Source organism: Algoriphagus namhaensis, from assembly GCF_042649705.1.
Taxonomy (GTDB): Bacteria; Bacteroidota; Bacteroidia; order Cytophagales; family Cyclobacteriaceae; genus Algoriphagus; species Algoriphagus namhaensis.
In genome coordinates, this window is sequence record NZ_JBHRZS010000006.1 from 57,672 (window position 1) to 173,014 (window position 115,343).

Sequence of the window (115,343 nt, forward strand, 5' to 3'; positions counted from 1 at the left end):
TTTTGGTGTGGCTAGTGAACCCGTGTCACAAACAGAGCCAAGCGGCATCAATCTTGAACCCACGAAGATAGTTAACCTTGAAAATAGGCTAATCTATGGTCCTAAGGCCATTCTCAATTATCAGGATCGCTCACAAGACATTGTCCTTCAAAACGACAAAAATGAAATAATTCTACTCAATTCAGCTGGAGAGATTGTCTATCAACTACCCTTAGATGGCCCAATCGTATCAGATGCATTTCAAGTAGATTACTATAAAAATGGTAAGCTGCAACTTCTTGTGGCAACACCTTCAAAGATCTATGGTATTGATCGACTGGGAAACCCGCTACCCAACTATCCGATTTCTCTTTCGGGTGAAAAAATCCGATCACTCAACCTGGTGGATTACAGCAATACCAAGGCATATCGATACTTCGTAAGCACCGAAGACGGCGATCTATACCTGCTCGATAAGACAGGTGAAAAGCTGGAAGGCTGGAACCCCAATGCTGTTGGAGCTCCTAGCACAGGGCCAGCTCGCCATGTCCGTGTTCCGAGAAAAGGAGATTATATGTTGGCATTTACTGAGCCAGGAGATTTGCACTTATTCGATCGCCGAGGCAATCGAAAAGTAGCAGAGCCGATCCGAATTGGTGAAGGATTCAAATCTCCCTTAGTGGTATTCAACAATCCTTTGAGCAATAGCATGGAGTTGGTAAATATTTCCAAGGATGGAGCCATCGTTCGGGTAAATTTCAATGGAGAAATAACTTATACCAACCAATTGGTGAAAGAGGATCGAGAGAGCGAATATCTGGTGGTACCAGATCAAGGAGAAAATGAATTCTTGATCGTCGGGAAGCAATTCAATAAGATTACCTTCAGAAATAGTCAGGAAGAAGAGCTCTTTACGATCAGCTCCTCCACAGAATCTTTCGAGGTGCAGTTCTTTAACTTTGGCTCCAAACGAAAAATCATTGTGGTGACAGACTTGATACAGGAATTTGCCTATCTCTATGACTTTGATGGTCAGCTCATGACCGCTTTACCATTAGAGAGCAGCGGAAAACTTGATATCGCTTTTGACTCAAGTGGACAGCAATACCTCATCAGAAGCGTCTCTGGATCCCAAATGAAAGAATATGCTTTGGCCCTCTAAGTTTTGAGGTCCTTTGGCTTATGGCTAACTTGCAAACTCAATCCAAAATCATGATGAACAAACTGAAAATCGTGCTTCTCAGCATACTGATTCTTTTCGTCCAAAGCGCATTTGCACAATTGGTATCAGACGATAATGCGCTGGAGGAGATGGATTATCAGGTGAATCTAACTTCCCCTTATCACACTACGCTCACCTACTTTTTTAACCTAGAGGATAATAACTACTATCCTGAAAGAGCGGCTCAGGCACTCAACTGGAAGGGTATGGAAGATGCTGATCAGGTAGATCTGACGATTAAACTCCAACAGATTTTTGAAGGAAAAGGAGTGGCTGTCAGGACTTCTCTTATTCCAAATGAACCAAATTACGTAGATAGCCTAGCAGGGGGAGAATCGGTATACTACTTTGATCGACAAAAGCTCCCGGGCATTTTCCTCGCCAAGCGCGGAGAAAGCTGGAAATTTTCAGCCTTTTCAGTAGCAGAAATCGATCGCTTGCACCGGCAAACTTACCCCTACGGCACGGCTAAGCTTCTGGACTTACTGCCCAAGATTGGGAATGACAAATACTTCGGACTGTACCTCTGGCAAATCGTCGGCTTAGGGATTCTGCTTCTATTTGTATTTATCATGCATTGGCTGTTCACGTTTCTGGTGGATCGAGGCTTACTGTACCTCATGGCCAGACTTGGGTACGGCAAAATGGGTGAGCAGTACCTTCTCCCAGTGGCAAAAGTCACGAGTATTTATTTTATCGTTCTTTTGCTATCCCTCTTTATCCGAGTGTTGCAGCTTCCCATCGAAATTTGGTCTTGGCTGGTCGTGATTTTCATGGTCTTGAAGCCTTTGCTTATCACAATCATTTTCTACAAAATAGTAGATGTAATCTCTGCCTATTTCGTCAACTTGGCCGCAAAGACTGAGTCTACGCTTGATGACCAGCTGGTTCCTTTGCTTCGCAAAACGCTCAAAGCATTTGTGGTGGTCATAGGAACTCTATTCATCCTAAGAGATGGATTAAACCTAGACATCATTCCATTCCTAACCGGACTCTCCATCGGTGGTGTAGCCATTGCTTTAGCGGCACAGGATACCATCAAAAATTTCTTTGGCTCCATCATGATCTTTATTGATCGGCCATTTCAAGTAGGACATTGGATCACTTCTGGTGAGGTAGATGGTACTGTCGAAGAGGTCGGATTTCGGTCCACACGTGTCCGCACTTTCAGAAATTCGGTGATGTATATCCCCAATGGCAAAATCGCTGATGCTACGGTGGATAATCATGGCTTGAGACAATATCGTCGGTTTTATACCACACTAACGATCACTTACGACACGCCTCCTGAACTCACGGAGCAGTTTGTCAAAGGCCTGCGGGAAATAGTACTAGCCCATCCGCATACGAGAAAAGACTATTTTAATATCTATTTCAATAACCTGTCATCCTATAGCCTAGACATCATGTTCTACGTGTTTTTCGAAGTGCCAACTTGGCCTTTGGAACTCCAATGCAGACACGAGCTTCTGATTCAAATTATGAAATTAGCAGAAACACTTGGGGTTCGATTTGCCTTCCCAACACAAACGCTACATATGGAATCCTTTCCTGAGAAAAAGGAGCTTTCCCCAGACTTCAGTCAAGAATCAGCGGCTAGCTACCAGCGGAAGCTAGGAGAGTTTATGCAAAAGGAATTGGGTAAAAAAGACTAGCCTATTTAGTCACCTGAAAGGTTTTTCGCTCAGTACGATTTTCTCCAGATGCTGAGCGTAACCTTACCTCCACTTGATAAGTGAGCGTAAGTTCTGGTAATTTCAGTTCTAGAGCAGTGTTTGGTTTTCCCTGCTGACTACTGGACCAATACAAAATAGTCCTCCAATCGTCGAGTCGATCTTCTTCTAGAAAAGAAAATAGGTTTTCCGTTTCGTTCACTTCAAACTGCAAACCTTGATAATCCAAATACACTCCGTTCGAAGGGATAGGAAAGCCTCCAAAGTCATTATTGTACGAACTGAAACTTAGCACACCCGGAAATTCCTCTTCGTTGAGGAAGAATGACCTTGAGAGAATTTCAAGCTTTTGAAAGCCCTCGGGATTATGCTTGGCCAAAAGATCCGAATCAAAAATAGGCATGGCATCCACGATCATCAGTGGATTGGAATCGAAAATAGTCCCTCGGACCAGATCAATTACCCTAAATTCCTTCTTCTTATCGATCGTTTTTACGCTGACTTCAGGAACATACTCTTTGATCACCGTTTCCACCTTATCAAATCGTGTGTAATCATCCAGCATATAGGTCTGATCCTGCACAAATCCAGTCACGACTGGAAAGCTTTCACTTGTGTATTCTTGCGAAAAATATCCTTCGATCTGTCCTCCTAGAAGCAAGGATCGTAAAAGTGCCTCGTCTTGCGGAGTAATGATCAATTCCGGAAAGGTAAAGCCTGGCAAAAACTTGGTTTGTGGGGCAGAAGATACAATGGTGAGGTTCACTAAACTTTGATTACCCAAGGCCTGAGCGATCATAAATCGCCAGTTTCGAATGCCACCGGTATCAAAGTACAAACCTCCTTTGGAATCGGGACGATCGGTAAAAAGCGCTGATTTTTCCCCATGAATGGATAGGTAATAAAGCTGCGTGGTATCGAGTTCAGCCACATCCACAAACCCTTCAACTACATGACCAAATAATTCAGGCACCAGCGTTCTGTCTCCCAATGGCTGATAAAGCTCCATTGAAGCAAGCTGCTCATGCTTTGGCAAAAAGGGATTGAGGGCAGCGACTTTCACCTCGAGCAATTCATCAGTTCCTGCATTCACTTGAAGGGAGAACACTTCAGCAGCTTTGCCCGAAGGGCTAGAAAGGACAATCAATGAAGATTCCTGACTTCCATCAAAAGTATCTCGACTAGCTTCTACCCGAGGTGGAATTTCAGGATTGAAAACAGTGATAAACTGCTGTTTCAGTCCGCCAGAGATGTCCAAATACGCACTCACACGGGTGAAAACTCGAAGGAGATAATGATCAGAAGGTAGGGAATTAGGCAACCGAAGAAAGTTCAAGGCCTTGCCGTCATTCAGCGGGATTTTGGCGATGGCTACGGATTCATTGTAACGATTGAGCAGCTCCACATAAGCGATTTGTGATCGGGATGCACTCGCATCACTTTCCACAGCCAAATCCACCCAGATTCGCTCTCCTCCAAAATAAATGGTCTTGGGAATGGAAAAACTAATGGACTCCACCGCGAGAGATGAGGAATCACTTTGCGCGAAAGCGCCAGAACCAAATCCTACGAGCAGTAAATACAGAACGAAAATGCTATACTTCATAGATTAATCTTCCCAAAATGAAGGTTTAATATTGGTGCCGCGGATTGTGCAATCCACACAGTTGATGGACCCATAGCGAAAACCAATCGGGTTAAAAGCATTTTCAGGGTAAATAGGCGTGGACGGAATATTCACTCCACTTTTAAATAAAAGGTCGTAGTCAGCTACCAAGACAGTATCAGCTGAAAGAATGCATCCGGCATATTCGGGCACCTCTACGCTCCAAGGACTAATTTCTTGACGATCAATGAACAACCTCTTTTGACGGACCTTACCCAAACTAACCTGACCGATCACTGGAACTTCAGGGTTTTGATCAAGCTCGATATTCCCTCCAACAAGTGAAGGAAGTGGACTAAAGATGGACCCCAAATCATCGGAATTTCGCTTCAGAATCTCCCAAAACTCTACGTCACTTTTAGAAAGTGCCTTTTGAGAAATTAAAATACTATACCGAGTGGAAAGCTTTTCATCGCCCTGATCAATCTGGGCGATGGACTGTCGGAAAACAAACTGATCTTCAAAACGAGAAGAAGTCTCTAAAATCAAATCCGAATTGCGCTCAGATCGATAGCATAGATCTATACGATCCTCAGGATCACGTAAGACCACATCCTGGGTCTCTGGATCATATTCCCATTGTGTAGTAATGGCTGGCCTGAAGGACCAAGTCTCCTCGTATGTCCACAGAAAATCATCCGCATTTTCGTCTCCTTGGGTAGTTAAGAAGACTTCAACTCCAGTTTCATTTTTGACAAAGCTTACATCAATGATATCAGGAGTGATCACTGGCTTCAGTTCTTCTGAAGTGTAACTATTGCCATTGCGAAGCAAAATTCGCAAGCGATAAGTATCACTTTCATCAATATCTGTTTCAAAAAGATATTGACCATTTTCAAGCTCCAAGAGAGGGAAACGTTGGCCTGAGGAAGATTCTAAAAAAATATCTGCCCCAAAAAGCGGCGTAAAATCCGGAAAGAAACCATCATCTCCAATGGAAGTGGTGGTACTCAAAGTCAATACACTTGGTAATCCATCCGAATCCAAATACCCTGCCACTACCAGAATATTTTGATCATCAGCAGCGATCTCTGGCTCAAATGGCTCTCGGCATCCTACACTCAGACCCAGCAAAACAAGTAATAATAGTAGTCTCCCCTTCATCAGAATCTGAAATTATAGGTAATAAATGGAATGGGCCGAGCAAAAATCGAGAGCTGAAAGCCTTTGAGTTGGCCTTCTATAGGGGTGTAATACACTGAATAAGGATTACTTCGCCCTAAAACATTATAGACACCAAATGACCAAGAAGCATGAGCGATCTTATCTACTTTGTGATTGCCTTCAAGATTCACTGACAAATCGATCCGGAAGTAATCCGGAATTCGGTAGGCGTTTCTGTCAGAGAAGTACACTCGCTCCGAGCCACCATATTCAAACTTGGAAATAGGCAAAGTCACTGGCCTTCCTGTACTATAATTGGTATTCATTGATGCATTTAGACGCTTGCTCAGCTCATAATTCAACGCTAGCACCACATTATGGGGCTGGTCAAAATTACTGGGGTAAAAGTCTCCACCATTGATTTTTTCAATACTTGGCTCATCCGAAGTGCGTAAAAAAGACCTAGAATATGTATAAGCCAAGGACCCCCGAAGCGCCCCTGTATTTTTCTTCACCAAAAACTCAATTCCATAAGCCTTCCCATCCGAATTCAATACATCCTGCTCGATGGCGTCATTTAGGATTAGGGTAGCTCCGGAGCGAAAATCCAGTAGATTATTCATGTAGCGATAGTAGATTTCCGAAGAAAACTCCAAAGCACCTTTGGCCAAAGTGCGATAGTATCCCAAAGATGCTTGTCCACCGGTTTGAGGTTTGATAAAGGGATCACTTAGTTTCCAAGAATCTGTCGGTGCAATCGCTGAGGTGTTGGTGAGCAAGTGCAGGTTTTGCCGCATGGTGTTGAAGCTGGCCTTGATCGAAGATTGATTGGTCAAGGAGTACCTAGCCCCTACCCGAAACTCCGGACCATGGTAGGTCTGGATATTATCACCCGATCCATAGGTGGTCTCTCCGATCACATTGCTTTCCGTAATGGGGGCACCTGGCACATAGTCATTGATGGTAATGGGGCCATAAATCTGATAAAACATATAGCGCCCCCCGTAGCTCACAGAAAGTTCATCATTGATGGTGAATTCATCTCCGAAATAAAGCGAAATCTCTCGTGCCTGCTCGGTTTGAAGATTATCCTCGATCACGATAGATTCCTCCCCAAAAGGCTTATTACTTCCAGGATTCAGCTCGTACTGAATAGCGTGTAGGCCGAACTTGAAGATGTGGTTTTGATTCTTTCTGTACTCAAAATCCGCTCTTGCATGAATCTGACTCACATCAAAGCTAAAATCAAAAGCATTTAAGGGATTATCTATTCCCACGATTCCAAAGTCATAGCTATCATAGCCTACGGTAAAATTCCCTTCCAACTGATCGTTGAAATAGTGCCTCCAAGTACCAGCCACATTTAGATTACGATAATTGTATGTGGTATCAGGATCAAAGCTAAAGTCATCCTGACTCAAGTAGCTCGTAATTTCAAGGACATTTTTGTCATTAAAATTGTGTCGGATATTGGCATTAAAGTCATAAAACGAAACACGACTACTGTTCAAATCAGTCCCTTCCTCTAGTAGGTCTAGCACCCAATCGGAATAAGTAGCCCGCCCTCCAATTTTAAATGTAGTCTTCGAACCGATAGGGCCATGCAAAGCCAGTCGCCCCGTCATCGGCCCAATTCCTCCACTTCCTCCAATCTTCTCCTCATCCCCAAAATCCGCATCCACTTGCAAAACCGAAGATAAACGTCCTCCATAATTTACCGGAACAGAACCCTTGTACAGTTCCACCCCCGAAGTCAAATCTGCATTGAAAGCAGAGAAAAAGCCGAAAGCATGGCTGGGATTGAAGATCGTACTTTGGTTATAAAGGATCAGATTTTGATCTGCTGCACCCCCACGCACATTGAAGCCCACACTTGCCTCACCCACGGTATTGACACCTGGCATGGTTAGGATTCCACGGATGACATCCACCTCCCCCAAAACAGCCGGTAGTCGCTTCACTTCCTCTATAGAAATCGCCTGCACTCCCATCTCAAGCTTATTGATATTGGACAAGGCACCCGAACTCACCACTACCTCATCGAGTGAAAGGATAGTCTCGTCGATCCGCATATCTAAGGTCCCGTCTCCAAGCAATTCGATCTGACGCTGCTCCTGAAATCCTCCAATATTCTGAATAATCAGGGTATGTCGGCCCTTGGGTAAAGTCAGTTCATAATATCCATTAGCTCCGGTTACCATCTGGGTGAAATTGACCCGCTCCACGACTACAGCACCGGGAAGTGGCAAACCAGTCTCTATACTCCTGATCACCCCGCTGAGTTTGGCTGTTCTGGAATTGGGATTATCCGTAGCCCTTCCGATGGTGTAGAGTTTATTTTTAGCAAAAAGATCACTGGCATCTGAGTTGCCTTCGTCCACTTTAGCGGCAGCCTTAATCTCAAAAAAGTCTGGAGAAAGCTCCATTTGCATCTTTCGCCCCCGACTAACCCAAACCTGATTTTGAGAATCGATGGTGTAGGTCAAGCCTGAATTCAAGAGAATCTCATTCAATGCCGAGGAAAGTGAAGAATTGCTCAGCTGTACATTGACCCGGATCTGGTCAACATCGGCCTCTCGGAAATAAAACCGATACGGCGTATCCCGCTCGATAGATGTCGCAAATCGCTCAAAAGTCATCTGAGCATACATCCCGGAGAGTTTTAAGGAATCTTGCTGGGCGCTTACCGCGCCAAATAATCCAAGGAAACTGATTATGGCCAGAATTTCCTTCATTGTGCAAAACCGTTAAATACATTGGAAGACTGCACTCGAAGGTCAACCAGTTGCTGTAAATATCCGCTAATGTTTGCCTTGAATTGATAATTCGCTATCGGCAATTCTTTTCGCACTTGCTTCTTATCAAGTCCAAGTGCCTTAATTGCATCTTTTTTGGAATTGATCTTCACAAAATCTCCTTGAAACCAAAGAAAATGGTCGGAATATTCCACAAACTCCTTTAAGTAGGAAGTCATGTCTTTAGAAACCTTCAGGTCCTTGTAGTACTTGACAAGGACCTTCACCTCCGAATCCTTTACCACCCGATAAAAGCCATTGCCATGATGAGGATAACCTTCATTTCCTTTGAAATTGCGAATTACATCCGATTCAAAAATCACAAACTCATCTACCTTTTCGGATTTAATCAGGATTTTTTGATTGTGAATGGGATGAAAAGTCACCACCACATCTCGATGCGTGTCATAGAGCAAAGGGACTTCCTGATAATCAATTTTATTGATCCGCAAAGAACCGTAATCAAAGTTTCGTGATTTGAAATAAGGCTCCCCATTGATGGATTTGGGCGGATCGGAATATTCTCCTCCACTAATCAATTCCTGAAAGTATGGAAGTTGCTCCTTATACAATCTAAGGAAAGTATCCGACTGAGGACCCGACTGGCCGATGACCCCAAAACTCCAAAGGAGAAATACAGAAAGAAAAAAAGAGAATTTGGTCATCGTGTAGTGCTTCGCAATATTAGCTCACTTTGATTCCAGTTTACAAAAAATACTTCGTACGGTAATAGAGTTATTTTAGTGGAGAACCGAACGTAGAGGGTTTAAAATGAATGAATGTAAAATTTAAAATGGAGATTAGGGATTGGGAATTAGACATTTCAGACTTCATACTTTAGACTTCAGATTTCAACCTTCATACTTCTTCCCTTTTTGGTTTTCTTTAAAAAAAGTGGAATCCTAAACATTAGAACTTTAAATTAGAACCTATGCAAAGACGTCAACTCCTTAAATCCATTGCCTTAGGTTCTGCTGCACTTCCTTTAGCGCCTTTGGCCGCTCAGGCCACACCAGAACAAGACACTCAGTTTCTTTTCTCCCTCAATACCAGCACCATCTCTGGCCAAAAACTAAGCTTGGTCAAAACTCTCGAAACTGCCGCTCGGGCGGGATACGACGGTGTGGAAGTTTGGCTTCGTGATATTGATGCCTATCTAGAGCAGGGAGGAAGTCTCGCTGCGCTCAAAAAGGTCTTGGATGACAATGGCCTCAAGGCTTTCAATGCCATTGGCTTTGCTACATGGATGGCCCAAGATCCTGAGAAGAGTAAAACAGGCTTTGCCCTGATGGAAAAAGAGATGAATATGCTTGCAGCGATCGGCTGTACCCGTGTGGCAGCACCCGCCATTGGTGCGGATGCTCCGGTAGATCCTTTTGAAGGTGGTGAAAAATACGCCCAGTTGATCGATTTGGGTCGTAAGACCGGGGTAATGCCCCAACTGGAGTTTTGGGGTGCCTATCCCCCATTCTATCACCTGAGTCAGGCTCTGGCAGTCGCTGCAGCGGCCAATGACCCAGATGCCAGATTACTTCCAGATATCTATCATTTATTTCGTGGGGGCTCGGGTTTTGAGGGACTCAAACTGATCAATGGCGCTGCAGTAGAGGTATTTCACTTAAATGACTATTCGGATCAAATCCCTCGACTAGAGCAGCAGGACAAGGATAGAATCTATCCGGGCGATGGAGTGGCCCCCTTGGATGATGTGATGCAAACTCTCAAAACCATGGGCGGTACCAAGATTCTTTCCCTAGAGCTTTTCAACCCTGGCTATTGGGCTCAGGACGCAAATCTAGTTGCCAAAACAGGCTTAGAAAAGATGAAGGCGCTGGTTTAGAAATTGTCAAAGGAGAAAGAATAAAATAGAAACAGTCCATGGTTAAAACCATGGGCTATTTCTATTTTTTGAGCTTTTCAACCAAATAAATCCGAACTGAGATATCGATCGCCACGGTCGCAAGTGATGCAGACAATCAGACCTTCCTCGAGTTCTTTGGAGAGCTCTAGGGCAGCGTGAAGGGCTCCACCGCTACTCATCCCGGCTAGAATACCTTCTTCCTTAGCCATGCGACGTGTCATTTCCGTGGCCTGAGCCTGACTGACATCGATCACTCGATCCACTCGATCTGCTTCAAAGATGGCTGGCAGAAATTCGGGAGACCATCTTCTAATTCCCGGTATACTCGAGCCATCCGTAGGCTGCGTTCCCACAATTTGAATGGCTGGATTTTTTTCTTTCAAAAAACGAGACACTCCCATAATCGTACCTGTAGTTCCCATGGCAGCCACGAAATGTGTGACTTTTCCGGCGGTATCTCTCCATATCTCTGGACCTGTGGTCTTGTAATGCCCTAGGTAATTATCCGGATTAGCAAATTGATTGAGCATAAAATAGCCCTCCTTGGCACTCATCTCTTCTGCCAGTGTTCGCGAATACTCGATAGTTTTTGCGGCCGGAGTGAGGATTACTTTTGCCCCATAAGCTTCCATGGATAGGACACGCTCGCGAGTAGAATTATCCGGCATGATCAGGGTCATGTGCAGACCAAGCACCTTTGCTACCATGGCTAGCGCAATTCCCGTATTTCCACTGGTAGCTTCTACCAATTTGTCTCCTGCCTGTATATCTCCTCGCTCCATCGCACTTTGAAGCATATTGAATGCCGCCCGATCCTTTACACTTCCACCCGGATTTTGACCCTCCATTTTACAAAGGATCTTTACTTTGGGCTTAGTTGGGATATTTTGCAGCTCAACTAGCGGGGTATTTCCGATTAGATCTACGAGTTTCATAGGCTTATTTTTTGAAAACAAAGGTATCCGTGACACCAGTCCCCTCTTCATACATGCGTGATTGATAATAAATCTTGCTGTTGGCAGGGACACTTTTGGTGAGCCAAACATTACCTCCCACCACACTGCCTTCTCCGATATGGGTCTCCCCTCCAAGGATTGTAGCCCCAGCATAGATCACTACTCCATCTCCAATGGTTGGATGTCTTTTGCTGTCAGCATCCTCCTTGTTCACACTTAGTGCTCCAAGGGTCACACCCTGGTAGATTTTAACGTGATTTCCGATTTGTGTGGTCTCCCCGATCACCACACCGGTACCATGATCTATGCAAAAGTGATGACCAATGGTAGCCCCCGGATGGATATCTATTCCCGTTCGACTATGCGCAAATTCAGTAATGATTCGAGGAATCAATTTGATGTTAAGGACATGCAGCTCATGTGCGATTCTATAGGCAGCTATTGCAAAAAAGCCAGGGTAGCTGCGCACGATTTCTGTGCGGCTTTTGGCAGCAGGGTCACCCGCATACATGGCATCGATGTCTTCATTGATTTGGTCAAAAACAGGTTCAAGTTTCTCAAAAAAAGCTCTAGCTATGGTATTTCCTTCTCCCTGATGCAGGTGAGGATTTCGAATCAAAATACCTGCTAGTACTTGTTCCAAGCGTAAGAGTTCTGCTTCTACTTCTTCGCGTTGTTCAATTTTATTGACCGTGAACTCAGGAAAGAGCAAGCCCAACAGTTCGGAAAAGAAGTCTTGAACGGCTTTAGGAGAAGGACACTCACTGCAGTCTTGATGAGCTGCGTAGAGTTTATCCAGAAATGATTTCATAAATAGGTTAGGTTTCTAGAGTACAAAACCAACCCGAATGACATAGGGTTCCCCGTAGGGTGATCTTAAATTATCATGGAGCACATTGTACAGGAAGGTGAAATTAGCACCCCCATTTTGCCCGAAGGGAGCAAAGTATCCCCCACCGAGAAAGAGTGCATTGGACCAAATCCGCTCAAATTGATCCGAGACAAAATTGTAGTTGTCAAAATTGATGGATTCAAACTCGGCATGCGCAAAAACATTTGGAAGCACATTGTAGCGAGAAAATATACGACCGCCATAAGAGGTGGTTTCCCCTCCAACAAAGCGACGATCATTGAAATATTGATAAGTAATTCCTAGACCAGAAGAAAAGCGAGGAGTGATCATTACACCGGCAAGTGGTGAAATATCCAATAGGGTCACTGTGCCAAATTGCATCCCGAAATTTCCTCCAAAGTACATACGATCCTTTAAGGGTGGCTTCCCTTCGGGGTCGATTTGACGCTGGGCATAACTATTGGATTCAAAGGCTAAAAAAGCCAGCACCACCAAGGCAAAAAACTTATTCTTTAACGATAACATAGATATCCTCTGTCTTTTTCTTCATCAGGTATTTTTCACGAGCAAACTTCTCCAAAAGTTCGGGATTGCTCAAAAGTTCCTGACGCTCCTGTGTGATGATTTTCTTTCGCTCTTGGTAATACTCTTTTTGGTCCTCGAGTTGACTGAGTTTACTACTGAGTTGAAATTGATTGACCAGATTATTGGAATCGATGAAAATCATCCAGAAAAGAAAAAATGTAGCGCCTAGGACATAGTTGTTTTTGGCGTATTTGAGGAATTTTTTCATAGTGCATCAATCGTATGAAATGAAGTCACAAAAATGATGCAAAAAAAAGGCAACCCGAAGGTTGCCTTTATATTTCTAAGTTGAATTACTTCAATTTCCCAACGAAAACCGCAGAATCCCCCAACTGCTCTTCTATACGAAGAAGTTGATTATACTTGGCCATACGATCCGATCTTGATGCAGAACCGGTCTTGATCTGCCCGCAGTTTAGTGCTACAGCCAAGTCAGCAATGGTAGAATCCTCAGTCTCACCCGATCTGTGCGACATCACAGCTGTAAAGCCAGCTTTATGTGCAAGATTTACCGCGTTGATGGTCTCGGTAAGTGTTCCGATTTGGTTTACTTTAATTAGGATGGAGTTAGCAGATTTTTCTGCGATACCACGCTGTAGGAATTTCACATTGGTCACAAACAAGTCATCACCTACGAGTTGAACTTTGTCACCGATCTTCTCAGTGAGCATAGCCCATGCAGCCCAGTCTTCCTCTGCGCAACCATCCTCGATGGAGTCAATTGGATATTTCTGAGTAAGTTCTGCAAGGTAGGCTACCTGTTCTTCTCTAGTACGTACCACACCGCCATCACCTTCAAATTTCTTGTAATTGTACTTTCCATCCTCGTAAAACTCAGAAGCTGCACAATCCAATGCAATGGTTAAGTCTTTACCAGCTTCATAGCCAGCTTTGGAAATGGCATCAAGGATTACTCCAAGAGCCTCTTCTGTACCACCTGAGAAATTTGGGGCGAATCCACCCTCATCACCTACAGCTGTTACCAAGCCTTTATCATGAAGAATTTTCTTCAAGTGATGGAATACTTCAGTCCCCATTCTGATGGCCTGAGAGAAAGTCTCCGCTCCTACCGGGCGAATCATAAATTCTTGAAATGCGATAGGCGCATCCGAGTGCGATCCACCGTTGATGATGTTCATCATCGGTACAGGAAGCGTATTGGCATTCACACCACCAACATATCTGTACAAGGGCTGTCCAGATTCCATGGCGGCAGCTTTGGCAACAGCCAAAGAAACACCTAGAATCGCATTTGCGCCAAGATTACCTTTGTTGGCAGTACCGTCTAGTTCGATCATAATCTGATCGATCAAGTTTTGCTCAAAAACATCAAAGCCAACTAGCTCTGAAGCAATTTTATCATTGACATTGGCAACGGCTTTCAAAACACCTTTACCAAGGTACACGCTCTTGTCTCCGTCACGAAGCTCGACCGCTTCATTGATTCCAGTAGATGCCCCACTAGGTACGGCAGCTCTTCCAAAGGCGCCATTTTCAGTTACTACGTCTACTTCGATGGTAGGATTTCCACGAGAATCAAGAATTTGACGAGCGTGAATTGATTGTATTAAAGTCATAGGTTAAAAGGTTTTAAAATTTAGTTTTTATGTATTAAAGAAATAAAATCATCAAAAAGATATCTACTATCATGTGGTCCGGGTGATGATTCAGGGTGATACTGTACCGAAAACGCTGGCTTATTTTTCAATTTGATTCCCGCCACAGTATTGTCATTCAAATGTACGTGGGTGATCTCTACTTCAGCATTTCGCTCTGCATCTTCTCTGGTAATATTGAAACCGTGATTTTGTGAAGTGATTTCAGATTTACCAGTGATCAAGTTCTTTATCGGGTGATTAATCCCGCGATGACCATGATGCATTTTATAGGTAGAAATACCACAAGATTCAGCCAAAATCTGATGTCCGAGGCAGATTCCAAATACTGGTTTGCCTGTTTCTAAAATTTCTTTGCAGGTATCCACGGCGTACTCCATTACAGCAGGATCTCCAGGTCCATTAGAAAGAAAATAAGCATCCGGTGCCCAAGCTTCCATTTCGGCAAGTTTCGTTTTAGCTGGAAAAACCTTGCAATAGACTCCTCGGTCCGCAAGATTCCTTAAGATATTTTTCTTGATCCCAAGATCAAGACAAGCCACCTTGATGGAGGAGGATTCATCTCCGAAGAAATACGGCTCTTTGGTACAAACCTGAGAAGAAAGCTCAAGTCCATTCATGTCTGGAAGCTCATCCAGTTTGGCCTTAAGGCCTTCCAAATCACCCTCAAATTCAGAGCTGATGATGGCATTCATAGCTCCCGTGGATCGGATATGTCTTACTAGCTTACGGGTATCAATATCCGCAATACCGGTGATATCGTATTTCACGAGATAATCCTGAAGCGATCCAGAAGCATCTACTCGGGTATGGATTTGCGAAAATGAATTGACAACGATGCCGCCAATGGTCGGATGATCTGACTCTACTTCCGAATCAATCACTCCGTAGTTTCCAATATGGGAAGTAGTAGTAACGATGATTTGGCCGGTGTAGGAGGGATCTGTGTAGATCTCTTGATATCCCGTCATACCGGTATTGAAACAAATTTCCCCACCGTTGGTGCCATTTTTACCAATTAAGGTTCCATGGAAAACTGTACCGTCAGCGAGGAGAAGGGTGGCCTTTTGTTTGTTCATTTTTGTGATTTTGCTCAAAGTTAAAGAATTCTGAGGAGCTATAAATCCTAGCTCAAAAAAAAAGGATTGAACTAGCGTTCAATCCTTTTTCTATATGGTCAACTGCAAACAATTACTTGTCGTCAGTTTTTTCTTCCGTTGAATCTTCAGATGCCTCAGGAGCGTCTGTACTCTCTGCCTTTGGCTCATCTACTTTAGTAGCTTCAGCCTTTGGAGCCTCTTCTTCTACAACCTCTGCGCTTGGCGCTTCAGCAACTGGAGTTTCAGTAGCAGCTTTGGATGAGCTTCTTCTAGATCTTCTAGTAGTCTTCTTAGCAGGCTTCGCGTCTTTCAACATCAATTCGTTGAAATCAACTAGCTCGATGATACACATCTCTGCATTGTCTCCCAAACGATATCCAGTCTTGATGATACGAGTATATCCTCCTGGTCTAGTTCCTACCTTAGCGATCACTTCACCAAATAGGCCAATAATGGCTTCTTTGTTTTTCAAGTAAGAGAAGGCCATACGTCTATTGTGCGTAGTATCTTCTTTTGCTCTAGTGATGAGAGGCTCTACGTATTTCTTCAATTCTTTTGCTTTCGCAAGCGTGGTATTGATACGCTTATGAAGAATCAAAGAAGCAGCCATATTCGAAAGCATCGCCTTTCTATGAGCGGCCTTTCTTCCGAGGTGGTTAAATTTCTTACCGTGTCTCATGATATTTTATTCTTCTTCGAGTTTATACTTTGAAATGTCCATTCCAAAAGTCAATCCTTTCTCTTGAATCAATTGCTCAAGTTCAGCTAGTGACTTCTTACCAAAGTTTCTAAATTTCATCATGTCAGAAATTTCAAGTCTAGCAAGATCTCCAAGGGTCTTCACGTCTGCTGCCTTCAAGCAATTGAATGCTCTTACAGAAAGGTCAAGATCGCTCAAAGAAGTCTTCAATAACTTACGCATGTGCAAGAACTCCTCATCGATCGGCTCTGGCTCGGCGATTCCAGTAGAATCAAGAACCATAGTCTGATCAGAGAATAGCATGAAATGCTGAATCAAGATTTTAGCAGATTCCTGAAGCGCTTTCTCAGGATGGATAGAACCATCTGTAGATACTTCAAGGATCAATTTTTCAAAGTCAGTCTTCTGCTCTACTCGCGTGTTTTCAACACTGTATTTCACATTCTTGATAGGTGTGAACACAGCGTCGATTGCGATCATGCCAAAAACCTGCTCTTTTGGTTTGGACTCTTCAGCTGGTAAATATCCTCTTCCTTTTTCAACCACGATTTCCATTTCGAAAGTCGTAGACTCATCTAGGTTACAAATAACCAATTCTGGATTCAAGATCTCAAAAGAAGAAGTAAACTTAGCAATGTCCCCTGCTGTGAAGACCGACTGGTTTTTGATCTCTACGGTGATCTTGCCATCGAAAGCCTCATGGACCTTCTTAAATCGCACCTGCTTCAAATTCAGGATGATATCAGTCACATCTTCTACTACACCTTCGATGGTAGAAAACTCATGAACGACACCTGGAAGCTTTACGCTAGTAATGGCATATCCCTCTAGAGAGGAAAGAAGAATTCTTCTCAATGCATTACCGATGGTAACTCCGTAGCCTTTTTCCAGTGGTTTGAATGTGAACAAGCCATGAAAGTCATCGGCTTTTTCCATCACCACTTTTTCGGGCATTTGAAATGCTAGTATGGACATATAGTTTATTCTGTTTAAAAGCTGAAAATAATTATTATTTAGAGTAGAGTTCGACAATTAGCTGCTCCTTGATATTCTCAGGAATATCATCTCTACTTGGAGTGCTGACATATTTGCCAGTCAATGAAGCTAAGTCCCACTCTAACCAAGAGTACTGCATAGCTCCTCTACCAGTCAAACTGCTAGTAATCGCCTCAAGCGACTTCGAACGCTCTCTTACTGAAATCACATCCCCAGGCTTCAACGTGTATGATGGAATATTTACCACCTCACCATTCACTAGGATATGCTTGTGAGAAACAAGTTGTCTTGCGCCTCTTCGTGTAGGAGAAATACCTAAACGGTAAACGGTGTTGTCCAATCTTGCTTCCAAAAGTTGCAATAGGTTTTCACCCGTAATTCCAGATTTTCTGGAAGCAATTCCAAACATCTTCGCAAACTGTCTTTCAAGGACACCGTAGATGTATTTCGCTTTTTGCTTCTCAGCAAGCTGGATTGCATATTCAGATTGCTTCTTTCTTCTTCCACGACCATGCTGTCCTGGAGGATAGTTTTTCTTCTGAAGTGCTTTGCTATGCCCTTCGATTGGCTCGCCAAATTTTCGAGCGATCTTGGATTTAGGACCTGTATATCTAGCCATTCTTTCTAATCTTTAAAATTAAACTCTTCTACGCTTTGGAGGACGACAACCGTTGTGTGGCATTGGAGTCACATCAATGATAGTGGTCACATCTAAACCTACATTTTGTAAAGTTCTGATCGCCGATTCACGACCTGATCCAGGACCTTTTACAAATACTTCGATCTTTCTCAAACCTAAGTCATAGGCTACCTGTCCGCAATTTTGAGCGGCCATCTGCGCTGCGTAAGGAGTATTTTTCTTTGAACCTCTGAAACCCATTTTACCGGCAGAAGCCCAAGAGATTACTTGTCCCGCATTGTTGGTAAGTGAGATAATGATATTATTGAAAGACGCTCTGATGTGAGCCTGTCCTACAGCTTCTACCTTTACTACTCTTTTTTTACCTTTAGCTTTATCGTTTCTTTTCTGAGCCATAATCTAATCAGGTTTATTTAGTTGCTTTCTTTTTGTTAGCAACAGTTTTTCTCTTACCCTTCCTTGTTCTCGCGTTGTTTTTGGTCTTCTGACCACGCAATGGAAGTCCTTTTCTGTGTCTCAAACCTCTATAGCAACCGATATCCATCAGTCGCTTGATGTTTAATTGGATCTCTGACTTAAGAACACCTTCGGTTCTAAATTCTTCAGCGATGATATTTCTGATGGCGGTTGACTCATCGTCATCCCACTCTCCTGCCTTTTTATCGACGGAAATACCGGCTTTGTCCAAAATAGCTTGGGCTGAACTTCTACCTATTCCGAAGATGTAGGTTAGTCCGATTACGCCACGCTTATTGTCTGGTATGTCTACACCTGCAATTCTAGCCATAACTTAACCTTGTCTTTGTTTAAACTTAGGATTCTTCTTATTGATGACGTAAAGTTTTCCGTTTCTTCTGATCACTTTACAGTCAGCACTTCTCTTTTTGATAGATGCCTTTACTTTCATATCAGTTTATTTATATCGATATACAATTCTTCCTTTTGTCAAATCATAGGGAGACATTTCAAGCTTCACCCTATCCCCTGGGAGGATCTTTATGTAATTCATCCTCATCTTCCCTGAGATATGGGCGATCAGCTGATGTCCATTCTCGAGTTCCACTTTGAACATCGCATTAGACAGTGCCTCTACGATGGTTCCATCTTGCTCTATAGATGTTTGTTTTGCCATTTTAGAATTTAAAATTCTCCTCTATGTATTTGTGGGTCGTTAAGACCTCCGTTTTATCTTCAAAAATCGCTACTGTATGCTCATAGTGCGCTGATGGTTTCCGATCCGCCGTGCGAATCGTCCATCCATCTCGCTCTTGGACGATATTCCTCGTACCAAGATTGACCATGGGCTCAATGGCGATTACCATTCCAGATTTCAAAGGAGTGCCACTTCCTTTCTTGCCGTAGTTTGGAACCTCTGGAGCCTCGTGTAAATTCTTCCCGATCCCATGTCCGACGAGCTCACGGACTACAGTATAGCCTTTTGCTTCGACAAACTTTTGAATCGCATTACCTACATCTCCAAGCCGATTTCCAAAAACAGCTTTTTCGATTCCAAGATATAATGAATCGCGAGTGGCTTTAAGTAAAGCTATGACAGCAGGGGATACTTCACCGATAGGGTATGTATAAGCGGAATCGCTATGAAAACCTTGGTGAAAGACTCCACAATCTACTGAGATTATATCGCCATCTTTCAATTCATATTCGCTGGGAAATCCGTGTACTACAACTTCGTTCACGGAAATACAAAGTGAAGCAGGAAAACCATTGTATCCCTTAAAGGAAGGAACACCTTGATGATCTCTGATAAACTCCTCAGCAATCTTATCTAGAAAAGAGGTCTTTACCCCTTCCTTGACATACTTGGCTACTTCTCCATGAGCTCTCCCCAGTATGTCGGCACTCTCTTTTATTAATTGAACTTCCTCAGAAGTCTTATAATTAATCATCTTATGCTACCTGATAATTTGAAGAATTATTCTTCATATTACCACTTTTCATCATTCCCTCGTAGTGACGCATCAAGAGGTAACTCTCAATCTGTCGTAAGGTATCCATGATTACACCCACCATGATGAGAAGTGAGGTACCACCGTAAAACTGTGCAAACTCTCCACCCACACCAGCAATAATCGCCAACGCTGGTAGAATCGCAACTGCCGCAAGCAAGATTGAACCTGGCAATGTGATTTTTGAGATGATGCCATCAATGAATTCCGAGGTTGGCGCACCAGGCTTAATCCCCGGAACGAAACCACCGTTTCTCTTCATATCCTCAGCAATCTGCTCTGGGTTCACAGTAATTGCAGTGTAGAAGAATGTGAAAATGATGATCAATGCAGCAAATAGAAGGTTATACTGCCAAGAAGTGAAATCACTAAATGTGGTTCCAATATAGTTGGCAATGTCACTCTCTCCAGCCCAAATTTGTGCTATAAGAGCAGGCACAAACATCAATGACTGTGCGAAGATGATCGGCATTACTCCTGAAGCATTTACTTTGATAGGAATATACTGGCGTTGTCCGCCGTAAACTTTCCCCCCAACCACTTGCTTCGCATATTGCACAGGGATCTTTCGAACTGCCTCTGTCAAAGCTACAGTACCAACAACTACGAAGAACAATACTGCCGCTTCAATTAGAAGTAGCAACATACCTGATGTGCTCTTTTCCAAAACCTCTGCGATGATAGCTCCAGGAAATCTGGAAATAATACCAATCATGATTAGCATTGAAATACCGTTTCCTATTCCCTTCTCAGTGATTTTTTCACCTAGCCACATACAGAACATTGTCCCGGCGGAAAGTAAAACCAAAGAGCTGGTAAGGAAAAGAGGTGTACTCACCATAACAGCACCCGTAGGAAGGATAGTCGCAGTGACATATCCAATACCTTGCGCTACTGTAATGGCAATAGTCAGGATTCGGGTAATCTGGGTAATTCGCTTACGACCAGATTCCCCTTCCTTTTGCATTTTTTGAAAATAAGGTACTCCGACAGTCAATAACTGCAACACGATGGATGCAGATATGTAAGGCATGATCCCTAGCCCAAAGATGGACGCGTTACTGAATGCACCACCTAGGAATGTATCGATCAAACCGAAAATACCTTCTGGAGCATCATTCAACTTCGATGGATCTACACCAGGAAGAACGATAAAGGAACCTAATCTGAAAATGATCAGAAATCCTACCGTATTAAGAATTCTTTCTCGAAGGTCTTCGATAGAGAAAATATTCCTTATTGTCGAAATAAACTTTTTCATTAATTAAATCTTGTTTGCAGCTCCACCATTCTTCTCAATTGCCTCAGTAGCTGAAGCAGAGAACTGATGTGCAGTCACGTCTAATTTAGCTTTCAATTCACCACCACCAAGAATTTTGATTCTATCATTCTTGGAAGCAATGCCATGAGATACTAGTGTATCCAAGTTGATCGCGTCAAGGCTATACTTGTCGGCAAGCTCCTGAAGAGTATCCAAATTCACTGGCTTATACTCAACACGGTTGAAGCTTTTGAAGCCAAACTTAGGAACTCTTCTCTGAAGCGGCATTTGACCACCTTCAAAACCCATTTTAGTTTTGTAACCAGAACGGGATTTTGCTCCTTTATGACCTCTTGTAGAAGTTCCACCACGTCCAGAACCGGTACCACGACCGATTCTTTTTCTGTTCTTTGTAGAACCTTCAGCTGGTTTTAATGTATGTAGTTTCATAATTAAACTTCCTCCACTTTTACAAGGTGATTAACTTTATTCACCATTCCGTGGATCTGAGGAGTACCCTCTAAGACCACAGACTTGTTGATCTTACCAAGTCCTAGAGCGGTAATAGTACCTTTCTGATCCTTTGGTCTATCAATGGTGCTTTTGATCTGTGTGATTTTAATCTTAGCCATGATGATTATCCGTTAAATACTTTCGACATTTTCACGCCTCTTTGCTGCGAAACAGCAATGGCATCTCTTAATTGCATCAACGCATCGATGGTCGCCTTCACCACGTTGTGTGGGTTGGAAGAGCCTTTAGACTTAGCAAGTACGTCTGTTACACCAGCACTTTCTAATACCGCACGCATCGCACCACCGGCGATTACACCAGTACCAGGAGCCGCAGGCTTAATCAAAACGAAACCTCCACCGAATTTACCAAGCTGCTCGTGAGGAATAGTACCTTTCAATACTGGCACTCTCACCAAGTTCTTCTTCGCATCTTCGATACCCTTTGTAATGGCATCAGTTACCTCGTTAGCTTTACCTAAACCGTAACCTACTACGCCGTCACCATCACCTACTACTACGATTGCAGAGAAAGAGAAACGACGTCCACCTTTCACTACTTTCGCAACGCGGTTGATCGCAACCACTTTTTCTTTAAGTTCTGTATCTGTAGCCCTGATAGGCTTTCTTCTCAATTCAGACATAGTTGATTAAAATTTAAGGCCGCCTTCTCTGGCGCCATCGGCCAAAGCTTTAACGTTACCGTGGTACAAATATCCATTTCTGTCGAAAACGATCTCGCTAACACCTGAAGCGATAGCACGCTCTGCAAGCTTCTTGCCTACTTCTTTAGAAATTTCAACCTTTATATTTTCTTTGGCTCCTAGCTCTTTTGAAGAAGCTTGTGCCAATGTCTGACCCTTGAGATCATCCACCAATTGAGCATAAATACCTGTATTACTCTTGAATACAGATAAACGTGGTCTGGAATCAGTACCTGAAATCTTCTTTCTGATACCCTGCTTGATTCTAAGTCGTCTGGAACTTTTCTTAAATGCCATAACCTATTATTTTTTAGCGGCAGTTTTACCAGCCTTACGTCTAATTTGCTCACCGACAAATCTTGCACCTTTACCTTTGTATGGCTCAACTTTACGTAGAGACTTGATTTTGGCTGCAACTTGTCCTATTAATGCTTTATCAGAGCCGTTCAGAGTAATGATCGGATTCTTTCCTTTCTGAGTCTCTGTGGCCACCTTGATTTCCTCTGGAAGTGCAAAGAAAATACTGTGAGAATATCCAAGGTTCAATTCAAGCACTTGGCCTGCATTAGCTGCCTTATAACCCACACCCACAAGTTCGATTTTCTTCTCATAGCCTTCAGACACACCGATCACCATATTGTTGATCAAAGATCTGTAAAGACCGTGGAAGGACTTATGTCTTTTCGATTCCGTAGGACGTTCTACAACGACCTGGTTTCCTTCTACTTTCACCTTGATGTCAGGATTGACATCTTGTAAAAGCGTACCCTTTGGACCTTTAACAGTGACCAGCCCATGAGCTGACACGTCTACAGTAACACCGCTGGGTATATCTATTGGTTTTTTACCTATTCTAGACATGAGTATTTATTAATATACGTAGCAAAGAACTTCACCACCCACACCCTCAACTCTAGCTTCTTTGTCTGTCATTACTCCTTTAGAAGTAGAAATAACAGCCACGCCAAGCCCGTTGATTACGCGAGGTAGATCCGTATGTTTTACATATTTTCTTAAGCCTGGAGTACTTACTCTTTGCAGGCTTACGATTGCATTCTTCTTGGTAGAAGGGTTGTACTTCAGTGCAATTTTGATCGTTCCCTGAGGACCGTTTTGCTCAAACTTGTAATTCTGAATGTACCCCTTGTCATGCAATACTTTAGTGATCTCTTTCTTCAAATTTGAAGAAGGAATCTCTACGATACGATGAGATGCCTTGATGGCATTTCTCAATCGTGTAAGATAATCAGCTATTGGATCAGTCATTGTTATAATAGTCTAGCTCCACCCGAAACGGGCGTGCAAAGTTACGAATTGATTTTTAGAATAAAAACTACTGTCGTGATTTTACCAGCTAGACTTCGTTACTCCAGGGATTTCGCCATTAGCGGCCATTTCTCTGAAGGTAACTCTGTTTATACCGAACTTTCTCATGTAGCCTTTTGGCCGACCTGTAAGTTTACATCTGTTGTGAAGTCTTACTGGAGAAGCGTTCTTTGGTAACTTGTCAAGTGCCTCGTAATCACCGGCTGCTTTCAGCTCAGCTCTTTTCTTGGCATACTTGGCTACCGTGCGCTCTCTTTTTCTCTCACGTGCTTTGATGGACTCTTTTGCCATGATTATTCTTCTTTATTGTTATTTACAAAAGGCATTCCGAACGATCTCAATAACGCAAGGCTTTCCTCATCTGTATTTGCTGTCGTCACAAAAGTGATATCCATACCGGAGATTCTGTTCACCTTTTCGATGCTGATCTCAGGAAAGATAATTTGCTCTGTTACACCTAATGTGTAGTTACCTCTTCCGTCAAATCCTTTGTCAGAGATTCCTTTGAAATCTCTTACACGAGGAAGTGCCACAGTCATCAATCTGTCAAGGAATTCATACATTCTGTCACCTCTCAAGGTCACTTTAGCTCCGATAGGCATTCCGTCTCTCAACTTAAAGTTAGAGATAGAGATCTTTGCTTTGGTAGCTACAGCACGCTGCCCAGTGATCAAAGAAAGTTCTTCAACACCTTGGTCAACAAGCTTCTTGTCCGCCACTGCAGCACCGATTCCTTTGTTAAGCACAATCTTGCTCAACTTGGGCACCTGCATTACAGAGGTGTACTGAAACTTCTCTTTCAGCGCAGGAACGATTTCCTGAACGTACTTATCTTTAATTCTTGGATTAGCCATTGATCACCTCCCCAGTTTTCTTAGAGTACCTTACTAATTTTCCATTTTCATCAGCCTTGCGACCTGTACGGGTTGCTTCGCCTGTTTTAGGATCTACTAGCATCAAATTGCTTATTTGAATTGAAGCTTCCTTCTTCTCAATTCCGCCTTCAGGCTTTGCTGCAGTTGGCTTCACATGCTTAGTAATCATGTTCAATCCTTCTACAAAAGCTCTTCTTTTAGCAGTATCGACAGAAAGTACTTTACCAGTCTTTCCCTTATCATCACCTGAGATCACCTTCACAGTATCACCAGTTTTGATGTGAAATTTTGCTTGTTTCTTTACTTTTCTTTCCATGATTATAGTACTTCAGGGGCCAAAGAAACGATTTTCATAAACTGCTTTTCTCTTAACTCTCTAGCAACTGGGCCGAAGATACGTGTACCTCTTGGCTCGTCGTTATTGTTAAGCAAAACAGCTGCATTGTCTTCGAATCGAATATAAGATCCGTCTTTACGTCTTATTTCTTTTCTTGTGCGTACGATTACCGCTCTAGAGACGGTTCCTTTTTTCATATTGCTGGACGAAGATGTCTTTACAGTAACGACTACTTTGTCTCCAATGGAAGCATATCGCTTCTTGGTTCCTCCTAATACACGGATCACGAGGACTTCTTTGGCGCCGGAATTGTCCGCTACACTCAGTCTGGATTCTTGCTGTATCATGGTTATTTAGCCTTTTCTATAATTTCAACTAATCTCCAACGCTTGTTCTTACTCAGCGGACGAGTTTCACTGATTTTAACGACGTCCCCAGGGGCACACTCGTTTTTCTCGTCATGAGCCATAAATTTGGTCGTTTTGGTAACGAACTTACCATAGATCCCGTGCTTTACACGACGCTCTACAGCGACAGTGATGGACTTGTCCATCTTGTTACTTACCACTTTACCAACTCTTTCTTTACGAAGATTTCTTTCAATCGTAGCCATTGTATTTTCTATTAGCTAGTTATTTGGCAGCCAATGCAGTCTTCAATCTTGCGATCAGACGCTTGGACTCGCGGATTCTGTTTGGATTCTCAATAGGAGAGATATTGTGAGCAAAGTTCAACTTTGTCAAATTCTCCTTTTCAGCGACGATTCGCTCTGCAATTTCACTTGAGGAAAGTGAACGGATTTCTGTGTTTTTCATCGATTTACTTTTCTACGTAATCTCTACGAACGACAAATCTGGTGCTTACCGGAAGTTTCTGTTGTGCTAGTCTCAAAGCCTCTTTGGCTGTTTCGATAGACACTCCAGTGGCTTCAAACAAAATGGTTCCAGGCTTGATCGGTGCTACCCAATACTCAGGAGCTCCTTTACCTTTACCCATACGTACCTCTGCAGGTTTCTTAGTGATAGGCTTGTCTGGAAAAATTCTGATCCAAACTTGACCTTCTCTTTTCATCGCTCTCGTCATGGCAATACGAGCCGCCTCAATCTGGCGAGCCGTAATCCATCCTGCTTCCAGGGATTTGATGCCAAAGTTCCCGAAAGAAAGCGTATGCCCTCTTTGCGCGATGCCTTTGACACGGCCCTTTTGCATTTTTCTATATTTAGTTCTTTTTGGCTGTAACATGATTTCTCACTTAAATAGGTGAAAATTAGTTTCGTCTTCTACGTCTTGGAGCTCCGTCACGCTTTGGACCAGCGTTACGTCCACCTTTGGGATCATTTGCAGCACCTTGGTTTGGAGAAAGATCTCTTTTACCGTAAACCTCACCTTTGAAGATCCAAACTTTGATACCAATGATACCATATACAGTTTGCGCTTCAGAAATGGCGTAATCAATGTCTGCCCTTAAGGTGTGAAGAGGAATTCTTCCTTCTTTGTACATCTCGGATCTAGCCATTTCAGCACCACCTAGACGGCCTGACAACTTGATCTTGATGCCTTCAGCACCCACTCTCATAGAAGCTGCAATTGCCTGCTTCATTGCTCTACGGAAGGAGATTCTTGCTTGAAGTTGTGAAGCGATAGATTCACCAACTAGCTTGGCATCCAATTCAGGACGCTTGATCTCAAAGATATTGATTTGAATATCCTTGTTAGTTAGTTTCTTCAACTCCTCTTTCAGCTTATCTACTTCGGCCCCGCCTTTACCAATTACTACACCCGGACGAGCAGTGTGTATCGTCAATGTGATTCTTTTGAGCGTACGCTCAATGATCACCTTAGATATTCCGCCTTTAGGGATTCTGGCAAGGACGTACTTACGGATTTTCTGATCTTCGTATAGTTTATCAGCAAAGTTCTTCCCACCATACCAGTTGGAATCCCAGCCTTTAACTACACCAAGTCTAAATCCTATTGGGTTAATCTTTTGTCCCATAGTCTCTCTTAATTTGCCTTTTCGTTTGTTTCTACTTCATCAGCGGTAACCTCTGCAGTGTTGAACGCGTCAACGACTAGAGTTACATGATTAGATCTTTTACGGATTCTATGTCCACGACCTTGAGGAGCAGGTCTCAATCTCTTGAGCATTCTACCACCATCTACCATGATCGTCTTGATATACAAATCAGCTTCTTCCAGCTTTTCGTCTGGATTTTTTGCTTGCCAATTGGCGACTGCTGAAAGCAACAATTTCTCAAGTTTTGCGGCTCCGTGATTTGGAGTGAACTTAAGGATGCTCAGGGCCTGACCAACTCTTTTTCCTCTTACTAAGTCTGCAACAAGGCGCATCTTACGAGTAGAGGTAGGAACATTATTTAATCTTGCTACTGCTTCCATGATTATCTCTTTCCTTTATCTTTTTTAGCAATGTGCCCTCTGAAATTACGAGTAGGAGCAAATTCACCTAGCTTGTGACCAACCATGTTGTCTGTAACAAATACTGGAATGAATTTATTTCCATTATGCACAGCGAAGGTATGTCCTACGAAATCTGGAGAAATCATGGATCTTCTTGACCAAGTCTTGATGACAGATTTCTTGCCAGACTCGTTCATCACATCCACCTTCTTCACCAAATGATGCTCGATATAAGGACCTTTTTTTAATGAACGTGCCATAATTATTTAGATCTTTTGCTAATGATGAATTTGTTTGAATACTTTTTAGGCGATCTGGTCTTTTTACCTTTAGCCAAAACTCCTGTTCTGGATCTTGGGTGACCACCAGACGAACGACCTTCACCACCACCCATTGGGTGATCGACAGGGTTCATCGCCACACCTCTTACTCGAGGCCTAGCTCCTAGCCATCTTTTTCTACCGGCTTTTCCAAGAACTACGTTCATGTGATCACCGTTAGAAACAGTACCTACAGTACCAAGACACGCTCCCAATACCAATCTCATCTCTCCGGATGGAAGTTTGATTGTGACATATTTCCCTTCACGAGCTACGATCTGGGCATAACCACCTGCACTTCTCACCATCGCACCACCTTTTCCTGGCTTCAACTCCACATTGTGTACAATTGTACCCAAAGGAATATTCATCAATGGCATAGCATTGCCTAATTCAGGCGCTACTTGCTCACCAGAAATCACCGTTTGCCCTACTTGCAAACCTTCTGGGGCGATAATATAGGCTTTAGCTCCGTCAGCATAATATAGTAGAGCTAGTCGCGCTGTTCTATTTGGATCATACTCGATCGCCTTTACGGTAGCCGGTACGCCAAATTTGTTTCTCTTGAAGTCTACGATACGTAGTCTTCGCTTATGACCTCCACCGATATTTCGCTGGGTCATTTTGCCTTGATTATTTCTACCTCCTGATTTCTTCAAAGGAGCAAGAAGAGACTTCTCTGGGGTCGACTTGGTAATCTCGTCGAACGCTGGAGCGACTCTAAATCTCGTTCCTGGAGTTACAGGATTCATTTTTTTAATTGCCATGATACTGATTCAATTAAACTTCTCCGTAAAAATCGATTACATCTCCTTCAGCTACTTGTACCATTGCCTTCTTGAAGGAATTGGTAAAGCCTGATACGATTTGGCTCTTGGAATATCTCGTTTTGCTTTTGGCAGCGTAACGCATGGTTCTGATAGAAACCACTTTAACTCCGTAAGTCTTTTCTACAGCATTCTTGATTTCAGGCTTCTTTGCGGTTTTTTCCACAATGAATCCATAAACTCCTTTTTCGTTCATGGCTGAAACCTTCTCTGTAATTATGGGCTGCTTTAGAATATCCATTGTCTTATTTCGATAAAATGGTTTCCAACATGCTTACAGATCCTTCGCACAACACAAGCTGGTCGGCATGAAGTACCTGATAAGTATTTACATCATTCACAGTCACTACCTTGGACTTAGCTAAATTCCTGCTAGATAGGTATACATTCATGTTTGCCTCTGGCAATACCACGAGTGTCTTCTTGTCACCAAGAGCCAATCCATTAAGTAAGTTCACGTAGTTCTTTGTCTTTGGAGAATCAAAAGATAGATTCTCAAGAACGGTTAGGCTTTCCTCTTTCACTTTGTAAGAAAGTGCAGACTTACGAGCCAACTGCTTTACTTTTTTATTCAATTTGAAAGAATAGTTTCTTGGTCTTGGACCAAATACTCTTCCTCCTCCTCTAAATAACGGGGACTTAATAGATCCAGCTCTGGCACTACCTGTACCTTTTTGCTTTTTGATCTTCTTAGTAGACCCTGCAATTTCGTTTCTCTCTTTAGACTTATGAGTTCCTTGTCTTTGATTAGCCAAGTACTGCTTTACGTCTAAGTATATCGCGTGATCGTTTGGTTCGATCCCGAAGATGTCTTCTGAAAGAGTCACCTTTCTTCCGGTATCTTCTCCTTTATGATTGATTACTGCTAATTCCATGGCTTATTTCTCTAGAATTACATAAGAATTTTTTGGCCCAGGTACTGATCCAGAAACCAATAGAAGGTTTTTTTCTGGATAGATTTTCAACACTCGAAGGTTGATCACCTTTACTCTGTCGCCACCAGTTCTTCCTGCCATTCGCATTCCTTTGAATACTCTAGATGGCCAAGAACATGCACCAATCGAACCTGGGTGTCTCTGTCTGTTGTGCTGACCGTGAGTTTGACCACCCACACCACCAAAACCGTGACGCTTAACTACACCCTGGAATCCTTTACCTTTTGAAGTACCGATAGCATCGACGAAGTCACCTTCTACGAACACTTCTTCGGACTTCACAGTAGCCCCTAGATTTACCTGGCCTTCAAACTCAACCCGGAAATCTCTGAACTCAACAACTTTGTGCTTTGGAGTGGTACCAGCCTTTTTGAAGTGGCCGATCAATGGCTTAGGCGTATTCTTTTCTTTACGCTCACCAAATCCAAGTTGCACAGCACTGTACCCGTCTGTTTCAACGTTTTTTACTTGCGTCACTACGCAAGGACCAGCTTCTATTAGCGTGCATGCGACATTACGTCCATCGGCACTAAAAATGCTAGTCATTCCTACTTTTTTTCCAATAATACCAGACATCTATATAAGATATTTTGATAATTCCCAAGTGATTATCAGCTTGGGCCCTTTTTAAGGACTGCAAAGTTACTGAAATAAAATTCTGTAACAAACTCCGATTCGTTTATTTTCAGAGGTTTGCAGGCTTTTTATAATCAACCGATAAAATTTTTCACCGATTACTAATCAATACTCTCTTTTATGCTCTTCAAAGAAAAAGACCTGAGTAAAAACCCAGGTCTTTTTTTGATCGTTTCAGGTGAAATCAAACTTTGATTTCTACATCTACACCACTAGGAAGCTCGATCTTCATCAAGGCATCCACAGTCTTAGAGCTGTTGGAATAAATATCAACTAGTCTCTTGTAAGTACAAAGTTGATACTGATCTCTGGCCTTCTTGTTCACGTGAGGTGACTTCAAGACCGTAAATTTCTCCTTTTTTGTAGGCAAGGGAATTGGTCCCACCACTACTGCTCCTGTAGACTTTACAGCTTTTACGATTTTCTCTGATGACTTATCCACCAGGCTGTGATCGTATGATTTTAGTTTTATTCTGATTTTCTGATTCATCTCGATATTAGATTAGGCCTTTTGCCCTTTTACATTCGCAATTACAGTTTCTGCAATATTGTTTGGAACCGTAGCATAATGAGAGAATGTCAATGATGCTGTCGCTCTTCCTGAAGTGATTGTTCTCAAATCAGTGATATATCCAAACAATTCTGATAAAGGCACATCAGCCTTCACTACCGAAGAAGTTCCTTTGGTATCCATACCTTTCATCAGACCACGTCGTCTGTTCAAGTCACCTGTGATCGGACCTGTGTATTCGTCAGGAGTCACTACGTCTACAGCCATGATTGGCTCTAGAAGTTGTGGGCTACACTTACGAGCTGCTTCTTTGAAGCCAAGTCTTGCTGCTAATTCGAAGGAAAGAGCATCTGAATCGACGTCATGGAAGGAACCGTGGAACAATCTTACTTTCATTGAATCAATTGGATATCCTGCCAAAGGTCCATTGTGCATGGCTTCAGCAAAACCTTTCTGAATAGAAGGGATAAATTCTTTTGGAATTACACCACCAACGATTCCGTTTACGAAATCCAATCCTGGCTTAATCTCGCCTGTCTCTGGATCTGGGTCTTTTGGACCGATCTCAAATACGATATCGGCAAATTTACCTTTACCACCAGTTTGCTTCTTGTAAACCTCTTTGTGCTCGATACTTCCGAAAAGAGCTTCTTTGTAAGCAACCTGAGGCGCACCTTGGTTGATCTCTACTTTAAATTCTCTCTTAAGACGATCGATGATAATATCTAGGTGAAGCTCACCCATACCTCTCAAGATAGTCTGACCAGTTTCATGATCTGTATTTACTTGAAGTGTAGGATCTTCTTCTACCAATTTTGCGATAGCCATACCGAGTTTATCAACATCGGCCTGAGTTTTAGGCTCAATAGCGTATCCAATTACTGGCTCTGGGAATATCATAGACTCCAATACCACTTTACGCTGTTCGTGGCAAAGGGTATCACCAGTCTTGATGTCTTTGAAACCAACCACTGCACCAATATCTCCTGCTCTAAGCGAATCGATTTGGTTTTGCTTGTTGGCGTGCATCTGGAATACTCGGGAAATTCTTTCTTTGTTACCAGATCGGCTATTGTACACGTATGATCCAGACTCCAATACACCAGAGTATGCTCTTACGAAGCAAAGTCTACCTACGAATGGATCCGTTGCGATCTTAAATGCTAGTCCTGCAAATGGCTCATCTTCATCTGGTGAGATTCTTACGTCAACATCTTCGTCATCTAGCTCTTTTGCGATGATATCATCTTTATCAAGAGGAGAAGGAAGAAGCTCCATCACAAGGTCAAGCATAGTCTGCACACCCTTATTCTTGAATGAAGATCCACATACCATAGGTACAATCTTCATATCGATAGTAGCTTTTCTCAAAGCGTTAAGAATTTCAGCTTCTGAGATAGAATTCGGATCATCAAAGAATTTCTCCATCAATGACTCATCGTAATCAGCAACTGCTTCAAGCAAATGCTCTCTCCACTGCTCTACTTCTTCTGTCATGTCTTCAGGTATAGCAACTTCCTCGAAAGTCATTCCCATATCTTCTTCATTCCAGACGATAGCTCTGTTGTTGATCAAGTCAACTACGCCTTTAAATTTATCTTCTGCACCGATTGGCAACTGCAATGGAACTGCATAGCTTCCTAGCATTTCCTTCACTTGCTTACAAACCTCAAGGAAGTTTGCGCCAGCACGGTCCATCTTATTCACGAATCCGATTCGTGCAACTTTATAATTATCAGCTAATCGCCAGTTAGTTTCAGACTGTGGCTCAACACCATCCACAGCACTAAATAGGAAAACTAGACCATCCAATACTCTTAAGGAGCGGTTTACCTCTACGGTAAAATCCACGTGACCTGGAGTATCGATGATATTAATTTGGTACTTCTGATCTCTGTAGTTCCAGAAAACGGTAGTCGCAGCAGAAGTAATCGTGATTCCTCTTTCCTGCTCCTGTGCCATCCAGTCCATCGTAGCAGCACCATCGTGCACCTCACCGATTTTATGGGAAACTCCAGAATAAAAAAGAATACGCTCGGTAGTGGTGGTCTTACCCGCATCAATGTGGGCAGCAATACCGATGTTTCTTGTGTATTTTAAATCTCTCTTCGCCATCCTAATTAAAATCTAAAGTGTGAGAATGCTTTATTCGCTTCGGCCATTCTATGAGTATCGTCCTTCTTCTTCACTGCAGCACCTTCACCTTTGGCACCTGCGATGATCTCACCTGCAAGGCGATCCATCATAGTCTTCTCTCCTCTTTTTCTAGCATAAAGGATCATCCATTTGATACCCAATGCCATTTTTCTTTCTGGCCGAACTTCCATTGGAACCTGGAATGTAGCACCACCAACTCTACGACTCTTAACCTCAACGGAAGGAGCAATATTGTTAAGCGCTTTTCTCCAAACTTCAAGACCATTCTCACCTACTTTTTCTTCAACCTTCTCTACTGCATCGTAGAAAATATTGTAAGCAATACTCTTCTTTCCATCCACCATTAGACAGTTCACAAACTTGGTTACCAAGGTATCGTTGAACTTTGGATCAGGAAGAATATATCTCTTCTTTGGTTTCGCTTTTCTCATTATTTCTAATTGTTATGAATTACTTTTTTGCTGCCTTAGGCCGCTTAGCACCATACTTAGAGCGACCTTGCTTCCGGTCTTTTACTCCTGCTGTATCTAGTGCACCTCGGATGATGTGATATCTTACACCTGGAAGATCTTTCACACGACCACCTCTGATCAATACGATCGAGTGTTCTTGCAAATTATGACCCTCTCCTGGAATGTAAGCATTCACTTCTTTTCCATTGGTCAATCTTACCCTGGCCACTTTCCGCATCGCAGAGTTTGGCTTCTTAGGGGTCGTAGTATACACTCTGGTACAAACTCCTCTACGCTGCGGACATGCATCCAGAGCTCTAGACTTCGATTTGGTTTCAAGTGTGGTTCTACCTTTTCTTACTAACTGTTGAATAGTAGGCATTAACTGATAAAATTTAGTTTTCCCGTAAACTGTTAAATTTTGGACTGCAAAGGTAAACAAAGAAATAAGACGAACAAAATTAAGAAGTTATATTTCTTTTAGGCTTCACCTGGGGCCCCAAAGCTCAAGGGGAAATGAGGAGTCTCTCCAGACTGACTGATTTTCCCGAAAGCTTTTTCATACTTTTCAATATTATCACTTAAAGCTGCCAAAAGGCGCTTGGCGTGCTCTGGAGTGATAATTATTCTTGATTTGACTTTTGCCTTTGGTACTCCTGGCATTAGTCGGATAAAGTCGATCACAAACTCTGAATTGGAATGAGCGATCATCGCCAAATTTGAATACACTCCTTCGGCCACTTCTTCTGAAAGCTCTATGTTGATAGGCTGATTCGCCGGCTTTTTATTTTTTGGATCTTCCATGATTTTTAGAGATTAAAAAAAGGCCCGTACTGCTACAGGCCTTTTCATGATTAGATTAACTCGTGTTACAAAATCGCTTCGCTGGATCTTGGAGCAGAAGTTCTTTCCATACTTTCAGAAAGCTGATCGTACTCTGATTGCGAACCAATGATCATACTCTGGATACGGCGCTGACCTGTACCTGCTGGGATAAGGTGACCTACGATCACGTTCTCCTTCAGCCCGAGTAGCTCGTCTCTCTTACCACGGATTGCCGCTTCAGAAAGAACCTTAGTCGTCTCCTGGAAGGAAGCCGCTGAAATAAAGCTCTCAGTACCCAAAGACGCAGCAGTGATACCTTGAAGTGTAGGTCTTGACACCGCAGTTTCAGCATCTCTCACTTGTACAAGTTTCAAATCTTTACGCTTCAAGCTGGAGTTTTCATCACGCAATCTTCTTGCAGAGATGATCATACCAGGCTTCAATGTGGACGAGTCGCCAGCATCCATCACCACTTTCTTATCCAAAATGATGTCATTTTCCTCTCGGAATGCCCACTTATCTACCACTTGATTTTGAAGGAAACCTGTGTCGCCTGCATCAAGTATTTCCACTTTCTGCATCATTTGGCTTACGATCACTTCAATGTGCTTATCATTGATCTTCACACCTTGTAGTCGGTATACTTCCTGGATCTCATTCACAAGATACTCCTGCACCGCAGTAGGACCTTTGATGGCCAAGATATCATTTGGTGTAATCGCTCCATCAGAAAGTGCCTCACCTGCACGGATGAAGTCATTCTCTTGAACGAGGATGTGCTTGGAAAGAGATACCATGTATTTCTTTACCACTCCATCCTTAGACTCGATTAGGATCTCACGATTTCCTCGCTTAATCCCACCATAAGATACCACTCCGTCGATCTCAGATACTACCGCAGGGTTTGAAGGATTTCTCGCTTCGAATAGCTCGGTCACTCGTGGCAAACCACCTGTAATATCTCTAGTCTTACCTACCGATCTTGGGATTTTCACCAATACCTGTCCAGCTTTTACTTTTTCACCCTCTTCTACAGCAAGGTGAGCTTCCACTGGAATGTTGTATGACTTAGACTCCTCACCATAATTTACAATGATGGCAGGATTCTTTGTTCTATCTTTTGAATCAATAATTACCTTCTCACGGAATCCAGTCTGATCATCAGCCACTTCTTTAAAAGTGATTCCTTCTACGATAGATTCAAATTCGATCTTTCCATCAAATTCTGAAAGAATCACCGCATTGTATGGATCCCACTTACAAAGTGCATCACCTTTTCCGATCTTCTGTCCGTCCTTCACTGCAAGGATAGCTCCGTAAGGAACATGATTAGATACCAAAGTTTTGCCTGTTTTGGCATCATTTACTTTGATCTCACCAGATCTACCCATTACAACCATGACTTTCTCACCTTCCTTATTGGTAGATTCGATCCATCTCAGCTCGTCATCAAATTCAACTTTTCCTTCGAACTTAGCTGTAATACTCGCTTCTACGGCCATGTTGGATGCTGTACCACCTACGTGGAAAGTTCTCAAAGTAAGCTGAGTACCTGGTTCACCAATAGACTGTGCCGCAATAACCCCCACAGATTCACCTTCCTGTACCATATTACCGGTAGCTAGGTTTCGTCCATAGCACTTAGAACAAACACCTCTACGTGTTTCACAAGTCAAGACAGATCTGATTTCCACCTCATCGATAGATGAATTGTCAATTCGAGTTGCAATCTCATCTGAAATAGACTCACCAGAAGAAACGATCAATTCGTCAGTCTCTGGATCATATAGGTCGTGTACAGAAACTCGTCCTACAATTCTTTCAGACAATGGCTCTACGATCTCGTCATTGTCACGAAGTGGCTGAACGATGAGTCCTCTCAACGTACCGCAATCATCTTCGGTCACAATCATATCCTGAGCTACGTCTACCAGTCTTCTAGTCAAGTATCCCGCATCTGCAGTTTTCAATGCAGTATCGGCAAGACCCTTTCTAGCACCGTGAGTAGAGATAAAGTACTCCAATACATCCAGACCTTCTTTAAAGTTGGAAAGAATTGGGTTTTCGATGATTTCACCTACAGAACCTTGAAGGTTTTTCTGTGGCTTTGCCATCAAGCCTCTCATACCACCCAACTGACGAATCTGCTCTCGAGAACCTCTAGCTCCGGAGTGCATCATCATGTAGATCGCATTAAAGCCTTGCTTATCCTCTTCCATCTGCTTCATTAGATTATTCGTCAAATGAGAGTTGGTACGAGTCCAGATATCAATTACCTGATTATATCTTTCATTATCCGTGATCAGACCCATTAAATAGTTGTTCCATACTTGGTCAACTTCTTCTTTGGCCTTTGCGATCATCGGCTCTTTTTCTTCAGGAATAATTACATCATTCAATCCCATGGATAGACCGCCTTTGTAAGCCATCTGGAATCCAAGGTTTTTGATATCATCCAAGAATTGCGCTGTTCGGGCGATTCCACAAACTTTGACTACTTGAGCAATAATCTGCTGTAGTTTTTTCTTTGTCAAAAGTTCATTTACAAACCCTACTTCTTCTGGTACAAACTGATTGAAGATCAATCGGCCTGCCACAGTTTCGATAATTTGGGACTTAATCTCACCATCTTCAGATCTCACGTTCACCTTGCACTTGATATTCGCATGCTGTGAAATCGCTCCTTCATTTAGTGCAATAATTACCTCTTCTTGGCTGTAGAAAGTCATTCCTTCACCAGGCACAGGCTCTTCTTTGGTGGATTTCTTTCCTTTGGTTACATAATAGAGACCCAAAACCATGTCTTGAGAAGGTACCGTAATCGGTGCTCCGTTAGCAGGGTTTAGGATGTTATGTGAGGAAAGCATCAAAGTTGAAGCTTCCAAGATTGCCTCATGGCCAAGTGGTACGTGAACCGCCATCTGGTCACCGTCAAAGTCGGCGTTGAATGCAGTACATACCAATGGGTGCAACTGGATTGCTTTTCCTTCAATCAATTTTGGCTGGAAAGCCTGAATACCCAATCTGTGCAAAGTAGGAGCACGGTTCAAAAGAACTGGATGTCCCTTCAGTACATTTTCAAGAATATCCCAAACCACTGGATCCTTGCGATCGACGATTTTCTTTGCAGACTTTACAGTCTTAACAATTCCTCTCTCGATCAACTTACGGATGATAAATGGCTTGAACAGCTCAGCTGCCATATTTTTAGGAAGACCACACTCGTGAAGCTTCAATTCTGGACCTACTACGATTACCGAACGACCGGAGTAATCCACACGCTTACCAAGCAAATTTTGACGGAATCGACCTTGCTTACCTTTCAACATATCTGAAAGGGACTTCAAGGCACGGTTTCCATCGGATCTTACCGCATTAACTTTTCTTGAGTTATCAAACAAAGAATCAACCGCCTCCTGAAGCATTCTCTTCTCGTTTCTCAAAATCACCTCTGGTGCCTTGATATCGATCAGTCGCTTCAGACGATTATTTCTGATGATTACTCTTCTATAAAGATCATTCAAATCAGAAGTTGCAAATCTACCTCCATCCAATGGAACTAGAGGACGCAATTCTGGTGGGATGACTGGAACCATTCGTACCACCATCCACTCAGGACGGTTTTCGATACGAGTTCTAGCATCTCTGAATGCTTCTACAACTTTCAGTCTTTTCAAGGCCTCAGCCTTTCTCTGCTGAGAAGTATCCGTAGCAGCTTGGTGTCTCAAAGAGTAAGAAAGATCATCTAGATCGATTCTTGCCAAGAGCATTTCAAGAGCTTCAGCACCCATCTTAGCGATAAACTTATTTGGATCGTCATCATCAAGTTGATGATTTTCCTTAGGAAGCTTATCCATGATATCTAGGTATTCATCTTCGGTAAGGAAATCCAAATATTGAACCCCTTCCTCAGCCTTGATACCTGGCTGCACTACCGCATATCGCTCATAGTACACAATTTGATCAAGCTTTTTGGTCGGAAGACCCAAAAGATATCCGATTTTATTCGGAAGAGATTTGAAGTACCAAATATGAGCCACTGGCACCACCAATTCGATGTGTCCCATTCGCTCTCTTCGTACTTTTTTCTCCGTCACCTCTACACCGCAGCGATCACAGATGATCCCTTTGTAGCGAATACGCTTGTATTTACCACAATGACATTCCCAATCCTTTACAGGGCCAAAAATACGCTCACAGAACAAACCGCCCATTTCTGGTTTGTAGGTTCTGTAGTTGATCGTTTCTGGCTGGGTCACCTCACCATTTGAGCTATCCAGAATAGATTCTGGAGAGGCCAAACTAATGGTCACCCTTGAAAAGTCATTGTTGAGTTTTTTATTTTTTCTAAACGCCATAGTTTTTGAAAGATATGTGTAGGGCCCCGAAAGGCCCAATGAGCCAAATTAATCTAATGTAATCTCAAGAGCCAATCCTCTTAGTTCATGAACCAGTACATTGAAGGATTCAGGAATATTTGGCTTTGGCAGGTTTTCACCTTTCACGATAGCTTCATAAGCTTTCGCTCGTCCAATTACATCATCAGATTTTACCGTCAGAATCTCTTGTAGTACGTGAGAAGCACCAAATGCCTCTAGCGCCCACACTTCCATCTCTCCGAATCGCTGACCACCAAATTGAGCTTTACCTCCAAGTGGCTGCTGCGTAATCAAAGAATATGGTCCAATAGATCTTGCGTGCATCTTGTCATCTACCAAGTGACCTAGCTTCAACATGTAGGCAATACCTACTGTCACTGGCTGATCAAATCGCTGTCCAGACAAACCGTCATAAAGATACGTACGCCCGAAAGCAGGAAGGCCAGCTAACTCAAGTTCATGAGCAACTTCTTCCATGGTGGCTCCATCGAAGATCGGAGTGGCATATTTCTTACCCATTTTCTGACCAGCCCAAGCAAGGACTGTCTCAAAAATCTGTCCGATGTTCATTCGAGATGGTACACCTAGTGGGTTCAATACGATATCCATTGGTGTTCCGTCTTCGAGGAATGGCATATCTTCGTCACGTACGATTCGGGCTACGATACCCTTATTTCCGTGGCGACCAGCCATCTTATCACCTACTTTAAGCTTACGCTTTTTCGCTACGTACACCTTGGCTAGCTGCACAATTCCGGCCGGAAGCTCATCACCCACTTCTAGGGTAAATCGATCACGCTTGAATAGTCCGCTGATTTCATTTCTTGAATTGGTATAATTCTTCACCAATTTCACAATAAGCTCATTGGTATAAGCATCATTAGTCCAGTCGTCAAGAATGATGTCAGAAATTAAGTTTGCCTCTTCTGGTACGTTATAATTACTTTCGTCTCGGTAAGGGTTCTTAGCAGGGAACAAGTTGTTTTCAATGTTTTTAGCATTGAACTTGGTACCCTTGCTGATGATCTCATCTCCAAACTTGTGCTTCACTCCTAGAGAAGTTTTTCCATCAAGAATAGTGACAAGTTTATTGATCATTCTAGCTCTGATAGCCAAAAGATCCTTCCCGTATTTAGCTTTCAGTTTTTCAACTTCAGCCTTTGATTTTGCTCTGTGATCCTTATCCTTCTTAGGTCTTGAGAAAAGCTTGGTTTCGATTACTACGCCATTCAAGGAAGGAGAAGCTTTCAAGGAAGCATCCTTTACGTCACCAGCTTTATCACCAAAGATCGCACGAAGAAGTTTTTCTTCAGGAGTTGGGTCTGTTTCACCTTTTGGAGTAATCTTACCAATGATGATATCACCTTCTTTGATCTCAGCTCCTACACGAATAATTCCATTCTCGTCCAAGTGCTTCACAGCCTCCTCGGAAACGTTTGGAATTTCAGAAGTCAATTCCTCTTCTCCTCTCTTCGTATCACGAACCTCCAATTGGAATTCTTCAACGTGGATAGACGTGAAGATGTCTTCCCGTACTACACGCTCAGAGATTACAATCGCATCCTCAAAGTTATATCCTTGCCAAGGCATATAGGCCACTTTCAGGTTTTTACCCAAAGCAAGTTCTCCTTCGTTGGTTGAATATCCTTCTACAAGCACCTGACCTTTGACTACTTTCTGACCCTTCAATACAAGAGGAGTCAAATTAATAGTCGTATCCTGGTTGGTTCTTCTAAACTTGATAAGATCATAAGACTTATACTCGTCGGTGAAGTTCACCAAGAGTTCGTCGTCTGTGAGATCGTATTTGATCCTGATTTTCTTAGCGTCCACATAGTCTACTACACCATTTGCTTCCGCAATAATCAATGATCGAGAATCTACTGCCGCTTTGGCCTCAAGGCCTGTACCTACGATCGGAGCCTCTGCTTTCAACAAAGGAACAGCTTGACGCTGCATGTTAGATCCCATCAATGCTCGGTTAGCATCATCGTGCTCGAGGAAGGGTATCAAAGAAGCTGCAACAGAAACAATCTGGTTTGGCGCAACGTCCATGTAGCTGATCTCATTTGGATCCAATACAGGGAAGTCACCTTCAAATCTCGCCTTCACTTTTTCATTGATAAACTTACCTGCGTCATCCAAGGGGGCATTGGCCTGAGCAATGTTATGATCATCCTCTTCTTCTGCAGTTAAGAAGACCATATCTTCTTGCTTCATGCTAACTTTTCCACCCTTTACCTTTCGGTAAGGAGTTTCCAAGAAGCCCATAGAGTTGACCTTGGCATGTACACACAAAGAAGAAATCAAACCAATGTTTGGTCCTTCAGGAGTCTCAATGGTACAAAGTCTTCCATAGTGCGTGTAGTGAACGTCACGAACCTCGAATCCAGCTCGCTCTCTAGAAAGACCACCAGGCCCAAGGGCAGAAAGTCTTCTTTTGTGCGTGAGCTCAGCAAGTGGATTGGTTTGATCCATAAACTGAGAAAGCTGGTTGGTGCCAAAGAAGGAGTTGATCACTGAAGAAAGTGTTCTAGCATTGATCAAATCTACCGGCTTGAAGTCCTCATTATCGCGGACGTTCATTCGCTCACGAATGGTTCTCGCCATTCTTGCAAGACCAACACCGAACTGGCTGTAAAGCTGCTCACCTACTGTTCTTACACGTCTATTGCTCAAGTGATCAATATCATCAACTACCGCCTTGGAATTGATCAATCCGATCAAATACTTTACGATAGAAATAATATCATCCTTAGTCAAGACGATTTTTTCAGCTTCGATATCAAGACCGAGCTTTTTGTTAATTCTATATCGTCCTACTTCTCCAAGATCGTATCTCTTATCGGAGAAGAACAGGCTATTAATCACCTCACGAGCTGTAGACTCATCAGGCGCTTCAGTATTTCTTAGTTGTCTGTAGATTACCTCTACTGCTTCTTTTTCAGAATTTGAATTATCTTTCTGAAGAGTATTATAGATAATAGAATAGTCAGCGATATTCACATCTTCTCTGTGCAGGATGATGCTCTTCGCTCCAGAATCCAAAATCAAATCCGCATCTTCAGAGGTCAAGACGGTATCTCTTTCTAGGAGTACCTCATTCCGATCAATAGAAACTACCTCTCCAGTATCCTCATCCACGAAATCCTCTACCCAAGTTCTCAAAACACGAGCAGCTAGTTTTCTACCTGCTACTTTCTTCAAGCCAGCCTTGGTCGCCTTCACTTCTTCAGACAGACCAAATAGATCGAGGATATCTTTATCAGATCCATATCCAATAGCTCTTAGCAAAGTGGTTACTGGGAATTTCTTCTTACGATCGATATAGGCATACATGACATTATTGATGTCAGTCGCAAATTCAATCCAGGAACCTTTGAAAGGAATAATTCTAGCAGAATAAAGCTTCGTACCGTTGGTATGCTTACTCTGCGCGAAGAATACACCTGGAGATCTATGTAGCTGGGACACGATCACTCGCTCCGCTCCATTGATCACAAAAGAGCCCTTCTCAGTCATGTATGGGAGGTTACCCAAAAAGACTTCTTGTTCGATGGTCTCAAAATCTTCATTGTCCTCATCATGGCAAAGCAATCTCAATTTTGCTTTAAGAGGGACGGAGTAGGTCAATCCGCGGTCGATGCACTCGCCCACGCTATATTTCGGAGGATCTACAGCATAGTCGATAAACTCCAACGTGAAATTCTCGCGAGAATCACTAATTGGGAAGTTTTCAGAAAATACTTTAAATAATCCATCCGCCCGGCGTTTTTCGGCAGGAGTATCCAATTGGAAAAAATCCTTGAAGGATTGCAATTGAATATCTAAGAAATCCGGATAGTCTTTGACCACCTTAATGGAGGAGAAACTTTTCCTTTCGGGTTGATTCTTGATAGCCAAGGTAGTTTGTGTTTATAGTGAAATAAATTATTGGAATGCTGCAAACACAGCTCAATATAATGCAATTTTTGACCTGTGCATAAACAGGAAAAGACCTGACTTAAAAGTCAGGTCTTAAGGGTTAAACCAGGACCTAATGCCGCTGGTCTAACAAATTATTTGATCTCTACTTCAGCTCCAGCCTCTTCTAAAGATTTCTTTAAACCTTCAGCTTCGTCCTTAGCAACACCTTCTTTAAGTGCCTTTGGTGCAGAGTCAACTAGGTCTTTTGCATCTTTCAATCCAAGACCAGTCAATTCCTTAACAAGTTTCACTACAGCAAGTTTAGAAGCACCAGCTGACTTCAAGATCACATCAAAAGATGTCTTCTCTTCAGCAGCTTCACCAGCGTCACCGCCAGCAGCACCACCAGCTACTACTACAGCACCAGCTGCAGCAGGCTCAATACCATACTGATCCTTAAGGATATCTGTCAATTCTTTAACTTCTTTTACAGTCAAGTTTACCAACTGATCTGCAAGTTGTGTAAGATCTGCCATCGTCTTATTATTTAAAATTTTGTTTTTTTATTGATTTGATAATTAGTTTCCTTCTCTTTCTTCAAGAGTTTTCAAAACACCAGAGATGTTGTTTTGACCGCTCTGCAAAGCAGAGAGAAGATTCATAGCAGGAGACTGTAGTAAGCCAACAAGCTCGCTGAGTAGCTCCTCCTTAGATTTCAAGTTAGAAAGCATAGTGAGGTTTTCCTCACCAAGGATGATGTCCGTATCGATAGCTGCTCCTTTAAAAACAGGTCTTACTTCTTTCTTTCCTCTTTTCTTTCTGAATTCCAACAATACTTTTGCTGGAAGATTATTAGTTTCTTTCGAAAACATGATTCCAGAAAATCCTTTAAGCGCACCTTCAGTGAGTTCTGAATAGTCTGCGTCCAAATTTTCTAGCGCCTTGCTGATCAAGGTGTTTTTGTACACTTTGTACTCAACGCCTTTCTCAAAACACATTCTTCTAAAAGAATTCACAGTAGCAACATCGAATCCTGAAGCATCAGTGATATAGAAGAAGGGGTTCTCTTTAAACTTCTCGGTGAGACCGTCGATGATCTGTTTCTTTTCTTCTCTAGTCATGATTATATACCTTGAATGCTTCCCTTATCCAACTTGATGCCCGGAGACATTGTACTGGAAATGTTAATACTCTTGAAATACGTTCCTTTAGCTGAGGAAGGCTTCAACTTAGAAATGGTGGATATAAGCTCTTGTGCGTTTTCACGAATTTTCTCAGGAGAGAAAGAAACTTTACCAATGCTCGCATGAATAATTCCAAACTTATCTACTTTGAAATCAATCTTACCAGCTTTCACTTCTTGTACAGCCTTTGCTACATCCATTGTAACTGTTCCAGCCTTAGGGTTTGGCATCAAACCTCTCGGTCCCAATACCCTACCTAATCTACCTACTTTTGCCATGACGTTAGGCATAGTGATGATGACATCAATGTCAGTCCATCCACCTTCAATCTTAGCAATGTAGTCATCTAATCCAACGTGATCTGCACCAGCCTCTTTGGCCTCTTCAGCTTTGTCAGGAGTGCAAAGAACCAATACTTTGACATCTTTACCCGTACCGTGTGGAAGTGCTACTACACCTCTTACCATTTGATCAGCCTTACGAGGATCCACACCCAAACGGATGTCCAAATCCACGGAAGCATCAAACTTCACATCAGTAATCTCCTTAACAATTGAAGAAGCTTCCTCGAGGGAGTACTCTTGACTTGGATCGTATTTAGAAAGCGCTACTTTCTGCTTTTTTGTTAACTTCGCCATCGTCTATTTTTTATACTTCCCAAGGAGCTCGTCCAGATACTTTGATACCCATGCTTCTAGCGGTTCCAGCTACCATTTTCATGGCAGATTCCACTTTGAAAGCGTTAAGGTCAGGCATTTTCACCTCGGCAATCTCTTTCACCTGATCCCAGGTGACAGATCCTACCTTCTTTCTGTTTGGTTCAGCAGAACCACTCTTGATTTTGGCTGCATCCATAAGCATTACTGCCGCAGGAGGAGTTTTTACCACAAAATCAAAAGTTTTGTCAGAATAGATAGTAACCAATACAGGAAGCACTTGACCCATTTTATCTTGGGTACGTGCATTGTACTGCTTACAGAACTCCATAATGTTCAAGCCCTTGGAACCAAGAGCAGGACCTACAGGAGGTGAAGGGTTAGCCTGGCCACCTTTCACTTGCAGTTTTAAATAACCAGTGATTTCCTTAGCCATTGCTTAATCTTGTTTTTCTACTTGTATAAAGTTTAATTCAACAGGAGTATTTCTTCCAAAGATCTTGACCATAACATTCAATTTCTTCTTCTCATCAAATATCTCCTCAATCGTCCCGGTAAACCCACTGAATGGACCGTCCATTACTTTTACGGTTTCTCCAACTATATATGGGGTATCAAGTTTCTCAGCAAACTCATCGATCTCTTCAACCTTACCTAAAATACGGTTGATTTCTGACTGACGTAATGGCTCGGGGGTTTTGGAAGCCCCCCCGGAGTTTGATCCTAAAAACCCGATTACTCCCGGAATACTTGTAATTACATGATTGGCTTCTCCATTAGAAAGATCCGCATTGACGAGAACGTACCCTGGGAAGAAATTTCTTTCCCGCACACGCTTTTTGCCATTTCGCATCTCATATACCTTCTCAGAGGGGATCAAGACTTCTGGAATAAAATCCTCAATTTTTTGCCTATTGATCTCATTGTCGAGATAGGTTTTCGTCTTTTTTTCCTGTCCTGCTACTACTCTGAGTACGTACCACTTATGTTCTGCCATTCTGTAAAAATCAATTCAATTAGAATAAATCATAAAACCAGGTCATGATATTTTCGAAGCCCAAATCAATCCCCCCTATAAATAGGGCGAAGATTAAAGATGCTACCAATACCAACACCGCACTGTTTTGCAAAAATGAATACTTAGGCCAGGTGACCTTGTTTTTCATTTCGTCGTACGCATCTAAGACAAAGTTTTTCAGATTCATAGTGTACTTACTTACTGGCACGGGCAGAGAGATTCGAACTCCCATCAACGGTTTTGGAGACCGCTATTCTGCCATTGAACTATGCCCGTGTGAATGAACGCTCCGCTAATGGGAACGCAAAATTAGGTATTGCTAGATAAAGAAACAAATGCGATCCCAAAAAAATTTGAGATCGCATCGTTTATACTAAATTATTGGAAAGTAATTAGTCAAGGATTTCAGTCACCTGACCAGCACCTACTGTACGTCCACCTTCTCTGATTGCAAAACGAAGACCGTTTTCCAAAGCGACTGGCGAAAGCAAGTTTACTTCGATAGTAACGTTATCACCTGGCATAACCATTTCAACGTTCTCTGGAAGTTTGATCTCTCCAGTTACGTCTGTAGTTCTAAGGTAGAACTGTGGTCTGTATTTGTTGAAGAATGGAGTGTGACGTCCACCTTCTTCTTTTGAAAGAACGTAAACTTCAGCCTTGAAGTGAGCGTGAGGCTTCACAGATCCTGGCTTACAGATAATCATTCCACGCTTGATTTGCGCCTTTTCAATACCTCTAAGCAATAGACCTACGTTATCACCAGCTTCTCCTCTGTCAAGAATCTTACGGAACATCTCAACACCAGTAACAGTAGACTTAAGTCCTTCCGCACCCATACCGATGATATCCACAGCTTCACCAGAGTTGATTACACCTCTTTCGATTCTACCAGTAGCAACAGTACCACGACCAGTGATCGAGAATACGTCTTCAACTGGCATCAAGAAATCCTTATCGATTGCTCTTGCTGGAGTAGGAATGAACGAATCAACTGCGTCCATCAATTCAACTACAGTGTTCACCCACTTCTCTTCACCGTTCAATGCTCCAAGAGCAGAACCAGCGATTACTGGGATATTGTCTCCGTCGAATTCGTAGAAAGAAAGAAGTTCTCTAACTTCCATCTCTACCAACTCAAGAAGTTCTGGATCGTCAACCATATCCACTTTGTTCATGAATACGACAAGTTGAGGTACACCTACCTGACGTGCAAGAAGGATGTGCTCTCTAGTCTGTGGCATTGGTCCATCAGTCGCAGCTACTACAAGGATAGCACCGTCCATTTGGGCAGCACCAGTTACCATGTTTTTAACGTAGTCAGCGTGACCTGGACAATCTACGTGAGCATAGTGTCTCGCAGCCGTAGCGTACTCTACGTGAGATGTGTTGATAGTAATACCTCTTTCTTTTTCTTCTGGAGCGTTGTCGATAGAAGAAAAGTCTCTTAGTTCAGACAGACCCTTTGAAGCCAACACCGTAGTGATAGCTGCTGTCAAAGTAGTTTTGCCATGGTCTACGTGTCCGATAGTACCGATATTCACGTGTGGCTTAGACCGGTCGAATGTTGCTTTTGCCATGCTTGAAAATCCTCAGTTTAAGTTAATGATTTGTTTATTTACTTCTTTTTGAGTCCTGTGAGCCAACGACGGGATTTGAACCCGTGACCCCTTCCTTACCAAGGAAGTACTCTACCCCTGAGCTACGTCGGCTTAAACCCGGTGCCTCATCTAAGACATCGAGCGGGAGACGAGGCTCGAACCCGCGACCTGCAGCTTGGAAGGCTGCCGCTCTACCAACTGAGCTACTCCCGCTTATAATTTACTTTACTCTTTTATTAATGCAGCTTTTCGACGTTTCGAAAATGCCATGCAAAATTAAAAAAAAATTTCGCAATGCAATAATGTGGGGGAAACAGGATTCGAACCTGTGAAGACATAAGTCAACGGATTTACAGTCCGTCCCAGTTGGCCGCTTTGGTATTCCCCCAACTAGCGCTACAGAAGCGTTTTTGAATTCACCTGTTCTCTGTAACGGATGGCAAAATTATAGCCTTTTGCCAAAGATTCAAAACATGGATTTTAATTTTACCTGCTTTTTCTACAAAAAGTTTACAATCATCTTATTTTCAAACACTTAATTTTCAAATTTTAATGAAGAAAGAAAATAATCGTAATATGCCTTCACAAAATCGTCATCCTCCTCTGAGGCAATTCGACTCATAGCCTCTACGACCTCCTCCTGATCGGCAAAACCCAATAAAGCCTGAAAGGCTCCCAAACGCTGTCCTGGTTGTGGGTCATTCTTCATCTTGCCAAGCAAAAAAGCTAAGGCTTCCTCCTTGCCCTCTTCGGGGTTCATACTGAAATATTCCCCATAATACCCCAGGAAATAATACATCCCATCCCCAGACAAAGTCTCGACCTTCTTCGTGAACCACCCTCCTTTTGCTTTAACATCATTGACCAGATAGTACTCGGCCAATGGGATGATCATGCGATAATTTGATTCTAGCTCGAATTTGGCAAGCTCTTCTTCACTAAGTTTTCGATCTGAAGAGGCTACCAAACCAGACAGAGCAGAGCCTGCAACTAAATAGGAAGGATCGTTCACAAGTAATTTAAATGTTGAATAGTATTTATCGGGCCAATTAGCCGCCAAAACATCCAAAGCAGTGGATCGAATTGAATTATTTTTGGAAGTATTCACGAGATCAAATATCTGTTCCTCCAGTTCAGGATTCTCAAGCAGCCACTCTTGTCCGCTGATAAAAGTCAAAAGCCCAGACTCCTGCACAGACTCAAAGGGATCTGATAAAGATGCTTTTAAAACTTCGAGCAAAATCCCCCTTTCATCTCCTGCTTTAAGACTGTCAAGTGCCTCATATCTTGCCACTCCAAATTGTGACTGCATAAACTGCTTTTGCCATTGCTCAGCGGTAAAGCCTGGAGACTTCAGAGCGAGTAAATGCTTCTGTTCATCAAAATAAACCTGGTCAATCGCGTCTGTATTTTCCAAGGCATACTGCTGGAATGCCCGCTCCAGCACCAAAGTTTTCACCTTGCGCTCGCCATTGACATACCAGCTGACTTCAAATGGGATTTTATAAATGGTTGTAGTATTCAAGTCCTGAGTTTGGTATACGCTGAGTAGCACATTTTCTGGTTGAGAATAATCCGCTTCGATCAGCAACTCAGGGTGCCCCTTATCTAAAAACCATTGATTGAAAAACCAATTCAAATCCCGCCCAGTCACTTCCTCAAAGGCCAATCGGAGATCGTGAACTTCCACGGATTGAAGAGCATGTTGGGTCAGATAAAGGTTTAAGCTTTCAAAAAAAGCCTCATCTCCAACGACTTTGCGAAGCATGTGCAAAATAGCTCCTCCTTTGGAATAGCTATGCGAATCAAACATGTCTTCTGAATCTGCATATTCAAATCGTATGAGATTCACCTGTTTGGTTTCTGCTTCATAGAAATAGTTTTCCGTCTCTGCCACCAATTTCAAATCGGCTACATCCTGCCCATAGTGATGTTCATTCCAAAGATATTCCGAGTAATTCGCAAAAGCCTCGTTTAAGGTTAGGTTAGACCAAGACTCAGTGGTCACATAGTCACCAAACCACTGATGAAAAAGCTCGTGCGCAATAATATAATCCCACTCCGAATCAATCGCTTCACGCTCCGTCAACTTCAACTCTTCCATAAAAATAGAAAGGGTCGTGTTTTCCATAGCTCCTGACACAAAATCTTTGACGACCAACTGATCGTATTTTGGCCATGGGTAATCCAAACCAAGTAAGTCAGAGAAAAACTCCATCATCAAGGGAGTATTTTCAAAAACTTTTTTTGCGCCAGCCTCATACCCCTTTTCTACATAGTAACCCAAAGGCACACCTTTCCACCTGTCCTCTACTTTTCCAAAGTTCCCAATCCCAACGGCTGCTAGATACGGCGCATGTGGGATATTCATTTCCCAAAAATCCTTTCTTAGCCCATTTCCAAGATTTTCTTGCTTTACCATCACTCCATTGCTGAGACTGATCATGGAATCCGGTACAGTCAAGGCAAAGGTTTGGGTAAATCGTTGATTGGGCTTGTCCACCATTGGAAACCATTTGGAATTGTGCTCGGTCTCCCCCTGTGTCCAAATCATCGTAGGCTTTGATGGAATCGTATCTAAAGGATCGATAAAATAAAGCCCCTTGGTATCGGTGATCGCAGAACTTCCAGCTGTTGGGTTTCGCTCCGGAAAGGCCTCATAGTTGATTTCTACCCAAAGCGAATCATCTCGACCTGTAGCCTCCGGCAAATAAATTTGAATGACTTTCCCATCGTATTGATAGCCTAGTTTAGAAGTACTATCCTTATTGATTAAGCTTATTCTCCCCAATTCAAAATCCTGAGCATCTAGAAAAACTTCTTTGGTTTCATAGAAATGAGGCGATATCAAAAGCTTTGCTATACCCCTAACAGATTGTTTTTGAAAATCAAAAGCCAAGTCCAAATCCACATGCAGCACTTCGATGTCCTTGGGATAGGCCTCGCGATAGTCCGAAATGGCCGCTTCCTTTTGCCGCAACAGTTTGAGGAAATTCAAAGAATCCTCAGAAGTGAATTGGTCTTCGACTGGTAATTCTATTTCAGATTCAGTCCCATCAGGATTACTTAGCTCTTGGGTTCCTTTGCAACCAAGAATTGTAAAAACCAGACCGGCGATTATCCAGAAAGCAGACTTTTGGAGAATTATCTTTGGCTTAGCAATCAATTGTATCATATTTGGAAAATTTCCGATAATCATCGCAAGATAAGTTTTTCGTCATGTATTCTGTAACTATTGATAAAGAGAGGTTCACTGTAACCAAATCCGAAGGAACATACACAGTCAATGAAAAGTCGATCCCCATGGAAATCGTTGATTTGGGAAATGACAAGATCCATTTGATCTACAAAGATCAATCGATCGAAGCCGAATTGCTTCGCTTTGATCCAGATACCAAAAGCATGGATATCAGACTGGGGAATAAACAGACCACATTGACACTGAAGGACAAAAATGACATCCTTCTGGAAAAACTAGGACTAAATATCCAGAGTACTGGAGTGGTCAAAGATATTAAAGCCCCTATGCCCGGTTTGATTTTGGAGCTCAAAGCCAAACCTGGCGATGAAGTCAAAAAAGGTGATGTAGTCCTCATATTGGAGGCCATGAAAATGGAAAATATCATCAAATCTCCTGGGGATGGAGTAGTGAAGACAGTAAAGGTGGAACTCGGGCAGAGTGTAGAAAAAAACCAAATCCTGATTCAATTTTAACTCAAGAACCTAGCAATCCGCATATAAGAACATATATTTGTTCGGAAATTTTTGAAAGGCTAACAGCCTTGACCCAAATAAGAACTCAAATTGATGAAATACAGACGAATCCTACTCAAGCTAAGTGGTGAGGCCCTTATGGGTGACAAAAGCTACGGCATCGACCCAGTGCGACTCCAGCAGTACGCTAACGAAATCAAGGAAATCAAGGAAATGGGAGTGGAAGTAGCGATCGTTATTGGCGGTGGCAATATTTTCCGCGGGGTGCAGGCCGAGCAATCGGGAATCGATCGAGTCCAGGGGGACTATATGGGCATGCTCGCTACCTTGATCAATGCCATGGCCTTGCAAAGTGCATTAGAGCAAAATGGAATGTATACTCGCTTAATGTCTGGTATCAAAATCGAGAGCGTTTGTGAGCCTTTCATCAGAAGACGAGCAATTCGTCACTTAGAAAAAGGCCGAATAGTAATCTTCGGAGCGGGTATAGGCAATCCTTATTTCACCACCGATTCCACCGCAAGTCTCCGGGCAATCGAAGTGGAAGCAGAGGTTGTGCTCAAGGGCACCCGAGTAGATGGTGTTTACACAGCCGATCCTGAAAAAGACGAAAATGCAACTAAATACAAGAATATCTCTTTCCATGAGGTCTACGAAAAAAACCTCAGTGTAATGGATATGACCGCCTTCACGCTTTGTCAAGAAAACAACCTTCCGATCATCGTTTTTGACATGAATAAGGCTGGAAACCTAAGTAAAATCATCAAGGGTGAAGTGATCGGAACCTTAATTTCTTAAAATCAATCAAGACATGGAAGAAATCGAATTATTCCTCGAAGAAGCCAAAGAATTAATGGATAAAGCAGTAGCGCATACCAGCAGCGAACTTTTAAAAATCCGAGCAGGAAAGGCCATGCCCAATTTGCTAGACGGTGTAATGGTGGAGTACTACGGAGCTAAAACACCATTGTCGCAAGTAGCGTCCATCAACACCCCGGATGCTCGAACCCTTGCCATCAAGCCTTGGGAGAGAAATCTTATTGGAGAAATAGAGCGGGCTATAATCAATTCAGACCTAGGGCTTGCACCGCAGAATAATGGTGAAATGGTCATCTTGACCATTCCTGCACTGACCGAAGAACGAAGACAAAACCTAGTGAAGCAGGCCAAGAACGAATGCGAAAACGGCAAAATCTCTCTTCGTACCATCCGAAAGGATACGAATGATTCGCTGAAGAAACTTCAAAAGGACGGTGTGGCAGAAGATGAGGTAAAAAGAGCAGAAGACAAAGTTCAAAAACTCACAGACACCTACAGTTCCAAGATCGATGAACTCCTCGTGAAAAAGGAAAAAGATATCATGACTGTATAAGTATAAAGGCCGATTTTTCATCGGCCTTTTTTTTAATCATTTCCGCTAACTTGAATAAAGGTAGCAATCCCGAATCTCGGTCCGCTTCTAAGGTATTTACCATTTTCGAAGCCCGCCCCAAATTCCACTCGGAAAATACGGAAGAGGTTATCCAGCGAATAGCCAACCTCCCAATAGTGCGGCGAATTTTCTGTTTTTAGGTAATTGAAAAAGATATTCTCCCGTAAACCGGAAAACCGTAACATAGGTAGCTGGGTAAACAAAAACTTCCGGAACTGATAATGAACAATACTGGAAAAATACGAAGTCTGTGTACTGTACTTATAATAGTCCATAAAGCGGTAATTAGATGCCGGACCAAAGTTTGAAAAAACAGTACGATTACCTCCAAAATGCTGAAAGTCCTGAAAATACACTCGATCATTGGAAAGGAAAGAACCTGCGCTGATATTGAAGTCCAAATCCCCACTCACTCCAAAATCAATGGAGTGCTCAATCCCAAAACTGATATGGTCAAAATCAGCTGAAGTTCCGTCGGAGGTTATTGATCCTATAGCTTTTTCATAATCCAACTTCAAAAGAGGCGCTCCTGAAGAAATCGGATATTTCACCCCATTTCGAATGCCATACTTAATACCTGGTTTCCATTCAATCCCTCCCCGTAGGATCAAGGCCTTATGATCTTGAAAAGACAGGTCCGTGGTCTCTACATTTTCTGTTTGATTAGGCGAATACACTCTTTCCGGCTTGTTGTAAAAGCTATAATTAGAATTATTAAAGAGCTGTCTTCGATCGGCGTAAGTAGCATTGAATCGATACGTAAATCCTGAATTGACCCGGTGTGCCCAATAGCCTCGAATAAACGTTTGGTCATAGAGCTTCATGTAATTTTGCCTGAAAAGCAAGGAGTAAAATGCATTTACTTGCTCGTTGATGGGCTCCCCTCCATTAAATTGATAAATATATCGGCCGCCCTCTATCCCTTTGGTGATACCAGAAACCCCTTCGGTCTGTGACCACCTGATATTTACTTTTCCATAAAACTGATTGCTTGAAAAACCATAGCGAAGCTCAGGCTCTATGTTGAAACTTTTCCGGATGTAATTGACGGAGTCTGCCAATTTCACTCTGCTTGTTTTCCTGTAAAATAAGCCCAATCCAACTTTCCAACCTTCCACCGTATTGAAGGAAATCTTGGTCCAGTTTTGGCGAAACCCAATCGACTTTCCTCCACCCATACTGTAGGATGCACCATTCATGAAATCCAATGGCCTCATCTTCCGCTTGGCTTTATCTGCAATAGAGTCCACATCACTCATTTTGGCAGCCTCCACTACGGCAAGACTATCGTCTCGTTTGTATCCTTCGATTTCTTTGACAGTCAGCGGTACTGGCCTGATACTATCCCAATAGCTTAGCTCTCGCTTTTTAGCCAGAGAATCCACAGAATAATAACGCTCGGTGGTCACATTCGGCTCTTCCTGTTCCTCCTTAATCATTTCCTTTTCGTACTCGTTGAGTAGCTTCCGATATTCTTTCCGCGTTTTGGGTTCTTCGCTAGCCAGTTGCTCAAACACAGAGGCCTCTTTTGGTGTGCTCTTTACTCCCTCGGGAATTTCTTCGATTTTTTCATCGATGATTTCAGGGACTTCCACCAGATCAGGGTTAAGGGTTACTTCATAATCGCGAGTCGAGGCCAGATAATTAAAGGCTCCCTCAAAGCCAAAAAATTTGCCCCCAAAAGTATACGTGTGGGTTAAAGGCATCCAGACATTTTCCGCTACAGGAGCATATTGCTGTTTGGCAGTGATCTGGAAACCTAGCAAGGAAGTCTTCAAATCGAGACTATGGATAGCCCACAAATCTTCAATAATATAAATATATCCTTCAAATACCTGCTCCCCTCGGGAGCGAGGAGTGACTTTAATTTTACTCACCAAAACTTCTTGATCAAAGAAACTCCCTTCATACTTGAAACGATAATACTGAAAGGCCGCCCTAGAAAGTGGCGAGATTATATCATTGATTTTTTCCTGATAAAAGCTGGTTTCTATGTAAGGAGCTGGAGAGGTGGATTGATTGTCGCCATTGGTGCGAATTGAAATCACTTTTTCCTCCACTTTATCTGGTTGGGTGAATGTGATTCGGGAAACAGATTCGGAGGTGTAAGCCTCATTGAGCTTTAACCCGTCTTCTTCCAAAGTCTTCTTGAGAAAGAAAGGCGCATCCGTCAATTGGCCTGTGCCTTTAAGGTAAACAGTCATACTATACTGTTGCACTTGCAGTCGATGGTACTTGGCTTTAGCAATTGCCTTTCGCATGATGGTTAGCGCCGGATCTTCTTTTCCAGCTTGGACTTCCACGGTTTCAAGGGTATAGGTTTGTGGTTCTAGCCTGACCGAATAATCCACCCACTCCTCCTGGACTATGATGGTTTCAATAATTGATTTGTAGCCCAAGTATTGAAAAATCACGTCATATATTCCTGCTGGCAAAGCAAACTCATATCTACCCTCTTCATTTGTGGGTACACCGTCTCCAATATTTCTGACATAGACAGAGGCATAAGACAAGGGCTCTCCTTCATTCGTCAAGACTTGACCCCTGATTCCTTGTGCCTGAGAACCTAGGATTATGAAAAATAAAATGTATGCGAAAAAGGCCTTCTTTATAAGGCTTGGTTGGTTTAATTTATACATATAAAATCTATAAGGATTTTAATATACTAATGAATAACTTCTACTCTAAAAAGGAGCCATGGGTTTGATACTTTTTAAGAAATTCTAAGATTTGTTATGGATAGCATAAAAGTATTATATGCTTTATTTTCTGACGGTTAGCCTAATGGATTTTTAAAGTTTTTCAGAATTAGCACGTATCTTTTTTAAATTTTTTAAAGATGTTCCTCAATCGATTGCGACGCAATCAGGACCTAAATTCAAAATTCTCATTTTTTTAATAAAAATGATATTTTTTAAGTATTTGTAAATAGAAATCGATTTCCATTAACATTTCGATAACAATTATTTTGTTTCGTTAAACAAAAGATAGGTAATAGTATAATTTTTTGAACTAAAAGAATCAAACATCTCTATTCGGAGAATGTTAAGAATTGCAAAATCGGATTTTAAGAAGGACTTTAGCTTCGAATTCGAATGTGTTCATCTATTTCGTTTTTACAAGAAAAACCAAAAAATCCTATGCGAAACAATTTACCTAAATTCAAGTCGTTGCTACTTGCATTGATTTTGTCCCTTGGGACGGTCATGTTAGCCAACGCTCAAAGTCGAACGGTGACAGGTACTGTTCTCGACGAAACCTTCGGCGAAGGAATCCCGGGAGCCACAGTATTGGTCAAAGGTACCACACGAGGTGTACCAACAGATATCGACGGTTCTTTTTCACTTGAAATCCAGGATGGAGATCAAGTTTTAGTAGTATCCTTTGTAGGATATATTACGCAGGAAGTAGAGATTGGTAGCCAATCCAACTTCACCATCACTTTGGTAGAAGATATCCAAAGTTTGGAAGAAGCTGTTGTTATTGGTTACGGCTCTCAGGACAAAAAGGAAATCACCTCAGCGGTGGTTGGTGTAAAACCTGAAGAATTTAACAAAGGTAACATCTCAAACCCAGCACAATTACTTCAAGGTAAAGTAGCTGGCCTTTCCATTACAAGAGCGGGTGGTAGCCCAAATGGTGGATTTAACGTCCGCCTAAGAGGTCTTTCCACTTTCGGAGCTAACCAGTCTCCATTGATCGTATTGGACGGTGTAATCGGTGCATCCATCGAAAACGTCGATCCTAATGATATCGAATCAATCGATGTATTGAAGGACGGTTCTGCCGCTGCAATTTACGGTGCAAGAGGTTCTTCTGGTGTGATTTTGATCACGACTACTAAGAAGAAGAGCAAAGAAGCAACTACTAACGTATCGATCAATACTTTCGGTACAGTGGATCAAGCTACCAATTTAATTCCTGTGCTTTCTGCTGAGGAATTTGTAGCAAGAGGAGGTACTGATTTCGGAAGCAATACAGATTGGAGAGAAGAATTGACTCAAGATGCATTCTCTTATACTACTAATGCTTCGGTTTCCGGTGGTGTGAATAACACCAGCTATATGGCATCTGTAAACTATCGAGACAATCAAGGTATCGTGAAAGGCGTTTCTAATAAGAGATTGAACACTAGATTAAATCTTTCTCAGTCCGCGATTAACAATCGCTTGAGATTGAACGTCAATCTATCTTTCTCTAATATTGATTCTGAAGATATCAATGGAGGTGCATTTAGATATGCGACGATTTATAACCCAACTGCTCCAGTATTCGAAAATACTGAAGATGCAAACGAGCGATTTGGAGGTTATTTCCAAAGAGATCTTTTTGATTTCTTGAATCCAGTAGCTCTTGCTAATCAGCAACGCTTCATTGGTGAGACTAAAACTGCTCTTACTTCTTACAGAGCGGAGTTCGATATCCTTCCAAACTTGACTATCTCTGCACAATATTCTCAGGATAGAAGAAATACTCTTTCAGGTGCTTTCTGGAGCAGACAAGATTTCCAAGTAGGTTTGGGAGCCGGTGGTTCTGCACAGAGAAATACTTTTGATAGAACTCAGAAGATTTTCGAAACTACCTTGAGATATGAGACTGATATTGCAGATGGCTTGAACATGACACTTTTGGGTGGTCTTGGTTTCCAGGAAACTACTAACCAAGGATTCAATGCTAGATCAAGACAATTCCTTTTTGATCTTGGATGGAATAATCTAGGAGCTGGTGCTATCCGTGTGGGTAACAACACAGATATGTCATCTTTCGCAAACCAAGATCAATTGAATTCTGCTTTCGGTAGAGCAAACTTCAATTACAACAACACCTTCTTCTTCTCGGCTTCTGCTAGAGCGGAAACTTATTCTGGATTTGGTGCAAACAACCAGACTGGTGTATTCCCAGCATTCAGTGCAGGTGCTGACTTCACTCAGATTTTTGATATGGGTCTTTTCAGCCAGTTTAAGCCTAGAGTTTCTTATGGTGTGACGGGTAACCTTCCTCCATCTCCAACCTTGGCTTTGGGTGTATTCGGAAACGGAAACAGAATTGACCTTGATGGTGATCCATTGACGCAGAATGACATCTATGTAGGTATCGTTCAAAACTCAAACCCAAACCAGGATTTGAAGTGGGAGACTAAGAAAGAATTTAACGTGGGTGTTGACTTCGCCATGTTTAATGATAAGGTTACCGGTAGCGTAGATTACTATACTAGAAATATTTCTGATCTTCTATTCAACGTACCAGTAGCAACAGGTGCTCCTAACCCATTTGATCCAGGGCGATTCAACACGGTAGGAAGTACTTGGGTAAACCTTGCTGACTTAAGAGCTGCAGGTTTTGAATTTGCACTTGGTGTGAAGCAAATTGCTTTGGGTCAAGTAAGCTGGAGTCCAAATGTGAACTTCACACTTTATGACAAGACTGAGATCGTATCTCTTTCTGCTGGTGACTTAGGTTTTGACGAATTACGTTTCGCAACTCCAGGTGCTCCAGGCCAAAACAACAACCCAATCATCTACAACAGAGTAGGTGAGAAAGTTGGTGATATCTATGGTCCAAGACTAGAAGGATTGACTGACGGTGGTGAGTATATCCTTTCTACTACTGATCCAAACGAATTCGAAAGACTAGGTAATGGTCTTCCAGCTGGTGAATTTGGTTTTGCCAACAGCTTCCTTTACAAGAACTGGTCGTTGAACTTCTTCTTCAGAGGAACTTGGGGTCATGACTTGTACAACTCTTATAGAGGCTTCTACGAAAATCAAGATCCAGGATCAAACACATGGAACTCTGTAATTACAGACAAAACTCAGTTGGTAACTTCAACCCCAACGTTCAACAGTTCGTATGTAGAGGACGCTTCATTCGTTCGTTTGGACAACTTGGAGCTAGGATATAACATTCCTACTAAATCTAAGAACTTGAGTAATTTGCGTGTGTACTTTGCAGGTCAGAACTTGTTTACAATCACAAACTACACAGGTATAGATCCTGAAGCTAGATTGACTGACGCGGAGAATGGTGACGGATTTACTACGGCACTTTCTCCAGGTATTGAAAGAAGAAACACCTTCTTCCAAGTGAGATCTTTCACGCTAGGAGTATCCCTTAATTTTAAATAACAATCAAACAAAAGACATATGTTTAAATCAATTAAAAAAATCTGTCTACTGGTACCAGTCGTGATGCTTGCATCCTGCTGGGAGTTGGATCAGGAGGTGCTCGATGGAGTAACTGCTGAAGATGTGGCGAATAGTGATAACCCAGTTTTGATTGACGTATTGAAAGCGTCAGCTTATTCGCGAATAGTGGGTAGCTGGGGTGGACATAACAGTATCTGGTCCATCAATGAAGTAGCGTCTGACGAGATGGCTATTCCACAGAAAGGTGCTGACTGGGAAGATGGTGGTCAGTGGCTCAGAATGCACAGACATACTTGGAATGCTTCTGAAGAATCTTTCAATAACTCTTGGAACTATTGTTTCTCAGCAGTCGGTGAAATCAACAACTTGTTGATTCAGTACCCTGATCTTCCAGCATTGAATGCTGAATTGAAGATTCTGAGAGCTTTTGTTTACCTATGGTTGATTGACTCTTTCGGTAATGTTCCGATTATCACTGAGCAGTCAAGCGGTGGAAATCCAACGAACAACAGCAGAGCAGAGGTATTTGCCTTTATCGAAAGTTCTATTTTGGATAATGCTGCGCTTCTTCCACAGGTAGATTCAAAGACTACGATCAACTTCTATTCTGCTCATGCGATCCTTGCTAAGCTTTATCTAAATGCTGAAATCTATACAGGTACGGCAAGATGGGCAGATGCAGAAGCAGCTGCAGATGTAGTAATGTCCGGTCCATATTCTTTGTCCTCAAACTTCTTCAACAATTTTGCGACAAGAAACGGTGGATCTACTGAAAACATCTTCACTCTTCCTTATGACGAGAACAATGCGGGTGGTTTCAACCTTGCGCAAATGACTCTTCACTACCTAAGTCAAAATACATTTGATCTTCAGGAGCAGCCATGGAATGGTTATGCTTCACTAGAGGAGTTCTACAATTCTTTTGATGACGAAGACGTGAGAAAAGGCAGCTTCTTGGTAGGCCCTCAGTTTGCATCAGATGGAACTAGACTTAATGACATCTCCGCTGAAGCTAATGATCCTGATGGTCAGCCATTGACTTTCACTCCAGAGATCAATGAACTTGCTCCAGGTGCGTATAGACAAGCAGGCGTTCGGGTAGGTAAGTATGAGTTTGCCTCAGGAGCTGGTTCGAGCTTAAGCAACGACTATCCACTTCTTAGACTTGGTGATATCATTCTTGTGAAAGCTGAGGCTGCACTTCGTACAGGTGACGCTGGTACTGCACTTACAATGGTAAACATGATCAGATCTAGAGCTAATCTTCCAGCTTTATCTGCTGTTACTTTGGACGACATCTATGATGAAAGAGGCAAGGAAATGTTTGCTGAAGCGAGCAGAAGAACGGACATGATCCGATTTGGAAAGTGGAATCAACCATGGTGGGAAAAAGGACAATCAGAGCCATTCAGAGCTTTGTTCCCAATTCCATTGCCACAAATCAATGCTAACCCTAACTTGGTACAGAACCCAGGTTATTAATAGTAAAATAAATTTTAAGGAAAGGAAGTGTACATTTGTGCACTTCCTTTTTTTATCCCTACCATGAGAGTCAAAATCAGCTCAATTTTCATGATTCTTGGATTCCTTGGTGCCTGCAAAGGACCAGTAAAAGAAGCTCCCCTTCTCTGGGACCTCCTGCCCAATGAAAAAACAGGGATTGACTTTCGTAATGACCTGAACTATACCGAGCAGGTCAATCCTTACACATTCAGAAATTTTTATAATGGTGCCGGAGTTGCGCTAGGAGACATCAATCAAGATGGCCTGATTGATATTTTTTTTACAGGAAATCAAACCTCAAATCGGCTTTACCTTAATAAGGGAAATCTACAATTTGAAGACATAACCGAGTCAGCAGGTCTTAATTCCCTAGGCGTTTGGTCCACTGGCGTTAGCATGGCTGATATCAATCAAGATGACCTTCTTGATATTTATGTCTGCAAGTCTGGACCTCCTGGAGGCGAAAGACGCAAGAATGAGCTTTTTATTAATCAGGGAAACTCAACCTTTTCCGAGGAAGCTGAGAAATATGGATTGGCCGAGGAAGGCCTTTCTCAACATGCCGTATTTTTTGATTTTGATAAGGATGGAGACCTCGATATGTATCTACTGAGTAACTCCGGACGATCTGTCGGTATTTATGACCTTCGAGAAGGACAGCGTGAAACGCGAGATCCCGATGGAGGGAATAAGCTATTCAGAAATGATGGTGAAACCTTTACAGATGTAAGCGAATCGGCAGGCATATACGGAAGTAGTATTGGATATGGACTCGGTGTCACTGTTGCAGATCTCAACGATGACTCATGGCCAGATCTTTACGTGTCCAATGATTTTTTTGAGCGGGATTACATTTACATCAACAATCAGGATGGGACTTTTACGGAATCACTCACCCAAATGCTCCCAGAAATAAGCTTAGGATCCATGGGTGCTGATATTGCAGATCTAGACAATGACGCCAAGCCAGAAATCTTCGTCACTGAAATGCTTCCCAGAGACTGGGAACGCATTAAGACCAAAACACCATTTGAAGACTGGGATAAGCAACAAGCGAATGTAAAAGCAGGCTATCATTGGCAATTTACCAGAAACACACTTCAGCGAAATCTCGGTAATCCTTCAAACTCAACCCTTCCAGTTTTCTCAGAGATTTCACGCTTTACACAAACAGATGCTACTGACTGGAGCTGGGGAGCATTGATCTTTGATGGCAACAACGACGGGCTGAAGGATATCTTTGTGGCTAATGGAATCGTCAAGGATCTGACTGATTTCGACTTTGTAGACTTTTATACGGATCAATCCGAAGATGTAGCCAAATTAAAGGAAGACTCCCTGCTCCTAACTACCATGATTGATCAGTTTCCCTCCCAGCCTTTGGCCAACTATTGGTTTCAAAACAAGGGCAATTGGGATTTTGAAAATAAGGCAGCTTCCTTTGGTTTAGATCAGTTGACTTTTAGCACTGGTTCAGCTTATGGAGACTTGGACAATGATGGTGATCTCGACCTAGTCATAAATAACCAAAATGGTTACGCTGCGATTTATAAAAACAATTCCCGAGAGCTTGGCATTGGTAATTTTCTACAGCTTGACTTGGGTAGCGCCTTTGGCGCAAAAGTAAAACTCTATCTCGGCGATAGGATGCAATACCAGGAATATCAGCCAGTCAAAGGCTATCTCTCCAGTGTTTCCCCTATTGTCCATTTTGGCCTAGGCTCTGATACTCAGATTGATTCTCTTGAGATCTTTTGGCCGAATGGAACTGTTTCAAAAAGCTATCAGATCCCTGCAAACCAAAGGCTTGTCCCGAATCCTAAGGAAGCGAAACAACAAACCAAAAATCCAAACCTAGCAGAGCCCCTATTTAATATTAGGCAAACGGACTACGATATCCTTCATCAGGAAAGCGACTTTATAGATTTTGATAGAGATCGACTCCGCTTTTGGATGATCAGCAATGAAGGACCCAGGGTAGCCAAAGCAGATGTGAATTCTGATGGAAGAGTTGACTTTTTCTTGCCTGGAGCTAGGGGATATTCATCAGAGCTTTGGATTCAAAATGCCAAGGGAGACTTCGAGTCGGTGTTGAGAGAAACCTTCGTCGAAGATAGTCTCTCAGAGGATGTCATCGCCCATTTCTTCGATGCCACTGGCGATGGACAGTTAGATTTGATCGTAGGAAGCGGTGGCATAGAGTATGGCAATTATAATTCCATCTATCGAGATAGACTTTACCTGAATCAAGGAAATGGTCACTTCACCAAAATTCCTTCAAGTTTTTCGCCAAACCCCACTTCTTTTATCCTCGACTTGGATTTGGACAAAGACGGTGATCAAGACTTAATTGTCGGCTCGCGTGCCCTACCCTTTGAATATGGTATCCCTGCACCATTGTCGGTTTGGATCAATGATGGTAAAGCCAATTTTACAGATCAAAGCAACAAGTATTTGGGGGCTAACAACGCCGTAGGGATGATTACAGATGGGGCGCTCGCTGACCTAGATCAAGATGGAAAGGTTGAGTTGATCATTTGTGGTGAATGGATGCCAATTCGGATCTTTACCATTACCGATTCACAATGGCAAGAGCGAACTCAGGAATTTGGCTTTAACCAGACTGAAGGATTATGGCAAAGACTGTTGGTCCAGGATATTAACTCCGATGGAAAGCCAGATATCCTAGGAGGTAACTGGGGGCTTAACTCACGCATCCGAACTTCGCCCGATACGCCACTGGAGCTTTTCATTAATGATTTTGATCAAAACGGAGCATTGGATCCTATACTCACTCAACGGATAAATAACAATTCTATTGCACTGGTTTTGAAAAGCACACTTTTGAAACAAATCCCTTCTTTGCGCAAGCAACTCCTCACTTATGAGACCTACAAAAACAAAAGTTTAGCGGACCTATTTGAGCCAGATTTGTTGTCAAAATCTTTAACTTTACGAGCAAATACATTGGCGACTTCGCTATGGCTAAATCAAGGCGATGGAGTATTTGAATCCGTCACTCTACCCATAGATTTACAGATGTCTCCAGTATTTGCCATCGCGGCCATCTCAACACCCAATGATGCCTATCCCCTTCTTGTTTATGGTGGAAATCAATCCAAAATCAAACCCGAAATGGGAACTCAAATGGGGAGCTATGGTGGTCTGCTGAAAACCACAGATGGTAAAATTTGGAAGAATCTATCCTTAACTCAGAGTGGCCTTTTCATACCTGGAGAAACAAGGGATATTGTACAAATAAATTCAACTTCCGGCACACGACTGCTGGTATTTAGAAATGACGATGAAGTACTGGAATTTGAAATTAAAAAGTAATCTAATCGCGGGTCTAGCAATCTTGCTTTTAGTCTCCTGCAAATCAGAATACCAAAAAATGGAGGAGCGAGAATTATCCTCAGGTAAGGTGGAAAATACGCTTTTCCTAGGTCTCGAACTCGGGATGACTCAGAAGGAGTTTTATGAGGCTTGTTGGGAAATGAATAGTCATGGTATTCTTACGAACGGTCCTTCTGAGCTTTCTGTAGAATACCGAACCGAAATGCCGTCAGGTAATCGAAGTTTTATGCGCTTTTTCCCAAAATGGGAAGAGCAGAAAATCTACCTAATGCCCGTTGAATTCACCTATGAATCTTGGGCACCTTGGAACGAAGAACTGGACGCCGACCATCTTTTGGCAGATGTTGTCGAGCTTTTCGAAGACTGGTATGGAGAAGGCTTTATCGAAGTCAGCGACCGAGATGAAACGAAAAAAGCTTGGGTCAAAGTAGATGGCAATCGACGCATCCGTATTTTCAAAAAACACCTTTCCGTAGTTCGGGCAGAAATCGTAGATCTTCCGCTTCACAAAAAACTTCAATCCAATAAGCCTTCATGAAAAAGTCAGTATTCATAGTTCTGGGATTGTTGATTTTTTTCGCTTGCGCAAAAAAGGAAGAACCTCAAGCCCCTCCTTTGTTCCAAAAAATTGATTCCAAAGAATCAGGCCTCGCCTTTTCAAATGACCTGACCTTCAGCCAGGAGTTCAATATTTTCACTTATAGAAATTACTACAACGGCGGTGGGGTGGCATTGGGTGACGTCAATGGAGACGGACTCTTGGATGTTTATTTGACAGCAAACATGGGCGCCAATAAGCTCTTTTTAAACAAGGGAAACCTACAATTTGAAGATGTGACGGAATCAGCGGAAGTTGGCGGAACTCGAGCCTGGAGTACAGGTGTAGCCATGGCTGATGTGAACGGCGACCAACTTCTGGATATTTATGTTTGTAACTCTGGGGATATTTCGGGAGATAACAAGCAGAATGAGCTATTCATCAATCAAGGTGATGGAACATTCGTGGAGATGGCTGAGGAATATGGCTTGGCAGATCAGGGATTCAGTACGCATGCCGTCTTTTTTGACTATGACAAGGACGGGGACCTCGACGTCTACTTACTTAACAATAGCTACCAAGCCATAGGGACTTTCAATAAAATGCAGAATGAGAGACCGGTGAGAGACCCTGTGGGAGGAGATAAACTCTTCCAAAACCAAAACGGAAAATTCGTCGATGTGAGTGAGGAGGCGGGTATTTATGGAAGTCTAATCGGTTTTGGTTTGGGAATCACCATTGGTGATGTCAATCTGGATAGCTGGCCAGATATCTTTATTTCCAATGATTTTTTTGAAAAAGACTATCTCTACATCAATAATCAAGACGGGACGTTTACAGAGTCCTTGGAATCATCCATGCGATCCATCAGCGCGGCATCTATGGGAGCAGACATAGCCGATATCAATGGTGATGGGTATCTCGATATTTTTGTGACAGATATGCTCCCCGAACCTCAAACGCGCCTGAAGCAAGTCACCACATTTGAGAATTGGGATAAATTTCAATTCAATAAGACCCACGGCTACCATTATCAGTTTAGCCGAAACATGCTCCATATCAACAATGGAAATGGAACCTTCAGTGAGCTTGGCCGACTAGCCAATGTGGAAGCCACCGACTGGAGCTGGGGTGCATTGATTTTTGACATGGATAATGATGGTAAAAGAGACCTCTTTGTCGCAAATGGAATCTATCAAGACATTACCGACTTGGATTATTTGAATTTCATCGACGATGATGAAACAAAAATGAAAATCATCTCGGAGGAAGGTGTGGATTATCGCGCATTGATCGATCCGATTCCTGTGAATCCAGTTTCTAATTACGCTTTCAAAAATCTGGGAGATTTAAATTTCGTCAATAAAGCCAGCGATTGGGGATTGGGTGAACCGATTCACTCTAATGGTGCTGCTTATGGTGATCTAGATAATGACGGCAGCCTGGATTTAGTAGTGAACAATGTGAATAGCGAGGTGCTGCTATTCAAAAATCTGAGTAAAACCCTACAAACAAATTTTCACAGTCTTCAAATAAGCCTTATCGGAGAGGGTCAGAACACGTCAGGGATTGGATCTCAGATCCAGGTGATTACGGACACAGATACTCTCTACGCGGAGCAAATGCCAAACCGTGGATTCCAATCCTCTGTGGATCCTAGAGTCTTTTTCGGACTTGGTCAAACTACCGAAATTATGGCTGTAAAAGTCCTTTGGCCTAGCGGGAAATTGTCTGAAATCGCCAATCCAAGCATGGATGGGATTCTTACTGTTCAAGAGTCCAATGCACAACCTTTCGCCGGTGAGCCATCCTTCTTTGCGGACAAGTCTGGTAGTTTTTTCACTAAAGACCCAAACCCTTCCTTAGATTTTATACACCAAGAAAACACCGTGGTGGACTTCGACAGGGATCGCCTCACGTATCATATGTACTCTACTGAAGGTCCTGCATTGGCCAAGGCCGACTTCAATAATGATGGGTTTGAAGATCTCTTTTTTGGTGGTGCAAAGGGCTTTGAAGGACAGCTTTTCATTCAAAATGCCTCCGGAGAGTTTAGACCTCTTCGCACATCAGTTTTTGAAGCAGACAAGGATTCAGAAGACACTGACGCTATTTTCTTTGACGCAAATGGGGATGGAAATTTAGATCTTTTTGTCACCTCTGGTGGAAATGAATCTCCTCTTAATGCCTTGGATTTGGCTGATAGACTGTATCTAAATAACGGACATGGAGGTTTTGTGAAAAGCGAACAACCTGGCTTTGCTAACCTACGGGGTAGTTCCTCCACTGTGGTGGTACTCGATGTAAATCAAGATGGCGCTCAAGACCTATTTGTTGGAGGGCGTTTGGTTCCTTTCGTTTATGGTGCTCCAGCCTCTTCCTTTCTTTGGATCAATGATGGAGCAGGAAATTTCACTGAGCAAAGCAGTAATCTTGCGCCTGCATTTCGTGATTTTGGTCTAGTGACGGCTGCAATAGCTGTAGACTGGGATTTGGATCAGAAAGAAGATCTCGTCGTCCTTAGAGAATGGGATGCACCCGCATTTTTCAGAAATTCAGCCTCTGGACTAGAGCTCATCGAAACTCCTGAATTAGATGAATTGAAAGGTTGGTTCAGAAGTATAGAAGTAGGAGACTTTAATGAGGATGGGTTTCCAGACTTTGTTCTAGGAAATCATGGAGAAAACACCCGATTTAAGGCCTCTGCTGAGCGGCCTATTTGGATGCATGTCAATGACTTTGATCGGAATGGTGCAATCGAACACATCACCGTGCAAGTAGTAGATGGAGTCCAAATTCCTTACACCTTGAAACATGAATTGGAAAAACAGGTACCTGGCATCAAGAAAAAATATCTCAAATACAGTAATTACAACAATCAGACCCTGAATGACATCTTCCCCGAAGAGGTCCTAAATCAATCCATCGTAAAAGAGGCTGAGGAGTTAGCAACAGGGGTATTACTCAGCGATGGCAAGGGCAGCTACACTTGGAATAAGCTGCCAAGAATGGCTCAAAAGTCCTGGATATTTGCTATTTCAGTTCTGGATCTGAATTCAGATGGGCATGAAGATCTGATTCTTGGTGGCAATCTGGCAAAAGCTAAACCTGAGGTTGGAAAATATGACGCGAGTTTCGGTGAAGTTTTCCTTGGAGATGGGACCGGATCATTTCAGTACTGGCCAAATAATTCGCACGGGATGTTTTTATCAGGCGATGTAAGGGAGATTACCACCTTAGGGAGCAAGCGACTTTTGGTAGTAAAAAATGATGCGAAGGCAGAAATCTGGAAAATTAACTAATCCATGAAGCGATTTACCGCCTTTCTTGGCCTTACCTTCATTCTTTTTTCATGCGCAAAAAAAGAGGATCCTACACTCTTTGAACTGCTGCCATTCGAAAAAACAGGGATTGACTTTGAGAATAACCTCGTCAGCACTCCTGAATTCAATATTTTGGAGTACCTCTATTTTTACAATGGTGGGGGCGTAGCGGCGGCAGATTTCAACAATGATGGACTTATTGATCTTTTTTTTACAGGAAATCAAGTCTCCAATGAACTGTACCTCAATGAAGGCGATTTTAAGTTTTCAAAAATCACCGAATCCGCGGGATTGACATCCAAAGGCAGCTGGTCCACAGGAGTCACCACAGCTGATGTAAACGGCGACGGCCTTTTGGATATTTATGTTTGCCAAGTAGCTGGCTACAAAGGACTGGAAGGGAAAAACCGGCTCTACATCAACCAGGGCGATAACACCTTTCTGGATTTGGCGCCTTATTATGGGGTAGATTTTGAAGGCCTAAGCACGCATGCGGTATTTTTTGATTATGACAAAGACGGTGATTTGGACTTGTACTTACTCAATCACTCTGTAAAATCCCCTGAGGTATTTGCGGAGTCAGAAATGCGTACCAAGCCCGATCCCAAAGGAGATAAGCTCTTCAGAAACAAAGCTGCACAGGGTGAGCGAGGCTTTGAAGATGTAACCGGATCCGCTGGGATTTATTCCTCAGTATTGGGTTTTGGCCTCGGGGTGAGTATTGAAGATTTCAATCAAGACGGCTGGCTAGACATTTATGTGTCTAACGACTTTACCGAAAACGACTATCTCTACCTCAACCAAAAGGATGGTACTTTTACAGAATCTCTTGAGTCACTAATTGCCAACACCAGCAGATACAGCATGGGAAATGATGCTGGAGACCTCAATAATGATGGACTTCCAGAAATTTTCACCACAGATATGCTCCCACAAAATCCAGAAATCTGGATGAAGTCTGTGGGAGAAGATAAGCAGGAGGTCTATGATATCAAAAAGACGTTCGGCTACACCGATCAATACGTTCGAAACAATTTGCAGCTGAATCAAGGCGCAAATGGCTTTTCTGAAATAGCCTTTCTAGCAGGAGTCGAGGCCACAGACTGGAGTTGGTCTCCCCTACTCGCCGACCTGGACAATGATGGTCACAAAGACATCCATATCACCAATGGAATTGTGAAAAGACCAAACGATTTGGACTTTATCCAATACAGCCAAGATGCTCCGGGTACGCTCAGCATGGAGGAATTGAGAGATCAACAGATCAAAATGCTTCCTAACATGAAGCTTCCGAATTTCACCTACCGAAACCTTGGGAATCTTAAATTTGAGGACGTTTCGAAAAGTTGGGGATTAGGCCAAGAAAGCTTTTCCAACGGCTCGACTTACGCCGATTTAGACAATGACGGGGACTTGGATTTGATTCTCAATAATCTAGATCAACCCGCTTTTATCTATGAAAATCATAGCGAGAAATCCGGTAACAACTATCTTAAAATTCGACTAAATTCCGGTGCTCAAAACGTTTTTGCACTAGGAGCGAAAGTCAGCATATTTGGCGAAGGAAACCAATATTCCCAAAGACTCTCAAGCAGTCGGGGGTTCCAATCTGGCGGACCTGCTGAACTACTTTTTGGCTTAGGCCAAATCAGGAATATCGACTCTATTTTAGTAAGCTGGAACTCCAATTACCCCGAAGTATACTTTGCTGATTCTGTGAACACTACCCTTTTGCTCGAAGAGGGATCAGGGAAAATTCACAGAGCATCTGGCCAGTCTATTCCAGCGCTGACCAGTGCGATCACTCTTCCTTGGAGTCATCAAGAAAATTCAGATTTCGATCCTTGGGATCGGGAGTATTTAATCCCGCGAAGCTTTGCCAACCTAGGTCCTGCAGTGGCCATTGGAGACGTGGATGGAGATGGAGATGAAGACATTTATTTGGGCGGAGCCAAAGACCAAGCAGCTACCCTTCTCATTCAGGATGAGACTGGGAATTTTAGTCCAAAGTCAAACCCAATTTTTGAGCAGCTCGCCAAGGCAGAGGATGTTACGGCTGCTTTTGCTGATTTGAACCAAGATGGGCATCTTGACCTCTATGTGGGAAGCGGAGGAAATGAACTCCAATCCGGCCATCTCTTCAATTTTGACCGTGTGTACTTTGGCGACGGGCTCGGGAATTTTAAGTTTTCGCCAAACTCACTCCCTCCACTAGGTGAGAACACCTCCACAGTGGCCATTCATGATCTGGATGGGGATGGAGATTTGGATATTTTCGTTGGAGTATCTGTGGTATCAGGTGATTATGGAGCCAGCCCGAAAAGCTATTTATTGTTGAATCAAGGATCAGGAAAGTTTGTAGATGGCACCAAAAATTGGTTTTCCGAAGAAATCGAATTCGGTATGATCAATTCCGCGACTTGGTACGATCTGACCGGAAATGGCCAAAAAGAATTGATCTTGACTGGAGATTGGCAAGGCATACGCATTTTCGAAAAATCGCAGAACCAGCGTTTGGTGGAGATGCGACCCAAGGGACTCGAAAAATCCGCCAGCTGGATTCAATCACTAGAGCTTGCAGACTTCAACGGAGATGGTTTGATCGATATCGCTACGGGAAATCTAGGACAAAATTCAAAACTCAAAGCCTCACAAGACAGGCCAGCCTGGCTATATCATGGGGATTTTGATGAGAATGGCCAAAACGATCCAATCATCTTTCATCACATGGGTGCCAAGCTCGTACCCTTTGTGAGCAGGGATGACTTGATCAAGCAGATTCCTGAAGTGAAGCGTAAACACACCACCTATGCTTCCTATGCGCAAATTTCAGCACCAGAAGATCTGTTTGCGATTGAAGATCTTGAGAGGGCAAGAAAACTGCCTGCATATGAATTCCGATCAGGTGTCTATTTTCAGCAGTCAGATGGTTCATTTGCCTTTTCAGTTTTCCCAATAGCCGCCCAACTCGCCCCTATCAACAGTCTGCTTTGGGACGAAAACAACCAAACCCTACTATTGGGAGGCAATCTTTCCGGTTTTCGAGTGGATTTAGGGCACCACAAAGCCATGGCTTATCAGGCCTTGAAATATGCTGATGGAGAATGGACTAGCGAAAAAGAACTCCTGTCTATTCCACTTCAAGCGGAAATTCGATCCTTGAAAAAACTATCGGTAGGAAACAAAGAAATGATCTTGATCATCCAACACAATGATAGCCCACTCCTATTGCCAAAAAAGTGACCTCAGATATATTTTTTACCCTTTTAAAAAAAACAGATCAATCTATCACACGTATACCAAACTTGAGTAAGGGACTCATATTTAGTATATTTGTCCTTCCTTAGCACCCCAAAATTTATTTATGCAACGATTAAAATTTCTTCTACTATTAGTCCCCTTTTGGGTTTTGGCTAGTTGTCAGGAGCCAGTAGATTATTCAGCAGTCATCACGGATGGTCATTACCTTAATGAAGCACAGGACCGGATCACTCAGGTCATTATCCACGATATATTTTCACCCCCAGTAGCCGCGCGAATCTACTCCTATGCCTCTCTCGGGGCCTACGAAGTTGCTGCCGCTACGGATCCAGCTTATGCCTCACTTATGGGCCAATTGCGAGGTTCAGAAAATGTAGAATTTAAAGTTTCAGATAAAGTTTACCCACCGCTTGCAGCTTTGGCTGCTTATTACAAGGTTGGGACAAGCTTGATCTTCTCAGAGGATATGATGAATGAACATCGTGACATGACGTTTGAGACCCTTCTGGAAAAAGGAATTCCAGACGATGTTTTTGAAGCATCTTTAGCATTTGGAGACGAAGTAGCAGCGGCGATAATAGCCTACTCCAAAGAGGATAACTACCACCAAAGCCGATCTTTTCCAAAGTATACCGTAACCAATGAGCCTGGCACATGGGAGCCCACTCCTCCTGCCTATATGGAAGGGATAGAGCCACATTGGAATAAAATCAGAACTTTCGTACTGGATTCGGCGGCTCAGTTTAAGCCATCTCCACCACCACCATACAGCACTGATCCTAATTCAAAGTTTTACGAGCTAGCCATGGAAGTGTACACAGCTGGTAATGAGGCGAATGAAGAACAAAAGGAGATTGCCCTTTTCTGGGATTGTAACCCATATAAGATGAATGTGAAAGGACATGTGATGTTCGCTACAAAAAAAATCACTCCGGGAGGACATTGGATGAGTATTGCAGCCATCGCTTCCAAGGCGGCTGGTACTGATTGGAAAGGAACGGCTGAAGCTTTTGCTATGACCGGTATCGCATTAAATGAAGCATTTATCTCCTGCTGGGATGAAAAATATCGAAGTAAGCTCGTCCGACCTGAGACCTTTATCAATCAATACATAGACGAAGAATGGGTGCCCACTCTGCAAACACCGCCGTTTCCAGAGCACACCAGTGGACATTCAGTAGCCTCCGCTGCTTCTGCTTACATTCTTGCTGAGCTTTTTGGGGATGAATTTCATTTAGTAGATAGCTCAGAAGTAGACTATGGCTTGCCCATTCGGGAATTTGATTCTTTTAGCCAAGCCGCAGAAGAAGCTGCCATCAGTCGATATTACGGTGGAATTCACTACTTACCTGCCATCGAAGATGGAGTAATCCAAGGTCGTCAAATCGGTGAATTGATCTCGAATAGAATCAGTACCAAACCGAAAAATCTAGCAAGCAACTAATCACAAAGGTGGCCTCAGGGCTGCCTTTTTTTATGGAAAAACTAGGATGGCATGTCCCGTTTGTACCGAATAAATTTTATTAACCATCAAGATTGAGTATCTTTTTTCATCTCAAAAAAACACGAAAGACACTCGCTTTTTTAAATCAAAACCTATGTCAAAAACCATTATTGTTTCCAATCGACTCCCAATTAGCTTACGACATCGCAACGGAAAATTTGAATTCAAGCCTAGCGCCGGAGGACTTGCCACAGGCCTTGGGTCCATTTATAAGGAAGGCGAAAATATTTGGATTGGTTGGCCAGGCAACACGGTAGATGATCCCGAACAGCGTGCAGAAATCATCCTCGAACTTCATGATTTAAAAATGGCTCCGGTCTTTCTTTCTAAGGCAGACGTTGAGGAGTTTTATGAGGGATTTAGCAACGAAACACTGTGGCCGGCATTTCACTACTTTACCCAGTACATGGTCTACAACCCAGACCACTGGGAGGCCTACAAGAGAGTCAATCGCAAGTTTTGCGATGCCATACTAAAAAAAGCAGGTCCTGAAGACACTATCTGGGTGCATGACTACCAACTGCTTCTTTTGCCTCAAATGCTGCGCGAGGCCCTTCCAAACGCAACGATTGCCTTTTTTCAACATATCCCTTTCCCATCCTACGAGATCATTCGAATGATCCCTTGGCGAAAACAATTGCTCGAAGGAATTTGTGGGGCGGATTTGATTGGTTTCCATACTTACGATGACATGCGCCACTTCCTAAGTGCTGTGGGAAGAATCACTGGTCTATCCAATGAGAGCGGCTACATACAGGCTGAAAATAGAATCATCAATGTGGATTCTTTTCCGATGGGAATCGATTACGACAAGTTTGCGAAGCAGGCCAAAAGCAGAAAAACCCAAAATATCGTCAAGGAATTCAGAAAGCAGGTCGGTGACCAGAAAATGCTCCTGACTATCGATAGACTGGATTACTCCAAAGGAATTCCACAGCGAATTGAAGTCTTCGACCAATTGCTCAAACAGCATAAGGAATTACATGGCAAAGTTTCCATGTTGATGATTGTGGTTCCTAGTCGGGACAAAGTGCAGTCTTACAAAGAACTTAAGGAGGAAATCGATACACTCGTGGGTCGAATTAACTCTGAATACTCCACATTGAATTGGGTTCCTATTCATTACTTCTACAGAAGCTTTCCTTTTGAAGAATTGAGCGCCTTTTACAGCATGTCGGATATCGCTCTAGTCACTCCGCTGAGGGATGGAATGAATCTCGTGTGCAAGGAATATGTAGCCAGCAAAACCGATCAAACCGGAGTTCTGGTTTTGTCCGAAATGGCTGGAGCATCAAAGGAATTGCAAGATGCTATTCTAGTCAATCCAAATGATCGGCAGGGAGTAGTTGATGCTATTTTCAGTGCTTTATCTATGCCTGAGGAGGAACAAAAATATCGAATCAAATCCATGCAGGAGAGCCTCAAAAAATACGATGTTTTCCAGTGGGTTAAGGTCTTTATGGATCGAGTGGATCACGTAAAAGTGAAGCAGTCTGAGTTGGACTCCAAGGATGTAGATGTGAAGATCATGACTGAGATGAGTAAGCAATTCAAGTCAGCCAAGTCACCCGTTCTTTTCTTGGATTATGACGGCACCCTCACCGGATTTGTAGCAAATCCTCAAGACGCAAAACCTGACGCTGAATTAAAGAAACTCATTCGGGATTTGAGTAAAAAAGCCCAAATCGTTATTATCTCGGGGAGAGATAAAGACACGCTCGGCGAATGGTTTAAAGGCCAAGATGTAGACATGATTGCCGAGCACGGCGTTTGGGTGAAGACTCGCGACAACAAGGGCGATTGGGAGCTCTATGCCGATGTGGACTCGAGCTGGAAAGAGGATATCCGTACCATTATGGAATACTACGTGCTACGGACTCCTGGTGCATTTATTGAGGAAAAACACCACTCACTCGTATGGCACTATAGAAAAGTGGAAAGTGGCCTAGGTGACTTAAGAATGCGAGAGCTTTTCAGCCACCTCAAATACATGGCCCGAGGTCATAATTTACAGGTTCTAGAAGGGAATATGGTCTTGGAAATCAAAAGACCAGACATTAACAAAGGTCGTGCAGCCACCGCCTTAATGAAAGGTCATGAATACGACTTTGTACTAGCGATCGGCGATGACTGGACAGATGAGGATACATTTAAGGCTATGCCAAAAAACTCCTTTACCATCCGAGTGGGCTATGCCTACACAGCCGCCAATTACAATATCAAGTCCTTTAGACAAGTACGTAATCTCCTAGCTAAGTTGAGTTCCTGATGGTGAAAATTAGGAACTCATCTAGCTTTGGATAAAACTTTACATTTTAAACTTTAAACTCCCAAACTTACAAGAAAGTAGGACGATCCAACTTCTTCCCGATCCGAATCGCAGCGTTCATCAAGCCAACATGTGAATACGCTTGCGGAAAATTACCCCACTGACTTCCGCTCTTCTGATCCACATCTTCTGAGAAAAGTTGAAGATGATTACAGTATTTGGTCAAGGTTCCAAAGCCTTCTACAGCTTCATCAATTCTTCCCACACAAGCCAAAGCCTCGATATACCAGAAGGCACAGATCAAAAAGGTGGTCTCTGGCACCCCAAAATCATCCATATGCTTATAGCGATAGAACAGGAAGTCCTTGGCCAACAAATCTTCTTCCAAGGCCTTTAGGTGGTTATTTGCTCGCTCCAGATCTTCACCAAAATATCCCATAGTGATTAGCTGTAGCGTGGATGCATCCATGTAGCTACTTCCAACGGCCTGTCCATAAGCCTTTCTGTCAGGAAGATAGCAGGATTCGATTTTTTTAATCGCCTGATCTCTAAGCTCAATGGCCTTGGAATACATGGTGTCATTCTTCATTCGGATTCCAATCTTTGCCGCAGCACAAGCTCCTGCCCAATGGAATAGGAAAGTGTAGCAATGCTCTTGCGCAAGATTTCTAAACTCCCAAAGACCAGCATCTTTTTCATGCATAGTCTCTTCAATCTTGTCAAGCAGATTCATAATCATCGGCTGAGACGAGCTCCGCTCGCTCTCTGTAAATCGCTGATCCGAATACAAAGGAAGAAGTGATACCAACACCTGCCCATACAAATCATTCTGAATGTGCGTATAGGCTTGATTGCCAAATCGAACAGGCTTATTTCCTAGATAGCCGTAAAGGGGAGATATTTCCTCCACAAGAGAGGATTCTCCAGTAATGGAATACAGGGGCTGATAGCGCCCTTCTTCATCAGAGGGAAGGTTTTGGATAAACTCAAAATACTTTTCCAACTCCTCAAAGTGACCAATCCCGCTAAAAGCCGTCAAGGTGTAATACGTATCTCTGATCCAGCAATAGCGGTAATCCCAATTTCGGGTACTACCGGGGGACTCCGGAAGACTGGTGGTAGATGCCGCGATGATCGCTCCCGTGTCCTCGTATTGGTGGATTTTGAGAATCAAAGCAGAACGAAGCACCAGTTTTTGGTGAAAATTATAAATGTGAGTGGATTTCACCCAAGCCTGCCAGTATGCCGTAGTTTCTTTCAAAAAACGCTCTGAGGTCGTTTCTATCGGCGCTTCAAGAGGTCGTCCATAGGTCAAAACCAAGTAAATGGTCTTGTGTAAACCAAATGATTTCCCATCCTGAATATAGCTCAATGGGGCATTGCTCGTCAGTCGAAGCTCCTGATCGATTCCCATGTAGCGGATATGATTGCTTCCAAAACTCGGCGTCAATTGACGCTCGCCTCGATCCGTCACTGGCTGGCAATTGATTTTAATTTTTGGTGAGCCAGACACGCACTCCACCTTTCTTATCAGCATGAGTGGCTTGTAGTACCGATCAAAGTTTTTGAATCTTGGTGCAAAATCCGTTACGCGATAGCTCCCTTCATCATAGCTCACGAGTGTTTCTAGGATATTGGTATTTTCTACATAAGTCTGAGTGGTCTCAAAAGTATCCGTTTCAGGCAATACGGTAAACTTTCCCCCTTTCTCGCGATCGAGCATTCCTCCGAATATAAAATCCGAATCGAAACGAGGAAAACAAAGCCAGCTGATATTTGTATCTAGCTCTACATGAGCGATATAGGCACAATTGCCAATCAGACCTGAGCCATAGGTGTGTTTTTGCATAATAGGTTGGTTAGCTAAAAAATTAGATTTAAGCGCTAAGCAAGAAAGCAAAAGGGATTATACTATCCAAAAACTTAAGGGCGTGATTCGTTACAAGCCGGTTTTCTTTATAAATCAAAGATCTCCTTTGATTTACTCATACAGCTTTTTCGACCGAATATATTCGATCACATTCTCCGGCAGGAGATATTTCACCGAGCGATTGTTTTGAAAAGACTCCCGGATAAATGTTGCAGAAATATCTAAAAGTGGAGCCTCAATTTCCCGGATCGAGGGATGCGCAATTTCCGACTTCTGCCCAGGACGAGGATAGACATACACGGTATAATGCTCCAAAATCTGCTCATAATTCTTCCATTTCTTCAGCTGACGTAAATTATCAGATCCCAAAAAAATACTAAACTCATGATCTGGATGGCGTTCACTCAGATAGGTAAGGGTATCGATGGTATAGCTAGGCTTTGGCATGGCAAACTCTACATCGCTGGCCCGGAAATGAAAATTATCTTCAATAGCGAGCTCTACCATTCGGAGCCGATCAAACTCATGAACCAGGGATTTACGCTTTTTGAGTGGATTCTGAGGACTGACCACAAACCACACTTGGTCGAGCTCGCTTCGATCATAGATGGTATTGGCAATAATCAGATGCCCGATATGAATGGGATTAAAAGAGCCGAAGAATAAGCCGATCTTCAAAACCTATCGGGCTATAAATTCACTTACCAAATAAGTGGCTTCAGCTGAGGCCTTGGCAAAGTCATCATTAACCACAGTCACATCAAACTGAGGCTCAAATTGGGATTCAAATTCGGCTTTGAAGATTCTTCTGGAAAGTGACTCCTCGGATTCCGTGCCGCGCTCGCTCAGTCGTTCCTTCAGCACCTCCAAGCTTGGTACTTTTACAAAAATGGCTAAAGCCTGATCTCCAAAATACTTCTTTAAGGCCAGTCCTCCTTTGACATCCACATCAAATATAACCGTCTTTCCTGCATCCCAGATTCGCTGGATTTCTTCTTTAAGGGTTCCGTAGAAATTACCGGCATACACCTCTTCCCATTCGATAAATGCGTCCTCGTCAATTTTTTTCTTGAATTCTTCCTGTGTCAAAAAATAATAATCCTTCCCATGCACTTCGTGTCTGCCTCTTCGATCTCTCGTACAAGCAGATATAGAAAAACCCAAATTGGGAATCTCCTGGATCAGATGCTTTACCAAGGAAGTCTTGCCCGAACCTGAGGGGGCAGAAAAAATAATGGCTTTGCCAGTAGACATGATTATTTGATTTCTTGGATCTTGCTACGAATCGAATCCGCAAGCTCTGCAGGGAGTGGATGTTTGGTACATTTATTCTTCAGCACATCACGAATGGCCTGCTCCAGATGAAAATGCTCAAAACAGGGCTGACACTTGGCCAGCTTCTCCTTAAGCATTTCTTTAGAATTGTTTATCTCACCGTCTAGTATGCTCTCCAGCAGCTCAAAACACTTACTTGTGTCTTTGCACTGCAGCTTCCTCGGCTCTGATGCTTCTTCGTTCTTATCCATCGGTAATCGTTTTTTTATAAATCCTCCTCTTCTTCGGTATTGTAGCCCATATCCTGAGCATAACCTCTTAGTTTTTCTTTCAATAAATTCCGCGCTCTATGCAGCCGGGACCGCACCGTGCCGATTGGGATATCCAAGATTTTGGACATCTCCTCGTAGGTAAATCCTTCCAGATCACAAAGGATGATCACCGTACGAAAATCTACAGCCAGACTATTGAGTGCATTGGAGATCTCATCGCCGAGCATGTCCTTAACAGATTCTGCACGCAGGTCCGAAGTCTGCTGATAGTTAACATCATCCGAGTTGTAATAAGTTTCAACTTCCTGATAATCTACCTTTGTAGGTTGCTTGCTCTTCTTTCGGTATTCGTTGATAAAGCTATTTTTCAGGATCCGAAAAAGCCAGGCTTTCGCATTGGTCCCCTTCTCAAAGGAGTTGATAAAACGATAGGCTTTTAGATAGGTATCCTGTACGAGATCCTTGGCATCGTCCTCATCGAAGGTGAGTCTATACCCGAAATTGTACATCGAATCGATGTGGGGCATAAACTCTCCGTCGAATATGGCGGTTTTTTCTGCTTCAGAATATTTTCTACGCTGGACTTCTGACATAAGAACCAAAAGTAATGATTGAGGCAAATTATAACTAGGAATCGGAAAGAATTCAGCCGATTTCCTTTATTTTGTTATCTGATCGGGGAGCCAAGATCCCTAGCTCTTCAGGCTTTATTCAAATATGTTTTTCTTTCGATTGCTATCACGGCTTCCATTGCCGGTTTTATACCTTTTTTCGGATTTCCTTTATCTCATCGCTAGATATGTGATTCGCTATCGCAAAAAGGTAATCGACGAAAACCTTGCTTACGCATTCCCAGAAAAGTCAGCCAAGGAGCGAAAAGACATCCGGAATAAGTTCTACCGGAACTTTACCGATGCATTTTTTGCCGAAACCATCAAGCTTTTGACCATTTCTGAAAGTGAATTCAACAGAAGATTTAAAATCATCAACCAAGCAGCACTTGACAACCCCGTAAAAAATGGAGTTAGCACATTGATGGTGACAGGGCATGTATTTAACTGGGAAATGGGCGTAATCGGGATTAATCTTAATTCAGAAGTAGAAGCAGAGACAGTTTATTTAAAAGTAAATAACCCTTTTTTCAATCGCCTAATGAATGAGATCAGGACTCATTTTGGGGGATATGTGACAGAAAAAAAGGAGTTTCGCAGGAGCATGCTCACTTTGAGAAAGTCCGCCCGTATTGTCTTGCTTGGCTCAGACCAAAGACCGCCTCGATCAGAAAACCGATACCAAAGAGAGTTCCTAAACCGTCCAGCGGCTTTTTTTGAGGGTGCAGAATTTATGTCAAAAAAAATGGGGCTTCACAGCGTCTATGGGGATATGAGAAAAATCAAAAGAGGACATTATGAATTTGAGTTTACCGAAATCGCCAAACCTCCCTACGACGAAGCACCAGAACACAGCATCACCGATGAATTTTGCCGCAGGTTAGAGGCAAATATCAGAAGACAGCCCGATCTCTACCTTTGGAGTCACAAGAGATGGAAATTATAAATTATTGAAGATTAGCGAAGAAGTATGAATTACCTAGACCAACTCAATCCGGAACAGCGTGCCGCCGTAGAACACACCGAAGGACCAGTGATGATCATCGCCGGTGCAGGTTCTGGCAAAACACGGGTGTTAACTTACCGGATTGCACATCTAATCTACGCCAAAGGAGTAGACCCATTTCAGATTCTTTCGCTCACTTTTACCAATAAGGCCGCCTTCGAAATGAAGCAGCGAATCGAAAAAGTCGCTGGACTCGAAGCAAGAAATACTTGGATGGGCACCTTTCACTCCACCTTTGCCAAAATCCTCCGGGTGGAAAGCGACCGACTGGGCTATCCCTCAAACTTCACCATCTATGACACCCAGGACTCGAAGTCGCTGATCAAGTCTGTGGTCAAAGAAATGAAGCTGGATGATAAAATCTACAAGCCTTCGACGGTACTTTCCCGAATCTCAGGTGCCAAAAACCGGCTGATTTCATGGGAAGCCTATCAAAACGACCCTTATTTGAAAGCGGATGACGAAGCGGCCATGAAGCCAAGAATGGGTGAAGTCTACGAGCGCTACCAAAAGCGACTCTTCAAGTCTGGAGCGATGGATTTTGACGACTTGCTCTTCAATACCAATGTGCTTTTCCGGGATCATCTTGATGTGTTGAATAAATACCAGCAGCGCTTTCGATACATTATGGTGGATGAGTTTCAGGATACAAACCTCTCCCAATATCTCATCACCAAAAAACTAGCGGCCGTACATCAAAACATCTGCGTCGTCGGTGATGATGCGCAGAGTATCTACGCTTTCCGCGGAGCGGATATCCAAAATATCCTCAACTTCGAAAAGGACTATCCAGACCTCTTTGTAGTGAAACTCGAGCAAAACTATCGCTCCACCAAAATGATCGTGGAAGCAGCCAACTCCATCATCGATAAGAATAAAGCTCAATTGAAAAAGACCGTTTGGACCTCTAATCCTGACGGTGACCAAATCGAACTCATCAAAACTTCCTCGGATAATGAAGAGGGACGCGTGGTAGCCAACACCATTTTTGAAGAAAAGAACAATAAAAAACTCAACAATAGCGACTTTGCTATTCTCTACCGAACCAACTCTCAATCCCGAGCGATAGAAGAGGCGCTCAGGAAAATGAACCTCAACTATAAGATCGTCGGAGGACTTTCCTTTTACCAAAGAAAAGAAATCAAGGATCTGATGGCCTATTTGCGATTCACCGTGAATCCAATGGACGAGGAAGCTTTCAAACGAATCATCAACTACCCCAAAAGAGGGATCGGTGATAGCTCTGTAGAAAAAATGCTCGTGGCAGCTTACGAACATGATATTGAGCTGTGGGAAGTGGTAAAGAATGCCCGCAGCTTCTTGACCGGTAGAGCTGCAAATTCGGTAGCGGATTTTGCCACCACGATCCAGGCCTTTCAAATCGAAGCCGAAAGAAAAGACGCCTACGAAACTGCGAATAGCATTGCCAAGCAAAGTGGCTTACTCAAAGAACTCTACGAGGATAAAACAATAGAAGGCCTCAATCGATACGAAAACGTGCAGGAGCTCCTCAATGCCATCAAAGAATACGTGGACAATGAAGAAAATCCAGATAAGAGTCTAGGAGCTTTCCTACAAGAAATCGCTTTGCTCACAGATAATGACCAGGACAAAGATCAAACCGACTCCATCACAGTGATGACAATTCACTCCTCTAAGGGATTGGAATTCAAGCAGGTTTTTGTAGTGGGAATGGAAGAGGATCTTTTCCCATCTCAGATGATGATGCAAAGCCGAGAAGACCTTGAGGAAGAGCGTCGCCTTTTCTACGTGGCCACCACTCGTGCCATGGATAAGTTGTACTTTTCCTATGCCGTGACTCGCTATCGCTATGGGCGCTTACTGAATTGTGAGCCCAGCCGATTTCTAGAAGAAGTGGACCCACGATGTCTGAAGGTGAATAAGCGGGCTTCTAGCAGAGAAATGCCAGGTGCCTTTAGAAAGGATGGTCCGGCAGGATCAGAAGGACGATCTGGATTTGTGGGAATCAAAAGAAAACCTGAGAGCAGAAGACCCACTCAGCTCAAAATCCATACCCCTAGCCCTGACTTCAAACCTTCGAATACAAATAATCTTCGCGCCGAGCAATTGGTTGAACATCCTAAATTTGGCTTTGGCAAGGTAAGAAAGATTGAAGTTGAGGGTTTGAATAGAAAAGCGACGATCAATTTTGAGCATTTTGGTGAGAAAACTTTATTACTTAGCTTTGCAAAGCTCAGGATTATAGATTAATCACTCCAAAGCTCTTACTGGTATTTTTTTTTTATCAAAGAGCAACATAACCCAAAACTTGGCCAGAGCTAAACAAACGGAATAAACACACACATTTTGAAAGAATACGGGAAAAACATTCAAGGCTTGGTGGATCACCTAGTGAGCATTGAAGATCGTGGAAAACGCACGCAGAGTGCCTACACAGTCATTGAAATCATCAAGCAACTGAATCCGCAATGGCGACAAGAAAATGACCAGAAGCTTTGGGATGATCTTTTTATCATGTCCGACTTCAAACTGGAAGTAGATGCACCTTTTCCTGTTCCAGAAAAAGAACTCTTGGGTAAAAAACCACAACCCATCGGCTATCCAAAAGGTGAAATTCGATTCAAGCATTACGGAAGAAACATCGAAAAGCTAATCGAACTGGCCGTAGAAATGGAAGATGACGATGAGCAGGAGGCTGCTATTATTTATATTGGACAGCTAATGCGAAGTTTCCATTCCACCTGGAACAGAGACAATTTCGACGATGCCATCATCCTTGATGATATCAAAACCCTATCGAAGGGAAAGCTTCACATCGACCTAGACAAGGTAAAGGAGGAAGGTCTTTTCGAATCAAATACAAGAAGGGACTTCAAAGTTCAGGCACCAGAGCGAACCAACAATAAAAACCGTCGCTCAAATCCAAAGAGAAGAAATAACAATCACAAAAAACGAAGAAATTAATGGGATCATTTCGGGTCAAAGGGGGAAACAAACTGAAAGGTGAAATCACCCCTCAGGGTGCAAAAAATGAAGCATTACAAATTCTTTGCGGCGTCCTATTGACTCCGGAAAAAATGACCATCCACAAGATCCCCAATATCGTGGATGTGGTCAAGCTCATCGATCTCCTCGGAGACATGGGGGTGAAAGTCACCAAACTTGGGCCCGAATCCTATTCCTTTCAGGCAGATGAAATCAACCTTGCCTACCTCGACACCGAAGAGTTTCTAATCAAAGCGTCCTCACTCCGTGGTTCGGTGATGATTTTAGGACCGCTTTTGGCGAGATTTGGTACAGGCAAGCTATCCAAGCCAGGAGGAGATAAAATCGGCCGACGCAGAATGGACACCCACTTTGTAGGTTTCCAAAAGCTAGGCGCAAAATTCAATTACGATTCCAAGCGTGAGATTTTTCATATCGATGGCAAAAACCTCAAAGGAGCCTACATGCTCCTCGATGAAGCCTCGGTAACTGGCACAGCGAATATCGTGATGGCTGCATGTATGGCCGAAGGCAAAACCACCATCTACAATGCCGCTTGCGAACCCTATCTACAGCAGCTTTGCGATATGCTCAACCGAATGGGCGCAAAAATTACTGGCGTTGGGTCTAACCTGCTACATATTGAAGGAGTGAAAAGTCTTGGGGGAACAGAACACACCATGCTTCCGGATATGATCGAAATCGGCTCATTCATTGGCCTTGCAGCCATGACTCAGTCCGAGATCACGATCAAAGATGCCCAAATTCACAGACTTGGTATCATCCCTGACACCTTCAAGCGAATGGGCATCAAAATGGAATTTAGAGGGGATGACATCTTTATTCCAGCCCAAAAGCACTACGAAATTGAGACTTTTATCGATGGATCAATCCTGACTGTGGCGGATGCCATCTGGCCAGGATTTACACCTGATTTGCTTAGCATTGTTTTAGTGACTGCTACCCAAGCAAAAGGAACTGTGCTTGTCCATCAAAAGATGTTTGAATCCAGACTTTTCTTTGTAGACAAACTCATCGACATGGGTGCTCAAATCATCCTGTGCGATCCACACCGCGCCACAGTTATCGGACTGGACCGTAAAACCGCTCTTCGAGGCATTCGCATGACTTCCCCAGATATTAGAGCAGGCGTTTCGCTACTTATAGCTGCACTTTCTGCAGAAGGCACTTCGGTGATCGATAATATCGAGCAGATTGATCGAGGCTATCAGCACATTGATGAGCGACTCAGACAACTAGGCGCTGATATCGAGCGGATTTCATAGGGATAATTATTCTTCAGTGGTTCAAGAAATTGTTGTCAAAAGAAGCCTTCCAGTAAACCTTAAAAAAGGAGATGAGGAGCTATTTTCAAATTCGCTTGAGGCTACCTTCTATGTTTTGCCCTTGCAAATTCTAGAGAATGCAGCCATCTTTCAGGACACTGTTTTTTCCACTAAAGACTTTAAATTCTTTACAGAATACACGCATACCAGTGGTCTGAGCACACTTCCCATTGCCAAAAGAATTGCTCATTGTTCCATCAAGAAGTGGCGAAAAGTTGATTCGGCCATATGGATCAAGGATGAGTGGAGCGCCAATTATTTCCATTGGATGACTGATTGCCTTCCAAGGATCTGGGAAGGACTCAAGCAAGGTCAAACCAATCGAATCTTATTAATGGATTCTTTTAAGCATTTGCCCTTTGTCACCCAATCCCTGAAGATCATTGGTGTGGAGCCTATCTATTACAAAAGCAACGAAAATGTCTTGGTGAAAAACCTCGTGCTTACTTCACGCACGGCTTCTTTTCCCAATTTCAATGTGCCGCTCACACGCTTGACCCGTGAAAAGCTAAGGCCAAAGCCAAAAGGAGAAGCGAATCGCAAGATTTACATCAGTCGGAAATTTGCTCCAAAGCGAAAATCACACAATGTCAATGACGTGGAAATGCTCGTCAGAAAATATGGCTTTGAGGTGATCTACGCAGAGAAATTGACTTTCAAAAAGCAGCTAGAGCTCATGTCGGAGACCAAAGTGCTAGCTGGACTTCATGGGGCAGCACTTACTAACATGCTTTTTTTACCAGATCACGCGAGTGTCATAGAGCTTCGAAACAAACAGGATAGCATTACCCAATGCTACTTCAACCTTGCATCGGCACTCGAACTCCCGTACTATTATACCCTCAATGAGGGTGATTCAAAGAACACTATAGTCACTGATTTCACAGTAGATCTCGAAGCGCTAGAGGAAGTTCTCAAGACTTTCGAAGACTAATCAAGCAATTCCCTATTCAGGCTAGGTGTGTGCGGAATTTTTTGGTAAATTCTCGCTCGATCAAACCCAAAACCTATGTCTGAAAAAAAACTTCGTAGCCAAGAATGGTACGGCCGTAAAGGAAAAGATGGATTTATCTATCGTTCTTGGATGAAAAACCAGGGCTTCCCCCACCACCTTTTTGAGGGGGATAAACCTGTCATCGGAATCTGCAATACCTGGTCCGAGCTTACCCCTTGCAATGCGCATTTTCGCGACCTAGCTGCTGCTCTCAAGCGAGGTATTTGGGAAGCAGGAGGCTTTCCTTTGGAATTCCCTGTCATGTCGCTGGGCGAATGCTCCATCAAGCCTACTGCCATGCTCTTTAGAAATCTGGCTAGCATGGATGTGGAAGAAAGCATCAGAGCCAATCCCATGGACGGAGTAGTCTTGATGTGCGGTTGTGACAAAACCACTCCATCGCTCGTAATGGGTGCAGCCTCGGTAGACCTCCCTACCTTAGTCATATCCGGCGGCCCCATGCTAGTCGGACGATTTAAGGGAAAAAAGATCGGAACCTCTGACGTTTGGCGATTTGCGGAGGATTTTAAGACAGGAAAGCTTTCTCAGGAGGATTTTATCAAAGCAGAAGCCGCTATGTCCAGATCTGTGGGGCACTGTGCGCCTATGGGAACAGCCAGCACCATGGCCGCCATGGTGGAAGCACTTGGGCTCGCCTTACCAGATAATGCTACCATCCCTGCTGCCGACTCGAGAAGGAAAGTTTTGGCTCATATGGCAGGAATCCGAATCGTGGAGATGGTGAAGGAAGACTTGAAAATGTCTAAAATTCTTACCAGAAAAGCCTTCGAAAACGCAATTATGGTCAATGCTGCTTTGGGTGGCTCTACCAATTTTATCCTGCATTTGACAGCCATTGCAAAGCGAATTGGGGTGGATATTGACTTGTCGGACTTTGATAAGTTTTCTTCTCTTATTCCTCTGATTGCAAACGTTCAGCCTTCTGGAGAGCACTGGGTTGAAGATCTTTTTTACGCAGGAGGACTACCAGCTGTAATGAAGGAAATCGCTTCAAAAATCCATACGGATGCCCTTACCATCACTGGAAAATCCATAGCTGAAAATATATCCGAAGCCGAATGCTACGATAGAAATCTGATAGGCACACTAGAAATTCCAATCAAGCCTGACTCCGGTATCGCAGTCCTGAAAGGGAATCTCTGCCCCAATGGAGCAGTGATCAAACCTTCTGCAGCCAGTCCGCATTTGCTCAAGCACACAGGGCGGGCTTTGGTTTTCGAAAATATTGATGAGTACAAAGCTCAAATCGACGATCCCAATCTAGACATTGACGAAAATACAGTCATGGTCATGAAAAATGTGGGACCAAAAGGCTACCCAGGAATGCCTGAAGTTGGGAATATGGGATTGCCTGCCAAACTTCTGGAAAAGGGGATCAAGGACTTGGTTCGGATTTCGGATGGTCGAATGAGTGGAACAGGATATGGTACGGTGGTATTGCATGTGTCTCCCGAATCTGCTATCGGTGGTCCGCTGGCCTTTGTACAAAATGGAGACATGATTGAGCTAGATGTACCGAATCGAACGCTAAATCTGCTCATTTCGGATGAGGAAATGGAAAAGCGCAAAGCGGCATTTGTTCCCACCAAACTCCCCTACGAAAGAGGTTATGTGAATTTATTCTTGGACAAGGTGAATCAAGCTCATGAAGGAGTGGATTTTGATTTCTTACAGGGAAGCTCCGGCTCGGAAGTGAAGCGAGATTCACATTAAATCAATGAATTTGGGATGAAAAAATCTGCCATTATCACCGGAGCTGGCCAAGGCATAGGGCTGGCAATTGCTGAAAAGCTTGCGAGCCTAGGCATCAACTTGGTGATCAACGATATCGAAGCTGGTTTGGTTGAAAAAGCGGCAAAATCTATTGCGAATAAATTTGGGACGCAGGTACAAGCTGTCCCAGGTGATTCCAGTGACCCATCCGTCATTGATAAACTGGTAAAATCGGCTACTTCAAGATTCGGAAGCTTGGATATTGTCGTCGCAAATGCCGGGATTACCCTATTCGGCGGTTTTTTGGACTATTCACGAGAAGATTTCCGGGAGGTCACTCGGGTAAATCAGGAGGGCTCCTTTTTCCTTTGTCAGGCTGCCGCAAATATCATGAAAAATCAAACCGGTGGTGGAGCCATACTTTTCACCTCTTCCGTCACCGCCCATGCCAGCCATGAAAACCTCGCTGCTTATGCCATGAGTAAAGCTGCCTTAGAAATGCTGTCAAAAAACCTCGTCCTCGAATTATCACCCTTTGGAATCCGAGTGAATACCGTAGCTCCCGGAGCGACTTTAACCACGAGAACTTCACTCGATCCAGATTATGAGGGAACTTGGTCCAACATCACTCCCTTGGGCAGACCCGCGAGCATTGAGGACATCGCAAATGCAGCGGCTTTTTTGGTTTCCGAAGAAGCCAGACACATTACCGGTCAAACGCTGATCATAGACGGAGGATGGACCAGTGTCAGCCCATCTCCCTATTCCTAATTTTATGCTAAAAGAGAATTTCATACCAGTGGCTGCTCCTTGGACCTTGAAAGGAACTGGCATTATCTTGATCTACAAACTTTCGAGGGATTGGGTAGAAAAACAAGGACAGCTCCCGGACTACTTAAGCGGAAAATTCAAGGGCGGATTGGGTTATTTGATGCTAGTGAACTATACTGAATCGCCTGTTGGACCCTATCAAGAGCTACTTTTCATCCCAGGTAAATTTGACCCATCGGGAAAGCAAAGCATTAGCAAAATCTATGTATCCTCCTATGCCAGCACCTTCAATGGGCGTGCAAACTGGGGCATCCCCAAGGATACACTTCCTTTTTCTTGGCAGAAAGAAAATGGAGTTGAAAAAATCAAAATGAGCTCCCATGACCAAGTGGTCTTCGACTGCCAAATCGAATCCGGCGGAATTCCTTTCCCAGTTAGTACTGCACTTTTGCCTATCGATTTGTACCAAAGGTGGGAGGGTCAAGACTTTTTCACCAAGCCCTCCGGAAAAGGATGGGGCAAGCTTGCCAAAGTAAAAATCAAGACCTGCAACCCAGACTATTTCCCCGGCATAGATCAAATCAAGCCGCTCTTGGCTGTAAAAGTTGATCCTTTTTACATCACCTTCCCAAAACCCAGCCATGATCTATAAAGGGTTTACCGAAGCCAATGTAATCATCACTGGCGCCTGTTCAGGCATTGGGCGAGAATTGGTCAAGCAAGTCTCTGAGTCGCGCGCCAACATTTTGGCAATAGATTACAGAAAGGAAGATTTAAAAGACTTGGCAAATGAATTTCCTCAGGTGACCCACACTTTAGAAATAGACCTTAGTCAGAAAGGAACACATGCCACGATTATAACCTATGTCAAAAATCACTGGACGCATGTGGACTTCTGCTTTGCAAATGCAGGAATCGCGGAATTTGGCCCGACTGAGAGACAGAATTGGGAAGAAATGGATAGGCTTTTCCAGCTCAACGTACACAGTCCTATCCAACTGGGCCTAGGGCTCAAGGAGGCATTTCCCCCTCACCCTTTTCGCCATGTGATCACCGCATCCGCCATGTCGTATTGGACACTTCCTGGATACAGTTTGTATGCCGCTACCAAGTCTGCCTTGCTCCAATGGGCTCAAACCCTTTGGGCTGAAAAAACAGGGAAATGGCTCACGCTAGTCTTTCCCATTGCCACGAAAACCGACTTTTTTAACCACGCAGGAAAAAATATACCCAAGGCTTGGCCACAACAAACTGCCGAGTGGGTAGCGAGTGAAATGCTTAGAGGCGCTGCCAAAGGCAAAAAAAAGATCTACCCCTCCAAGCTTTTTCTTGGCGTGCTTATCCTCAATCGATTTTTCAGATTCATCAGACGAATTGTCCTTTGGGTAGAGTACCGCAAATATAAAAATTGGCTCAAAGAACAATCAAACAGCTGAGCCTGTTAACTTTGTCAAAAAACCACTCCTATGAAAAGAATTCTCTTTACTCTCCTGATGTCAGGCATATTGCTTGCCTGCCAGCCTGAAGCAACTACTCCCGATACGCTACCCATGAAAGTGGCCAAGGCTTACGGCTTTGATCAAATGGATCAAGTCAATACGCTTGCATTCACTTGGAATGTGCAGCGAGACTCTGTAAACGTACTTTCCCGATCTTACATCTGGAATATGAAGGATCAAACGGTGGACTATTCTGATGCTGACACAGCTTATCAATATAGCCTCCTTTCAGACTCCCTTCCTCCAGCGGATCGCGCCTTTATCAATGATAAATACTGGGCGATGATGCCTTACCAGCTTGCTTGGGATGCGGGCTATACTTTTGAAGTAGAAGAAGGTGCAGCCTCTCCTCTGAAGGGTACAACTTCCACCAAACTGACCATTATTTACAATTCCGAGGATGGTTATACTCCTGGTGATGCTTATGATCTATATCTAGATGAAAACAACAAGATCTTAGAGTGGACCTTCCGAAGAGGAAATGGTGAGCAAGGAGCTACTTGGACCTGGGAAAATGAAACAAAAGTGGGTCCTTTGACTTTTGCACAAGATCATATGGGGGCGAATGGAAATCGATTTATCTGGATTTCAGATCTTTCGGTCAACTAGAAGAAACTAAAAAACAGAAAGCCAAAGCTATTCGCTTTGGCTTTTTTTGTGCCCCATCCAAGTCACTGATCTGCCTTGATTTTTTGTAGAAAAAGTGAAAATCAATTGAGCACTTGGACGAATTTTTTAATTTAGAGAGCAAGAACACCAAAGGCCTGTAGATATTGCTCATATAGACGCAATAAGCGTGCAGAGTTGCGTATATACAAGTGTTGGCAAAACAATAAAATGAAAAGTAGATGAAAAAATTAGTTTATCTAGTCACCTTTGCAACCATTCTAGGATGTAATGAAAAGCAATCTTTCGACAGTGGCTTACTTGAACAAGAAGTAATCGACCATAACGTTCCCCTAGAAACGGAACCGTATGCCGATGCGGAAATCCTAAAAAACCTTGCTCCTATTCGAGCACGATTTGACAATTTAGCCATTACTCAAGAAAGTGATTTTATTAATGCTAGAATGACTTCTTTTGGAAAGCAAATGCCCAAAACCATTTACGAACCTGTAAAAGATAGAGCTTTTTTAATGGCGGGTTGGCAGCTGACCTCTACTTTGATTGTAGTTGGAGACGATGGACTGATTGTAGTTGACCCTGGAGAAAGCGATGAAGCTTCAGAAAGAATCCTGAACGATTTCAGAAAAGAAACGAATATCCAACTACCCGTTAAGGCGGTTGTCTATTCCCACAGGCATCCTGACCACTCTTTCGGTGCGGCAGGAATGGGTGTAACCCAAGAGCAGGTAAATAGTGGAGAAGTCAAAATCTTTGCTCATCACCAATTCATGGAGTATTTAGCAAATGATGCTAGCGTGGTTGGTGCTATATTAACAGAGCGCACAGCTTATGGTGGTGCAAGTTACTTGGGACAAAATGAAAAAGGATTAGTCCATGCTGGATTGGGCCCCACATTTGCAGGAGGTAAAATTTCATTCTACAGCCCCACTGAAATCGTAAAAGGCAAATTGGAAGCTGAAGTTGCGGGAGTCCGTATGGTTTTATTTGAAGCTTATGGAGACGCAGAGGATGAAATCGATATTTATTTTCCTGATCTAAAGCATGTTCATGGCTCAGAAACAATTCAGGGTGAATCATTTCCTAATCTTTACACGCTAAGAGGCACTAAATACAGAGACTTGGTAAAATGGTATAAAGGGGTTGACAACTTGTTAGAATATGCCAAGAATAGTGAAAGCTATAGTCATTCTCACATGCGCTCATGGGTAGGTAATGAATTTATTGTAGAGCGTATTCAAAACTACAGGGACGCTATTCAATTTACTCATGACCAATCCATCTACTACATGAACCAGGGAGCAACCCCGGAAGAATTGGTGGAATTGGTGAAGCTACCTGAAAACTTGAAAAAAGATCCATGGTTACAGGAATTTTATGGAAGTGTTGAACACGTAGTAAGAAACGTGTACAATGGTTATTTGGGCTGGTATTCAGGAGATGCTACTGAATTAGCTACGCCATCTTTTAAAAGAAAAGCTGAGCTGTATACTTCAGCAATGGGTGGACGTGATAATGTGCTTAAAATTGCTAATCAAGCAATCGAAGCAAAAGATTATGGTTGGGCGATGGAAATAACCACTCACTTGGTCCGAGCAAACCCTGATGATAAAGAAGCACGTGATTTAAAAGCCAAAGCAATGCAAGCATGGGGCTATGATCAGGCGAATATATATTATAGAAACTTTGCACTATCTGGAGCTAAAGAACTGGATGGTACTTTAGATAAATCGGGGGCATTTGATTTTGCAAACCCTGTGATTATTCAGCAGTTCAGTATTGGAACAATCCTAGAAAACCTCAGAGTAAAGGTCAATGCATCAAAAGCCATCGATGCAAACTTCAAGATCGGATTCACTATTACAGACCGTAATGAAAACTATGGATTCCATGTCAGAAACGGAATTGCTGCCTTTTATGAAACAATTCCCAACAATGCTGATTTGGTGCTAAATATCCCTAGTAGTGTGGTTTATGATTTCGTTTTGGGCAAAGGAAGAGTAAAAGATGCCATTAATAATGGACAAGGCTCTGCAGAGGGAGACCTTGACCAGTTAGATGTTTTTGCGGACTTCTTTGATTTTAGTAAGTCGGAAATTAACCTTTCCTCAAGATAAAAAACGTTTGCCAACACTTTATAAAGGGCATTAAAACGCCCTTTATACTAGACCGTTATCAACAATAAGTACAAAGAATGAAAAATACCACTTTATTCAGTATCCTTTTTTTTCTCGTGTTATCATGTAATACTCAAGATAAGGAGCGTCAATATCCTACTTACTCTTGGGAAACGTCAAGTTTTGAGACTGAAGGCTTGAATAGAGTTCCTTTTGACGATTTACTAAATAGGATAGAAAATGGAGTTTATGGTAATGTTGACCAACTGCTTCTAATAAAAAACGGGAAATTGGTTTTTGACCAATCATTTACAAATGACTATGAAAAAATAAGTAAAGGAAAGTCAGGTGTTCTTGGATGTGGATTTGCAACCTGTGAAGATTCAACAATTTTTGGAGACTATAATTACTATCATCCTAATTGGCATCCATATTATCAAAATCAAAAGATTCATACCCTACAATCTGTTACCAAATCAATTGCTTCCATTATGATTGGCGTTGCAATTAAAGAAGGGAAAATTAGCAATACAGACGTCAAAGTAGTTGATTTTTTTGAAGATTATGACTTATCAATGGTTGAAGAATCTTTCAAAACCGCAACCTTAGAAAATTTGCTGACTATGCAACTAGGGATGGAATGGCATGAAATCGATAGGCCAATAGATTCAACAAATACTACCGGACAGCTTGAAGCAAGTCAAGATTGGATTCAGTTTACATTGAATCAACCCATGGACACTATTCCAGGAAGTAAATGGGTTTATAATAGTGGGGCGAGTCAACTCATGTCAGGGATAATCAAAAAAGCAACTGGATTATACATTGACGAATATGCAGAGAAACATCTATTTACACCTCTGGGAATAGAAAACTATTATTGGAAAAAAACACCCACTGGATATACCGATACTGAGGGTGGCCTATTCTTAAAAGCCCAAGACCTAGCCAAAATAGGCTTCCTAATGCTAAATCAGGGTCTATGGGATGGAAAACAGGTGATTTCATCAGATTGGGCTAAGAGAAGTATCATGAAGCACGTTGAATTCGATCATGAGAAGGGGTATGGCTATCAATGGTGGAGGGAGGATCAAGACCAAGTTGAAATCTGGGCGGGTAGAGGTTTTGGTGGCCAGTATCTGTTGGTTTTTCCGGAATATAAAACCATAGCAGTAGTCAATGCTTGGAATATTTTTGATGCAGAAACAGAGGATATTTTGAAAGCAACCAAAACTGCTGTGATTGAATCAAATTTACAATAAAGTTGATCAATGTATATGAAATCATAGCTCCCATTAGGTTGCTACGCTTCATATACTAATCATTGTACTTCATTATGATCATCCAATAACTAATGCTAAAATTCTTTAGAAAAATTCGTCAAAATCTACTTATGGAAAACAAGACTGGAAAGTACTTCAAATATGCTGTTGGGGAAATTGTGCTTGTTGTGATTGGAATTTTGATTGCATTGCAAATAAACAATTGGAATGAAGAGAATAAAATCAATAAAATAAGAACCTTGAAATTATCTCAAATTGAAAGTGACTTAAGAGCGGATGTGGTTTCTTTAGAAGAAGGGATTTTAACTAAAGAAAATGAGATGGCCACTTTAAATAACTATCGTGACAGATTGTTGCCAGCTAGTGCCTCAATAGATACTTTAGATAAAATTGTATACACTGAATTTCTAGGTCGGATTAGAATTGGGTTTTCTGGTTTTAATAATATCACCTACAATTCGATGGTACAATCAGGAGAGTTAGGATTACTGAGTGATGATCTTGTTAAAGATTTATCAGACTTAAATATTCGACAACAAAATTCAGAAAACAGTCTTAATAACCACTGGGAAATATACTTAAAGCAAAGTCAGAGTTTTGAAGCTAATTATCCTGCAAAAGGGAAAACCCATATTCTTGGAGGTGGCCCTTTGGGTGATTATTTAAGAGAACATAGAGACGATCAGAAATTTATTGTTCACTTTAATGAAGTCTATATAGCCAAAAGGCTCATGTACTCTCAAAACCTAGCTCAACACAAAAACATTTTAGAGCTCACAAAAGCTATTTTAAAAACCCATTTTTCAGAATGATAAAATTCTTTAGAAAAATTCGTCAAAATCTGCTCATGGAAAACAAGACTGGAAAGTACTTCAAATATGCTATTGGGGAAATTTTATTGGTGATAATAGGGATACTCATTGCAGTATCCATTAATGGCTGGAATGAAGACCGAAAGCTAGCTAATGAAGAACAAGCTCTTCTAAAGGACTTAAAACAAGAAATGGAGTTAAATCTAAAATCATTAGAAAAAGTCATTGCGCAACATGAAGAATCATTAAAGGCGGCAGAAGAAATGATGAAACTTTTTGACGACAGAGATACTTTCAATAAAATGCCTGTAGAAACATTTTGGGAACTTTGTGGCAAGATGGAAACAAACTCTACGTACGATCCTCAAAGTGGAATTCTTAATTCCTTAATTAATTCAGGGCGTTTAAATTTGTTTTCTAACAAGGAACTCAAATATTTATTAGCCTCATTCAAGGAATTGACAGTTGATGCTTTTGAAGATACTCATGCTATACAAAGAGAAAGACCAACATTAATGCACCAGACCTATCTGGGTGGATATGAAAAAAAGAATGGTGAAATTATTTCGTATAATTCGAAACAAAGGTATGATAATGAGGAATTTAGGCTTTACACTTGGTTGTATTTTATCGTAACACGAAGAGGTGGTCTTAAAGAAGAACGTGATTTAAAACAAGAATTAGAAAAGATTATTAACCTAATTAATCAGGAGATTAAAGAATAACGACAAAACAACAAAGGCTGCGAGTGATTGCTTTTTCTAGCCAACTTTTGTAAATCCTTGTAAATTTTCAGTTTGAAGCGTACCGGCATAGGTGAGTACTAATCCATACAACTACTCATCGCCAAGACCCTTAGCTTAAATTACCACGATGAAACAACTCTTGACTCCATCATTTTTTCTGATTTTGTTACTTTCCTGCTCCGATCCGCAACCAAGGGTGGTCTACGATAACACGAGCGACACATTCGAGGATCAAATACTCATTGATACATCTGCCATTGCTCTAGCCGGACTACCGATACACTTTGACAGTACCACATTTCTAATTCATCCCATTGGACAATACACCCCTGAAGAGAGAGGGTCTAAAATCTACTTAGGCTCTTCTAGCGCTGGATCTAGCGGGCTAGCCTTTGCATATAGAAGTGGGAATTCCATATCAGGAAATCTGGACAATTTGAAATTTCAGCACATTGACTCTGCCGAGCTTCTACCACTGACTGACAATCAATTAAAAATCAGATCTTTCACATTTTTTCGTTCCGCTTTCCATGCATCAAAAAAGGAAACACTTATCTACACCGTAACCGACAAAGACAGCAACAAGGACAAAAAACTTGATGACCGCGACATTGAATCACTATATATTAGCTCAATAGACGGACAAAACTTCAGGAAATTATCCCCTGATTCACACGAATTAGTTGAGTGGAAAGTCATGGAGATCCAAGACAGAATTTATTTCATCACTTCTGAAGATATCGATAAAAACGGGGAATTTGATCAGTCTGACCAACTCCACTATTATTATCTTGACTTGAAGTCCGATAGTATGGATGTTGTCGAATACAACCCCATTAATAATTGAATATCTTACGAAAAATCCCTCAAGCATTTTTGTGACCACTATCTGAGCAATGATTAAATTTTTCAGAAAAATCCGACAAACCTTACTCATGGAAAACAAAACCGGAAAGTATATCCAATATGCGATTGGGGAGATTTTTCTGGTCATTGTGGGAATACTCATCGCCTTGCAAATCAATGAATGGAATAGTCAGAGAATCGAAGCAAGAGCTCTCAGAAATGATTTGGAATATGTGCTGGAAGATTTAGAAAAAGACAAACTTGCTCTTTTAGCATCAAGAGATCAACGGATTAAAGGCGTTGGGGCATGTTCCAAAATTCTAGACCAATACATGATGGGAGAGCCAATGCCATTCACTTTTGGTAATGAAGAGACCGAAAATATTCCGGAAATTCTCTATGAAAGGAAATTCAAAAGAAACGAAGAAGGGTTTGAAAAGGTACTTTCTTCAAAATCATTTCAAACAGAAAAATTCAAATCCTTACGGGAAAAAATTGATGAGTACGGCCGTGAATTAGATCGCCTGATCTATGATGAAGAAAGGCTCAATTATTTTATTGAGGAGAACGAACTTAAGATGTTTGAGCAAGGCACTCATCAGTTGATTTATGAATATGCAAGAAGCTATAAAGGCTTCGCCAATCCGGAGATCGAAGTTCGAGATTTTGATTGGTATGATCTACTTAGTGGTGAATCCGCATTGAAGTCGATCTTTCTAAGATATGAGGATGATGTCAATCAATTTCTTATCCCTCAATACAGTAGAACTGTTGAAGTGGGTGAGGAATTGTATCAGGTTATCGAAAGCAATTTGAGCGAAAAATAGTAATGAATTCTAAAAGCTAGAATAAAATCTATGCCTTAAAATTAATTCTGCTCAGAAAAAAAGAGTAGTCCTTAGCGTAGATCAGATAGTCGGTGAGTCAGTCTTTAGGTAAGCAGATTTAAGTTTATTAGGAAGTAAATAAAAGGAACTTTCCACAGAAATCTTCCAAGCAAATTTCCTAGGTAGGTTTGCCGAAAATGGCAAAAAGGACTGAATTAAATTCAGTCCTTTTTGATTTTGATATTCGATTAACTGTTATCTGACTTGAAGAGGCCTTCTATGGTCCCCTTAAATTTCTGCCATTCTGCTTCTATATCCGCAGTTGTTTTATTCACAGAACTTTTGACATTCTCCCATGAACTTTCTGTTGCGTCATCCACATCCTTCAAAGCAGCGTCAATTTTTTTAGCCTCTGCCTGAAGCTTGGCTTCCATTTCTTCAATTTTCATCACCATTTCTGTGTCTGCGTCCGCTTTTTTGAGTTTCAGATCCTGCAATTTGGAATCAATTTCATTCTGTAATTCTACCAAATCGGCTCTCATCTGAGCTTTATCCGCTTCAAAATCAGCTTTTACTTCTTCCATTTCATCCTCATAATTATCAGATTTTTCGGGTGAGCAAGCAAAAGATACTATTCCAAATGAAGCGATTACTAATGTTCTAAATAGTGTGGTTTTCATATTAAAATTTATTTAGGTTAGTTTCCTAACTCGAGACTATCTCCCCTGTAAAAGCGATCATATTGACCTCGAGTGGAGCATTATAAAGTTCAAGGGCTATGCCAAGCACCCAAAACAAGACAAACAGTATATTTTCAGGTATGACCCGATCTTTTTGAGATAAAAATGTGGCTAAATGGGTATTTTATTCCTCAAGAAAAAACGCTAACACAGAGGAAAATGTACAAAAATCGCCTCCAATCATGATGGCACAAATTTCTCATTACTTCAGATAAATAATTCTTACACTTAAACTGAATATTATGTTACGCTGGGCAATCGGATTTTTCATTGTAGCAATTATTGCTGCCATTTTCGGATTTGGAGGAATAGCTGCGGGCGCAGCTTCTATCGCTAAAATCCTTTTCTTCGTATTTATCATCCTTTTTGTGATCACCCTAATTTTTGGGAGAAGGGCTTCCTAAAAAATATAGAATCAAAAAAAAAAATGTGGAGCCTTTAAAGGCTCCACACCTTCCCTATTTCATCCACTGGCACACAGCCACGATACTCTCCAGGTATAGGATCGTAATTCAATACATTTTTCCCAATCTCCTCTGAACTGAAGTATCCCCAAAGGGCTTGAGATTTGAGTTGCCTGTAAAATGCTACTGGCTTTTGATCTCCCACAGCAGTTCCCCAAACTCCACGATTGAATTTGGCTGTATTCGCTTCATGATTTTTTAAGCAGGTAGATTTCTCTTCAGCTGACAGTTCAGCAAAGACTTTTCCATATTCAGCCTTGCAATCCGCATTAAACTGATCAATATCCGCTTTTACTTTTGCCTGCCTTTCAGGGCTATACATTTTGGCATAAACCAAATCAAGGAACATGTCTGTTTTTACATCCAAAGCTCCGGGAGTATCCGTCTTCGGGAGAATGGTGTCCACAAAAGAACTGATGAATTGGGCTTGATCCTCGTTCAAAAACTGTGGCGTCCATCCCAGTCGAGGGGTCTGACTACAAGATTGAAGGAGTGAAAGCAAACTGGGTGCTGCCACCGCAGATCCTGCTAAAAGTCCGGTTTTTCTTAAGGCGTCTCTTCTATTCATCGCTTAGAGATTTAATTTGTTCAATTCAGAAACTGCATGATCCGCAGCTCTGGCGGTCAAGGCCATATAAGTCAAGGAAGGATTGACACAGGAAGAGGAGGTCATGCAAGCTCCATCTGTGACAAACACATTTTTACAAGCATGAACTTGGTTTGTTCCATTCAAAACGGACGTCTTGGGATCCTTACCCATTCGGGCTGTGCCCATTTCGTGAATACCATAGCCCATCTCATGCTTATTGTCAAAGTCTACAATATCCTTCAAGCCTGCTCTTTCCAACATTTCTTTCGCATCAACCCGCATTTGCTTATTGATTTCAAGCTCATTTGGTCCCCACTCTGCATCAATTGAAAGGGTCGGCTGTCCCCATTTATCCAATACATCTTTATTTAGATAAACCTTGTTGTCGTGACTAGGAAGTGATTCTGCAAATCCAGTGATAAAAAACTCCCAGGGTCCAGGGTTCATGATTTTATCTTTAAACTCCCCACCGAAGTCTTCCATGTTGGTTCCTTGACCCCATCCAGCGCGACTTCCACCCCCTTGGAAACCGAAGCCACGAACGAATTTATCCGACTGTGGCCCGCCTTCTAGGTTGACGTACCGAGGAATATAGATTCCATTTGGCCGACGGCCTTTGTAATACTGATCTTCAAACCCATCGACTAATCCGCTAGCTCCCACCCGATAGGTATGATCCATCAAGTTGTGGCCAAGTTCGCCACTGTCATTTCCTAGTCCATTCGGGAATCGATTAGATGTAGAATTCAGTAAAATCTGAGTACTGCTCAGGGTGGAGGCATTGCAAAAGATGATTTTTGCTTTGTAGACAATTTCCTCGCTAGTTTCAGCATCGATGATTCGTACACCTGTAGCTTTTCCTTTGGCTTCGTCATAAACAATGGATTGAACGATGGAGAAAGGCCGAATAGTCATATTCCCAGTTGCATTTGCCGCCGGCAAAGTCACTGCATTACTACTGAAATACGCTCCATACGGGCATCCTCGATCGCAACGATTTCGGAATTGACATTTACCTCGTCCATTCAAAGGCTCCGTCAAATGTGCCACGCGCCCAATGATCATGTTTCTTCCATCGAACTCTTTTTCTATCCGCTCCTTTACATGCTTTTCCACACAATTCAACTCCATTGGAGGCAAAAAGTGGCTATCTGGCAACTGTGGTAAGCCCAAGGCTTCTCCACTGATTCCCGCAAATTTCTCTACATATGTGTACCAAGGGGCAATATCTTTATATCGAATCGGCCAGTCCACACCATGCCCGTCCTTTGCATTCGCTTCGAAATCTAAGTCTGACCAGCGATAGGTCTGCTTACCCCAAAGCAAAGATCGCCCACCCATCTGATGTGCTCTCACCCAAAGAAATGGCTTTACCTCGGTATATGGATTTTCTAGATCATTGGCATAAAAGTGCTGATTGGTTTCACCCACGAAACCGACACGCTGCCCAATGGGATGAATTTTCTTTTGTTCCGGAGTCATGGAGCCGCGATACTCCATATCCCATGGATCTAGGTTCATGGTGGTGTAGTCTTTCACATGCTCCACCATTCTTCCGCGTTCAAGAACGAGGGTTTTCAATCCTTTTTCACAAAGCTCTTTTGCTGCCCAGCCTCCACTGATCCCAGAGCCGATGACGATCGCATCATAAGTCAACTCCTTATCCGCGTCGATATTAAAATTTGCCATCTACAGGTTGATTTATAGGTTTATGGTTATTTACAGATCTCATTAAGCTTCAAAAGATACAAAAAGCTCATTTTTTTTGATAAAGAAGTTTGGTTTTAATCCATTCAAGTCAGAACCTGAGAAAAGACTCACATCAAGGGAGTCTAAATTTTCAGCTTGCAGTAATTTGTATTTTTTGCCCTGCTCCACTAGATCATTGGGATCATAGCGAAAGCTGAAAAAGACATGACCGGAAAGGATATTCAAATGACCGGTCAATTGAATATGAATTTCATGCGAATCCACTTTAGTCAGAATGATCCCACCATTGAGATTGAGATCTTGAAACTGAAGATTTTCCGAGCGATCGCTCAAGTCTAGCGTTCCATTTCCATACAGCGTGATTTTGGCTTGGTTTCCCTCGGATTGATTGTAGAAAATAATCATGCCTCCTTCCCCTCCATTCGTTCCTCCATAGGCGATCAGATTGGCTTCGCCCGCCTTACATTTTTGAGAAAACTTGGTGTATCCACCTTGTGCTCCATTGATCTCAGCTCCTGCATTGAGGATGGTAGCTTTTTCAGCGGTAGGCATCCCGCCTGGAGACTCTCCTTCATCCCACGCAGCAAATTCTGTATATCCTCCGGACCCTTCTTTAGTGGGAGAGGCATAATTCCAGATAGTCGCCTGACCCGCGGAGGGATGAAAATCATTAGGCAGATTGACCGAAAAAATAGTGTGCCCAGCGGTTGATGATTTACTCAAAACGCTACCATAATTCATGATGGTCGCTTTATGCGCGATACAGGAACCGTATTTGGCCGTAAACTCGGTATGTCCTCCTCCACCGTCCCCAGCCTCTCTGGCGCCATAATTGTGAAAAAATGCATTTCCCGCAGAAGCCCCGATTCCTGACATTTTGGGAGGATTATTGTTAAAGCTCGTCACTCCTCCATTGCCTCCATCAGCTGTCGCAGCCATATTATGAAAGATCCCATAGCTCCCACTAGCATTTCCATCAAAAGCCACATCCCCTCCATTGCCCTTGTAATGCGAAGCACCAAAGTTCAAAAACAAACCATGTTCTGAGCTGGAATTGTCATAAAACTGAGTGTTGCCACCATCTCCTCCTTCCACTGTACCACCTACATTGATGAAGGTGGCATGCTCTGCGGATGCATGGTCGTGAAATACAGTATTTCCGAAAGTATCATCGTCCTTGCCTAAAGTCCCATAAATAGTGAACTTAGCCCTACCTGCTCGTGAATGATCGCTAAAACTCACCTCGCCGCCCACCGTACTTCGCTGCACATGTGGATCTGGAGGTGGAACCTTCCCTGTACGCACCGTGAAATTAGCGTCACCGGCAGTCGACTCCTCTGTAAATCCAATAATTCCTCCACCATAGCCCTCTTCTAGTGACTCCGGCCCAGACTCATAGTACATATCCGTACCTCCAGCGGATGCTTTCCCTTTAAACATGAGCTGGGGATCTCGAAACCAAGAATTGGTAGCAGCTACTTTGATGTTTTGGGGCAGACCGGATCGATTAATCACTCCTTCTCCGAAAATGGTGAGCATCAGCTTCTGGTCCGTTTCAGACGTTCCTAACTTGATCAAAAAAGAAGAGGCTTGCTCCTCAAATTCTATACTTCCTACTGAAGCACATTCTTTTTTAGAAAAGGTAATCAAGGTTTGCTCCGAAGGGCCAAAAAGTGCCTTCTCCTCAGGCAGCACTCCTTCCGTCCAGTTTTCTTTTTCATTCCAAAGGCTACTTTTTGGAGCTTTTTTCCAAGTATTTTTTGTGGACTTGCTTTTCATATTTTTTGAGTTTAAAAAATCCTCGCAAAAAAAATGAGGATTAAAATTTGGTTAAAGTTCTGAGCTTAAGATACTAGGATTATCCTCAATCCTGATACTAGAACGACGGCAAAAATTTCCAGAGAACAAATTTTCATCTACCCGAGCGAATACGATTTGTCACTGCATGCCTCTCGTTTATTTGTTCTTGGCAATAAAGCCCTTTCAAATAAGCTCTTGAGTTTCTTTGATATCCTTATTTAAAGGCAGAATTTAGACGGCACCTAACGCTCTCGAATGGTTTATATTTTTATACCTATTTACATTTCGATCAATCTCCTCATTGGATTTTGGGCTTCGAAACGAGTCAAGAATACTTCTGATTTTACTCTCGCAGGTAAAAACCTTTCCTCTGCCTTCGTTGGAGTCACGCTCTTCGCTACTTGGTTTGGCTCTAGCCAAATCATGGGCAACCCCAGTTACTTTGTCATGGATGGGTTTTCTGCATTTATGACGCTTTGTGTAGCAGGTGGCCTCTGCTTCGCGATTGTTGGCCTTTTTTATGCACGAAAGCTTTATCGTCTCAATTTGGTCACGGTAGGGGATTTTTTCAAAAGGCGATTTTCAAAGCAAATGGACGTTACCATTTCCATTCTGCTTATTTTCTCTTATCCACCTTGGATTGCTGCACAACTGGTCGCCCTTTCATTCTTATTTGAAAGTATTTTTGGAATGCCTGTAAACTTTGGAATTGTATTGGCCGCAGTGATTGTCATGTTTTATACCTACATCGGGGGCATGTGGGCAGTGTCCTACACGGACATGGTCCAGAGTGTGCTCATTTTGGCGGGTATGATTTATCTTTTTTATACGCTAATGCAGGAAACTGGGGGAATGGCTCCCGTTTTTGAATCTAAACCTGATTCATTTTTTTCCTTATTTCCCAAAAACACAATCAATGGCTGGTCGGACTATCTAGCCGTATTCTTGGCTTACTCGGTTGGAGCTATTCCGGCACAAGAAATTTATCAACGGATATTTTCAGCCAAATCTTCTCGAGCAGCAATTTCAGGGCTTTATTTAGGTTCATTTCTATTGATTTTTATCTCTACCATTCCTATGCTGATTGCAATAACTGCAGCTTACCTTCATCCAGAATTAATGGATATCAACGGGGGACAAAATATCATCCCAATGACGGTTTCTGCATTTTCATCCGTTCCAGTCCAAATTCTTTTCTTTGGCGCGTTAATTTCTGCCATTTTGAGTACCTCCAGCGGGGCCATGCTCGCGCCTGCTACTATCGTAGGTGAAAACCTAATCAAGACGAATTTTCCGCAGATAACAGATCGCCGTCTCCTACTCTTTACCAGACTAAGTGTTGTGCTTATTGCTGCTATTTCTTGTGGCTTCGCGTTTATCAATTCGGACATCGTTCAATTGGTAGTAATCTCCTTGAGCCTGATCATGGTTTGCGTTTTTGCACCTTTTACATTCGGTATATTCTGGCAAAAGTCCTCCATTTTTGGAGCTTGGGCCGCCATTATTCTTGGCGCAGCCATCTTTTTGGGATGCCTTCTGGCAGAGACCACCATCGACCCTACCATTTATGGGTTGATTGGAAGCTGTGTAGCTATGTATGTAGGAAGTTTGATCAAACCTGACCCAGAAATCCATCCCATTTATTCAGAAATGAAAAAAAGATAGGCTCCCTTAAACATCATGGGAGATCCTATTCTATTTTTTTAACTTAACCACTACATTTTATAAGGATATGCCCCACTCACGCAAAGAATTTTTAAAAATCATGGTCGGTAGCCTTTCATTGGCTGCCCTGCCGATGGGAGTGAATAGCTTCACTTCTCGAGATTCTAGATTGACCCTCAATGATCTACTGTCTGGTGGATCTGCAGATGATGAGAAATATTGGAATACTTTGGCCAAAAAATACTACAACGTTTCTCCTGATTTTATCAATCTAGAAAATGGATTTTTCGGCATTCAGCCAAAGCCAGTCTTAGCCGCCTACGAGTCCTACGTGGAGCAGGTAAATCAAGAAGGAGCGCTTTTTGCCCGAAGGGAATACCCAAATAAAGCTGCTGCAGCCAGGGAGAAACTGGCGGACTTTCTACAAGTCTCTACAGATGAACTCTTAATCACCCGCAATGCGACGGAAGCGCTAAATATTGCTATTCAGGGATACCCATGGAAGCCAGGGGATGAAGTGATCGTAAATCAGTTGGATTACTATAGCATGATCGAGACCTTCCAGATGCTGGAATCCAGAGGTATTTTGACCGTGAAGACTTTCGAAATACCTCTTTTGCCACAATCGCCAGAACAAATCCTCGAGATTTATCAAAATGAAGTTTCTCCAAAAACCCGAGTGATTCTACTCACCCAGGTATCCAACATTACCGGCCTGATCATTCCCGTCAAGGAGATTACGGCTTGGGCTAAAAGCCGCGGGATAGATACCATCCTGGATTCAGCTCATGCTCTAGGTCATATTCCATTCAATCTTCGGGAGATGGACTCTGATTTTGTGGGAATGAATCTTCACAAATGGATGGGGAATCCTATCGGCGCAGGGGTATTGTTTGTAAAGAAAAATCGGATCCCCGAATTGAAATCCTTTTATGGAGATAAGGCAACTCAAAACGAATCCATAAGCCGACTTGCACATGTGGGGACCACGCCATTTGGGGTGACACTAAGTATCCCGAATGCGATCGATTTTCATCAATCGGTCGGCATAGAGCGGATCAGCAAGCGCATGCATTATCTCAAGGAGCTTTGGATCAATCAGGTCCAAAACCAGCAGAATTTAGAAATTCTTACTCCCACAGAACCGACCATGTCCTGTGGCATCGCTTCCTTCAGAATCAAAGGTAAAAGCGGTAAAGAAGTGGAGAATCAACTGCTCGATGAGCATGGCATATTCACTGTGGCTCGAATACTTGGGGAGGAAGGATGTATCCGGGTGACACCTGGCCTATACACAAAGGCTAGCGATATGGAAAAATTAGCCAATGCACTAATCAAAATCTCAGGCTAGTGGAATTGATCAGCAATCCAAATGTGGAGAAAACTATCCAAAGCTACCCAGAGAAGCTTCAACAAAGAATTCGAGAATTACGAGCTCTGATTCTGGACACTGCGAGCGAAACGGAAGGACTTTCAAAACTTGAAGAAACCCTTAAATGGGGTGAACCGAGCTATCTTACAAAAAATGGAAGCACTATCCGGATCGCATGCCATCCCAAAAGACCCGGATCTTTCTCAATCTTTTTCAAATGTACTTCTCAGCTTGCACCTACTTTTCGGATGTTATATCCAGATATTTTTGAGTTTGATGGGAATCGGGAAATATTTTTTTCCGAAGGAGCCAAAATTCCCAAAAAAGAACTGAAGCACTGTATTCGTCTGGCGCTTACTTATCACAAAGTCAAGCATCTACCCATGCTTGGTGCTTAGCCAGCCGCATCTTTTAGGACTAATTGCAAGGAGAAGGTACAGCCGAAAATGCCTGACTTTTGTCACTTCACTGTGAATTGCGCCAAATGCTGCAGGTATAAATTTTTTTCATCTTAAAGAAAATTGGATATTAGGCTATCTAAGCGTCTAAGGATGTTTGGTACGATCAGGCGATATGCGCCATAATTTTTACCTATCGAAAACTGTTTCTATGAACTTTACAGCGGAGCAATTAAAGAGTGCTAAAACACGCGAAGACCTTCTCAAAATTGCGAAAGTCGAGAAAATTGCTGTTAACAAAACCATTAAAAAACTCAAATATGAAGCTGAGCTCCAACTTTTACAATCCGAGTTTGTAAACCTACAGAAGTGGCTAGTATCGAAGAAAAAACGAGTAGCGGTACTTTTTGAAGGTCGGGATGCAGCTGGTAAAGGCGGCTCGATCAAGCGATTCAAAGAGCATCTCAATCCGAGAACCTCAAAGGTCGTAGCCCTCACAAAACCTACCGAGGTAGAGCGCGGGCAGTGGTACTTCAGAAGATACATTCAGGTACTTCCCAATCCCGGTGAAGTTGTATTTTTTGACCGGAGCTGGTACAACCGAGCTGTAGTAGAGCCAGTGATGGGTTTTTGCGATGACGCACAGTATGAGCAGTTTATGGTGCAGGTGCCCGAATTTGAGCATATGCTTTACGAAGACAATATGAAACTGATCAAGTTTTGGTTTTCGATTTCTAAGGAGGAACAGCAAAAACGCTTTGCGGACCGACTAAGCAACCCTCTCAAGCGCTGGAAATTCAGCCCAGTGGACATGAAGGGCCAGGAACTTTGGGATAAATACACCTACTACAAGGAGCAGATGTTTAGCAAAACCCATACGGCTTATTCCCCTTGGATCATTGTGAAAACAAACGATAAAAAGCAGGCAAGACTGGAAAGTATGCGGTATGTGCTTTCGCAATTTGACTACGAAGGAAAGGGAGAATCAGGAATCACACTACTACCAGACCCTAATGTGATCATGCGATATCACCGAGGTGCAACTCAAATAGATATTTAAAAGATGGAGCCAATCAAACTAACCGAGCAGGATGTAGCATTATTGAATTCTAAAGTGGGTCTTCACTCCCTTTTAAAATCCAAAAAGCTAAATCTCAGAAAAGCACTTTACGAAGCAAAGTTTAATACGGAGATTCGCAGAAGGCAGGAGGAATTGATCAAGTTGCAAAATTGGGTGATCGAGACCAATCAAAAGGTGGTGATCCTTTTCGAAGGCCGGGATGCCGCTGGTAAGGGTGGAGCAATTCGGAAAATCACAGAATACATCAATCCAAGACATTTCAGAATCGTCGCCCTTGACAAACCGACTCGAGACGAGCGGCATCAATGGTTTTTTCAGCGGTATATCAATCAATTACCGAAGCCTGGGGAGATTGTCTTTTTCGATAGAAGCTGGTACAATCGTGCCGTAGTCGAGCCTGTGAACGGTTTTTGCAGCCCTGAAGAATACGAGGTCTTCATGCAGCAAGTGAATGAATTTGAGCGGATGCTCGTACAGTCCAATACCTTCCTACTCAAATATTATTTCTCTATCACTAAAGGCGAGCAAGCCATTCGATTTAAGGATATTAAGAAAAATCCCCTGAAAAGGTGGAAAATGACTCCAGTGGACGAGAAAGCGCAAGAGCTTTGGGATGAGTATACTGCTTATAAAAAGGTCATGTTTGAGCAGACCAACACCTCACATGCTCCTTGGGTGATTATCAAAGCCAACAAGAAATTGGAGGCTAGATTATTTGCTATAAATCATCTGCTAAAAAGCATACCATACGAAGATAAAGTGGAGTAAGAAGCCTTTTTTTGACACCCTAATCCTCCCTCCACTCCAGAATATCGCCTGGCTGGCAATCCAGTGCCTGACAAATGGCTTCCAACGTACTGAATCGTACCGCCTTGGCTTTGCCTGTTTTGAGAATGGATAGATTGGCTAAAGTGACTCCTACTTTATCGGAGAGTTCATTCAGTGACATTTTGCGCTTCGCCATCATAACGTCAAGATTTACAATTATCGGCATAGCTCAGACAGTTAGTTCGTTTTCATCTTGAAGCTCTACGCCTCTCTTAAATATTTGAGAAATGACAAAGACCAAACCCGCCATAAAGAGGAATTCACCGGTCGCTTTATCTCCGAAGAATTCACCCGTTCTGTGCAGCAGATAGTTCTGATGAAAATTTGCGATGATAGCAATCAACCATATACTGAATAGCAGATAACTAATTCGCTCTAGCTTCAGAATGACATTCATCGTAAAGGGCTGACTTAGATTAAAGCCTGTGAGAGTCTTGATTACAACATACCATACAGTTGCTTTCAAAAAAGCACCTACGATCAGAAAAGAATTGAAATTCAAAAATTGGATTTCGCTATACTCAAATAGTACAGACAAATCTGCATGATCATAAAAGTCCTCGGCTCCAGTTTTTGTAATAGAGGTGAAAATAGTCAAACCGAGAATTGCGAATCCCTGAATTAGAAATCCTATAAAAGCAATCCAAGCGATCACTCGCATGGCCTTTAAAATGAGTGTTGTTTTCGAGTTAAGTAACATAGATTTTTCGTTTAGCCAGTCTTGATGATTCAAATATCAATATTTATTTATTGAAAAACAATAAATAAAATTCGTAATTCAATAAATTGATCGAATTTAGAAAACTCAAATCATTAACCTAATCAGAGTAGAATCAAGGAAATCTGAAGCTCAATACAGATTTGATTCCATTTTCCCCTATTTTTCGACCATGAAAAAACTTCTCCTAGTTATCCACCTTGTACTTTGCTCTAGTATCCTTTTTGGCCAAAATCTCAGCCAAGAGGAGCAAAAGCTGATTTCAGAAATTGATAAGAATTATACCTCCACTCTGGCTTTGCTCGAAGAAGTGGTCAACATCAATTCCGGTTCACTCAACAAAGAAGGTGTGCGGGCTGTAGGAGATGTTTTTGCCAGAGAATTTGAAAAAATCGGATTCCAGACGGAGTGGGTCGAAGTACCGGCTGAAGTAAATCGAGCCGGCCACTTTGTTGCCACTCGAAAAGGCTCCAAAGGAAAGAAGATCTTCATGATTGGCCATTTGGATACGGTTTTTGAAAAAGACATGCCTTTTTCACCGTATACGCTTCTCAACGACTCTACCGCTACAGGCCAAGGGATCAACGATATGAAGGGTGGTGATGTGATGGTTTTTGCAAGTCTAAAAGCCCTTCATGATCTGGGATATTTGGAAGACAGAACCATCACCGTATACTTCAATGGAGATGAAGAAAGTTCTGGAGACACTTATTTGTCAAGAAAGGACTTTGTCGAAAGAGCAAAATCTCATGACGTTGCCCTAGGCTATGAAACAGCTCAAGGCTTCAGTACAGTGACTGTTGCTAGAAGAGGAAGCAGTGGCTGGACTCTGAAAACTACGGGAAGACAAAGTCATTCCTCTGGTGTATTCCGTGAATCTGTAGGCTATGGAGCCATTTATGAGGCTGCTCGAATCTTAAATGAGTTTCGCGAAGCCATGGTCGGTGAAGAGTACCTTACCTTCAACCCCGGTCAAATTATTGGAGGATCAGACATAAGTTACGATGACATTACTGGTAAAGGGGAAGCTCTTGGCAAAACCAATATCGTAGCTAGAGAGGCCATTATCACGGGGGATTTGCGTTTTCTTGGTGAAGACCAAAAAGAACGAACCCGAGCCACCATGCGTCAAATCGTGGAAAAAAACCTGAATCAGACAGATGCTGAAATCAATTTCTACGATGGTATTCCATCCATGCCCCCCACAGATGGAAATATGGAGCTTGCTGCCATGCTGAATAAATTAAGCCTTGATATGGGGCTTGGTGAGGTAAAACCTGGAAACCCAGGAAGTCGTGGCGCTGCAGATATTGCATTTGTCGCTGACCTACTGGATGGACTGGATGGATTGGGAGCTTCAGGTTCTGGAGCTCATGCCCCAGGGGAAACCATAAGACTGAATGAATTTCCTGATTTAATCAAGCGAAACACCTTGCTACTCTATCGTTTGACCCGATAACCTGATGAAAAAACATATCCCAATCTTGACTTTGGCACTAGCCGTACTCTCCTGCCAATCTCCCGAGCCTGTAGATTTTCCGAAAATGAAACCACAAAAAATCGTCGTTTACCAAGTTTTTCCAAGGCTTTTTGGAAACACCAATACCACCAACAAACCATGGGGAACCAAAGAGGAAAATGGTACAGGCAGGTTTAATGACTTCACTGATCAGGCATTGCAAGAAATAAAAAAGCTCGGTGTTTCACACATCTGGTACACAGGTGTGCCTCATCATGCACTGATTGGTGATTATACTGAAATAGGGATTTCCAATGATGATCCCGATGTGGTTAAAGGGCGTGCAGGATCACCTTATGCGGTAAAAGATTACTACCAAGTCAATCCAGACCTTGCTGTAAATCCAGCAAAGAGAATGGAAGAATTTGAAGCTTTGATTTCCAGAACACATGCTCATGATCTGAAAGTGATCATCGACATTGTCCCTAACCATGTGGCCAGACGCTATGAAGGCAAAAATAACCCAGAAGGTGTAACTGACTTTGGAGCAAATGATGACACCTCAGTGGAATATGCAAGAGACAATAATTTCTATTATATCCCCACTGAATCTTTTCAGGTACCGGAGCCGCTGAATGGCTATCAGCCTTTGGGTGGTGAATCCCATCCACTAGCAGATGGAGAATTTGATGAAAACCCTGCTAAATGGACAGGAAATGGTTCCCGATTAGCTCAGCCTCATTTTTACGATTGGTACGAGACGGTGAAAATCAATTATGGGATCAAACCCGATGGAAGCAAAGATTTCGAAGGGTTACCAGCTGGAGCAGATTCTCTAGATTGGAAAGCACATTATGAATTTTGGCAGGGAAAGGATGTGCCCGATTCCTGGGAAAAGTTCAAAGACATCACCCAGTTTTGGCTAGACAAAGGAGTGGACGGGTTCCGCTTCGATATGGCCGAAATGGTTCCAGTGGAGTTTTGGTCCTATTTGAATTCAAATATCAAAAACACCAATCCAGATGCTTTCCTTTTAGCGGAAGTTTATCAGCCTGCACTTTACCGAGACTATATCAACAAAGGAAAAATGGATTACCTCTACGATAAGGTCGAGCTCTATGACACCCTAAAGCATATCATGCAAGGTCATGGTTCCACGGACAATTTGGTGCCGATTTTGGAAGGCTTGAAAGATATCGAGCATCATATGCTGCATTTCCTTGAGAACCATGACGAGCAGCGGATCGCTAGTCCTGAATTTGCAGGGAATCCATGGAAAGCTTTACCGGCTATGGTCGTCTCTGCAACTTCGACTACCTCCCCAACCATGATTTATTTCGGTCAAGAAGTGGGAGAAGATGGATCGGAGGAGCCAGGCTTTGGAGATCCAAGCCGTACCTCCATCTTCGATTACATCGGGGTTCCCCAGCATCAGAAGTGGATGAATGGAGGAAAGTTTGATGGCGGACAACTTTCAGATAATGAAAAAGCGCTGCAAAACTACTATTCCGAAGTGCTCAACTTCACCCGAAATAGCTCGGCGCTTATGGGAGAATATTTGGAACTCCATTCCTTTAACCGATCTCAAAACCCAGCTTACACAGACAAAGCCTTCGCTTTTGCCCGATGGGATGAAAGCCAAAAGCTGATCGTAGTGACCAATTTCGACGAATTCCAATCGGTGAAAACAACACTCAAATTTTCCCCTGAACTCCTCAAAGCATGGAACTTGGAACCCGGCGAGCGGGAGATCAAAGAGCTGATGTTTGGGAAGAAAAGGACTATGCTTCGAGTTAATGACGAAGGGGCTGAAATTGATTTGGACTTTGGACCTTGGGAGTCGGCGGTGTTTGAGGTGAAATAATTTTTTGATTCTATGCCTCGGAAAAAGGCTTCTAAATCCTCGATTTGGCCAACTTCTCTGATCTTCTTTGTATTAATTGCTGGAACAATCTTTCTTATCAAATACGGTAAGGGGATTAAACGGGAATTTTCAGACCATAGGCGAAAGACTCCAGTTTGGACAGAAACTGAAAAATTCGAGCAGGTCTTCACGCAATTTCCGAATGGAATTTTAGGTGTCGATATCTCCCAGTATCAAGGGAAAATTGATTTCAACAAGCTTACACTTCAGCTTCAAGATCGCCCCGTTCAATTCCTGGTCTTTCGTGCCACCATGGGACATAATGGGGTGGATAAAAGATTTTTTGAAAACTGGGAAGCTTCCAAAAATCTGCCTTTAGCTCAGGGTGCATACCACTACTATAGACCCAATGAAAACAGTACCCGTCAGGCAGAAAACTATATCAAAACTGTTGAACTAAAATCGGGAAATTTGATCCCGATTTTAGATATCGAGAAGCACAGCACCATCCAATCCAGAGACAGATTGCGAGAGGGAATCAAAAATTGGTTGAATCTGGTTGAATCACATTTTGGAGTAAAACCGATGATCTATACGGGCGATCGATTTTTCTGGGAGATTCTTCATAATCAAGGCTTCGACCAATATCCTATTTGGGTGGCCAATTACAATCATATTCTAGAGCCGGAAACCAAGAACTGGGTAATCTGGCAGTTTTCTGAAAAGGGCAGTATTGAGGGAATTGGTGAAAGAATCGATTTGAATATCCTGCGTGGTGGACGGTTCCAGTTTCATAAATTGAAAATGCCTGAATGACAATCCCTGCTATTATATCTGAAGATTTGTAATCTTTTTTTATCACGAATTAGAAATCCTATGATCAGGGTTCAGGATTGCAAATCCTGAACAGCTGGATTTTACCCTTTCAAATCAAAAAACAGGAGTAAAATCCACAGGTGGCGTCTTTTTCTTGGTAAAATCCAGATTGTGATACACCGAGAGACGCACTAGATCCCGATTCACATAATCAATCCCGGAGGAGCGCTGCTGCCAGCTTTTGGCGTAGCCGACCTGAAACTGAATATTTTCATTCAAAATATATCCCAGACCTACAAAGGCTCTATTATCCTCAAATGGATTGCGAATGATGGTCTTCCCGGTTTGAATAAACACCTCATTGTATAGGGATAAGAAGTAGGTCCCAGGCTGGAATTTGTAGGAATTCAGTGGGATATAGGAAGATATTTTATACCTCCAACGGTACGTAAGTTCAAATGGTGAACCCACGTAATAATCCCTCCGCCAGCGTTGCTCGGTACGTATTTGATGGTAAAGCTTTGCTTTTCCCAAAGACTGAATGAATAGGGCCTGCTGCCAAAAACGGAATTGATTTACCACTTTATCATAGGGCTGCTCCTGATCAGCATATTCCGGTGGAGCCCAGTAAAATGGCGTCACGATCCCACCGGTGATTTCCAGGTTCTTATTTAAAATATAGCTCAAACCAAATCTGAGGTAAATTTGGCCCATGTTCTGAACCAGTTGATCACGGGTACGCACATGATATTCCCCATAGTAGAATAGCTTTTTACCGATCTTATATTTGGTATAGAAACCATTCCATAGCTCGGATCTTCTGGTCGTATTGCGCTCTTCCGGCTCATCCGCTTGCTGCTGGGCAGTAGCCACGAGTGACATGCTCATTACCCATAGAACGCAGACAGCTAGTTTCATTCTTGTTTTCAAAGCTGAGATTAAATCCGAGTTCATATGGACAATATTTTTTTGAGTTGACTGACTTCACTCATTACTTTTTTGAGATTTCTTTCGAGGCGTCGGGTATTCTTTCCTTTGAGCTCCAGCATTCGGGACTCTAGCGCATCGAGATTGAGTAGCAGGACTTGAACCTCTCGGAAGTCCTCAGAAGACATGATTTTTCCCAAATCATACTCCAAAATCACCTCTGTAGCTTCGATCAATCCCGGCTGTCGAAGTACTTCAAAGTCTGACTCAAAGGTGAAGGGGTCTAGCGTTTTTTCTGTAAATTCTTTGCGGAGCGAACTAGCCAAATTTTCATAGCCCTCCAACTCAGGCAACGTTTCGTCCAAAAACAAAAAGAGATCGAGGATTTCATCGCCTATTTCTGCTTTCTGAAGAAATACTGAATTGCTATTGTATTCATTCAAAAGTGCCTGATAATTAGCCGAACTCAGATTTTGATAGACGGAATCCATCAAAGCTTTATGTCTTTCATTTCGAATAGGAAGAGATTCCTTCAATTCTTTGACGCGTTCTCTTTCACTGAGAATCCTACTTTCCAACACATCCAATCTGGAAGTTTGGCGAAAGTTTACCTGCTGGTTTTTGATGAAAGATTGAATCTTTAGAAAAATCTCATACTCTCTCTCCATATGAGCTAGGAGGTCGATTCCGAGGTTTTTCTTTTCAGCCAATTCTGGAAACTGAAGGACTTTTTCTTTGGGATCCAATTGGAAATAATAAGAAATGGTTTCTGTCGAATTCAGAAAATTCAACCCGTCCTTCATATAATTTTCTTGGTCGAAATACCGGATATCCCCATTTCGGAATAATTCGATCAAGCGCTGATAGTTATCCAATTTTTCATTCAAATACTCGAAATAAGCCTCACTGAAGGCCAATGAGTCCGAGGTATTTTGATTGAGATCGAGAAAATCTTGAATAGCCTTTTGTTCTGATTCGGACTTCAATTCATCATAAATAGCTAAAATGCGATTGTAGCGTTCTTGATCATTATCCGAAATAGGATAAACAAATCGACGCGTAGAAAGTGGATATTTTTTAAGTTTTCCAGTTTCGTCGACAAACTCCTCTTCAAACTGAAGTACTCTACCCAAAGCATCTTCGAGCAAAAAGGTACCCAGATATTGCTCTCGAAATTCATCGCTGGTCTCGGTGTAGCCATCATTGAAAATCAAGCCAAAGGCTTGATCAGAAACCTGATAATCTACCTCCAAGCCACGATTTAATGAATCGAGCTTTTCAATGGCTTTATAAAAAACTACCTCATCGATGATCTCACCGGTAAGTCTATTAAGCTTAGAAAGCCCGATCAAAAAGCCCTTTTCATATCGTCTAGTTTCACGTATGTTAAGATTGCTATCAATAGGATAAATAAATTCCCAATTTCCGGTCATTAATCCCTCTTGATCTACTCGTCCGGATATCTGGTAATTTTTTCCTGGAACCTGAGCGATGAATTTCACAGGTCCAATCAAACTATCACCTTGAAAGCTTAAATCTTCAGTCTTGAATAGCAAAGACGGCTCACCTCCATTCCGAGATTCTTCGCTATATACCCAATCGCCGCTCAGTTTTCCAGTTTGATAGCCCGATTTGAGACTAACAATATGAGAAGTAAGCGCCGCCTCGATTTCTTGGTTGGTTATATCCTGAATAGCAATCTGATGCTCCTCCAACCTGTAGGTCCATGGTCCATCCTTTAGGTTGGTAAGGTAGGCCCCATTTGCTTTTAATTTGGTGAAAAGCCCGGGGCGAAGGCTGTCCATTTTGCTGTAAGCAAAAGAAAAAGGACCATTAAGGATGGGTTCCAGCTCCTCGTCTAGGGTATAGTTGAGCTCAGCGGTACCTCTGAGTTCTTTAAAAGTATAGCCTCCCTTGTAGGATCGTGTGTCTTGCGAAAAACTGAATTGAGCAAGCAGTAGACAGACCAAAAGGCCGAGAATCATTCTGTTCATGGTTTAAATTCAACCAAAAGCCTGCCAAAAAGAATCAAAGTCCCTTTGAGAATTCAGGAGATTCGCCTTGGATTTCGGATGAGTGACTCAATACCAAAGCTTGTTTGGGACATCTTTGACAGTGCAGCAGTTCTACCCGTTCAAGAGGATTTTTTTAAAATGGTCATCCATCCATTTTTTTTTCACTTCGTCGGACTCGATATCCATATTTTTTTAGGGTACTATTTTGTGAATGAAAAAGACGAGTAGACCAGCAATAACTTTGGAATCAAATGGATTCGGGTTTAAATTCCAACCAAATAGCCCACCATGAAACAACTCTTGATTTTCGCTTTAGTCTTACTGAGGGTAGCCTCTTTTGCTCAGCAAAAATCTCCCAACATCCTCTTCTTGATTGCCGACGATTGGTCTTTTCCCCATGCCGGAGTCTACGGAGACCCCGTGGTCAGAACCCCAACTTTTGACCGACTGGCTGGAGAGGGAGCGCTTTTCACAAATGCTTACACCGCCTCGCCTTCCTGTTCCCCTTCCCGGGCTTCTATCCTTCTGGGACGCTATCCGCATGAAAATGGAGACGGGGGAAATCTCTGGTCAGAGTTCCCAAACGCTCATCCTACTTATGTGCAGATTTTGGAGCAAGCCGGCTATTTCACGGGTTCCACCAGAAAAGGCTGGGGGCCTGGAGAATATCAGATAACCGGATTTACCCATAATCCAGCCGGTAAAAGCTACGAGGATTTTGCCACTTTTCTGAAAGAACGAAAGGAAGGCGAACCCTTCACTTTCTGGTTTGGGAGCTCGGACCCGCACCGGGAGTATGTGCCCAATACGGGAATTCAGGCTGGAATGAAATTGGAGGATGTGGTAGTTCCCGGTTTTTTCCCAGACAATGATTGTGTGCGAAATGATATCCTGGATTACTACTTCGAGATCGAGCGTTTTGATCGGGAGTGTGGCCAATTGATTGCGATGCTGGAGGAAATGGGCGAACTCGATAATACCATCATCGTGATGACAAGTGACAATGGCATGCCTTTTCCACGAGCCAAAGCCAATCTTTACGATTATGGAACACGAATGCCTTTGGTAATTCATTGGCCTGAAAAAGTCAAGGCAGGAACGGTAATTCATGATTTTGTGAATTTCGTGGACTTTGCACCGAGCTTTGTGGAGGCTGCGGGGCTATCGCAAAATTCTATGTCTGGACAATCCCTTTGGGGACTTTTGGCGGGAGAAACACAGAATCGGAAACAAGTTTTTCTAGAAAGAGAGCGCCATGCCAATGTACGAATGGGCGACCTCAGCTACCCCATGCGAGCCGTCAGAAACCATGAGTATCTCTACATCTGGAATCCTATGCCGGAGCGCAATCCCGCTGGAGATCCGACCGTGCATCAGTCGGTCGGCCAATATGGCGATGTGGATCATTCCATTACCAAGTTCTTGATTATGGAAATGGAGGGGAAAGCCCAAGCTGGCCAACTTGATTTATTTCAACTCAGCTTTGGCCAAAGACCTGAAGAGGAGCTCTACGACGTAAAGAAAGACCCCTATCAGTTGAATAATCTGGCCGCTGACCCGGCTTTTGCCGAAGTCAAAACCGCATTGCGTGAGCAAATCTTAGCATGGATGGAAGAAACGAATGATCCCCGATTTAAAGACCCAAGATCGACCTTTTGGGATCAGGTAAGGTATACGCCCAACTATCAGATGAAGGA

108 protein-coding genes and 4 tRNA genes (2 of these 112 cut by a window edge) are annotated in these 115,343 nt (G+C 42.7%); 40 read left to right on the top strand and 72 right to left on the bottom strand.

The genetic code is table 11. The features are described 5' to 3' along the window. Positions 1-1,141: the final stretch of a hypothetical protein gene (locus tag ACFOSV_RS03875; protein ID WP_377903596.1), read on the top strand. It extends 1,568 nt beyond the left edge of the window; the window shows 1,141 of its 2,709 coding nt (coding positions 1,569-2,709); the start codon falls outside the window, past its left edge; it ends in the stop codon at positions 1,139-1,141. A 50-nt stretch (positions 1,142-1,191) separates the two neighbouring features. Then, positions 1,192-2,856, top strand: coding sequence for a mechanosensitive ion channel family protein (locus ACFOSV_RS03880; protein WP_377903598.1), 1,665 nt, complete (start codon positions 1,192-1,194; stop codon positions 2,854-2,856). 1 nt (position 2,857) lies between these two features. On the opposite strand, the gene ACFOSV_RS03885 is transcribed toward ACFOSV_RS03880, so the two are convergent. From ACFOSV_RS03885 to ACFOSV_RS03900, 4 genes are read right to left on the bottom strand one after another with little or no spacing between them, the layout of a single operon-like run. Further along, positions 2,858-4,480, bottom strand: coding sequence for a hypothetical protein (locus ACFOSV_RS03885; RefSeq protein WP_377903600.1), 1,623 nt, complete (start codon positions 4,478-4,480; stop codon positions 2,858-2,860). A gap of 3 nt (positions 4,481-4,483) precedes the next feature. Continuing rightward, positions 4,484-5,644 carry a DUF4249 domain-containing protein gene (locus ACFOSV_RS03890; protein ID WP_377903602.1) on the bottom strand — a complete coding sequence of 387 codons (1,161 nt, stop codon included), beginning with the start codon at positions 5,642-5,644 and terminating at the stop codon, positions 4,484-4,486. Then, positions 5,644-8,379, bottom strand: a complete 2,736-nt coding sequence (locus ACFOSV_RS03895; RefSeq protein WP_377903604.1) for a TonB-dependent receptor — start codon at positions 8,377-8,379, stop codon at positions 5,644-5,646. The genes ACFOSV_RS03890 and ACFOSV_RS03895 overlap by 1 nt, the downstream gene beginning before the upstream one ends. Continuing rightward, the gene (locus ACFOSV_RS03900) at positions 8,376-9,104 is read right to left on the bottom strand and encodes a hypothetical protein (protein ID WP_377903606.1); all 729 of its coding nucleotides are present in this window, start codon (positions 9,102-9,104) and stop codon (positions 8,376-8,378) included. The genes ACFOSV_RS03895 and ACFOSV_RS03900 overlap by 4 nt, the downstream gene beginning before the upstream one ends. A 266-nt stretch (positions 9,105-9,370) precedes the next feature. Between ACFOSV_RS03900 and ACFOSV_RS03905 the strand changes: the two genes are divergently transcribed. Beyond that, positions 9,371-10,279 (top strand): sugar phosphate isomerase/epimerase family protein, encoded by a 909-nt coding sequence (locus ACFOSV_RS03905; RefSeq protein WP_377903608.1) that lies wholly within the window; start codon positions 9,371-9,373, stop codon positions 10,277-10,279. A gap of 77 nt (positions 10,280-10,356) precedes the next feature. Here the strand turns inward: ACFOSV_RS03905 and cysM are convergent, their stop codons facing one another. The 54 genes from cysM to ACFOSV_RS04175 form a co-directional block, all read right to left on the bottom strand. After that, complete coding sequence (gene cysM, locus ACFOSV_RS03910) at positions 10,357-11,235, bottom strand: cysteine synthase CysM (protein ID WP_377903610.1); 879 nt, start codon at positions 11,233-11,235, stop codon at positions 10,357-10,359. 4 nt (positions 11,236-11,239) lie between these two features. Beyond that, positions 11,240-12,067, bottom strand: coding sequence for a serine O-acetyltransferase EpsC (epsC, locus tag ACFOSV_RS03915; protein ID WP_377903612.1), 828 nt, complete (start codon positions 12,065-12,067; stop codon positions 11,240-11,242). A 15-nt stretch (positions 12,068-12,082) separates the two neighbouring features. Continuing rightward, positions 12,083-12,634 (bottom strand): hypothetical protein, encoded by a 552-nt coding sequence (locus ACFOSV_RS03920; protein ID WP_377903614.1) that lies wholly within the window; start codon positions 12,632-12,634, stop codon positions 12,083-12,085. Then, positions 12,615-12,902 (bottom strand): FtsB family cell division protein, encoded by a 288-nt coding sequence (locus ACFOSV_RS03925; protein ID WP_377903616.1) that lies wholly within the window; start codon positions 12,900-12,902, stop codon positions 12,615-12,617. The genes ACFOSV_RS03920 and ACFOSV_RS03925 overlap by 20 nt, the downstream gene beginning before the upstream one ends. Positions 12,903-12,987: 85 nt before the next feature. Beyond that, on the bottom strand, positions 12,988-14,271 hold the full coding sequence (gene eno, locus ACFOSV_RS03930) for a phosphopyruvate hydratase (protein WP_377903618.1): 1,284 nt from the start codon (positions 14,269-14,271) through the stop codon (positions 12,988-12,990). Between the two features lie 20 nt (positions 14,272-14,291). Continuing rightward, positions 14,292-15,389: a glutamine-hydrolyzing carbamoyl-phosphate synthase small subunit gene (carA, locus tag ACFOSV_RS03935; RefSeq protein WP_377903620.1), complete on the bottom strand. Its 1,098-nt coding sequence runs from the start codon at positions 15,387-15,389 to the stop codon at positions 14,292-14,294. A 112-nt stretch (positions 15,390-15,501) separates the two neighbouring features. Beyond that, positions 15,502-16,089 carry a 50S ribosomal protein L17 gene (gene rplQ, locus ACFOSV_RS03940; protein WP_377903622.1) on the bottom strand — a complete coding sequence of 196 codons (588 nt, stop codon included), beginning with the start codon at positions 16,087-16,089 and terminating at the stop codon, positions 15,502-15,504. A 6-nt stretch (positions 16,090-16,095) separates the two neighbouring features. Continuing rightward, positions 16,096-17,085 carry a DNA-directed RNA polymerase subunit alpha gene (locus ACFOSV_RS03945; protein ID WP_377903624.1) on the bottom strand — a complete coding sequence of 330 codons (990 nt, stop codon included), beginning with the start codon at positions 17,083-17,085 and terminating at the stop codon, positions 16,096-16,098. A gap of 34 nt (positions 17,086-17,119) precedes the next feature. Next, positions 17,120-17,725 carry a 30S ribosomal protein S4 gene (rpsD, locus tag ACFOSV_RS03950; RefSeq protein WP_377903626.1) on the bottom strand — a complete coding sequence of 202 codons (606 nt, stop codon included), beginning with the start codon at positions 17,723-17,725 and terminating at the stop codon, positions 17,120-17,122. 18 nt (positions 17,726-17,743) lie between these two features. Beyond that, on the bottom strand, positions 17,744-18,142 hold the full coding sequence (rpsK, locus tag ACFOSV_RS03955) for a 30S ribosomal protein S11 (RefSeq protein ID WP_057939435.1): 399 nt from the start codon (positions 18,140-18,142) through the stop codon (positions 17,744-17,746). A 13-nt stretch (positions 18,143-18,155) separates the two neighbouring features. Further along, positions 18,156-18,533: a 30S ribosomal protein S13 gene (gene rpsM, locus ACFOSV_RS03960; protein ID WP_377903629.1), complete on the bottom strand. Its 378-nt coding sequence runs from the start codon at positions 18,531-18,533 to the stop codon at positions 18,156-18,158. 3 nt (positions 18,534-18,536) lie between these two features. Beyond that, positions 18,537-18,653 carry a 50S ribosomal protein L36 gene (rpmJ, locus tag ACFOSV_RS03965; RefSeq protein ID WP_035468476.1) on the bottom strand — a complete coding sequence of 39 codons (117 nt, stop codon included), beginning with the start codon at positions 18,651-18,653 and terminating at the stop codon, positions 18,537-18,539. Between the two features lie 6 nt (positions 18,654-18,659). Further along, positions 18,660-18,878: a translation initiation factor IF-1 gene (gene infA / locus ACFOSV_RS03970; protein WP_290001796.1), complete on the bottom strand. Its 219-nt coding sequence runs from the start codon at positions 18,876-18,878 to the stop codon at positions 18,660-18,662. Between the two features lies 1 nt (position 18,879). Then, positions 18,880-19,653 carry a type I methionyl aminopeptidase gene (gene map, locus ACFOSV_RS03975; RefSeq protein ID WP_377903632.1) on the bottom strand — a complete coding sequence of 258 codons (774 nt, stop codon included), beginning with the start codon at positions 19,651-19,653 and terminating at the stop codon, positions 18,880-18,882. A 1-nt stretch (position 19,654) separates the two neighbouring features. Next, positions 19,655-20,974 (bottom strand): preprotein translocase subunit SecY, encoded by a 1,320-nt coding sequence (secY, locus tag ACFOSV_RS03980; protein ID WP_377903634.1) that lies wholly within the window; start codon positions 20,972-20,974, stop codon positions 19,655-19,657. Between the two features lie 3 nt (positions 20,975-20,977). Then, positions 20,978-21,424 (bottom strand): 50S ribosomal protein L15, encoded by a 447-nt coding sequence (rplO, locus tag ACFOSV_RS03985; RefSeq protein WP_377903636.1) that lies wholly within the window; start codon positions 21,422-21,424, stop codon positions 20,978-20,980. Between the two features lie 2 nt (positions 21,425-21,426). Further along, complete coding sequence (rpmD, locus tag ACFOSV_RS03990) at positions 21,427-21,606, bottom strand: 50S ribosomal protein L30 (protein ID WP_377903638.1); 180 nt, start codon at positions 21,604-21,606, stop codon at positions 21,427-21,429. A gap of 5 nt (positions 21,607-21,611) precedes the next feature. Continuing rightward, positions 21,612-22,130, bottom strand: a complete 519-nt coding sequence (rpsE, locus tag ACFOSV_RS03995; protein ID WP_377903640.1) for a 30S ribosomal protein S5 — start codon at positions 22,128-22,130, stop codon at positions 21,612-21,614. Positions 22,131-22,136: 6 nt separating this feature from the next. Further along, positions 22,137-22,487, bottom strand: coding sequence for a 50S ribosomal protein L18 (gene rplR / locus ACFOSV_RS04000; protein WP_377903642.1), 351 nt, complete (start codon positions 22,485-22,487; stop codon positions 22,137-22,139). 6 nt (positions 22,488-22,493) lie between these two features. Next, a complete protein-coding gene (rplF, locus tag ACFOSV_RS04005; protein WP_377903644.1) occupies positions 22,494-23,051 on the bottom strand; it encodes a 50S ribosomal protein L6 in 558 nt (185 codons plus the stop codon). A gap of 9 nt (positions 23,052-23,060) precedes the next feature. Continuing rightward, positions 23,061-23,456 (bottom strand): 30S ribosomal protein S8, encoded by a 396-nt coding sequence (gene rpsH, locus ACFOSV_RS04010; protein WP_377903646.1) that lies wholly within the window; start codon positions 23,454-23,456, stop codon positions 23,061-23,063. An 81-nt stretch (positions 23,457-23,537) separates the two neighbouring features. Beyond that, positions 23,538-23,807 (bottom strand): 30S ribosomal protein S14, encoded by a 270-nt coding sequence (gene rpsN, locus ACFOSV_RS04015; RefSeq protein ID WP_377903648.1) that lies wholly within the window; start codon positions 23,805-23,807, stop codon positions 23,538-23,540. Between the two features lie 2 nt (positions 23,808-23,809). Then, complete coding sequence (rplE, locus tag ACFOSV_RS04020; RefSeq protein ID WP_377903650.1) at positions 23,810-24,370, bottom strand: 50S ribosomal protein L5; 561 nt, start codon at positions 24,368-24,370, stop codon at positions 23,810-23,812. Next, complete coding sequence (gene rplX / locus ACFOSV_RS04025; protein ID WP_377903652.1) at positions 24,363-24,707, bottom strand: 50S ribosomal protein L24; 345 nt, start codon at positions 24,705-24,707, stop codon at positions 24,363-24,365. The genes rplE and rplX overlap by 8 nt, the downstream gene beginning before the upstream one ends. 2 nt (positions 24,708-24,709) lie before the next feature. Continuing rightward, on the bottom strand, positions 24,710-25,075 hold the full coding sequence (rplN, locus tag ACFOSV_RS04030) for a 50S ribosomal protein L14 (protein WP_377903654.1): 366 nt from the start codon (positions 25,073-25,075) through the stop codon (positions 24,710-24,712). Between the two features lie 2 nt (positions 25,076-25,077). Continuing rightward, positions 25,078-25,341, bottom strand: coding sequence for a 30S ribosomal protein S17 (rpsQ, locus tag ACFOSV_RS04035; protein ID WP_377903656.1), 264 nt, complete (start codon positions 25,339-25,341; stop codon positions 25,078-25,080). A gap of 19 nt (positions 25,342-25,360) precedes the next feature. After that, the gene (gene rpmC / locus ACFOSV_RS04040) at positions 25,361-25,543 is read right to left on the bottom strand and encodes a 50S ribosomal protein L29 (protein ID WP_377903658.1); all 183 of its coding nucleotides are present in this window, start codon (positions 25,541-25,543) and stop codon (positions 25,361-25,363) included. 4 nt (positions 25,544-25,547) lie between these two features. Then, positions 25,548-25,970 carry a 50S ribosomal protein L16 gene (gene rplP, locus ACFOSV_RS04045; protein WP_377903660.1) on the bottom strand — a complete coding sequence of 141 codons (423 nt, stop codon included), beginning with the start codon at positions 25,968-25,970 and terminating at the stop codon, positions 25,548-25,550. Positions 25,971-25,995: 25 nt separating this feature from the next. Continuing rightward, positions 25,996-26,724, bottom strand: coding sequence for a 30S ribosomal protein S3 (gene rpsC / locus ACFOSV_RS04050; protein ID WP_377903662.1), 729 nt, complete (start codon positions 26,722-26,724; stop codon positions 25,996-25,998). A gap of 8 nt (positions 26,725-26,732) precedes the next feature. After that, a complete protein-coding gene (gene rplV / locus ACFOSV_RS04055) occupies positions 26,733-27,125 on the bottom strand; it encodes a 50S ribosomal protein L22 (RefSeq protein WP_377903664.1) in 393 nt (130 codons plus the stop codon). A 2-nt stretch (positions 27,126-27,127) separates the two neighbouring features. Continuing rightward, a complete protein-coding gene (gene rpsS, locus ACFOSV_RS04060; protein WP_074226879.1) occupies positions 27,128-27,406 on the bottom strand; it encodes a 30S ribosomal protein S19 in 279 nt (92 codons plus the stop codon). A gap of 2 nt (positions 27,407-27,408) precedes the next feature. Further along, complete coding sequence (rplB, locus tag ACFOSV_RS04065; RefSeq protein WP_377903667.1) at positions 27,409-28,233, bottom strand: 50S ribosomal protein L2; 825 nt, start codon at positions 28,231-28,233, stop codon at positions 27,409-27,411. Between the two features lie 13 nt (positions 28,234-28,246). Further along, entirely contained in the window at positions 28,247-28,534 is a 288-nt protein-coding gene (gene rplW, locus ACFOSV_RS04070) for a 50S ribosomal protein L23 (RefSeq protein ID WP_377903669.1), read from the bottom strand. Positions 28,535-28,538: 4 nt separating this feature from the next. Next, positions 28,539-29,168 carry a 50S ribosomal protein L4 gene (gene rplD / locus ACFOSV_RS04075; protein WP_377903671.1) on the bottom strand — a complete coding sequence of 210 codons (630 nt, stop codon included), beginning with the start codon at positions 29,166-29,168 and terminating at the stop codon, positions 28,539-28,541. A gap of 3 nt (positions 29,169-29,171) precedes the next feature. Next, positions 29,172-29,804 carry a 50S ribosomal protein L3 gene (rplC, locus tag ACFOSV_RS04080; RefSeq protein WP_377903673.1) on the bottom strand — a complete coding sequence of 211 codons (633 nt, stop codon included), beginning with the start codon at positions 29,802-29,804 and terminating at the stop codon, positions 29,172-29,174. Positions 29,805-30,048: 244 nt separating this feature from the next. After that, on the bottom strand, positions 30,049-30,354 hold the full coding sequence (gene rpsJ, locus ACFOSV_RS04085) for a 30S ribosomal protein S10 (protein WP_290001741.1): 306 nt from the start codon (positions 30,352-30,354) through the stop codon (positions 30,049-30,051). A 12-nt stretch (positions 30,355-30,366) separates the two neighbouring features. Further along, positions 30,367-32,490: an elongation factor G gene (gene fusA / locus ACFOSV_RS04090; protein WP_377903675.1), complete on the bottom strand. Its 2,124-nt coding sequence runs from the start codon at positions 32,488-32,490 to the stop codon at positions 30,367-30,369. A gap of 5 nt (positions 32,491-32,495) precedes the next feature. Further along, a complete protein-coding gene (gene rpsG, locus ACFOSV_RS04095; RefSeq protein ID WP_377903677.1) occupies positions 32,496-32,963 on the bottom strand; it encodes a 30S ribosomal protein S7 in 468 nt (155 codons plus the stop codon). A gap of 19 nt (positions 32,964-32,982) precedes the next feature. Beyond that, positions 32,983-33,366, bottom strand: a complete 384-nt coding sequence (gene rpsL / locus ACFOSV_RS04100) for a 30S ribosomal protein S12 (RefSeq protein WP_014772291.1) — start codon at positions 33,364-33,366, stop codon at positions 32,983-32,985. A gap of 98 nt (positions 33,367-33,464) precedes the next feature. Continuing rightward, positions 33,465-33,788 carry a DUF3467 domain-containing protein gene (locus tag ACFOSV_RS04105; RefSeq protein ID WP_377903680.1) on the bottom strand — a complete coding sequence of 108 codons (324 nt, stop codon included), beginning with the start codon at positions 33,786-33,788 and terminating at the stop codon, positions 33,465-33,467. A gap of 65 nt (positions 33,789-33,853) precedes the next feature. After that, positions 33,854-38,167, bottom strand: coding sequence for a DNA-directed RNA polymerase subunit beta' (gene rpoC, locus ACFOSV_RS04110; protein WP_377903682.1), 4,314 nt, complete (start codon positions 38,165-38,167; stop codon positions 33,854-33,856). Between the two features lie 48 nt (positions 38,168-38,215). Beyond that, complete coding sequence (gene rpoB / locus ACFOSV_RS04115; protein WP_377903684.1) at positions 38,216-42,091, bottom strand: DNA-directed RNA polymerase subunit beta; 3,876 nt, start codon at positions 42,089-42,091, stop codon at positions 38,216-38,218. A gap of 155 nt (positions 42,092-42,246) precedes the next feature. Further along, positions 42,247-42,630, bottom strand: coding sequence for a 50S ribosomal protein L7/L12 (gene rplL / locus ACFOSV_RS04120; protein WP_377903686.1), 384 nt, complete (start codon positions 42,628-42,630; stop codon positions 42,247-42,249). A gap of 42 nt (positions 42,631-42,672) precedes the next feature. Then, on the bottom strand, positions 42,673-43,215 hold the full coding sequence (gene rplJ, locus ACFOSV_RS04125; RefSeq protein WP_377903688.1) for a 50S ribosomal protein L10: 543 nt from the start codon (positions 43,213-43,215) through the stop codon (positions 42,673-42,675). Positions 43,216-43,217: 2 nt separating this feature from the next. Then, positions 43,218-43,916 (bottom strand): 50S ribosomal protein L1, encoded by a 699-nt coding sequence (gene rplA / locus ACFOSV_RS04130; RefSeq protein ID WP_377903690.1) that lies wholly within the window; start codon positions 43,914-43,916, stop codon positions 43,218-43,220. Between the two features lie 10 nt (positions 43,917-43,926). Continuing rightward, entirely contained in the window at positions 43,927-44,370 is a 444-nt protein-coding gene (gene rplK / locus ACFOSV_RS04135) for a 50S ribosomal protein L11 (RefSeq protein WP_377903692.1), read from the bottom strand. Between the two features lie 3 nt (positions 44,371-44,373). Beyond that, complete coding sequence (gene nusG / locus ACFOSV_RS04140; protein ID WP_377903694.1) at positions 44,374-44,931, bottom strand: transcription termination/antitermination protein NusG; 558 nt, start codon at positions 44,929-44,931, stop codon at positions 44,374-44,376. Between the two features lie 19 nt (positions 44,932-44,950). Continuing rightward, positions 44,951-45,139, bottom strand: a complete 189-nt coding sequence (secE, locus tag ACFOSV_RS04145; RefSeq protein ID WP_377905290.1) for a preprotein translocase subunit SecE — start codon at positions 45,137-45,139, stop codon at positions 44,951-44,953. A gap of 15 nt (positions 45,140-45,154) precedes the next feature. After that, positions 45,155-45,228, bottom strand: a tRNA-Trp gene (locus ACFOSV_RS04150). A gap of 116 nt (positions 45,229-45,344) precedes the next feature. Further along, positions 45,345-46,532 carry an elongation factor Tu gene (gene tuf / locus ACFOSV_RS04155; protein ID WP_377903696.1) on the bottom strand — a complete coding sequence of 396 codons (1,188 nt, stop codon included), beginning with the start codon at positions 46,530-46,532 and terminating at the stop codon, positions 45,345-45,347. Positions 46,533-46,592: 60 nt separating this feature from the next. After that, positions 46,593-46,664, bottom strand: a tRNA-Thr gene (locus ACFOSV_RS04160). 29 nt (positions 46,665-46,693) lie between these two features. Further along, positions 46,694-46,766, bottom strand: a tRNA-Gly gene (locus ACFOSV_RS04165). 92 nt (positions 46,767-46,858) lie between these two features. After that, a tRNA-Tyr gene (locus tag ACFOSV_RS04170) sits at positions 46,859-46,941 on the bottom strand. A 147-nt stretch (positions 46,942-47,088) separates the two neighbouring features. After that, entirely contained in the window at positions 47,089-49,728 is a 2,640-nt protein-coding gene (locus tag ACFOSV_RS04175; RefSeq protein ID WP_377903698.1) for a M1 family metallopeptidase, read from the bottom strand. 44 nt (positions 49,729-49,772) lie between these two features. Here ACFOSV_RS04175 and ACFOSV_RS04180 point away from each other — a divergent pair, with 44 nt between their 5' ends. The 3 genes from ACFOSV_RS04180 to frr all read left to right on the top strand — a co-directional run bounded on the left by ACFOSV_RS04180 (position 49,773) and on the right by frr (position 51,639). Further along, positions 49,773-50,267 (top strand): acetyl-CoA carboxylase biotin carboxyl carrier protein subunit, encoded by a 495-nt coding sequence (locus tag ACFOSV_RS04180; protein WP_377903700.1) that lies wholly within the window; start codon positions 49,773-49,775, stop codon positions 50,265-50,267. Positions 50,268-50,360: 93 nt separating this feature from the next. Continuing rightward, positions 50,361-51,065 carry a UMP kinase gene (gene pyrH, locus ACFOSV_RS04185; RefSeq protein ID WP_377903702.1) on the top strand — a complete coding sequence of 235 codons (705 nt, stop codon included), beginning with the start codon at positions 50,361-50,363 and terminating at the stop codon, positions 51,063-51,065. A 13-nt stretch (positions 51,066-51,078) separates the two neighbouring features. Further along, positions 51,079-51,639, top strand: a complete 561-nt coding sequence (gene frr / locus ACFOSV_RS04190) for a ribosome recycling factor (protein ID WP_377903704.1) — start codon at positions 51,079-51,081, stop codon at positions 51,637-51,639. 32 nt (positions 51,640-51,671) lie between these two features. Here frr and ACFOSV_RS04195 read toward each other — a convergent pair whose 3' ends face one another. Further along, positions 51,672-54,338 carry a DUF5686 and carboxypeptidase regulatory-like domain-containing protein gene (locus ACFOSV_RS04195; RefSeq protein ID WP_377903706.1) on the bottom strand — a complete coding sequence of 889 codons (2,667 nt, stop codon included), beginning with the start codon at positions 54,336-54,338 and terminating at the stop codon, positions 51,672-51,674. Positions 54,339-54,839: 501 nt separating this feature from the next. Between ACFOSV_RS04195 and ACFOSV_RS04200 the strand changes: the two genes are divergently transcribed. From ACFOSV_RS04200 to ACFOSV_RS04235, 8 genes are all read left to right on the top strand, one after another. Beyond that, entirely contained in the window at positions 54,840-57,824 is a 2,985-nt protein-coding gene (locus tag ACFOSV_RS04200; RefSeq protein WP_377903708.1) for a SusC/RagA family TonB-linked outer membrane protein, read from the top strand. Between the two features lie 18 nt (positions 57,825-57,842). After that, positions 57,843-59,327 (top strand): RagB/SusD family nutrient uptake outer membrane protein, encoded by a 1,485-nt coding sequence (locus tag ACFOSV_RS04205; RefSeq protein WP_377903710.1) that lies wholly within the window; start codon positions 57,843-57,845, stop codon positions 59,325-59,327. Positions 59,328-59,417: 90 nt separating this feature from the next. Beyond that, a complete protein-coding gene (locus ACFOSV_RS04210) occupies positions 59,418-62,684 on the top strand; it encodes a VCBS repeat-containing protein (RefSeq protein WP_377903712.1) in 3,267 nt (1,088 codons plus the stop codon). Between the two features lie 58 nt (positions 62,685-62,742). Continuing rightward, entirely contained in the window at positions 62,743-63,243 is a 501-nt protein-coding gene (locus ACFOSV_RS04215) for a hypothetical protein (protein WP_377903714.1), read from the top strand. Further along, a complete protein-coding gene (locus ACFOSV_RS04220) occupies positions 63,240-66,545 on the top strand; it encodes a VCBS repeat-containing protein (protein ID WP_377903716.1) in 3,306 nt (1,101 codons plus the stop codon). The genes ACFOSV_RS04215 and ACFOSV_RS04220 overlap by 4 nt, the downstream gene beginning before the upstream one ends. A gap of 3 nt (positions 66,546-66,548) precedes the next feature. Next, the gene (locus ACFOSV_RS04225; RefSeq protein ID WP_377903718.1) at positions 66,549-69,809 is read left to right on the top strand and encodes a VCBS repeat-containing protein; all 3,261 of its coding nucleotides are present in this window, start codon (positions 66,549-66,551) and stop codon (positions 69,807-69,809) included. Between the two features lie 121 nt (positions 69,810-69,930). Further along, entirely contained in the window at positions 69,931-71,271 is a 1,341-nt protein-coding gene (locus ACFOSV_RS04230) for a vanadium-dependent haloperoxidase (protein WP_377903720.1), read from the top strand. 154 nt (positions 71,272-71,425) lie between these two features. Further along, positions 71,426-73,600 carry a bifunctional alpha,alpha-trehalose-phosphate synthase (UDP-forming)/trehalose-phosphatase gene (locus ACFOSV_RS04235; RefSeq protein ID WP_377903722.1) on the top strand — a complete coding sequence of 725 codons (2,175 nt, stop codon included), beginning with the start codon at positions 71,426-71,428 and terminating at the stop codon, positions 73,598-73,600. Between the two features lie 67 nt (positions 73,601-73,667). On the opposite strand, the gene ACFOSV_RS04240 is transcribed toward ACFOSV_RS04235, so the two are convergent. The 5 genes from ACFOSV_RS04240 to ACFOSV_RS04260 form a co-directional block, all read right to left on the bottom strand. Next, complete coding sequence (locus ACFOSV_RS04240; RefSeq protein WP_377903724.1) at positions 73,668-75,449, bottom strand: glycoside hydrolase family 15 protein; 1,782 nt, start codon at positions 75,447-75,449, stop codon at positions 73,668-73,670. 132 nt (positions 75,450-75,581) lie between these two features. Beyond that, complete coding sequence (nadD, locus tag ACFOSV_RS04245; RefSeq protein ID WP_377903726.1) at positions 75,582-76,148, bottom strand: nicotinate (nicotinamide) nucleotide adenylyltransferase; 567 nt, start codon at positions 76,146-76,148, stop codon at positions 75,582-75,584. Between the two features lie 3 nt (positions 76,149-76,151). Next, positions 76,152-76,724: a guanylate kinase gene (gene gmk / locus ACFOSV_RS04250; protein WP_377903728.1), complete on the bottom strand. Its 573-nt coding sequence runs from the start codon at positions 76,722-76,724 to the stop codon at positions 76,152-76,154. A gap of 2 nt (positions 76,725-76,726) precedes the next feature. Next, a complete protein-coding gene (locus ACFOSV_RS04255) occupies positions 76,727-76,996 on the bottom strand; it encodes an anti-sigma factor (RefSeq protein WP_377903730.1) in 270 nt (89 codons plus the stop codon). Positions 76,997-77,010: 14 nt separating this feature from the next. Further along, positions 77,011-77,610 (bottom strand): sigma-70 family RNA polymerase sigma factor, encoded by a 600-nt coding sequence (locus ACFOSV_RS04260; RefSeq protein WP_377903732.1) that lies wholly within the window; start codon positions 77,608-77,610, stop codon positions 77,011-77,013. A 124-nt stretch (positions 77,611-77,734) separates the two neighbouring features. Between ACFOSV_RS04260 and ACFOSV_RS04265 the strand changes: the two genes are divergently transcribed. From ACFOSV_RS04265 to ACFOSV_RS04340, 16 genes are all read left to right on the top strand, one after another. Continuing rightward, positions 77,735-78,574, top strand: coding sequence for a lysophospholipid acyltransferase family protein (locus ACFOSV_RS04265; protein WP_377903734.1), 840 nt, complete (start codon positions 77,735-77,737; stop codon positions 78,572-78,574). Positions 78,575-78,598: 24 nt separating this feature from the next. Beyond that, positions 78,599-80,866 carry an ATP-dependent helicase gene (locus ACFOSV_RS04270; protein ID WP_377903736.1) on the top strand — a complete coding sequence of 756 codons (2,268 nt, stop codon included), beginning with the start codon at positions 78,599-78,601 and terminating at the stop codon, positions 80,864-80,866. A 96-nt stretch (positions 80,867-80,962) separates the two neighbouring features. Then, positions 80,963-81,580 carry a DUF4290 domain-containing protein gene (locus ACFOSV_RS04275; protein ID WP_377903738.1) on the top strand — a complete coding sequence of 206 codons (618 nt, stop codon included), beginning with the start codon at positions 80,963-80,965 and terminating at the stop codon, positions 81,578-81,580. Continuing rightward, complete coding sequence (murA, locus tag ACFOSV_RS04280) at positions 81,580-82,887, top strand: UDP-N-acetylglucosamine 1-carboxyvinyltransferase (protein WP_377903740.1); 1,308 nt, start codon at positions 81,580-81,582, stop codon at positions 82,885-82,887. Before ACFOSV_RS04275 ends, murA begins: the two co-directional genes overlap by 1 nt. 16 nt (positions 82,888-82,903) lie before the next feature. Then, positions 82,904-83,881, top strand: a complete 978-nt coding sequence (locus ACFOSV_RS04285) for a glycosyltransferase family 61 protein (RefSeq protein ID WP_377903743.1) — start codon at positions 82,904-82,906, stop codon at positions 83,879-83,881. 75 nt (positions 83,882-83,956) lie between these two features. Then, a complete protein-coding gene (locus ACFOSV_RS04290) occupies positions 83,957-85,675 on the top strand; it encodes an IlvD/Edd family dehydratase (RefSeq protein WP_377903746.1) in 1,719 nt (572 codons plus the stop codon). A 15-nt stretch (positions 85,676-85,690) separates the two neighbouring features. Beyond that, positions 85,691-86,446 (top strand): SDR family NAD(P)-dependent oxidoreductase, encoded by a 756-nt coding sequence (locus ACFOSV_RS04295; RefSeq protein WP_377903748.1) that lies wholly within the window; start codon positions 85,691-85,693, stop codon positions 86,444-86,446. Positions 86,447-86,450: 4 nt separating this feature from the next. Then, positions 86,451-87,098 (top strand): hypothetical protein, encoded by a 648-nt coding sequence (locus tag ACFOSV_RS04300; protein ID WP_377903750.1) that lies wholly within the window; start codon positions 86,451-86,453, stop codon positions 87,096-87,098. Continuing rightward, positions 87,088-87,882: an SDR family NAD(P)-dependent oxidoreductase gene (locus tag ACFOSV_RS04305; protein WP_377903752.1), complete on the top strand. Its 795-nt coding sequence runs from the start codon at positions 87,088-87,090 to the stop codon at positions 87,880-87,882. The genes ACFOSV_RS04300 and ACFOSV_RS04305 overlap by 11 nt, the downstream gene beginning before the upstream one ends. A gap of 30 nt (positions 87,883-87,912) precedes the next feature. Then, positions 87,913-88,554: a hypothetical protein gene (locus ACFOSV_RS04310; protein WP_377903754.1), complete on the top strand. Its 642-nt coding sequence runs from the start codon at positions 87,913-87,915 to the stop codon at positions 88,552-88,554. A gap of 239 nt (positions 88,555-88,793) precedes the next feature. Continuing rightward, positions 88,794-90,686 carry an alkyl sulfatase dimerization domain-containing protein gene (locus tag ACFOSV_RS04315; RefSeq protein ID WP_377903756.1) on the top strand — a complete coding sequence of 631 codons (1,893 nt, stop codon included), beginning with the start codon at positions 88,794-88,796 and terminating at the stop codon, positions 90,684-90,686. A gap of 77 nt (positions 90,687-90,763) precedes the next feature. Next, entirely contained in the window at positions 90,764-91,948 is a 1,185-nt protein-coding gene (locus tag ACFOSV_RS04320) for a serine hydrolase domain-containing protein (RefSeq protein WP_377903758.1), read from the top strand. A 92-nt stretch (positions 91,949-92,040) separates the two neighbouring features. Further along, positions 92,041-92,781, top strand: coding sequence for a DUF6090 family protein (locus tag ACFOSV_RS04325; protein WP_377903760.1), 741 nt, complete (start codon positions 92,041-92,043; stop codon positions 92,779-92,781). Next, entirely contained in the window at positions 92,778-93,506 is a 729-nt protein-coding gene (locus ACFOSV_RS04330; RefSeq protein WP_377903762.1) for a DUF6090 family protein, read from the top strand. Before ACFOSV_RS04325 ends, ACFOSV_RS04330 begins: the two co-directional genes overlap by 4 nt. A 148-nt stretch (positions 93,507-93,654) precedes the next feature. Then, entirely contained in the window at positions 93,655-94,374 is a 720-nt protein-coding gene (locus ACFOSV_RS04335) for a hypothetical protein (RefSeq protein WP_377903764.1), read from the top strand. An 88-nt stretch (positions 94,375-94,462) separates the two neighbouring features. Then, a complete protein-coding gene (locus ACFOSV_RS04340) occupies positions 94,463-95,200 on the top strand; it encodes a hypothetical protein (protein WP_377903766.1) in 738 nt (245 codons plus the stop codon). A 248-nt stretch (positions 95,201-95,448) separates the two neighbouring features. Here ACFOSV_RS04340 and ACFOSV_RS04345 read toward each other — a convergent pair whose 3' ends face one another. Then, the gene (locus tag ACFOSV_RS04345; RefSeq protein WP_377903768.1) at positions 95,449-95,880 is read right to left on the bottom strand and encodes a hypothetical protein; all 432 of its coding nucleotides are present in this window, start codon (positions 95,878-95,880) and stop codon (positions 95,449-95,451) included. 302 nt (positions 95,881-96,182) lie between these two features. Here ACFOSV_RS04345 and ACFOSV_RS04350 point away from each other — a divergent pair, with 302 nt between their 5' ends. Further along, entirely contained in the window at positions 96,183-96,344 is a 162-nt protein-coding gene (locus ACFOSV_RS04350) for a DUF1328 family protein (protein ID WP_377903770.1), read from the top strand. Between the two features lie 34 nt (positions 96,345-96,378). Here ACFOSV_RS04350 and ACFOSV_RS04355 read toward each other — a convergent pair whose 3' ends face one another. From ACFOSV_RS04355 to ACFOSV_RS04365, 3 genes are read right to left on the bottom strand one after another with little or no spacing between them, the layout of a single operon-like run. Beyond that, the gene (locus ACFOSV_RS04355; RefSeq protein ID WP_377903772.1) at positions 96,379-96,972 is read right to left on the bottom strand and encodes a gluconate 2-dehydrogenase subunit 3 family protein; all 594 of its coding nucleotides are present in this window, start codon (positions 96,970-96,972) and stop codon (positions 96,379-96,381) included. A 3-nt stretch (positions 96,973-96,975) separates the two neighbouring features. Continuing rightward, positions 96,976-98,682, bottom strand: a complete 1,707-nt coding sequence (locus ACFOSV_RS04360) for a GMC oxidoreductase (protein ID WP_377903774.1) — start codon at positions 98,680-98,682, stop codon at positions 96,976-96,978. A 42-nt stretch (positions 98,683-98,724) separates the two neighbouring features. Beyond that, positions 98,725-100,482: a hypothetical protein gene (locus ACFOSV_RS04365; RefSeq protein ID WP_377903776.1), complete on the bottom strand. Its 1,758-nt coding sequence runs from the start codon at positions 100,480-100,482 to the stop codon at positions 98,725-98,727. A gap of 276 nt (positions 100,483-100,758) precedes the next feature. On the opposite strand from ACFOSV_RS04365, the gene ACFOSV_RS04370 reads away from it, so the two are divergent. The 5 genes from ACFOSV_RS04370 to ppk2 (ACFOSV_RS04390) all read left to right on the top strand — a co-directional run bounded on the left by ACFOSV_RS04370 (position 100,759) and on the right by ppk2 (ACFOSV_RS04390) (position 105,787). Continuing rightward, complete coding sequence (locus ACFOSV_RS04370; RefSeq protein WP_377903778.1) at positions 100,759-102,168, top strand: sodium:solute symporter family protein; 1,410 nt, start codon at positions 100,759-100,761, stop codon at positions 102,166-102,168. A 100-nt stretch (positions 102,169-102,268) separates the two neighbouring features. After that, positions 102,269-103,519, top strand: a complete 1,251-nt coding sequence (locus tag ACFOSV_RS04375) for an aminotransferase class V-fold PLP-dependent enzyme (protein WP_377903779.1) — start codon at positions 102,269-102,271, stop codon at positions 103,517-103,519. Next, a complete protein-coding gene (locus tag ACFOSV_RS04380) occupies positions 103,519-103,938 on the top strand; it encodes a DUF1801 domain-containing protein (protein WP_377903780.1) in 420 nt (139 codons plus the stop codon). The genes ACFOSV_RS04375 and ACFOSV_RS04380 overlap by 1 nt, the downstream gene beginning before the upstream one ends. A 211-nt stretch (positions 103,939-104,149) precedes the next feature. Beyond that, positions 104,150-104,998: a polyphosphate kinase 2 gene (ppk2, locus tag ACFOSV_RS04385; RefSeq protein WP_377903781.1), complete on the top strand. Its 849-nt coding sequence runs from the start codon at positions 104,150-104,152 to the stop codon at positions 104,996-104,998. 3 nt (positions 104,999-105,001) lie between these two features. Then, positions 105,002-105,787, top strand: a complete 786-nt coding sequence (gene ppk2, locus ACFOSV_RS04390; protein ID WP_377903782.1) for a polyphosphate kinase 2 — start codon at positions 105,002-105,004, stop codon at positions 105,785-105,787. Positions 105,788-105,806: 19 nt separating this feature from the next. Here ppk2 (ACFOSV_RS04390) and ACFOSV_RS04395 read toward each other — a convergent pair whose 3' ends face one another. Together ACFOSV_RS04395 and ACFOSV_RS04400 are read right to left on the bottom strand one after the other, a co-directional pair. Then, the gene (locus tag ACFOSV_RS04395; protein WP_377903784.1) at positions 105,807-106,013 is read right to left on the bottom strand and encodes a helix-turn-helix domain-containing protein; all 207 of its coding nucleotides are present in this window, start codon (positions 106,011-106,013) and stop codon (positions 105,807-105,809) included. Positions 106,014-106,016: 3 nt separating this feature from the next. After that, complete coding sequence (locus ACFOSV_RS04400; protein WP_377903786.1) at positions 106,017-106,547, bottom strand: DUF2975 domain-containing protein; 531 nt, start codon at positions 106,545-106,547, stop codon at positions 106,017-106,019. Between the two features lie 190 nt (positions 106,548-106,737). Here ACFOSV_RS04400 and ACFOSV_RS04405 point away from each other — a divergent pair, with 190 nt between their 5' ends. From ACFOSV_RS04405 to ACFOSV_RS04415, 3 genes are read left to right on the top strand one after another with little or no spacing between them, the layout of a single operon-like run. Next, positions 106,738-108,024: a M20/M25/M40 family metallo-hydrolase gene (locus ACFOSV_RS04405; protein ID WP_377903788.1), complete on the top strand. Its 1,287-nt coding sequence runs from the start codon at positions 106,738-106,740 to the stop codon at positions 108,022-108,024. A gap of 4 nt (positions 108,025-108,028) precedes the next feature. Then, positions 108,029-109,888 (top strand): alpha-amylase family protein, encoded by a 1,860-nt coding sequence (locus ACFOSV_RS04410; RefSeq protein ID WP_377903790.1) that lies wholly within the window; start codon positions 108,029-108,031, stop codon positions 109,886-109,888. A gap of 12 nt (positions 109,889-109,900) precedes the next feature. Continuing rightward, entirely contained in the window at positions 109,901-110,704 is an 804-nt protein-coding gene (locus tag ACFOSV_RS04415; RefSeq protein ID WP_377903792.1) for a GH25 family lysozyme, read from the top strand. 114 nt (positions 110,705-110,818) lie between these two features. Here ACFOSV_RS04415 and ACFOSV_RS04420 read toward each other — a convergent pair whose 3' ends face one another. Beyond that, positions 110,819-111,658 (bottom strand): DUF2490 domain-containing protein, encoded by an 840-nt coding sequence (locus ACFOSV_RS04420; RefSeq protein WP_377903794.1) that lies wholly within the window; start codon positions 111,656-111,658, stop codon positions 110,819-110,821. Beyond that, positions 111,655-113,625 (bottom strand): hypothetical protein, encoded by a 1,971-nt coding sequence (locus ACFOSV_RS04425; protein WP_377903796.1) that lies wholly within the window; start codon positions 113,623-113,625, stop codon positions 111,655-111,657. The genes ACFOSV_RS04420 and ACFOSV_RS04425 overlap by 4 nt, the downstream gene beginning before the upstream one ends. A gap of 309 nt (positions 113,626-113,934) precedes the next feature. Between ACFOSV_RS04425 and ACFOSV_RS04430 the strand changes: the two genes are divergently transcribed. Next, a protein-coding gene (locus ACFOSV_RS04430; RefSeq protein ID WP_377903798.1) for a sulfatase family protein crosses the window boundary here: on the top strand, positions 113,935-115,343 show its 5' portion. 85 nt of this gene lie beyond the right edge of the window; only the first 1,409 of its 1,494 coding nucleotides appear in the window; its start codon is at positions 113,935-113,937; its stop codon lies beyond the right edge, outside the window.

Coding starts and splice junctions, on each gene's coding strand:
- ACFOSV_RS03880 (WP_377903598.1), top strand. CDS start 1,192: ATGATGAACAAACTGAAAATCGTGCTTCTCAGCATACTGATTCTTTTC.
- ACFOSV_RS03885 (WP_377903600.1), bottom strand. CDS start 4,480: ATGAAGTATAGCATTTTCGTTCTGTATTTACTGCTCGTAGGATTTGGT.
- ACFOSV_RS03890 (WP_377903602.1), bottom strand. CDS start 5,644: ATGAAGGGGAGACTACTATTATTACTTGTTTTGCTGGGTCTGAGTGTA.
- ACFOSV_RS03895 (WP_377903604.1), bottom strand. CDS start 8,379: ATGAAGGAAATTCTGGCCATAATCAGTTTCCTTGGATTATTTGGCGCG.
- ACFOSV_RS03900 (WP_377903606.1), bottom strand. CDS start 9,104: ATGACCAAATTCTCTTTTTTTCTTTCTGTATTTCTCCTTTGGAGTTTT.
- ACFOSV_RS03905 (WP_377903608.1), top strand. CDS start 9,371: ATGCAAAGACGTCAACTCCTTAAATCCATTGCCTTAGGTTCTGCTGCA.
- cysM (WP_377903610.1), bottom strand. CDS start 11,235: ATGAAACTCGTAGATCTAATCGGAAATACCCCGCTAGTTGAGCTGCAA.
- epsC (WP_377903612.1), bottom strand. CDS start 12,067: ATGAAATCATTTCTGGATAAACTCTACGCAGCTCATCAAGACTGCAGT.
- ACFOSV_RS03920 (WP_377903614.1), bottom strand. CDS start 12,634: ATGTTATCGTTAAAGAATAAGTTTTTTGCCTTGGTGGTGCTGGCTTTT.
- ACFOSV_RS03925 (WP_377903616.1), bottom strand. CDS start 12,902: ATGAAAAAATTCCTCAAATACGCCAAAAACAACTATGTCCTAGGCGCT.
- eno (WP_377903618.1), bottom strand. CDS start 14,271: ATGACTTTAATACAATCAATTCACGCTCGTCAAATTCTTGATTCTCGT.
- carA (WP_377903620.1), bottom strand. CDS start 15,389: ATGAACAAACAAAAGGCCACCCTTCTCCTCGCTGACGGTACAGTTTTC.
- rplQ (WP_377903622.1), bottom strand. CDS start 16,089: ATGAGACACGGTAAGAAATTTAACCACCTCGGAAGAAAGGCCGCTCAT.
- ACFOSV_RS03945 (WP_377903624.1), bottom strand. CDS start 17,085: ATGTCCATACTAGCATTTCAAATGCCCGAAAAAGTGGTGATGGAAAAA.
- rpsD (WP_377903626.1), bottom strand. CDS start 17,725: ATGGCTAGATATACAGGTCCTAAATCCAAGATCGCTCGAAAATTTGGC.
- rpsK (WP_057939435.1), bottom strand. CDS start 18,142: ATGGCTCAGAAAAGAAACGATAAAGCTAAAGGTAAAAAAAGAGTAGTA.
- rpsM (WP_377903629.1), bottom strand. CDS start 18,533: ATGGCTAGAATTGCAGGTGTAGACATACCAGACAATAAGCGTGGCGTA.
- rpmJ (WP_035468476.1), bottom strand. CDS start 18,653: ATGAAAGTAAAGGCATCTATCAAAAAGAGAAGTGCTGACTGTAAAGTG.
- infA (WP_290001796.1), bottom strand. CDS start 18,878: ATGGCAAAACAAACATCTATAGAGCAAGATGGAACCATCGTAGAGGCA.
- map (WP_377903632.1), bottom strand. CDS start 19,653: ATGATTAATTATAAGACTTCTGAGGAAGTTCAATTAATAAAAGAGAGT.
- secY (WP_377903634.1), bottom strand. CDS start 20,974: ATGAAAAAGTTTATTTCGACAATAAGGAATATTTTCTCTATCGAAGAC.
- rplO (WP_377903636.1), bottom strand. CDS start 21,424: ATGAAACTACATACATTAAAACCAGCTGAAGGTTCTACAAAGAACAGA.
- rpmD (WP_377903638.1), bottom strand. CDS start 21,606: ATGGCTAAGATTAAAATCACACAGATCAAAAGCACCATTGATAGACCA.
- rpsE (WP_377903640.1), bottom strand. CDS start 22,130: ATGTCTGAATTGAGAAGAAAGCCTATCAGGGCTACAGATACAGAACTT.
- rplR (WP_377903642.1), bottom strand. CDS start 22,487: ATGGCATTTAAGAAAAGTTCCAGACGACTTAGAATCAAGCAGGGTATC.
- rplF (WP_377903644.1), bottom strand. CDS start 23,051: ATGTCTAGAATAGGTAAAAAACCAATAGATATACCCAGCGGTGTTACT.
- rpsH (WP_377903646.1), bottom strand. CDS start 23,456: ATGACTGATCCAATAGCTGATTATCTTACACGATTGAGAAATGCCATC.
- rpsN (WP_377903648.1), bottom strand. CDS start 23,807: ATGGCAAAAGAGTCCATCAAAGCACGTGAGAGAAAAAGAGAGCGCACG.
- rplE (WP_377903650.1), bottom strand. CDS start 24,370: ATGGCTAATCCAAGAATTAAAGATAAGTACGTTCAGGAAATCGTTCCT.
- rplX (WP_377903652.1), bottom strand. CDS start 24,707: ATGGAAAGAAAAGTAAAGAAACAAGCAAAATTTCACATCAAAACTGGT.
- rplN (WP_377903654.1), bottom strand. CDS start 25,075: ATGATACAGCAAGAATCCAGACTGAGTGTAGCGGACAATTCCGGCGCC.
- rpsQ (WP_377903656.1), bottom strand. CDS start 25,341: ATGGCTACGATTGAAAGAAATCTTCGTAAAGAAAGAGTTGGTAAAGTG.
- rpmC (WP_377903658.1), bottom strand. CDS start 25,543: ATGAAAAACACAGAAATCCGTTCACTTTCCTCAAGTGAAATTGCAGAG.
- rplP (WP_377903660.1), bottom strand. CDS start 25,970: ATGTTACAGCCAAAAAGAACTAAATATAGAAAAATGCAAAAGGGCCGT.
- rpsC (WP_377903662.1), bottom strand. CDS start 26,724: ATGGGACAAAAGATTAACCCAATAGGATTTAGACTTGGTGTAGTTAAA.
- rplV (WP_377903664.1), bottom strand. CDS start 27,125: ATGGAAGCAGTAGCAAGATTAAATAATGTTCCTACCTCTACTCGTAAG.
- rpsS (WP_074226879.1), bottom strand. CDS start 27,406: ATGGCACGTTCATTAAAAAAAGGTCCTTATATCGAGCATCATTTGGTG.
- rplB (WP_377903667.1), bottom strand. CDS start 28,233: ATGGCAATTAAAAAAATGAATCCTGTAACTCCAGGAACGAGATTTAGA.
- rplW (WP_377903669.1), bottom strand. CDS start 28,534: ATGGATATTCTAAAGCAGCCCATAATTACAGAGAAGGTTTCAGCCATG.
- rplD (WP_377903671.1), bottom strand. CDS start 29,168: ATGGAATTAGCAGTAATCAATCATAAAGGAGAAGATACCGGAAGAAAG.
- rplC (WP_377903673.1), bottom strand. CDS start 29,804: ATGTCTGGTATTATTGGAAAAAAAGTAGGAATGACTAGCATTTTTAGT.
- rpsJ (WP_290001741.1), bottom strand. CDS start 30,354: ATGAATCAGAAAATCAGAATAAAACTAAAATCATACGATCACAGCCTG.
- fusA (WP_377903675.1), bottom strand. CDS start 32,490: ATGGCGAAGAGAGATTTAAAATACACAAGAAACATCGGTATTGCTGCC.
- rpsG (WP_377903677.1), bottom strand. CDS start 32,963: ATGAGAAAAGCGAAACCAAAGAAGAGATATATTCTTCCTGATCCAAAG.
- rpsL (WP_014772291.1), bottom strand. CDS start 33,366: ATGCCTACTATTCAACAGTTAGTAAGAAAAGGTAGAACCACACTTGAA.
- ACFOSV_RS04105 (WP_377903680.1), bottom strand. CDS start 33,788: ATGGAAGATCCAAAAAATAAAAAGCCGGCGAATCAGCCTATCAACATA.
- rpoC (WP_377903682.1), bottom strand. CDS start 38,167: ATGGCGTTTAGAAAAAATAAAAAACTCAACAATGACTTTTCAAGGGTG.
- rplL (WP_377903686.1), bottom strand. CDS start 42,630: ATGGCAGATCTTACACAACTTGCAGATCAGTTGGTAAACTTGACTGTA.
- rplJ (WP_377903688.1), bottom strand. CDS start 43,215: ATGACTAGAGAAGAAAAGAAACAGATCATCGACGGTCTCACCGAGAAG.
- rplA (WP_377903690.1), bottom strand. CDS start 43,916: ATGGCGAAGTTAACAAAAAAGCAGAAAGTAGCGCTTTCTAAATACGAT.
- rplK (WP_377903692.1), bottom strand. CDS start 44,370: ATGGCTAAGGAAATCACTGGTTATTTAAAACTGCAAGTGAAAGGTGGC.
- nusG (WP_377903694.1), bottom strand. CDS start 44,931: ATGGCAGAACATAAGTGGTACGTACTCAGAGTAGTAGCAGGACAGGAA.
- secE (WP_377905290.1), bottom strand. CDS start 45,139: ATGAATCTGAAAAACTTTGTCTTAGATGCGTACGACGAAATGAAAAAC.
- tuf (WP_377903696.1), bottom strand. CDS start 46,532: ATGGCAAAAGCAACATTCGACCGGTCTAAGCCACACGTGAATATCGGT.
- ACFOSV_RS04175 (WP_377903698.1), bottom strand. CDS start 49,728: ATGATACAATTGATTGCTAAGCCAAAGATAATTCTCCAAAAGTCTGCT.
- ACFOSV_RS04180 (WP_377903700.1), top strand. CDS start 49,773: ATGTATTCTGTAACTATTGATAAAGAGAGGTTCACTGTAACCAAATCC.
- pyrH (WP_377903702.1), top strand. CDS start 50,361: ATGAAATACAGACGAATCCTACTCAAGCTAAGTGGTGAGGCCCTTATG.
- frr (WP_377903704.1), top strand. CDS start 51,079: ATGGAAGAAATCGAATTATTCCTCGAAGAAGCCAAAGAATTAATGGAT.
- ACFOSV_RS04195 (WP_377903706.1), bottom strand. CDS start 54,338: ATGTATAAATTAAACCAACCAAGCCTTATAAAGAAGGCCTTTTTCGCA.
- ACFOSV_RS04200 (WP_377903708.1), top strand. CDS start 54,840: ATGCGAAACAATTTACCTAAATTCAAGTCGTTGCTACTTGCATTGATT.
- ACFOSV_RS04205 (WP_377903710.1), top strand. CDS start 57,843: ATGTTTAAATCAATTAAAAAAATCTGTCTACTGGTACCAGTCGTGATG.
- ACFOSV_RS04210 (WP_377903712.1), top strand. CDS start 59,418: ATGATTCTTGGATTCCTTGGTGCCTGCAAAGGACCAGTAAAAGAAGCT.
- ACFOSV_RS04215 (WP_377903714.1), top strand. CDS start 62,743: ATGGAGGAGCGAGAATTATCCTCAGGTAAGGTGGAAAATACGCTTTTC.
- ACFOSV_RS04220 (WP_377903716.1), top strand. CDS start 63,240: ATGAAAAAGTCAGTATTCATAGTTCTGGGATTGTTGATTTTTTTCGCT.
- ACFOSV_RS04225 (WP_377903718.1), top strand. CDS start 66,549: ATGAAGCGATTTACCGCCTTTCTTGGCCTTACCTTCATTCTTTTTTCA.
- ACFOSV_RS04230 (WP_377903720.1), top strand. CDS start 69,931: ATGCAACGATTAAAATTTCTTCTACTATTAGTCCCCTTTTGGGTTTTG.
- ACFOSV_RS04235 (WP_377903722.1), top strand. CDS start 71,426: ATGTCAAAAACCATTATTGTTTCCAATCGACTCCCAATTAGCTTACGA.
- ACFOSV_RS04240 (WP_377903724.1), bottom strand. CDS start 75,449: ATGCAAAAACACACCTATGGCTCAGGTCTGATTGGCAATTGTGCCTAT.
- gmk (WP_377903728.1), bottom strand. CDS start 76,724: ATGTCTACTGGCAAAGCCATTATTTTTTCTGCCCCCTCAGGTTCGGGC.
- ACFOSV_RS04255 (WP_377903730.1), bottom strand. CDS start 76,996: ATGGATAAGAACGAAGAAGCATCAGAGCCGAGGAAGCTGCAGTGCAAA.
- ACFOSV_RS04260 (WP_377903732.1), bottom strand. CDS start 77,610: ATGTCAGAAGTCCAGCGTAGAAAATATTCTGAAGCAGAAAAAACCGCC.
- ACFOSV_RS04265 (WP_377903734.1), top strand. CDS start 77,735: ATGTTTTTCTTTCGATTGCTATCACGGCTTCCATTGCCGGTTTTATAC.
- ACFOSV_RS04270 (WP_377903736.1), top strand. CDS start 78,599: ATGAATTACCTAGACCAACTCAATCCGGAACAGCGTGCCGCCGTAGAA.
- murA (WP_377903740.1), top strand. CDS start 81,580: ATGGGATCATTTCGGGTCAAAGGGGGAAACAAACTGAAAGGTGAAATC.
- ACFOSV_RS04290 (WP_377903746.1), top strand. CDS start 83,957: ATGTCTGAAAAAAAACTTCGTAGCCAAGAATGGTACGGCCGTAAAGGA.
- ACFOSV_RS04295 (WP_377903748.1), top strand. CDS start 85,691: ATGAAAAAATCTGCCATTATCACCGGAGCTGGCCAAGGCATAGGGCTG.
- ACFOSV_RS04300 (WP_377903750.1), top strand. CDS start 86,451: ATGCTAAAAGAGAATTTCATACCAGTGGCTGCTCCTTGGACCTTGAAA.
- ACFOSV_RS04305 (WP_377903752.1), top strand. CDS start 87,088: ATGATCTATAAAGGGTTTACCGAAGCCAATGTAATCATCACTGGCGCC.
- ACFOSV_RS04310 (WP_377903754.1), top strand. CDS start 87,913: ATGAAAAGAATTCTCTTTACTCTCCTGATGTCAGGCATATTGCTTGCC.
- ACFOSV_RS04315 (WP_377903756.1), top strand. CDS start 88,794: ATGAAAAAATTAGTTTATCTAGTCACCTTTGCAACCATTCTAGGATGT.
- ACFOSV_RS04320 (WP_377903758.1), top strand. CDS start 90,764: ATGAAAAATACCACTTTATTCAGTATCCTTTTTTTTCTCGTGTTATCA.
- ACFOSV_RS04325 (WP_377903760.1), top strand. CDS start 92,041: ATGCTAAAATTCTTTAGAAAAATTCGTCAAAATCTACTTATGGAAAAC.
- ACFOSV_RS04330 (WP_377903762.1), top strand. CDS start 92,778: ATGATAAAATTCTTTAGAAAAATTCGTCAAAATCTGCTCATGGAAAAC.
- ACFOSV_RS04335 (WP_377903764.1), top strand. CDS start 93,655: ATGAAACAACTCTTGACTCCATCATTTTTTCTGATTTTGTTACTTTCC.
- ACFOSV_RS04340 (WP_377903766.1), top strand. CDS start 94,463: ATGGAAAACAAAACCGGAAAGTATATCCAATATGCGATTGGGGAGATT.
- ACFOSV_RS04345 (WP_377903768.1), bottom strand. CDS start 95,880: ATGAAAACCACACTATTTAGAACATTAGTAATCGCTTCATTTGGAATA.
- ACFOSV_RS04350 (WP_377903770.1), top strand. CDS start 96,183: ATGTTACGCTGGGCAATCGGATTTTTCATTGTAGCAATTATTGCTGCC.
- ACFOSV_RS04355 (WP_377903772.1), bottom strand. CDS start 96,972: ATGAATAGAAGAGACGCCTTAAGAAAAACCGGACTTTTAGCAGGATCT.
- ACFOSV_RS04360 (WP_377903774.1), bottom strand. CDS start 98,682: ATGGCAAATTTTAATATCGACGCGGATAAGGAGTTGACTTATGATGCG.
- ACFOSV_RS04365 (WP_377903776.1), bottom strand. CDS start 100,482: ATGAAAAGCAAGTCCACAAAAAATACTTGGAAAAAAGCTCCAAAAAGT.
- ACFOSV_RS04370 (WP_377903778.1), top strand. CDS start 100,759: ATGGTTTATATTTTTATACCTATTTACATTTCGATCAATCTCCTCATT.
- ACFOSV_RS04375 (WP_377903779.1), top strand. CDS start 102,269: ATGGTCGGTAGCCTTTCATTGGCTGCCCTGCCGATGGGAGTGAATAGC.
- ppk2 (WP_377903781.1), top strand. CDS start 104,150: ATGAACTTTACAGCGGAGCAATTAAAGAGTGCTAAAACACGCGAAGAC.
- ppk2 (WP_377903782.1), top strand. CDS start 105,002: ATGGAGCCAATCAAACTAACCGAGCAGGATGTAGCATTATTGAATTCT.
- ACFOSV_RS04395 (WP_377903784.1), bottom strand. CDS start 106,013: ATGCCGATAATTGTAAATCTTGACGTTATGATGGCGAAGCGCAAAATG.
- ACFOSV_RS04400 (WP_377903786.1), bottom strand. CDS start 106,547: ATGTTACTTAACTCGAAAACAACACTCATTTTAAAGGCCATGCGAGTG.
- ACFOSV_RS04405 (WP_377903788.1), top strand. CDS start 106,738: ATGAAAAAACTTCTCCTAGTTATCCACCTTGTACTTTGCTCTAGTATC.
- ACFOSV_RS04410 (WP_377903790.1), top strand. CDS start 108,029: ATGAAAAAACATATCCCAATCTTGACTTTGGCACTAGCCGTACTCTCC.
- ACFOSV_RS04415 (WP_377903792.1), top strand. CDS start 109,901: ATGCCTCGGAAAAAGGCTTCTAAATCCTCGATTTGGCCAACTTCTCTG.
- ACFOSV_RS04420 (WP_377903794.1), bottom strand. CDS start 111,658: ATGAACTCGGATTTAATCTCAGCTTTGAAAACAAGAATGAAACTAGCT.
- ACFOSV_RS04425 (WP_377903796.1), bottom strand. CDS start 113,625: ATGAACAGAATGATTCTCGGCCTTTTGGTCTGTCTACTGCTTGCTCAA.